General features: G+C 35.0%; 108 protein-coding genes (1 of these 108 only partly in view). 33 read left to right on the forward strand and 75 right to left on the reverse strand.

Annotated features, from left to right (window positions below; genetic code table 11):
- A protein-coding gene (rodA, locus tag FGF67_RS10135; protein ID WP_139697395.1) for a rod shape-determining protein RodA crosses the window boundary here: on the forward strand, window positions 1-455 show its 3' portion. It extends 823 nt beyond the left edge of the window; the window shows 455 of its 1,278 coding nt (coding positions 824-1,278); the start codon falls outside the window, past its left edge; its stop codon occupies window positions 453-455.
- A 4-nt stretch (window positions 456-459) separates the two neighbouring features.
- On the opposite strand, the gene gldC is transcribed toward rodA, so the two are convergent.
- Window positions 460-795, reverse strand: a complete 336-nt coding sequence (gldC, locus tag FGF67_RS10140; protein ID WP_139697397.1) for a gliding motility protein GldC — start codon at window positions 793-795, stop codon at window positions 460-462.
- The gene (gene gldB, locus FGF67_RS10145) at window positions 795-1,757 is read right to left on the reverse strand and encodes a gliding motility lipoprotein GldB (protein ID WP_455423353.1); all 963 of its coding nucleotides are present in this window, start codon (window positions 1,755-1,757) and stop codon (window positions 795-797) included. The genes gldC and gldB overlap by 1 nt, the downstream gene beginning before the upstream one ends.
- A gap of 83 nt (window positions 1,758-1,840) precedes the next feature.
- Between gldB and nadE the strand changes: the two genes are divergently transcribed.
- Both nadE and FGF67_RS10155 read left to right on the forward strand, forming a co-directional pair.
- Window positions 1,841-2,632, forward strand: a complete 792-nt coding sequence (gene nadE / locus FGF67_RS10150; RefSeq protein ID WP_139697398.1) for an NAD(+) synthase — start codon at window positions 1,841-1,843, stop codon at window positions 2,630-2,632.
- Window positions 2,633-2,724: 92 nt separating this feature from the next.
- Window positions 2,725-3,357: a response regulator gene (locus tag FGF67_RS10155; RefSeq protein WP_139697400.1), complete on the forward strand. Its 633-nt coding sequence runs from the start codon at window positions 2,725-2,727 to the stop codon at window positions 3,355-3,357.
- Here FGF67_RS10155 and dnaG read toward each other — a convergent pair.
- The 4 genes from dnaG to FGF67_RS10175 all read right to left on the reverse strand — a co-directional run bounded on the left by dnaG (window position 3,352) and on the right by FGF67_RS10175 (window position 7,854).
- Complete coding sequence (gene dnaG, locus FGF67_RS10160) at window positions 3,352-5,310, reverse strand: DNA primase (protein WP_139697402.1); 1,959 nt, start codon at window positions 5,308-5,310, stop codon at window positions 3,352-3,354. The two genes, FGF67_RS10155 and dnaG, sit on opposite strands and share 6 nt — an antisense overlap.
- A 122-nt stretch (window positions 5,311-5,432) precedes the next feature.
- On the reverse strand, window positions 5,433-6,515 hold the full coding sequence (locus FGF67_RS10165; protein ID WP_139697404.1) for a BAR domain-containing protein: 1,083 nt from the start codon (window positions 6,513-6,515) through the stop codon (window positions 5,433-5,435).
- Window positions 6,516-6,551: 36 nt separating this feature from the next.
- Window positions 6,552-7,292, reverse strand: a complete 741-nt coding sequence (locus FGF67_RS10170; protein WP_139697406.1) for a hypothetical protein — start codon at window positions 7,290-7,292, stop codon at window positions 6,552-6,554.
- Entirely contained in the window at window positions 7,279-7,854 is a 576-nt protein-coding gene (locus tag FGF67_RS10175; RefSeq protein WP_233244054.1) for an RNA polymerase sigma factor, read from the reverse strand. The genes FGF67_RS10170 and FGF67_RS10175 overlap by 14 nt, the downstream gene beginning before the upstream one ends.
- A gap of 143 nt (window positions 7,855-7,997) precedes the next feature.
- On the opposite strand from FGF67_RS10175, the gene FGF67_RS10180 reads away from it, so the two are divergent.
- On the forward strand, window positions 7,998-9,491 hold the full coding sequence (locus tag FGF67_RS10180) for a YfcC family protein (RefSeq protein WP_139697408.1): 1,494 nt from the start codon (window positions 7,998-8,000) through the stop codon (window positions 9,489-9,491).
- Here FGF67_RS10180 and FGF67_RS10185 read toward each other — a convergent pair.
- From FGF67_RS10185 to rpsL, 36 genes are all read right to left on the reverse strand, one after another.
- A complete protein-coding gene (locus FGF67_RS10185) occupies window positions 9,488-10,402 on the reverse strand; it encodes a dimethylarginine dimethylaminohydrolase family protein (RefSeq protein ID WP_139697669.1) in 915 nt (304 codons plus the stop codon). The genes FGF67_RS10180 and FGF67_RS10185 overlap by 4 nt on opposite strands.
- Window positions 10,403-10,554: 152 nt before the next feature.
- Window positions 10,555-11,841, reverse strand: a complete 1,287-nt coding sequence (locus FGF67_RS10190) for a citrate synthase (protein ID WP_139697409.1) — start codon at window positions 11,839-11,841, stop codon at window positions 10,555-10,557.
- Between the two features lie 176 nt (window positions 11,842-12,017).
- A complete protein-coding gene (gene eno, locus FGF67_RS10195; protein ID WP_139697411.1) occupies window positions 12,018-13,307 on the reverse strand; it encodes a phosphopyruvate hydratase in 1,290 nt (429 codons plus the stop codon).
- Between the two features lie 158 nt (window positions 13,308-13,465).
- Window positions 13,466-14,569 (reverse strand): glutamine-hydrolyzing carbamoyl-phosphate synthase small subunit, encoded by a 1,104-nt coding sequence (gene carA / locus FGF67_RS10200; protein WP_139697413.1) that lies wholly within the window; start codon window positions 14,567-14,569, stop codon window positions 13,466-13,468.
- Window positions 14,570-14,745: 176 nt separating this feature from the next.
- Window positions 14,746-15,216, reverse strand: coding sequence for a 50S ribosomal protein L17 (gene rplQ, locus FGF67_RS10205; protein ID WP_139697414.1), 471 nt, complete (start codon window positions 15,214-15,216; stop codon window positions 14,746-14,748).
- A gap of 59 nt (window positions 15,217-15,275) precedes the next feature.
- The gene (locus FGF67_RS10210) at window positions 15,276-16,268 is read right to left on the reverse strand and encodes a DNA-directed RNA polymerase subunit alpha (RefSeq protein WP_139697416.1); all 993 of its coding nucleotides are present in this window, start codon (window positions 16,266-16,268) and stop codon (window positions 15,276-15,278) included.
- Between the two features lie 101 nt (window positions 16,269-16,369).
- Window positions 16,370-16,975 carry a 30S ribosomal protein S4 gene (rpsD, locus tag FGF67_RS10215; RefSeq protein WP_139697419.1) on the reverse strand — a complete coding sequence of 202 codons (606 nt, stop codon included), beginning with the start codon at window positions 16,973-16,975 and terminating at the stop codon, window positions 16,370-16,372.
- Between the two features lie 190 nt (window positions 16,976-17,165).
- Window positions 17,166-17,549: a 30S ribosomal protein S11 gene (rpsK, locus tag FGF67_RS10220; protein WP_139697421.1), complete on the reverse strand. Its 384-nt coding sequence runs from the start codon at window positions 17,547-17,549 to the stop codon at window positions 17,166-17,168.
- Window positions 17,550-17,653: 104 nt separating this feature from the next.
- The gene (rpsM, locus tag FGF67_RS10225) at window positions 17,654-18,022 is read right to left on the reverse strand and encodes a 30S ribosomal protein S13 (protein WP_139697423.1); all 369 of its coding nucleotides are present in this window, start codon (window positions 18,020-18,022) and stop codon (window positions 17,654-17,656) included.
- A gap of 2 nt (window positions 18,023-18,024) precedes the next feature.
- Entirely contained in the window at window positions 18,025-18,141 is a 117-nt protein-coding gene (ykgO, locus tag FGF67_RS10230; protein WP_013305171.1) for a type B 50S ribosomal protein L36, read from the reverse strand.
- Between the two features lie 4 nt (window positions 18,142-18,145).
- Complete coding sequence (gene infA / locus FGF67_RS10235; RefSeq protein WP_007094967.1) at window positions 18,146-18,361, reverse strand: translation initiation factor IF-1; 216 nt, start codon at window positions 18,359-18,361, stop codon at window positions 18,146-18,148.
- 10 nt (window positions 18,362-18,371) lie between these two features.
- A complete protein-coding gene (gene secY / locus FGF67_RS10240) occupies window positions 18,372-19,727 on the reverse strand; it encodes a preprotein translocase subunit SecY (RefSeq protein ID WP_139697424.1) in 1,356 nt (451 codons plus the stop codon).
- A gap of 13 nt (window positions 19,728-19,740) precedes the next feature.
- Window positions 19,741-20,193, reverse strand: a complete 453-nt coding sequence (gene rplO / locus FGF67_RS10245) for a 50S ribosomal protein L15 (RefSeq protein ID WP_139697426.1) — start codon at window positions 20,191-20,193, stop codon at window positions 19,741-19,743.
- A 16-nt stretch (window positions 20,194-20,209) separates the two neighbouring features.
- On the reverse strand, window positions 20,210-20,389 hold the full coding sequence (gene rpmD / locus FGF67_RS10250; protein ID WP_139697428.1) for a 50S ribosomal protein L30: 180 nt from the start codon (window positions 20,387-20,389) through the stop codon (window positions 20,210-20,212).
- A gap of 11 nt (window positions 20,390-20,400) precedes the next feature.
- Window positions 20,401-20,925 (reverse strand): 30S ribosomal protein S5, encoded by a 525-nt coding sequence (rpsE, locus tag FGF67_RS10255; RefSeq protein WP_139697430.1) that lies wholly within the window; start codon window positions 20,923-20,925, stop codon window positions 20,401-20,403.
- Between the two features lie 6 nt (window positions 20,926-20,931).
- A complete protein-coding gene (gene rplR, locus FGF67_RS10260; protein WP_139697432.1) occupies window positions 20,932-21,288 on the reverse strand; it encodes a 50S ribosomal protein L18 in 357 nt (118 codons plus the stop codon).
- A 10-nt stretch (window positions 21,289-21,298) separates the two neighbouring features.
- Window positions 21,299-21,841, reverse strand: a complete 543-nt coding sequence (rplF, locus tag FGF67_RS10265; RefSeq protein ID WP_139697434.1) for a 50S ribosomal protein L6 — start codon at window positions 21,839-21,841, stop codon at window positions 21,299-21,301.
- Between the two features lie 18 nt (window positions 21,842-21,859).
- Window positions 21,860-22,258, reverse strand: coding sequence for a 30S ribosomal protein S8 (rpsH, locus tag FGF67_RS10270; protein WP_139697435.1), 399 nt, complete (start codon window positions 22,256-22,258; stop codon window positions 21,860-21,862).
- A gap of 69 nt (window positions 22,259-22,327) precedes the next feature.
- Window positions 22,328-22,597, reverse strand: coding sequence for a 30S ribosomal protein S14 (rpsN, locus tag FGF67_RS10275; protein ID WP_092579393.1), 270 nt, complete (start codon window positions 22,595-22,597; stop codon window positions 22,328-22,330).
- 3 nt (window positions 22,598-22,600) lie between these two features.
- The gene (rplE, locus tag FGF67_RS10280) at window positions 22,601-23,152 is read right to left on the reverse strand and encodes a 50S ribosomal protein L5 (RefSeq protein ID WP_139697436.1); all 552 of its coding nucleotides are present in this window, start codon (window positions 23,150-23,152) and stop codon (window positions 22,601-22,603) included.
- A 2-nt stretch (window positions 23,153-23,154) separates the two neighbouring features.
- Window positions 23,155-23,466 carry a 50S ribosomal protein L24 gene (gene rplX / locus FGF67_RS10285; protein ID WP_139697438.1) on the reverse strand — a complete coding sequence of 104 codons (312 nt, stop codon included), beginning with the start codon at window positions 23,464-23,466 and terminating at the stop codon, window positions 23,155-23,157.
- Between the two features lie 15 nt (window positions 23,467-23,481).
- Window positions 23,482-23,850, reverse strand: a complete 369-nt coding sequence (gene rplN, locus FGF67_RS10290) for a 50S ribosomal protein L14 (RefSeq protein WP_139697439.1) — start codon at window positions 23,848-23,850, stop codon at window positions 23,482-23,484.
- Window positions 23,851-23,852: 2 nt separating this feature from the next.
- On the reverse strand, window positions 23,853-24,110 hold the full coding sequence (gene rpsQ, locus FGF67_RS10295) for a 30S ribosomal protein S17 (protein ID WP_044637136.1): 258 nt from the start codon (window positions 24,108-24,110) through the stop codon (window positions 23,853-23,855).
- A gap of 11 nt (window positions 24,111-24,121) precedes the next feature.
- On the reverse strand, window positions 24,122-24,313 hold the full coding sequence (rpmC, locus tag FGF67_RS10300) for a 50S ribosomal protein L29 (RefSeq protein ID WP_139697441.1): 192 nt from the start codon (window positions 24,311-24,313) through the stop codon (window positions 24,122-24,124).
- 13 nt (window positions 24,314-24,326) lie between these two features.
- Complete coding sequence (gene rplP, locus FGF67_RS10305; RefSeq protein WP_139697443.1) at window positions 24,327-24,746, reverse strand: 50S ribosomal protein L16; 420 nt, start codon at window positions 24,744-24,746, stop codon at window positions 24,327-24,329.
- Between the two features lie 21 nt (window positions 24,747-24,767).
- Complete coding sequence (rpsC, locus tag FGF67_RS10310; protein WP_139697445.1) at window positions 24,768-25,490, reverse strand: 30S ribosomal protein S3; 723 nt, start codon at window positions 25,488-25,490, stop codon at window positions 24,768-24,770.
- Window positions 25,491-25,497: 7 nt separating this feature from the next.
- Complete coding sequence (gene rplV / locus FGF67_RS10315; RefSeq protein WP_139697447.1) at window positions 25,498-25,905, reverse strand: 50S ribosomal protein L22; 408 nt, start codon at window positions 25,903-25,905, stop codon at window positions 25,498-25,500.
- A 6-nt stretch (window positions 25,906-25,911) separates the two neighbouring features.
- Complete coding sequence (rpsS, locus tag FGF67_RS10320; protein WP_139697449.1) at window positions 25,912-26,190, reverse strand: 30S ribosomal protein S19; 279 nt, start codon at window positions 26,188-26,190, stop codon at window positions 25,912-25,914.
- Window positions 26,191-26,193: 3 nt separating this feature from the next.
- Window positions 26,194-27,021, reverse strand: a complete 828-nt coding sequence (rplB, locus tag FGF67_RS10325) for a 50S ribosomal protein L2 (RefSeq protein ID WP_139697451.1) — start codon at window positions 27,019-27,021, stop codon at window positions 26,194-26,196.
- A 101-nt stretch (window positions 27,022-27,122) separates the two neighbouring features.
- Window positions 27,123-27,413: a 50S ribosomal protein L23 gene (gene rplW, locus FGF67_RS10330; protein WP_139697453.1), complete on the reverse strand. Its 291-nt coding sequence runs from the start codon at window positions 27,411-27,413 to the stop codon at window positions 27,123-27,125.
- Window positions 27,414-27,420: 7 nt separating this feature from the next.
- The gene (rplD, locus tag FGF67_RS10335) at window positions 27,421-28,050 is read right to left on the reverse strand and encodes a 50S ribosomal protein L4 (RefSeq protein ID WP_139697455.1); all 630 of its coding nucleotides are present in this window, start codon (window positions 28,048-28,050) and stop codon (window positions 27,421-27,423) included.
- Window positions 28,050-28,667 carry a 50S ribosomal protein L3 gene (gene rplC / locus FGF67_RS10340; RefSeq protein WP_139697456.1) on the reverse strand — a complete coding sequence of 206 codons (618 nt, stop codon included), beginning with the start codon at window positions 28,665-28,667 and terminating at the stop codon, window positions 28,050-28,052. The genes rplD and rplC overlap by 1 nt, the downstream gene beginning before the upstream one ends.
- Before the next feature lie 146 nt (window positions 28,668-28,813).
- Complete coding sequence (gene rpsJ, locus FGF67_RS10345; protein WP_044626940.1) at window positions 28,814-29,119, reverse strand: 30S ribosomal protein S10; 306 nt, start codon at window positions 29,117-29,119, stop codon at window positions 28,814-28,816.
- An 11-nt stretch (window positions 29,120-29,130) separates the two neighbouring features.
- A complete protein-coding gene (gene fusA, locus FGF67_RS10350; protein ID WP_139697458.1) occupies window positions 29,131-31,257 on the reverse strand; it encodes an elongation factor G in 2,127 nt (708 codons plus the stop codon).
- A gap of 6 nt (window positions 31,258-31,263) precedes the next feature.
- A complete protein-coding gene (rpsG, locus tag FGF67_RS10355; protein ID WP_139697460.1) occupies window positions 31,264-31,740 on the reverse strand; it encodes a 30S ribosomal protein S7 in 477 nt (158 codons plus the stop codon).
- 21 nt (window positions 31,741-31,761) lie between these two features.
- Window positions 31,762-32,136, reverse strand: coding sequence for a 30S ribosomal protein S12 (gene rpsL, locus FGF67_RS10360; protein WP_053975748.1), 375 nt, complete (start codon window positions 32,134-32,136; stop codon window positions 31,762-31,764).
- Between the two features lie 177 nt (window positions 32,137-32,313).
- Here rpsL and FGF67_RS10365 point away from each other — a divergent pair, with 177 nt between their 5' ends.
- The 7 genes from FGF67_RS10365 (at window position 32,314) to rlmB (ending at window position 45,268) form a co-directional block, all read left to right on the forward strand.
- Window positions 32,314-34,011, forward strand: a complete 1,698-nt coding sequence (locus FGF67_RS10365; RefSeq protein ID WP_139697462.1) for a POTRA domain-containing protein — start codon at window positions 32,314-32,316, stop codon at window positions 34,009-34,011.
- Between the two features lie 146 nt (window positions 34,012-34,157).
- Window positions 34,158-37,376, forward strand: a complete 3,219-nt coding sequence (locus FGF67_RS10370) for a SusC/RagA family TonB-linked outer membrane protein (RefSeq protein ID WP_139697463.1) — start codon at window positions 34,158-34,160, stop codon at window positions 37,374-37,376.
- A gap of 6 nt (window positions 37,377-37,382) precedes the next feature.
- Window positions 37,383-38,750 carry a SusD/RagB family nutrient-binding outer membrane lipoprotein gene (locus FGF67_RS10375; RefSeq protein ID WP_139697465.1) on the forward strand — a complete coding sequence of 456 codons (1,368 nt, stop codon included), beginning with the start codon at window positions 37,383-37,385 and terminating at the stop codon, window positions 38,748-38,750.
- A 312-nt stretch (window positions 38,751-39,062) separates the two neighbouring features.
- On the forward strand, window positions 39,063-42,200 hold the full coding sequence (locus FGF67_RS10380) for a SusC/RagA family TonB-linked outer membrane protein (RefSeq protein ID WP_139697467.1): 3,138 nt from the start codon (window positions 39,063-39,065) through the stop codon (window positions 42,198-42,200).
- Window positions 42,201-42,213: 13 nt separating this feature from the next.
- Complete coding sequence (locus tag FGF67_RS10385; protein ID WP_139697469.1) at window positions 42,214-43,638, forward strand: RagB/SusD family nutrient uptake outer membrane protein; 1,425 nt, start codon at window positions 42,214-42,216, stop codon at window positions 43,636-43,638.
- 59 nt (window positions 43,639-43,697) lie between these two features.
- Window positions 43,698-44,429 (forward strand): hypothetical protein, encoded by a 732-nt coding sequence (locus tag FGF67_RS10390; RefSeq protein ID WP_139697470.1) that lies wholly within the window; start codon window positions 43,698-43,700, stop codon window positions 44,427-44,429.
- A 104-nt stretch (window positions 44,430-44,533) separates the two neighbouring features.
- Window positions 44,534-45,268, forward strand: coding sequence for a 23S rRNA (guanosine(2251)-2'-O)-methyltransferase RlmB (gene rlmB / locus FGF67_RS10395; RefSeq protein WP_139697472.1), 735 nt, complete (start codon window positions 44,534-44,536; stop codon window positions 45,266-45,268).
- Here the strand turns inward: rlmB and FGF67_RS10400 are convergent.
- Window positions 45,265-45,987 carry a rhomboid family intramembrane serine protease gene (locus FGF67_RS10400; RefSeq protein WP_139697474.1) on the reverse strand — a complete coding sequence of 241 codons (723 nt, stop codon included), beginning with the start codon at window positions 45,985-45,987 and terminating at the stop codon, window positions 45,265-45,267. The two genes, rlmB and FGF67_RS10400, sit on opposite strands and share 4 nt — an antisense overlap.
- A 93-nt stretch (window positions 45,988-46,080) precedes the next feature.
- Between FGF67_RS10400 and FGF67_RS10405 the strand changes: the two genes are divergently transcribed.
- Window positions 46,081-47,382, forward strand: a complete 1,302-nt coding sequence (locus FGF67_RS10405; RefSeq protein ID WP_233244055.1) for a replication-associated recombination protein A — start codon at window positions 46,081-46,083, stop codon at window positions 47,380-47,382.
- Here FGF67_RS10405 and FGF67_RS10410 read toward each other — a convergent pair.
- From FGF67_RS10410 to FGF67_RS10445, 8 genes are all read right to left on the reverse strand, one after another.
- The gene (locus FGF67_RS10410) at window positions 47,379-48,245 is read right to left on the reverse strand and encodes a hypothetical protein (protein WP_139697478.1); all 867 of its coding nucleotides are present in this window, start codon (window positions 48,243-48,245) and stop codon (window positions 47,379-47,381) included. The two genes, FGF67_RS10405 and FGF67_RS10410, sit on opposite strands and share 4 nt — an antisense overlap.
- 2 nt (window positions 48,246-48,247) lie before the next feature.
- Window positions 48,248-49,657 (reverse strand): DUF5723 family protein, encoded by a 1,410-nt coding sequence (locus FGF67_RS10415; protein WP_139697480.1) that lies wholly within the window; start codon window positions 49,655-49,657, stop codon window positions 48,248-48,250.
- Complete coding sequence (locus FGF67_RS10420) at window positions 49,654-50,172, reverse strand: hypothetical protein (protein WP_139697482.1); 519 nt, start codon at window positions 50,170-50,172, stop codon at window positions 49,654-49,656. The genes FGF67_RS10415 and FGF67_RS10420 overlap by 4 nt, the downstream gene beginning before the upstream one ends.
- Window positions 50,173-50,239: 67 nt before the next feature.
- A complete protein-coding gene (locus tag FGF67_RS10425) occupies window positions 50,240-50,932 on the reverse strand; it encodes a YjjG family noncanonical pyrimidine nucleotidase (RefSeq protein ID WP_317128552.1) in 693 nt (230 codons plus the stop codon).
- Entirely contained in the window at window positions 50,919-52,223 is a 1,305-nt protein-coding gene (locus FGF67_RS10430; protein ID WP_139697484.1) for a polysaccharide deacetylase family protein, read from the reverse strand. Before FGF67_RS10430 ends, FGF67_RS10425 begins: the two co-directional genes overlap by 14 nt.
- Window positions 52,224-52,276: 53 nt before the next feature.
- A complete protein-coding gene (gene radC, locus FGF67_RS10435; protein WP_139697486.1) occupies window positions 52,277-52,975 on the reverse strand; it encodes a RadC family protein in 699 nt (232 codons plus the stop codon).
- A 51-nt stretch (window positions 52,976-53,026) separates the two neighbouring features.
- Complete coding sequence (locus FGF67_RS10440; RefSeq protein ID WP_139697488.1) at window positions 53,027-54,382, reverse strand: UDP-N-acetylmuramate--L-alanine ligase; 1,356 nt, start codon at window positions 54,380-54,382, stop codon at window positions 53,027-53,029.
- A gap of 170 nt (window positions 54,383-54,552) precedes the next feature.
- Window positions 54,553-55,503, reverse strand: a complete 951-nt coding sequence (locus FGF67_RS10445) for a tetratricopeptide repeat protein (RefSeq protein WP_139697490.1) — start codon at window positions 55,501-55,503, stop codon at window positions 54,553-54,555.
- 217 nt (window positions 55,504-55,720) lie between these two features.
- Here FGF67_RS10445 and FGF67_RS10450 point away from each other — a divergent pair, with 217 nt between their 5' ends.
- Genes FGF67_RS10450 through FGF67_RS10460 form a run of 3 tightly spaced genes read left to right on the forward strand, consistent with a single transcriptional unit; the run spans window position 55,721 to window position 64,266 of the window.
- Window positions 55,721-62,287 (forward strand): alpha-2-macroglobulin family protein, encoded by a 6,567-nt coding sequence (locus FGF67_RS10450; protein WP_139697492.1) that lies wholly within the window; start codon window positions 55,721-55,723, stop codon window positions 62,285-62,287.
- Between the two features lie 49 nt (window positions 62,288-62,336).
- On the forward strand, window positions 62,337-62,849 hold the full coding sequence (locus FGF67_RS10455; RefSeq protein WP_139697494.1) for a hypothetical protein: 513 nt from the start codon (window positions 62,337-62,339) through the stop codon (window positions 62,847-62,849).
- Between the two features lies 1 nt (window position 62,850).
- A complete protein-coding gene (locus tag FGF67_RS10460; RefSeq protein ID WP_139697496.1) occupies window positions 62,851-64,266 on the forward strand; it encodes a M64 family metallopeptidase in 1,416 nt (471 codons plus the stop codon).
- Window positions 64,267-64,271: 5 nt separating this feature from the next.
- Here the strand turns inward: FGF67_RS10460 and FGF67_RS10465 are convergent, their stop codons facing one another.
- The 4 genes from FGF67_RS10465 to FGF67_RS10480 all read right to left on the reverse strand — a co-directional run bounded on the left by FGF67_RS10465 (window position 64,272) and on the right by FGF67_RS10480 (window position 67,956).
- Window positions 64,272-64,994, reverse strand: coding sequence for an SDR family oxidoreductase (locus tag FGF67_RS10465; protein ID WP_139697498.1), 723 nt, complete (start codon window positions 64,992-64,994; stop codon window positions 64,272-64,274).
- Window positions 64,995-65,077: 83 nt separating this feature from the next.
- Window positions 65,078-65,605: a DUF4136 domain-containing protein gene (locus FGF67_RS10470; protein WP_139697499.1), complete on the reverse strand. Its 528-nt coding sequence runs from the start codon at window positions 65,603-65,605 to the stop codon at window positions 65,078-65,080.
- A gap of 125 nt (window positions 65,606-65,730) precedes the next feature.
- The gene (gene obgE / locus FGF67_RS10475; protein ID WP_139697502.1) at window positions 65,731-66,729 is read right to left on the reverse strand and encodes a GTPase ObgE; all 999 of its coding nucleotides are present in this window, start codon (window positions 66,727-66,729) and stop codon (window positions 65,731-65,733) included.
- A 117-nt stretch (window positions 66,730-66,846) separates the two neighbouring features.
- On the reverse strand, window positions 66,847-67,956 hold the full coding sequence (locus FGF67_RS10480; RefSeq protein WP_139697505.1) for an adenylate kinase: 1,110 nt from the start codon (window positions 67,954-67,956) through the stop codon (window positions 66,847-66,849).
- Between the two features lie 139 nt (window positions 67,957-68,095).
- Between FGF67_RS10480 and FGF67_RS10485 the strand changes: the two genes are divergently transcribed.
- The 5 genes from FGF67_RS10485 (at window position 68,096) to FGF67_RS10505 (ending at window position 72,794) form a co-directional block, all read left to right on the forward strand.
- Window positions 68,096-69,250, forward strand: a complete 1,155-nt coding sequence (locus FGF67_RS10485) for a 5-(carboxyamino)imidazole ribonucleotide synthase (RefSeq protein ID WP_139697506.1) — start codon at window positions 68,096-68,098, stop codon at window positions 69,248-69,250.
- 2 nt (window positions 69,251-69,252) lie between these two features.
- The gene (gene purE, locus FGF67_RS10490; RefSeq protein WP_139697508.1) at window positions 69,253-69,735 is read left to right on the forward strand and encodes a 5-(carboxyamino)imidazole ribonucleotide mutase; all 483 of its coding nucleotides are present in this window, start codon (window positions 69,253-69,255) and stop codon (window positions 69,733-69,735) included.
- A 148-nt stretch (window positions 69,736-69,883) separates the two neighbouring features.
- Complete coding sequence (locus FGF67_RS10495) at window positions 69,884-71,923, forward strand: M3 family metallopeptidase (RefSeq protein ID WP_139697510.1); 2,040 nt, start codon at window positions 69,884-69,886, stop codon at window positions 71,921-71,923.
- Between the two features lie 49 nt (window positions 71,924-71,972).
- Window positions 71,973-72,524: a sigma-70 family RNA polymerase sigma factor gene (locus FGF67_RS10500; protein ID WP_139697513.1), complete on the forward strand. Its 552-nt coding sequence runs from the start codon at window positions 71,973-71,975 to the stop codon at window positions 72,522-72,524.
- A gap of 3 nt (window positions 72,525-72,527) precedes the next feature.
- Window positions 72,528-72,794: a hypothetical protein gene (locus FGF67_RS10505; RefSeq protein ID WP_199240679.1), complete on the forward strand. Its 267-nt coding sequence runs from the start codon at window positions 72,528-72,530 to the stop codon at window positions 72,792-72,794.
- Here the strand turns inward: FGF67_RS10505 and FGF67_RS10510 are convergent.
- Complete coding sequence (locus FGF67_RS10510) at window positions 72,768-73,586, reverse strand: UbiA prenyltransferase family protein (protein WP_139697515.1); 819 nt, start codon at window positions 73,584-73,586, stop codon at window positions 72,768-72,770. The genes FGF67_RS10505 and FGF67_RS10510 overlap by 27 nt on opposite strands.
- 120 nt (window positions 73,587-73,706) lie before the next feature.
- On the opposite strand from FGF67_RS10510, the gene gcvP reads away from it, so the two are divergent.
- The 4 genes from gcvP (at window position 73,707) to FGF67_RS10530 (ending at window position 79,106) form a co-directional block, all read left to right on the forward strand.
- A complete protein-coding gene (gcvP, locus tag FGF67_RS10515) occupies window positions 73,707-76,550 on the forward strand; it encodes an aminomethyl-transferring glycine dehydrogenase (protein ID WP_139697517.1) in 2,844 nt (947 codons plus the stop codon).
- 103 nt (window positions 76,551-76,653) lie between these two features.
- Entirely contained in the window at window positions 76,654-77,712 is a 1,059-nt protein-coding gene (locus FGF67_RS10520; RefSeq protein WP_139697519.1) for a 3-oxoacyl-ACP synthase III family protein, read from the forward strand.
- A 1-nt stretch (window position 77,713) separates the two neighbouring features.
- Window positions 77,714-78,244 carry a methyltransferase domain-containing protein gene (locus tag FGF67_RS10525; protein WP_139697521.1) on the forward strand — a complete coding sequence of 177 codons (531 nt, stop codon included), beginning with the start codon at window positions 77,714-77,716 and terminating at the stop codon, window positions 78,242-78,244.
- 16 nt (window positions 78,245-78,260) lie between these two features.
- Window positions 78,261-79,106, forward strand: coding sequence for a glycosyltransferase family 2 protein (locus tag FGF67_RS10530; RefSeq protein ID WP_139697524.1), 846 nt, complete (start codon window positions 78,261-78,263; stop codon window positions 79,104-79,106).
- Window positions 79,107-79,140: 34 nt separating this feature from the next.
- Here FGF67_RS10530 and FGF67_RS10535 read toward each other — a convergent pair whose 3' ends face one another.
- The 3 genes from FGF67_RS10535 to pafA form a co-directional block, all read right to left on the reverse strand.
- A complete protein-coding gene (locus tag FGF67_RS10535) occupies window positions 79,141-81,234 on the reverse strand; it encodes a T9SS type A sorting domain-containing protein (protein WP_139697526.1) in 2,094 nt (697 codons plus the stop codon).
- Window positions 81,235-81,331: 97 nt separating this feature from the next.
- Window positions 81,332-82,135 (reverse strand): DNA/RNA non-specific endonuclease, encoded by an 804-nt coding sequence (locus FGF67_RS10540; protein WP_139697528.1) that lies wholly within the window; start codon window positions 82,133-82,135, stop codon window positions 81,332-81,334.
- A complete protein-coding gene (gene pafA / locus FGF67_RS10545; protein WP_139697529.1) occupies window positions 82,136-83,788 on the reverse strand; it encodes an alkaline phosphatase PafA in 1,653 nt (550 codons plus the stop codon).
- Between the two features lie 109 nt (window positions 83,789-83,897).
- Between pafA and FGF67_RS10550 the strand changes: the two genes are divergently transcribed.
- Window positions 83,898-84,635 (forward strand): MlaE family ABC transporter permease, encoded by a 738-nt coding sequence (locus FGF67_RS10550; RefSeq protein WP_139697531.1) that lies wholly within the window; start codon window positions 83,898-83,900, stop codon window positions 84,633-84,635.
- On the forward strand, window positions 84,635-85,402 hold the full coding sequence (locus FGF67_RS10555) for an ABC transporter ATP-binding protein (RefSeq protein WP_139697533.1): 768 nt from the start codon (window positions 84,635-84,637) through the stop codon (window positions 85,400-85,402). The genes FGF67_RS10550 and FGF67_RS10555 overlap by 1 nt, the downstream gene beginning before the upstream one ends.
- Before the next feature lie 3 nt (window positions 85,403-85,405).
- Here FGF67_RS10555 and FGF67_RS10560 read toward each other — a convergent pair whose 3' ends face one another.
- From FGF67_RS10560 to FGF67_RS10595, 8 genes are all read right to left on the reverse strand, one after another.
- Window positions 85,406-87,820, reverse strand: a complete 2,415-nt coding sequence (locus tag FGF67_RS10560; protein WP_139697535.1) for a glycoside hydrolase family 88 protein — start codon at window positions 87,818-87,820, stop codon at window positions 85,406-85,408.
- A gap of 192 nt (window positions 87,821-88,012) precedes the next feature.
- Window positions 88,013-88,705 (reverse strand): SDR family oxidoreductase, encoded by a 693-nt coding sequence (locus FGF67_RS10565; protein ID WP_139697537.1) that lies wholly within the window; start codon window positions 88,703-88,705, stop codon window positions 88,013-88,015.
- A gap of 23 nt (window positions 88,706-88,728) precedes the next feature.
- Window positions 88,729-90,204: a DUF389 domain-containing protein gene (locus tag FGF67_RS10570; RefSeq protein WP_139697538.1), complete on the reverse strand. Its 1,476-nt coding sequence runs from the start codon at window positions 90,202-90,204 to the stop codon at window positions 88,729-88,731.
- A 5-nt stretch (window positions 90,205-90,209) separates the two neighbouring features.
- A complete protein-coding gene (locus FGF67_RS10575; protein ID WP_139697539.1) occupies window positions 90,210-91,289 on the reverse strand; it encodes a mannose-1-phosphate guanylyltransferase in 1,080 nt (359 codons plus the stop codon).
- Between the two features lie 4 nt (window positions 91,290-91,293).
- Window positions 91,294-91,893 (reverse strand): SprT-like domain-containing protein, encoded by a 600-nt coding sequence (locus FGF67_RS10580; RefSeq protein ID WP_139697672.1) that lies wholly within the window; start codon window positions 91,891-91,893, stop codon window positions 91,294-91,296.
- A gap of 21 nt (window positions 91,894-91,914) precedes the next feature.
- Complete coding sequence (locus FGF67_RS10585) at window positions 91,915-92,550, reverse strand: HAD family hydrolase (protein ID WP_139697541.1); 636 nt, start codon at window positions 92,548-92,550, stop codon at window positions 91,915-91,917.
- 13 nt (window positions 92,551-92,563) lie between these two features.
- The gene (locus FGF67_RS10590) at window positions 92,564-93,247 is read right to left on the reverse strand and encodes an SDR family NAD(P)-dependent oxidoreductase (protein ID WP_139697543.1); all 684 of its coding nucleotides are present in this window, start codon (window positions 93,245-93,247) and stop codon (window positions 92,564-92,566) included.
- Entirely contained in the window at window positions 93,240-94,256 is a 1,017-nt protein-coding gene (locus FGF67_RS10595) for a M28 family metallopeptidase (RefSeq protein ID WP_139697545.1), read from the reverse strand. Before FGF67_RS10595 ends, FGF67_RS10590 begins: the two co-directional genes overlap by 8 nt.
- A 166-nt stretch (window positions 94,257-94,422) precedes the next feature.
- Between FGF67_RS10595 and FGF67_RS10600 the strand changes: the two genes are divergently transcribed.
- The 3 genes from FGF67_RS10600 to FGF67_RS10610 all read left to right on the forward strand — a co-directional run bounded on the left by FGF67_RS10600 (window position 94,423) and on the right by FGF67_RS10610 (window position 96,570).
- On the forward strand, window positions 94,423-95,493 hold the full coding sequence (locus FGF67_RS10600; RefSeq protein ID WP_233244056.1) for a nickel-binding protein: 1,071 nt from the start codon (window positions 94,423-94,425) through the stop codon (window positions 95,491-95,493).
- A gap of 105 nt (window positions 95,494-95,598) precedes the next feature.
- Complete coding sequence (locus FGF67_RS10605) at window positions 95,599-95,991, forward strand: DUF4242 domain-containing protein (RefSeq protein WP_233244057.1); 393 nt, start codon at window positions 95,599-95,601, stop codon at window positions 95,989-95,991.
- A 102-nt stretch (window positions 95,992-96,093) separates the two neighbouring features.
- Complete coding sequence (locus tag FGF67_RS10610; RefSeq protein ID WP_139697548.1) at window positions 96,094-96,570, forward strand: cupin domain-containing protein; 477 nt, start codon at window positions 96,094-96,096, stop codon at window positions 96,568-96,570.
- A 77-nt stretch (window positions 96,571-96,647) separates the two neighbouring features.
- Here the strand turns inward: FGF67_RS10610 and FGF67_RS10615 are convergent, their stop codons facing one another.
- From FGF67_RS10615 to porU, 5 genes are all read right to left on the reverse strand, one after another.
- Window positions 96,648-98,282: a pyruvate dehydrogenase complex dihydrolipoamide acetyltransferase gene (locus FGF67_RS10615; RefSeq protein WP_139697550.1), complete on the reverse strand. Its 1,635-nt coding sequence runs from the start codon at window positions 98,280-98,282 to the stop codon at window positions 96,648-96,650.
- Window positions 98,283-98,285: 3 nt separating this feature from the next.
- Window positions 98,286-99,284, reverse strand: coding sequence for a pyruvate dehydrogenase (acetyl-transferring) E1 component subunit alpha (gene pdhA, locus FGF67_RS10620; protein ID WP_139697557.1), 999 nt, complete (start codon window positions 99,282-99,284; stop codon window positions 98,286-98,288).
- A gap of 183 nt (window positions 99,285-99,467) precedes the next feature.
- Window positions 99,468-99,950 carry a cytidine deaminase gene (gene cdd, locus FGF67_RS10625; RefSeq protein WP_139697559.1) on the reverse strand — a complete coding sequence of 161 codons (483 nt, stop codon included), beginning with the start codon at window positions 99,948-99,950 and terminating at the stop codon, window positions 99,468-99,470.
- Between the two features lie 103 nt (window positions 99,951-100,053).
- A complete protein-coding gene (gene porV / locus FGF67_RS10630) occupies window positions 100,054-101,247 on the reverse strand; it encodes a type IX secretion system outer membrane channel protein PorV (protein ID WP_139697560.1) in 1,194 nt (397 codons plus the stop codon).
- Window positions 101,248-101,281: 34 nt separating this feature from the next.
- Window positions 101,282-105,166 carry a type IX secretion system sortase PorU gene (gene porU, locus FGF67_RS10635; protein WP_139697562.1) on the reverse strand — a complete coding sequence of 1,295 codons (3,885 nt, stop codon included), beginning with the start codon at window positions 105,164-105,166 and terminating at the stop codon, window positions 101,282-101,284.
- A gap of 263 nt (window positions 105,167-105,429) precedes the next feature.
- Here porU and gldJ point away from each other — a divergent pair, with 263 nt between their 5' ends.
- Both gldJ and FGF67_RS10645 read left to right on the forward strand, forming a co-directional pair.
- Window positions 105,430-107,124 (forward strand): gliding motility lipoprotein GldJ, encoded by a 1,695-nt coding sequence (gene gldJ / locus FGF67_RS10640; protein WP_199240680.1) that lies wholly within the window; start codon window positions 105,430-105,432, stop codon window positions 107,122-107,124.
- Window positions 107,125-107,200: 76 nt separating this feature from the next.
- Window positions 107,201-108,475, forward strand: a complete 1,275-nt coding sequence (locus FGF67_RS10645; protein ID WP_139697566.1) for a UDP-N-acetylmuramoyl-tripeptide--D-alanyl-D-alanine ligase — start codon at window positions 107,201-107,203, stop codon at window positions 108,473-108,475.
- Between the two features lie 128 nt (window positions 108,476-108,603).
- Here FGF67_RS10645 and FGF67_RS10650 read toward each other — a convergent pair whose 3' ends face one another.
- Window positions 108,604-111,501: a T9SS type A sorting domain-containing protein gene (locus tag FGF67_RS10650; protein WP_139697568.1), complete on the reverse strand. Its 2,898-nt coding sequence runs from the start codon at window positions 111,499-111,501 to the stop codon at window positions 108,604-108,606.
- A 516-nt stretch (window positions 111,502-112,017) separates the two neighbouring features.
- Here FGF67_RS10650 and FGF67_RS10655 point away from each other — a divergent pair.
- Together FGF67_RS10655 and FGF67_RS10660 are read left to right on the forward strand one after the other, a co-directional pair.
- Entirely contained in the window at window positions 112,018-112,791 is a 774-nt protein-coding gene (locus FGF67_RS10655) for a helix-turn-helix transcriptional regulator (protein WP_139697570.1), read from the forward strand.
- Between the two features lie 5 nt (window positions 112,792-112,796).
- Window positions 112,797-113,573, forward strand: coding sequence for a LuxR C-terminal-related transcriptional regulator (locus FGF67_RS10660; RefSeq protein ID WP_233244058.1), 777 nt, complete (start codon window positions 112,797-112,799; stop codon window positions 113,571-113,573).
- Here the strand turns inward: FGF67_RS10660 and FGF67_RS10665 are convergent.
- Together FGF67_RS10665 and FGF67_RS10670 are read right to left on the reverse strand one after the other, a co-directional pair.
- Window positions 113,570-114,343, reverse strand: coding sequence for an alpha/beta fold hydrolase (locus FGF67_RS10665; RefSeq protein WP_139697574.1), 774 nt, complete (start codon window positions 114,341-114,343; stop codon window positions 113,570-113,572). The two genes, FGF67_RS10660 and FGF67_RS10665, sit on opposite strands and share 4 nt — an antisense overlap.
- A gap of 227 nt (window positions 114,344-114,570) precedes the next feature.
- The gene (locus tag FGF67_RS10670; RefSeq protein WP_139697577.1) at window positions 114,571-115,341 is read right to left on the reverse strand and encodes a LuxR C-terminal-related transcriptional regulator; all 771 of its coding nucleotides are present in this window, start codon (window positions 115,339-115,341) and stop codon (window positions 114,571-114,573) included.
- Window positions 115,342-115,343 lie beyond the last annotated feature (2 nt).

The following is a 115,343-nucleotide window of genomic DNA, read 5'->3' on the forward strand; positions in this document are numbered from 1 at the left end:
TAGAGCAAATGAAGCAAACGTTTGCCTATAACCTAAATGAATCAGAAAAAGCTATTAGCTCGGGCGGATTAACAGGTAGAGGTTTTATGGAAGGCACTAGAACCACAGGAAAATTTGTTCCAGAACAACATACAGACTATATTTTCAGCACCGTTGGTGAAGAGTGGGGCTTTATAGGAAGTTCATTTGTAGTCATACTTTTTGTTTTATTATTACTACGCATTTTACACCTTGCCGAACTGCAAAAATCACAATTTAGTAGAGTTTATGGTTATGGTGTGGCCTCCATTATTTTTATTCACTTTTTTATAAATATAGGTATGGTGATGGGTATTATTCCAACCATAGGTATCCCTTTACCCATGTTTAGTTATGGTGGCTCTGGCCTCTGGGCTTTTACTATCTTGATTTTTATTTTTATTAAGCTCGATTCAAATAGAATCAATGAATGGTAAGCACTTACTTTTTAAGTTCTAATTTTTCGGCAAAATAATCGCAAAAATCTTTCATAGTAGCACTCATTTTTTCATCTTGTGTAGCTCTGTAGAAGGTATCACTCATGGCCACTAAGGTTTGATGAAAAAACAACTTCATCTCATCAACGGGCATATCTTTAGTCCATAAATCAATACGAAGTGTTTCTTTTACTTTTGAATCCCAAACAGCAAGCATCATCGCTTTGGCTTCTTCATTGGCAATACCTCCATCTTCAGCCGTCCAAAATAATTTTTCTGGAATGCGATTTTCATCTAAAGCAACGTTTAATTCTATCTTTGACGTGTTTATTTTTGACATTACTTGCGGGGTTTAAATTTTGAGTTATTAAAAATCTCTTCTGTATTTTTTGAGAGCATATCTGAAAGCTTAACATCATTATTCTTCATGTAAGCTTTAACAATTTGCCAGCCTATAAATTGCCCTAATCTACCTGGGGAATCTGCATCAATCTCTTCTAAATAAAATTTTGTGAAAGGTGCAGGGTTTATAAACCTACTTGGTAATTTAGAGTCTGTACTAAACAATAATTCACGTTCAACAAAATACCTCCAAATATAACTTTCGTTAGCACGAGCCCATTCTAGTTCATTGTCTGTATAACCTATGCGCTCCGCTTCTGTTTTAAATGGTATTACAGCATCTTTAAAATAAAGGCATTTGCCAAAATAAACCATTTCATCAAGCAAAGTTTTTCTGGCAGGATGAAACACATACTTCTTTGCATATTCATCGGCCAAATCAACAACAACCTGCTCTTTAGTAAGTCCTGCTCTTATATATTTTGGTATACTGGCATAATAGTCATGATTACTCCCTAAATACGCATCTAAGGCAATTAAAGCAATGGTATCGGTCACAATAACTCTATTTCTATAATCAACATCATTGGTTACTGTAATCACTCTGGGCGGGGTGAACTCAGGAAAATAATACGTTAAGTGATTAAACAAAAATTCAATCTCTCCTTCCAGCGTTTCAACATTTGAAAATATTTTATTTACCTCCTGAAATAAAGCACTTTGTAAGCTATCTGACTTTTTTTCTAACCAGAACGTATCTGAGAATTTTTCAGAAAACAAAAAGGGATAATCTGTTTTCAAACCTTGTAAATGGGCTTGGTCTACCTTAGCAAATAACCTATCAAACCGTTCAACCTTAATATCTGTTTGTATTTTGGCTATCTCCGCTTCATGTCCCTGTTCTTGTTTGCAAGCATATAGCAACACCATTATCAGTAATATTCGTAATACTTTCATCACATAAAACTTAATCTTCATAAATTTTTATAAATAGGGTGTATGCGTTATTTTTGCTTGCAAAGGTACTATTAAATTCAAAGAAAATGCAAATAGAAAACGTTGTAGATTATATTGTAAACTGGCTCAAGGATTATGCAACCAAGTCTGGCATGAATGGCTTTGTTGTTGGGGTTTCAGGAGGTATTGATTCTGCCGTAACCTCTACCTTATGCGCTAAAACAGGACTTAAGGTGTTATGCGTAGAAATGCCTATTCATCAAGCTTCAAGCCATGTAACACGCGCTCAAGAACATATGACTCAACTAAAAAAACGTTTCTCTAATGTTAGCACTACCAAAGCAGATTTGACGCCTGTTTTTGAAGAATTTAAAACTGAAGTTATTTTAGAGGGCAAGCAAGCTACCGTTGATATGGCACTGGCAAATACACGGGCTCGTTTAAGAATGACTACTTTGTACTATTATGCTGGGTTATATAAAATGCTGGTTGCGGGTACAGGAAATAAAGTAGAAGATTTTGGGGTTGGCTTTTACACAAAATATGGTGATGGTGGTGTAGATTTAAGCCCTATTGCCGATTTAGTGAAGTCTGAAGTATATCAATTAGGAAAATACCTAGATGTACCTGAATCTATAATGATTGCTGCTCCTAGTGATGGCTTGTTTGGTGATGCCAGAAGTGATGAAGACCAAATAGGTGCATCATACCCAGAGCTTGAATGGGCTATGGCTATGGATGAAAAAGGTAAAACTATTGCTGATTTTTCAGGTAGAGAACTTGAAGTCTTCAAAATCTATAAACGCTTCAATACGGCTAACAAGCACAAAATGGTTCCTATCCCAATTTGTAAAATTCCTAATAATTTCACACAATAATTGCTATATATGTAAAAAAGTATTAACTTAGCAGTAAGTATAATCTCTCAAGTACAGCTTACGGGATGAGTTGTATCTAAAATCTCTCAATTATGATAAATTTATTAATAGCAGACAATCATCCGATTACCAGAAAAGGATTGGAAGTGCTTTTCTCTGCTTCTCCTAACATTAAAATTGTAGGAAGTGTTGACAATGGCGATGCCATTTTAGAATTTGTGAAGAAAAATCCGATAGACATTGTCTTGACCGAAGCAGATCTTCCAAAATTAAACGGTTTAACCGTATTACGTTATTTAAAAAATGACCACCCAGACGTTAAAACGATTATTTTTAGCGGCCAACCAGAAGAAGTTTATGCCATAAATGCTATAAAAGCTGGGGCATCAGGCTACTTAAACAAATCTGTAAATGTGATTACCATTAATGAAGCAATTTTAAAAGTTGCTGATGGCGGTATTCATTTAAGTAATGAATTAACTCAACAATTAGCCTTTGGTTCTCGAGTTAACAAAGGAGGTACGTTTTACAAAAAACTATCTACGCGAGAAGCGGAAGTTTTAAAACTGCTTACCATTGGTAGAAAGAACAAAGAAATTTCTCAAGAGCTTAACATTAATGAGAAAACAGTAAGTACGTATAAGGCAAGACTTATGCGAAAACTTAAAGTAAATAACTTGGTGGATTTAGTAAGCCAGGCTAAACTATCTCAAGAAGTTTCATAGTACTCTATTTAACTTTCTAGACAACAACATTTTTAGACCCGAATAGTCTTTTACTTGCTCAAGTACATCTCTATTCGTGTCTAATTTGTTTTGTATGGTTTCATATTGAAACTCTTTTACCTTTTGATCAATTAAAAAACAACGCAAACTTAAAATGGTTTCACTAACTAATTGTGATACAGTATGTAGTTTTTCTTTAGGAAAAATATTCATTCTTTTCCAATCATCCAAAGTATAGCGTTCGTCATCCATCAAAATCGTAGTAATTTCGTTAGCCATATCTTGATCAACGGTATTTACAAAAGTCTTAAGTTCAAAATTGTCATCTTGATTTAATCTGTCTATGATGGTATAATAAAGCGTTTTAAATTTGGGATTTGAAAATTCCATTTCATCATCCTGCAAATCCAAAAATATTTTTTCAAACACCTTAGCCTGCTGTATTTCGGGTACTAAGATTAATTCGCCATTATCATTTTCCTTTAAAACCAAATCTTCAAACTCTTGACTCATGTGCCCATACAGCAATAGCAACTCTATAATTTTTCGTTCTAAAAGATACTGTACATCAACCTTTTTAACAGGTTGCTGATGCTTAATAACTTCAAAAGCCTTCTGCTCAGATTTTAGTTTTTTACCTTCTTCCTGTATTTCTTTTTTATTGATTTGTGCCAAAGTGCTAAACAGCACCTCTTCACTAACATCCATTATTCTGGCACATTCTTGTATATAGATTTCTTTTTTGATTCTATCAGGAATCTTTGAAATACTATTTATAATATCTCTTACCGTTTCTGCCTTCTTTATTGGGTCATTCTTTGATTCTTCAAACAAAACAGAAGCCTTAAATTGAATAAAATCCTTGGCATTAGCGTTTAAATACTCCGTCAACTCCTGTAAAGTATTTTGTTTGGCAAAGCTATCAGGGTCTTCACCTTCAGGAAAGGTACACACCTTAACATTCATACCTTGTTCTAATATCAAATCAATACCTCTCAACGAGGCACGCATGCCCGCAGCATCTCCATCAAAAAGCACGGTGATGTTTTTGGTAAGCCGGTTTATTAATCTGATTTGCTCTGATGTTAATGCCGTACCCGAAGAAGATACTACATTTTTTATACCCGTTTGATAGAACTGAATCACATCAGTATACCCTTCAACCAGATAGCAATTATCTTCTTTAGCAATACTTTGCTTGGCATGATAAATACCATAAAGCACCTTACTTTTATGGTAAATATCGCTTTCAGGCGAATTCATGTATTTTGCAGCCTTTTTATCGGTCACAAGTATTCTTCCTCCAAAACCAAGCACCCTGCCACTCATGCTCTTTATTGGAAACATAACGCGCCCTTTAAACCTATCAAAACGTTTATCTTCCTTAACAATAGTTAACCCCGTTTTTTCAAGGTACTCAATGCTATATCCTTTTTTTAAAGCTTCATCGGTAAATCCTTGCCATACATCAAGGGCATAGCCTAAATCAAAGGTTTTAATCGTTTCTTCTGTAAACCCTCTTTCTTTAAAGTAACTTAATCCTATAGACTTTCCTTGATCGGTTTTATGAAGTATATTCTGAAAATAGGTATTAGCAAACTCACTTACTAAATACAAACTTTCCTTTTCATTGGCTTTTTCTTTCTGGGCATCAGACTGAACCGTTTCTTCAATCTCAATATTATACTTTTTAGCCAAATATCTTATAGCCTCAGGGTAAGTAAAATGTTCATGTTCCATTAAAAAAGAAACGGCTGTACCTCCTTTTCCTGTTGAAAAGTCTTTCCATATTTGCTTTACTGGTGATACCATAAAGCTTGGGGAACGCTCATCACTGAACGGACTTAACCCTTTAAAATTACTACCCGCCTTTTTTAATTGTACAAAATCACCAATAACCTCCTCAACTCGAGCAGTTTCAAAAACTAAATCTATAGATGCTGGCGAAATCAATACCTTATAATTTTGAAGATGTAAATGTACTACAAATTAATACATTTTCAATAATTACACCTATTCCTATACTGGAAATAACAGCTTATTATAAGTTACAGATTGTATACCTGCTTAATGGTTTAGTCCATATCAAACCGTAAACCAACTGAAATATTATTTTGGGAAATAGCTTGGTTTCTAAATATAGGGTTTAAGTCGTATTTCACATAAAGCGCTGTTGTGCCCAATGCTATATAAGAACTAACACCATAAATCAACTCAGATGTATTAAATCCGCTTCTGGCCTTATCTTTTACCTTTTTACCATTTTCATTTTGGTATTTCACTTTTTGAAGCGTGCCTATATTAAATCCGGCATAGCCTCCAACTCCAAACTTAAATTGCTTTTTGGTTGAATACCTAAAATAGGTATCCTTATCTATACGTTTTGATGGGCCTATTTCCAAATGAAGAGGAAAAACAAAGTTTGTGACTCTGAATTTTGACACACGTACAGGGTATGGAAATTCTTCTAAGTTGATGGCACCATCAGTATTCACAAAATACATATTGTCTCTAATGTTAAGTTTATTCCATTGTATTGAAGCCCCATATTTAAATCTAAAAAAATTAGAATGCTCTAAAAGCCTGGTTTTCCAAGCAAATCCTAATTCTATAAATCCTGAACCTCCAATTTTATACGGTGTATCATCTAACTTTTCTCCTTCTATTAAGGCATTATTAAACCCCATGGCAAATACCAAATCACTTTGGGTGCGCTTGTCATATTTTTTTGGTTTCTTTTTATCCTTAATTTTTATCCACAGAAATTCGTCATCATCATTTGATACTTCTATTTCTATATTAGACACATCGGTAATATCCTTATGAAGATAGTCCTTTTCATTGCGCTCAAGTAAGGCTATTTTATTATCAATAATGGCTATTCTGTTTTCAATATTTAAAGCCCGTTTTTTTGATGCCTCCTTTTTTAATTGATTGGCCTGTTCTTCTGTAATTTCTCCTTGTTCTAATCTTGTATTAATAGCCTGTACTTCTGCTTTTAAAAATTGACGTTCTTCTGTTTTAACATCTAATTTAGCTTGTTTATAAGCCTCTATTTTATACTGATTATTTGTGTTTTGAATAGTATCTTGCGCATTGATGAGATGCGTTATTAAGCATACTACTAATAACACCCCATACTTAAGTAGAGTTTGCATGTTTGTTCGTTTTTTATGATTGATGTTTGATTGATATTATTCGTTACGCTGCGCTACCGCCGTTTTTACCGTATTATATTTGGCTTTTATCGCTTCAAAAACCCTTGTTCTAAAAGACTGATCAAGTTCTTCTTCTACCTCTTGCAATAAGGCGTTGGCATCTACAGACTGTTGCTCATTGTTGAGCCTAGACAAGGCTATATCCTGTTCTGCCGCTTTAAGTAATGCCTCAATATCTGCGTCGGTTACAACTTGCTTATTAGACGCCAATATTTCAACCTGAGCAACTATACTTTTAATCTTTTGTTCTTCAATAATTGAACGTTCTTGCAAAACATCTTCATTGAGGTTCTTAACCTTTGTATGCGTTTGCTCTTGGTTGTTAAGTGAAGATTGAGTAATGGTAGTTACATGTATTTCAGTTTCTGAAGTTGTTATCAGACTTAATGTATTATCGTGATTTACACTAGATGCTTCTTGGTCATTTTTAACGGTGTCTGCAACTTCTATAATGTTGTGCTGTTCTACCTCTGTTAAAACTTCCTGACTTATGATCTTGTTAGAGTCAATAAATGGTTCTTGTTTATGAGATACAATATAGAACAAAAAAGCAGCAACACTAGCCGCCAAACCAATGCGCCAGTATCTTGTGTTATGCCTTGGCGAAATTTCTACATCTAACTGATGTGATAAATTATCCCAAGCTTTTTTGGAAGGCTCAAGTCTTCTATTGTTTACCTTTTCCTTTATATCTTTTTCAAAATTAATTGGTGCCATAGTTTACCGTATTTAACTTTTTTACGCCCTTTTGAAGCATTTTTCTAGCCTTATAAAGTTGTGATTTTGACGTTCCCTCAGTGATATGCAATAGACTAGCAATTTCACAGTGCTTATACCCTTCAATAGCATACATAACAAAAACAACTTTATACCCATCAGGAAGCATATCAATAAGCTGTTGAATTTCTACTACCTGCAAATCTGCTTCTATGGTGTTGGGCTGTTCTTTGTTAGGAATAATTTCTTCAACCGAAAAAACAAGCTGTTTTTGTTTTCTAATAAAAGAAATAGATTCTCTTACCATAATGCGCCTTACCCACCCCTCGAAACTTCCTTCAGATCTATAATTCTTTAAATGAGAAAACACTTTTAAAAAACCATTAAGCATGACCTCTTCGGCATGTTGTATATCCTTGACATAAGTTCTACAAACGCTTAGCATTTGCGGAGCATACAAATCAAACAAAATACGTTGTGCCTCTCTATTTTGTTTAATAGCTTTTTGAATCAAAACAGATTCTTTTTTATGAAGCGGAATAACTTTCAAAAATGGTTTCATTTGGTCTTCTATTTTATAAGACGCTTTTTTATAACAAATGGTTGCCTCGTGATATATTTTTTTTAAGTTTCAATTAAAAAAACACCATATGATACATTTGGTTAACTTTACCAAAATTAATGGAATGGAATAACTTCTTTAAAATGAAAACACTAAAATTTCCAACCGCTCAAACTATTTTACTGCTTATTGCTGTTTTTGTTACCATATTAACGTGGTTAGTCCCTGCAGGAAAATATGACACCTTAACCTATGATGCTTCTAGCAAAACATTCATAAGAACAAGTGAACATTCAGCCACAACACTACCAGCTACACAAAAAACACTAGAATCATTAGATATCAAAATTCCAATTGAAAAATTTACGAATGGTGATATTTATAAACCTATTGGTATTCCCAATACCTACAAGGCATTAAACTCTAAACCTCAAGGCTTAACCGCATTAATACAAGCTCCTATAAAAGGTATTATAGCCGCTTCCGACATTATTTTTCTGATCTTAATTATTGGTGGTTTAATAGGTATTATGAATGTAACTGGTGCCTTTGATGCGGGAATTTCTTGGTTAGCCCATCTGCTAAAAGGTTATGAATTTATTTTAATCATTCTTGTTACTACTCTTATTGCCCTGGGCGGTACAACTTTTGGATTGGCTGAAGAAACCATGGCTTTTTTCCCCATATTAATTCCTGTTTTTTTAGCGGCAAAATATGATGCCATGGTTGGACTTGCTTGTATCTTTTTAGGATCGGCCATAGGTACTATGTGTTCTACAATAAATCCTTTTTCTACCATAATAGCCTCTGATACTGCTGGGATTAACTGGACTACAGGTTTAACTAACCGAGTTATCATGTTAGTAATTTGTCTTGTTGCAACAATATTATACATTCTTCGATATGCCAAGAAGGTAAAATTAGACCCTACCAAATCTCTCATTTTTAATCAGAAGGAAGAAATTGAACAGTTATTTGGCTTACACGACTTAAATACTTCAGTAAAATTTAACCCCAGACTCATATTAATATTATTGGTTTTTTCTCTATGCTTTGTGGTGATGATAGCTGGTGTTTCTTTCTGGGACTGGTGGTTTATTGAAATGACCGCTACCTTTTTATTAGGTGCCATTTTAATAGGCTTTATTGCTAAAATAAAAGAGAGCGTTTTTGTGGAAGAGTTTGCCAAAGGTGCTGCCAGCCTATTGAGTGTGGCTTTTATTGTAGGAATAGCCCGTGGCGTTACCATTATTATGGAGGACGGATTAATAAGTGACACCTTACTTTATCATGCTAGCATGGTTACCGAAGGCATGAGCAAAGGAATATTCACAAATGTTATGCTTATCATTTACAGTGGATTATCATTCTTTATGCCTTCCTCATCAGGTATGGCTGTATTAACCATGCCTATTATGTCCCCATTAGCCGACACTGTTAATATTGGTAGAGAAATTATTGTTGACACCTATCAATACGGTATGGGTTTATTCTACCTAATTAACCCTACTGGATTGATTTTGGCCGCACTAGCCATTGTAAATGTAGGTTTTAACAAATGGTTAAAATTTATAATGCCCTTGTTTTTTATACTTTTTATAATTACAATGATTTTACTAACCATTTCAGTTTATTAATCTCTATATAATGGTAAGGTTGAGCAACGGAATAACCCTTCTTGTTTACCTATTTCATGATAAGGCACTTCTTCAACTGTAAACCCTTGTTGACGTAGCCATGCGTTAAGCCGTGTAAAATTCTTTTCGGAAATCACAACCTCTTCCGAAATAGAAAACACATTGCTATTCATGGCATACATTTCATCTTTATTGATTTCAAAAATATTGTCTTTCCCAAAATGATTCACTAACCAGTCATATTCCTTTTCAACTAAAAATCCGTTTTTATGAATAATTGCTTTCCCTTTTCCTAAGGGGTTAAAGCAACAGTCTAAATGAAGTGCATTTTCTCTTGGATTTGTATTAGACTTTCTTAGCTCAAATGATTTTACAATTTTGTTAGGAAATAACTCTTGTAAAGCGATAACCGCATCAATATTTGTGCGTGCTGTTATAAAATTAGCATAGTCACTTCCTGAATAGGTGCCCACAAAAATATAGTCATTCCAAGGCATAACATCACCACCTTCTACATGACATTCTTTTGGTAGTATCATACGTTTATCTGGACTAACTTGATTCCATATATAATCAATAGCATGTACTTCCTCCTCTCTATGTGGTAAAATATTTGCTTCAATCATAATATCTTCAATAACAAAAGCTATATCACGCGAAAATATTTGATTACAATCTTGTATAACCTTGGGTTTAAGCACGTCTACCTGATACTTTTTAAACACAGATTCAAGTGCGTTCATTTCAGCAATCATATCAAGCTCTGTAGGATAGGTTCCTGCTTTAATATGTTCAATACTTTTAGGATCATAGCAATCGTCTAGTTTGGGAATGGGGCCATTGCTAATTGCAGTTCCCAAGACAACCTTACGTAGTCTTGACGTTTCGTTTTTTATATTAAGTTTTAACATACTTTCAACCAAAAAAACAGTCATTAATTAAACGCTCAAAACTAACAATAATAAAATACTTTATTGAAGATTTTTTATAAATTCACCCTAAAAAAAGAAAAGTTTCACAGAAAACCCATGAAACTTAAATATAATGCAAAATTAATATATTTTTATCTAGCGTCTACAGGAACAAATTTCCTTTCAGTTGCGCCTACATATATTTGTCTTGGTCGTCCTATTGGTTCTTTACGTAAACGCATTTCTCTCCATTGCGCTATCCAACCAGGTAAACGCCCTATTGCAAACATTACGGTAAACATATCTGTAGGAATTCCCATAGCCCTATAAATAATACCCGAATAGAAATCTACATTTGGATATAATTTTCTATCTACAAAGTAAGAATCTTCTAAGGCTTCTTTTTCTAACCCTTTGGCAATATCAAGAATGGGATCTTCAATTCCTAAATCATGTAATACTTGATCGGCAGCCTTTTTGATAATTCTTGCTCTTGGATCAAAGTTTTTATAAACGCGATGCCCAAAGCCCATTAATCTAAACGGATCGTTTTTATCTTTAGCTTTAGCCATATACTTTTTGGTATCACCACCATCAGCTTGAATAGCCTCCAACATCTCTAAAACCGCTTGATTGGCCCCACCGTGAAGCGGTCCCCAAAGGGCTGAAATTCCAGCAGAAATTGATGCAAACAATCCAGCATGAGACGAACCAACCACTCGAACTGTTGAGGTAGAACAGTTTTGCTCATGGTCTGCATGTAAAATCAACAACTTGTCCATAGCATCAACTAAGACTTGATTCTGAACATAGGTTTTATTCGGTTTAGTGAACATCATTTTAAGCAAGTTTTCTACGTAGCCCAAAGAGTCATCTCCATAATCTAAAGGTAAACCTTGTTTTTTACGCATGGTCCATGCTACCAAAACTGGCATTTTACCAAGAATTCTAACCACAGACTTGTACATATCAGCTTCTGATTCCACATTTACTGAAGATGGATTAAAAGCTGTCAAAGCACTTGTTAATGATGAAATAACACCCATTGGATGTGCCGATTTAGGGAAAGCCTCTACAATCTTTTTTACATCTTCATCGACAACAGACTCCGCTTTAATATCATCATGAAACTTATCATTTTGTTCTTTCGTAGGTAATTCACCAAAAATCAATAAATAAGCAACTTCTAAAAAATCTACATTCTCAGCTAACTCAGCAATATCATATCCGCGATATCTTAAAATACCTTTTTCTCCATCTAAAAAGGTTATTGCACTCTCACAAGACCCTGTGTTTTTAAATCCAGGATCTAGTGTAATAACGCCTCCTGAACTCGCTCTTAGTGTAGAGATATCAATTGCCAACTCATTTTCAGTTCCTTTTATTAAAGGAAGCTCAATTTTTTTATCATTAATCTCAATAGTAGCTTTATCTGCCATGCTTTTTATGTAATATTTTGTTTCGTTATGCGGATGGCTAATTTACAAATATTTGATAGATTTTCCCTGCATAATTATGAATGATTTAATCAATTAACAGATTGGTAAAATAAATGGTAATAAAAAAAGCGATTATTAAAAAATAATCGCTTTTTTAAAATTTCATTCAATATTATTTATTTCACTTTAAAGGCTTTTTCTTGAGGAAAATAAGCTACCTCTCCAAGTTCTTCTTCAATACGAAGTAATTGATTATATTTTGCCATACGGTCACTACGAGATGCAGAACCTGTTTTTATTTGTCCGCAATTTAATGCAACCGCTAAATCGGCAATAGTATTATCTTCAGTTTCACCAGAACGGTGTGACATTACAGAGGTGTACCCAGCATTTTTAGCCATATTTACAGCTGCAATAGTTTCTGTTAAAGATCCTATTTGGTTTACTTTAATTAAGATAGAGTTTGCAATACCATTTTCAATACCTCTTGATAAACGCTCTACATTAGTTACGTATAAATCATCACCAACTAATTGTACTTTATCACCAACCTTCTCTGTTAAAGATTTCCATCCATCCCAATCATTTTCATCCATACCATCTTCTATAGATATGATTGGATACTTTTCACATAATTCGGCTAAATAAACGGCTTGTTCTTCAGAAGTTCTCACCATACCTTTATCACCTTCAAATAAGGTGTAATCATATTTACCATCTTTATAGAACTCAGCAGAAGCACAATCTAAAGCAATCATAACTTCATCACCAAATTTGTAACCAGCATTTTCTACTGCTTTTCCTATAGTTTCTATAGCATCTTCCGTTCCGTCTAAAGTTGGAGCAAAACCACCTTCATCACCTACCGCTGTACTTAATCCTCTATCATGTAATACTTTCTTAAGGTTATGGAAAATCTCTGTTCCCATTTGCATAGCATGGGTAAATGTTTTTGCCTTAACAGGCATAATCATAAACTCTTGAAAAGCAATAGGTGCATCACTATGAGACCCCCCGTTAATGATGTTCATCATTGGTACAGGAAGCGTATTTGCAGAAACCCCACCAACATATCTATATAACGGCATATTAAGCTCATTGGCAGCAGCTTTTGCTACGGCTAAAGACACCCCTAAGATAGCGTTAGCTCCTAACTTTGATTTATTAGCAGTACCGTCTAAATCAATCATGATTTTATCAACTAAATTCTGTTCAAATACAGAAACACCTAATAATTCTTCAGCAATTATAGTATTTACATTTTCAACAGCTTTTAAAACACCTTTTCCCATGTAGGTATCACCACCATCACGTAACTCAACGGCTTCATGCTCTCCCGTAGACGCTCCAGATGGAACGGCCGCTCTACCTAAAATATTATTCTCAGTTACTACATCAACTTCTACTGTTGGATTCCCTCTAGAATCTAAAATCTGTCTCGCATGGACGTTAATTATTGCACTCATAATTGCTTTGTTTTTAATACTTTTTATTGTTTCAAATTTACGGTTTAATCTTGTGTAAATCCATTGGATTTTAAAGAATTTAACAAAATATCACCTATAACGTTTTAGTTAAATAAAACCCCAATAAAAGCAGACTATCATTGAGGTTTTCATTGATTTTATTTCTTAATATTTTCAACAAACTGATCAAAAAGATAAGAAGAATCATGTGGCCCGGGACTTGCTTCTGGATGGTACTGAACCGAGAACACGTTTTTACTTTTCATAGCTAAACCTGCCACCGTATTATCATTTAAATGCACGTGTGTGATTTCAAGATCTGGATGCGATTCAGCCTCTTCTCTATTAACTGCAAACCCATGGTTTTGAGACGTAATCTCTCCCTTTCCTGTAATCATATTTTTTACAGGGTGGTTTATTCCTCTATGCCCGTTATGCATTTTATACGTAGAAACCCCATTAGCTAATGCTATAACTTGGTGCCCTAAACAAATACCAAAAAGCGGTAAGTCTCTTTTAATAATTTCTTTTGCTACGGCTTGTGCCTCAACTAAAGGTTCTGGATCCCCTGGCCCATTAGATAAGAAATATCCATCTGGCTTAAACGCCTCTAAATCCTCAAACTTAGCGTTGTATGGAAACACTTTAATATATACGTCTCTACTTGCAATATTTCTTAAAATATTCTTTTTGATTCCAATATCTAGAGCCGCTACTTTATAGGTCGCATTTTCATCACCAAAATAGTAAGGTTCTTTAGTTGATACTTTAGATGCCAACTCTAGTCCTTCCATATTTGGCACTTCAGCCAATTGCTTTTTAAGCTCATCTATTTTATCTATTTCGGTTGAAATTACGGCATTCATGGCACCGTGGTCTCTGATATAACTCACCAAAGCTCTGGTATCAACATCTGAAATAGCTAATAGATTATTTTTGTCTAAAAAGTTTTCTAAAGAATCATCAGCCCCCACTCTAGAGTAATCATAGCTAAAATTTTTAACTATTAATCCCGCTATTTTTATAGAATCAGACTCAATTTCATCTGCTTTTGTTCCGTAATTCCCAATATGTGCATTGGTTGCAACCATTAGTTGTCCATAGTAGGACGGATCTGTAAATATTTCTTGATAACCAGTCATTCCTGTATTAAAACAAACCTCTCCAAATGAAGTTCCTTGTTTATTACCAACTGCCTTACCGTGAAAAATAGTACCATCTGCTAGAAGAATGATGGCCTTTTGTCTTTTTTGATATTTCATCTGTTAATTATGATATTATATTTCGGTCAGATGTAACACCCTTAATAATCAAACGCTTATAACCGAATATTTTTCTCATGGGTGTTTCATGTGTTTTGAAAAGTTTTACAAAATTGCACAAAAAAAAGGATAAACTAAAATAGTTTATCCTTTATATTTTAAATGCATATCAACATTTATTCCTCTTCGTTTGAAGCCTTAGTCTCAACAGGAGCAGCAGCTGGTTTAGAACCACCTCTTCTACTTCTTCTCGTTGTTTTCTTCTTCGCTTTTTCAGCATTGTAGATTTCGTTGTAATCAACAAGTTCTATCATAGCCATATCAGCGTTATCTCCTAAACGATTTCCTAATTTTATAATTCTTGTATAACCACCTGGTCTGTCTGCAACTTTTACAGCTACTTCTCTGAATAATTCGGTAACAGCATCCTTTTGTCTAAGGTTTGCCATAACGATACGTCTGTTGTGTGTTGTATCAATTTTAGACTTAGTAATCATTGGCTCCACAAACTGCTTTAAAGCTTTCGCCTTTGCTACAGTTGTATTAATACGCTTGTGTTCAATTAATGAACAAGCCATATTAGCTAACATTGCTTTTCTGTGTGCCGTTTTTCTACCTAAGTGGTTTACTTTTTTTCCGTGTCTCATGACCTTTGTTTTATCATCTTGCTACCAAACTCGTTCATCGAGGAGCAAAATATGATTAATTAATCTTTATCTAATTTATATTTGCTTAAATCCATTCCGAAATTTAACCCTTTAACATTTACAAGCTCTTCAAGCTCAGTTAAAGACTTTTTACCAAAGTTTCTGAATTTCATTAAATCATTTTTGTTGAATGATACCAAATCTCCTAAAGTATCAACTTCAGCAGCTTTTAAACAATTAAGCGCACGAACAGATAAATCCATATCGATAAGCTTTGTTTTAAGTAACTGACGCATATGAAGTGATTCTTCATCATACGTTTCAGTTTGTGCAATTTCATCAGCCTCTAAAGTGATACGCTCATCAGAGAATAACATAAAGTGGTGAATCAACGTCTTAGCACCTTCAGTTAATGCATCTTGTGGTGTAATGGAACCATCAGTGATAATCTCAAAAACTAATTTTTCATAATCCGTTTTTTGTTCCACACGATAGTTTTCAATGCTATACTTAACATTTTTAATAGGTGTGTAGATAGAATCAGTAAAGATAGTTCCCATTGGTGCAGAAGCTTTTTTATTCTCTTCTGCAGGCACATACCCTCTACCTTTTTCTATGCTGATTTCCATATTAAAACTTACTTTAGGATCTAAGTTACAGATTACTAATTCTGTATTCAGTACTTGGAATCCTGAAATAAATTTTTGAAAATCTCCTGCTGTAATTTTGTCTTGTCCAGAAATAGATATAGATACAGATTCGTTATCAATATCCTCAATTTGTCTTTTAAAACGAACTTGTTTTAAGTTTAAGATAATTTCTGTAACATCTTCTACAACCCCAGCAATCGTTGAAAATTCATGATCAACGCCTTCAATTCTAACCGAAGTAATTGCAAAACCTTCTAAAGAAGATAATAAAACTCTTCTTAGTGCATTACCCACTGTTAGTCCGTAACCAGGTTCTAAAGGTCTGAATTCGAACTTACCTTCGAAATCAGTTGAATCAATCATGATTACTTTGTCGGGCTTTTGAAAATTAAATACTGCCATATTATTTGTTTCTTCGTTTTAATTGTTATTTAGTTGCGCGGTTTATAAGTTTGAAGAAGTACAAATAAACCCTTTGGCTAAATACCAATGTTGTTAATATATTATTTAGAGTATAATTCGACGATGAATTGCTCGTTGATATTTTCTGGAATTTGAATTCTTTGTGGTACAGAAACAAAGGTTCCTTGTTTCGTATCATCATTCCAAGTAATCCACTCATAAACCGTACTAGCGTTTGAAAGTGATCTTGCAATAGCCTCAAGGGATTTCGATTTTTCTCTTACCGCTACAACATCACCAGCTTTTAATTGGTAAGAAGGTATGTTTACTAACTCCCCATTTACAGTAATATGTCTGTGAGATACTAATTGTCTTGCAGCACTTCTTGTAGGAGCAATTCCCATTCTAAACACCACATTGTCTAATCTTGATTCACAAAGTTGTAATAATACCTCACCCGTAATACCTTGTGAAGCTCTTGCTTTTTTAAACAATCCTCTAAACTGACGCTCTAAGATACCATAGGTATATTTAGCTTTTTGTTTTTCTTGTAATTGGATTGCGTACTCAGATTTTTTTCCACGTCTTCTGTTGTTTCCATGTTGACCTGGAGGATAATTTCTTTTTTCGAAAGATTTGTCATCTCCGAAAATAGCCTCGCCAAACTTACGAGCTATTTTAGTTTTAGGACCAGTATATCTTGCCATTTTAAATTTGTTTTGAGAGTGATTATGAATTAAGGTCTAAATCTTATCCTTCGATAACCATAAATCTCTCGTTAATACTTGTGTTATTTTTTCGGTGTGCAAATTTATACAAAAAATTAATACCATCTGTATTTCAGATGATATTAATTTTTATAATTGCTTCATTTAAATCGCGTTAGTAACAACGTGATTAAACTCTTCTTCTTTTAGGTGGACGACATCCGTTGTGTGGTAATGGAGTAACATCAATGATTTCTGTTACTTCAATTCCTGCATTGTGGATCGAACGAATAGCTGATTCTCTACCATTTCCAGGCCCTTTTACATAAACCTTTACTTTTTTCAATCCAGCCTCAGAAGCTACTGCAGCAGCATCTTCGGCAGCTAATTGCGCTGCATAAGGTGTATTTTTCTTAGAACCTCTAAATCCCATTTTACCAGCAGAAGACCATGAAATGACATCTCCTTTTTTGTTGGTAAGTGAAATAATGATATTGTTAAAAGATGCTGTGATATGCGCTTCTCCAACAGAATCAATAATAACTTTACGTTTTTTTGTGCTTGTCTTTGCCATAATTTCTAGTACTTAGTTTTAGTGATAGTCGCTAGAATCCTAAACCGTATAATTTCAAACAGATTCCTTCCAACGTCTAAAGACTAAAGACTATTATTTAATTGTTATGCTTTTTTCTTGTTAGCAACAGTTTTTCTCTTTCCTTTTCTAGTTCTAGAGTTGTTTTTAGTACGTTGCCCTCTTAATGGTAAACCAGCTCTGTGACGAATACCTCTGTAACAACCAATATCCATTAAACGCTTAATGTTTAATTGTGTTTCAGAACGTAATTCACCTTCAATAGTGAAGTTTCCAACAGCCTCACGAATGTTGCTAATTTCATCGTCAGTCCAGTCTTGAACTTTAGTGCTTTCATCTACTTTAGCTGCTGCTAAAATATCTTTTGCTCTGCTTTTACCTATACCATAGATATAAGTTAAAGAGATAACTCCTCTTTTGTTTTTTGGTATGTCTACACCTGCAATTCTTGCCATAATTACCCTTGTCTTTGTTTAAATCTAGGATTCTTTTTGTTAATGACGTAAAGTCTTCCTTTTCTACGCACAATTTTACAATCTGCGCTTCTTTTTTTAACTGATGCTCTTACTTTCATCTTGTTAGTATCTATAAGTTATACGAGCCTTCGTTAAATCGTAAGGACTCATTTCCAATTTTACTTTATCTCCTGGTAATAACTTTATGTAATGCATACGCATTTTACCAGAAATATGTGCCGTCACAATGTGACCGTTTTCTAATTCCACACGGAACATTGCATTTGATAATGCTTCAATGATTGTTCCGTCTTGTTCTATTGCTGCTTGTTTTGCCATAGTATAATAATTAAGCTACTGCTTTTCTATTTTTACCAGTCTTCATCAAACCATCATAGTGTCTATTCAACAAATACGAATTTATTTGCTGCATAGTGTCAATTGCAACTCCAACCATAATTAATAACGAAGTGCCTCCGAAAAATAAAGCCCATCCTTGTTGTACACCCATAAGCTTAACAATTAATGCTGGGAACACAGCGATGATTGCCAAAAATATAGATCCTGGTAAGGTGATTTGAGACATTATTCTATCCAAGTATTCAGACGTTTCAGAACCCGGACGTATACCTGGTATAAAACCGCCACTACGCTTTAAATCGTCAGCCATTTTATTTGTAGGCACCGTAATTGCTGTATAGAAATAGGTAAACACTATAATCAATAAAGCAAATGTTAGGTTATACCAAAATCCGAACATATCAGAATAATTAGTTTGCATCCATGCTCCAACCACAGTTTCTTTTAAAAACGACGATCCTCCTATTAAACTTGGTACAAACATAATAGCTTGAGCAAAGATAATTGGCATTACTCCTGATGCATTTAACTTTAACGGGATGTATTGTCTTGATCCTGCTACTGCAGCTCTTTCATAGCCTCCTGTAGCTGTTCTTCTTGCATACTGCACAGCTATTTTTCTTACTCCCATTACTAACATAATAGAAGCTAAAATGATAACAAACCAAATTACAAACTCGATTAACACCATCATTAAACCACCGTTTCCACCACCTTCTAATCGTGTTGCTGCATTTTGTAAAAATGCTTGAGGTAACGTAGCAATAATACCAACCATGATTAATAAAGAGATTCCGTTACCAATACCTTTATCAGTAATTTTCTCTCCCAACCACATAGCGAAAATACATCCAGTAACCAAAATAGTTACTGAAGAGAAATAGAATAAAAATCCTGTTCCTAATAAAAATGCGCTTTGTGGAATACCCAATGCTGGTAAACTTGCTAAGTAGCCTGGTGCTTGAAGTAAACAAATAGCTATTGTTAACCAACGTGTAATTTGATTAATCTTCTTTTGTCCACTGGCACCTTCTTTTTGAAGCTTTTGTAAGTACGGAATAGCAATCCCCATTAATTGTACAACAATAGAAGCAGAAATGTATGGCATAATACCTAAAGCGAAAACCGAAGCATTTGCAAAGGCTCCTCCTGTGAAGGCGTTAAGCAAACCTAACAAACCTCCGTCTGTTTTATCAGCTAAACCACCTAATTGAGCAGCATCAATACCTGGCAATACCACTTGGGCACCAAAACGGTAAACTAATAACAGACTCAAGGTTACTACAATTCTGTTTCTCAGTTCTTCTATTTTCCAAACATTCTTTATTGATTCTATGAATTTCATACGTTAATGCGTCTTATATAGTTACAGCTTCTCCTCCAGCAGCCTCAATAGCAGCTTTAGCTGAAGCAGTAAACTTATGAGCAGATACTTTTAATTTTGCTTTTAATTCACCACGACCTAATATTTTAACTAGATCATTTTTACCTACTAAGCGATTAGCAAATAATGTTTCAAAATCAACGGTATCTCCTATTTTCTTATCATCAACCAATTGTTGTAAAGTATCAATATTGATACCTTGATACTCAACACGGTTAATATTAGTAAAACCAAATTTAGGCACACGTCTTTGAAGTGGCATTTGCCCTCCTTCAAATCCTATTTTTTTAGAGTATCCAGAACGAGATTTAGCTCCTTTGTGTCCACGTGTAGCAGTACCACCTTTTCCAGACCCTTGTCCTCTACCTACTCTTTTCCCTTGGCTTTTTACTGAACCTTCTGCAGGTTTTAAATTACTTAAATCCATTTTTCAGTTTATATTTTTAAGCTTCTTCAACAGAAACTAAATGTGAAACTTTAGCAAGCATACCAAGAATATTTGGCGTAGCTTCGTGCTCTTTTACTTGACCAATCTTTTTAAGACCAAGAGCTTCTAAAGTTCTTTTTTGTCTTTGCGTACGATTGATAGCGCTTTTAACTTTTGTTACTTTAATCTTTGCCATTTCTGTCTGTATTAAGCGTTAAAAACTTGTTCAAGTGTAAGACCTCTATCTTTAGCAATAGTTTTCGCATCTCTTAATTGCAATAAAGCATCGAACGTTGCTTTTACTACGTTATGAGGATTTGAAGATCCTTGTGATTTTGATAATACATCATGCACACCAACTGCCTCTAATACTGTTCTTACAGCACCACCAGCAATTACACCAGTACCAGGAGCCGCAGGAATGATATTTACTCTTGCACCACCATATTTACCTTTTTGCTCATGAGGTAAGGTTCCTTTAATGATAGGAATACGCACTAGGTTTTTCTTTGCATCTTCCACAGCTTTGGCAATAGCACTAGCAACGTCTTTAGATTTGCCTAAACCTTGCCCTACAACACCAGCTTCGTCACCAACTACAACAATTGCTGAAAAACCAAATGCTCTACCACCTTTAGTTACTTTAGTAACTCTTTGTACACCAACTAAACGATCTTTAAGATCTAATCCACCTGGTTTTACTAACTCTGCACTTTTATATTTTTGAAACATAATATCTTAGAATTTTAGTCCTGCTTCTCTAGCTCCTTCTGCTAATGATTGTACTCTACCGTGGTATAAGTATCCACCTCTATCGAAAGAGACAGTATCTACACCAGCCTTTAAAGCTTTTTCAGCAAGTACTTTACCTACTAATTTAGCTACTTCGGATTTAGTTGCTTTTGCAGCACTAATGTCTTTATCTCTTGAAGATGCAGCACTGATTGTTTTACCAGTTACGTCATCTATTAATTGAGCATAAATTTCTTTATTACTTCTATAAACAGCCAATCTTGGTCTAGTTTCAGTTCCTGAAACTACCTTACGGATTCTGTTTTTTATTCTTAGTCTTCTATCGTTCTTTGTCAATGCCATAACTTAATTATTAAGCTGATTTACCTGCTTTTCTTCTAATTTCTTCACCAACAAACTTGATTCCTTTTCCTTTGTAAGGTTCAGGTTTTCTAAATCCACGGATCTTCGCAGCTACTTGACCAACAAGTTGTTTATCGAATGATGTTAATTTCACTAAAGGATTTTTTCCTTTTTCTGATACTGTTTCCACTTTAATTTCTGGAGCAATATCCATCACTATATTATGAGAAAAACCTAAAGCTAAGTCTAATTTTTGTCCTTGGTTTGATGCTCTATAACCTACACCTACCAATTCTAATTCTTTAGTCCATCCTTTAGATACACCTTCAATCATATTGTTAATTAAAGATCTGTATAAACCATGTTTAGCTTTTTGATCTTTAGTTTCAGAAGAACGTGTTACTAAAACATTTCCTTCTTCTACTTTTATCTCTACAGTATCAAACTTCTGTGTTAACTCTCCTAATTTTCCTTTTACAGTTATAACGTTATCTTTAACGTCAACGGTAACACCTTCTGGAATGGCTACTGGATTATTTCCTATTCTTGACATTTCTTTCTGGTTTAAAAATTAGTATACGTAACATAAAACTTCACCACCAACATTCTCTTTCTTAGCTTGCTTACCTGTCATTACTCCGTGAGAAGTTGACACAATAGCAACACCAAGACCGTTTAAGATACGAGGTAATTCTTTGGCACCAGCATACTGACGTAAACCTGGAGTACTAATTCTTTGAAGTTTCTTGATTACTGGTTCTTTTGTTTCTTTGTTGTACTTAAGCGCTATTTTAATAGTACCTTGTACAGTAGAATCATCAAACTTGTAACTTAAAATATATCCTTGCTCGAATAATATTTTAGTGATGTCTTTTTTAAGATTAGATGCAGGAATTTCTACCACTCTGTGGTTAGCACGCACTGCATTTCTAATTCTTGTCAAAAAATCCGCAATTGGATCTGAGTACATAATGAATTGATTTTGTGGTTTTGGTTTTCAGCTAGTTACTGAACCTTAAACCTGATTATATAAATAATGTTACCAACTAGCTTTCTTTACTCCAGGGATAAGACCTTGATTAGCCATTTCTCTGAATGTTACACGAGAAATACCAAAAGTTCTCATATATCCTTTTGGTCTTCCTGTTAATTTACATCTATTATGCTGACGTATAGGGGAAGCATTTTTTGGTAACTTTTGTAATGCTTCATAATCTCCAGCTTCTTTTAAAGCCTTACGTTTTTCAGCATACTTAGCTACTGTTTTAGCTCTTTTTACCTCACGGGCTTTCATTGATTCTTTAGCCATAACTTAGTTCTTTTTAAAAGGTAACCCTAGTTCAGTTAATAATGATTTTGCTTCTTTATCTGTTTCGGCAGAAGTTACAAATGTAATATCCATTCCTGAAATTTTATTCACTTTATCAATGTTTATTTCAGGGAATATAATTTGCTCTGTAATTCCTAAGTTGTAATTACCTCTTCCGTCAAAACCAGTTGCTTTAATACCGTTAAAATCTCTAACACGTGGTAGTGCTGAAGTTACTAAACGATCTAAAAACTCATACATTCTTTCACCACGTAAAGTCACTTTTGCTCCAATGGGCATACCTTTACGCAATTTAAAAGATGCAACATCTTTTTTAGATAATGTTGCTACGGCTTTCTGTCCAGATATAGTAGTTAACTCTTCTACAGCGTAGTCAATTAACTTTTTGTCTGCAACGGCAGCTCCAACTCCTTTTGATATTACTATCTTTTTAAGTTTAGGAACTTGCATTACATTATTATATCCAAATTCTTCTGTAAGAGCAGCAATTACTCTGCTTTTATACTCTTCTTTAAGTCTAGGTGAATATGCCATAACTATATTACTTCATTAGATTTTGTTGAAAATCTTACTTTTTTACCATCTTCTACTCTATATCCAACACGTGTTGTTTCTCCTTTTGAAGTTAACAACGATAAATTAGAAATATGAATAGGAGCTTCTTTCTCTACGATTCCACCTTGAGGATTTTGTGCACTTGGCTTAGTGTGTTTTTTCACTAAGTTAACACCCTCAACAATCGCTTTATTCTTTTCTATTAATACTTTTTGTACTTTACCTTCTGATCCTTTATGATCTCCAGCAATTACTTTTACAGTATCTCCAGTTTTTATTTTAAGCTTTGTCATCTTACGTTTTGTGTATTAAAGCACTTCTGGTGCTAATGATACAATCTTCATGAATTGTTTATCACGAAGCTCTCTAGCCACAGGACCAAATACACGTGTACCTTTCATTTCACCTGTAGGGTTTAATAAAACACATGCGTTATCGTCAAATCTAATATAAGATCCGTCTGGTCTTCTTACTTCTTTCTTAGTACGAACAACTACTGCTGTAGAAACTGCTCCTTTTTTCACGTTACCGTTAGGCGTTGCATCTTTAACAGACACAACAATTTTGTCTCCTACAGAAGCATATCTTCTTTTAGTACCACCTAGAACACGAATAGTTAAAACTTCTTTTGCTCCAGTGTTGTCTGCTACCTTTAATCTTGATTCTTGCTGTACCATAATTATTTAGCTCTTTCTATGATTTCAACTAATCTCCAACATTTAGATTTACTTAAAGGTCTTGTTTCCATGATTCTTACAGTATCTCCAATATTACAATCGTTTGTTTCGTCGTGCGCCACATATTTTTTAGTTTTTAGCACGAACTTACCATACATAGGGTGTTTTACTTTTTTCACCTCAGAAACCACAATAGATTTCTGCATTTTGTTACTTGTAACAACTCCTATACGTTCTTTTCTTAAATTTCTTGTTTCCATCTTTCGCAGAATTATTGTAATTCTCTTTTAGTTAATTCTGTCGCAATTCTAGCTACAGTACGTCTAACGGCACGTAATTGAATTGGATTTTCTAAAGGAGATATTGCATGAGCCAATTTTAGGTCTGAATAACTCTTTTTTGTTTCACTAAGCTTCTCTTGTAACTCAGCTACAGATAATTCTTTAATTTCTGATTGTTTCATAATATCAAATAAATTATGCTTCGTAATCTCTAGCGATTATAAACTTAGTTTTTACAGGTAGCTTTTGTGCTGCTAAACGAAGTGCTTCTTTAGCTATATCCAAAGGCACACCTCCTACTTCAAATAAAACGCGACCAGGTCTACATACAGCAACCCATAATTCTACAGCACCTTTACCTTTACCCATACGTACTTCAAGAGGTTTTTTGGTAATAGGCTTGTCTGGGAAAATTTTAATCCACAGTTGCCCTTCTCTCTTCATGTAACGTGTTGCGGCGATACGAGCTGCTTCTATTTGACGTGCAGTAATAAACGTAGCGTCTAATGCTTTTATTCCAAAAGTACCGTTTGAAAGTTGATGTCCTCTTCCAGACAATCCCTTCATACGTCCTTTTTGTTGTTTACGAAATTTTGTTCTTTTAGGCTGTAACATTTTTCTTTACTTTATAAAAAATTACTTTCTACGACGAGGTCCTTTACTTCCACGTCCTGCTCCTGCTCCACCTTTTCCTTGCTTCTTAGATAAACCAACAAGCGGAGAAAGCTCTCTTTTACCATATACTTCACCTTTCATGATCCATACTTTTACACCTAATCTACCATAAGTAGTGTGTGCTTCTACTAAAGCATAATCAATATCGGCTCTAAAGGTTGATAAAGGAATACGTCCTTCTTTATAGTGCTCGCTACGTGCCATTTCAGCACCATTTAAACGACCACTAATTTGGATTTTAATTCCTTCAGCATTCATACGCATTGTAGCAGCGATAGCCATTTTGATTGCACGTCTGTATGAAATTCTGTTTTCAATTTGACGAGCAATACTTGACGCTACTAAAAACGCATCTAGTTCAGGTCTTTTAATTTCAAAAATATTAATCTGAACTTCTTTCCCAGTAATTTTCTTAAGCTCTTCTTTTAACTTGTCTACCTCTTGACCACCTTTACCGATAATAATACCAGGTCTAGCAGTAGTGATAGTAACGGTTACAAGCTTTAAAGTTCTCTCGATGATTACTCTACTTACACTAGCTTTAGATAAACGCGCGTGAACGTATTTTCTAATCTTATCGTCTTCGGCCAGTTTGTCACCATAATCGTTTCCTCCGTACCAGTTAGATTCCCATCCTCTGATAATTCCTAAGCGATTTCCGATTGGATTTGTTTTTTGTCCCATACTTCTATTAAGCTTGTGTGTTATTGTTAGCTCCAACTACTAATGTAACGTGGTTAGAACGTTTTCTAATTCTGTGTGCACGACCTTGAGGTGCTGGGCGTAATCTTTTTAACATTGATCCGCCATCAACTCTAATCTCTTTTACAAATAATTCTGCAGTTTCAACATCAGCATCCTCATTTTTAGCTTGCCAGTTAGCGATAGCTGATAATAACAACTTCTCTAAACGACCTGATGCTTCTTTATTGTTAAACTTTAAGATATTAAGTGCTTTCTCTACCTTTTCACCTCTTACTAAATCGGCTACTAAGCGCATTTTTCTTGGTGATGTAGGACAATTATTAAGTTTTGCAAAAGCTACATGCTTTTTTGCTTCCTTAATAGCGTCTGCCATTTGTTTTTTACGACTTCCCATAGCTTACTACTTTTTACCTTTGTTTTTAGCACCTGCATGCCCACGGAATGAACGTGTTGGTGAAAATTCTCCTAATTTATGACCTACCATGTTTTCAGTTACATAAACTGGTACAAATTGACGGCCATTGTGTACTGCTATTGTTTGCCCAACAAAATCTGGAGTAATCATACTAGCTCTAGACCAAGTTTTGATTACAGTTTTTTTGTTGTTCTCAACGTTATCAGCAACTTTCTTTTCTAATTTATAATGAACGTAAGGTCCTTTTTTTAATGATCTTGCCATGTCTTATTTCTTTCTACGTTCTACAATATATTTATTACTCGCCTTTGTCTTAGAACGGGTTCTGAAACCTTTAGCAGGTATACCTTTTCTAGAACGTGGGTGCCCTCCTGATGAACGACCTTCACCACCACCCATTGGGTGATCAATTGGGTTCATTCTTACTGGATTAGTACGTGGTCTTCTACCTAACCATCTTGTTCTACCAGCTTTACCACCTACTAATAATTGGTGATCTGAGTTAGATACAACACCAACAGTTGCCATACAAGTAACAAGTACTAAACGTGTTTCTCCAGAAGGTAATTTAACTGTAGCAAACTTACCATCTCTTGCCATTAACTGAGCAAAAGCACCAGCACTACGCGCCATAACTGCTCCCTGACCTGGACGTAACTCTACACAAGAAATAATGGTTCCTAATGGAATTTCACTTAATGGCATGGCGTTTCCAATTTCTGGAGCAATACCTTCTTTACCAGACACTACATTTTGCCCAACTTGTAATCCGTTTTGAGCAATAATATATCTTTTCTCACCGTCTTGATAATTCAATAATGCGATAAAAGCGGTTCTGTTTGGATCATATTCTATTGACTTAACTTCAGCAGGAATTCCTGCTTTGTCTCTTTTAAAATCAATGATACGATACTTTTTCTTATGACCACCACCAATGTAGCGCATGGTCATTTTTCCTTGACTGTTTCTACCACCAGACCTTTTATTCGGAACAAGTAAACTCTTTTCCGGCTTATCAGTAGTTATGGCGTCATACCCATTTACTACTCTAAAACGCTGTCCTGGTGTGATTGGTTTTAATTTTCTTACTGACATCTCTTTAGTTTCTGATTTTTAGTTTTTGGTTTGTAGTTATTTGTTTCTACCAGATTTTCAAGTATTAATAACTATCTACCTTTAACTATTAACCATTTTTGTTACATGTTACTGTATAAATCAATCATTTCACCTTCCGCCAGTTGTACAATTGCCTTCTTAACAGCATTTGTTTTACCATGTTGAATACCAGTTTTTGTATACTTGGTACTACGATCTGGACGGACATTTATAGTACGAACTTTTTCAACAGAAACACCATAAGCAGCTTCTACTGCTTTTTTGATTTCTATCTTGTTCGCCTTAGTGTTCACTGCGAATGTATAGCAATTTCTTAATTCGCTATCTGCAGTCGCTTTTTCTGTGATTATAGGTTTAATTAAGATACTCATCTGTTTCTTATTTACTTAAGTTTGTTTCAATTCCTTCTAAAGCACCTTCTAAAAGCACTACTTGATTTGCATTTAAAATCTTGTAAGTGTTTAATTCTGAAGCAGTTATAACTTCAGAGCCTTTTAAATTGCGCGATGACAAATATACGTTATTATTTGACCCACCCAACACAAACAAAGACTTTTTATTGTCTAATTCTAAGGCTTTTAGAATCGCTGTAAAGTTTTTAGTTTTTGGAGCATCAAAGTTAAAATCTTCTAACACTGTAATTGACTGTTCTCCTGCTTTAATACTTAATGCCGATTTACGTGCTAAACGCTTTAAATTTTTATTAAGTTTGAAGCTATAGTTTCTTGGTCTTGGCCCAAACATACGTCCACCACCTTTAAAAACTCCAGACTTGATACTACCAGCACGAGCAGTACCTGTACCTTTTTGCTTTTTAATCTTGCGTGTACTTCCAGCAATCTCACCTCTCTCTTTAGATTTGTGAGTTCCTTGTCTTTGGTTTGCTAAATATTGTTTAACATCCAAATAAACAGCATGATTATTAGGCTCAATAGCAAACACATCACTAGAAAGCTCTGCTTGTCTACCTGTGTCTTTTCCGTTTATATCTAAAACTGCTACTTTCATTACTTCTGAATTGTTACATAAGCGTTTTTATGTCCAGGCACACAACCTTTAACAACAAGTAGATTCTTTTCAGTAACTACTTTTAAAACTCTTAAATTTTGAACTTTCACTTTTTCTCCACCCATTCTTCCGGCCATTTTCATGCCTTTGAATACTCTAGCAGGGTAAGATGCCGCACCAATAGATCCTGGCGCTCTTAAACGGTTATGCTGACCGTGAGTAGCTTGACCTACACCACCAAATCCGTGACGTTTAACAACACCTTGAAATCCTTTTCCTTTTGATGTTCCAGAGATATCAACAAATTCACCTTCTGCAAAATGCTCAACAGTGATGGCATCTCCTAATTTGTACTCCTTATCAAAACCTTTGAACTCAACAACTTTGCGTTTTACAGAAGTACCCGCCTTCTTAGCATGACCTAAGTCTGCTTTTGTAGCGCTTTTTTCTGTCGCGTCATCGAAACCAAGCTGAACAGCTTCATAGCCATCAACTTCTTTAGTTCTGACTTGGGTAACGATACATGGTCCAGCTTCAATTACTGTACAAGGAATATTTTTCCCGTTTTCATCAAAGATGCTGGTCATACCGATTTTCTTTCCAATTAACCCAGACATATTTATTAAATTTAAATTATTACTATTTGTTATTTAAAATTCAAGGCCGAAATACATTTCAGCCTTGAATTGTATTTTCCGTTTTTCCCGCGACCGCATCGGTGGGACATGTTTTATAATTCTGAATTCAGAATCCTGAATTTGAATTATACTTTAATTTCTACTTCAACACCACTTGGCAACTCAAGTTTCATCAAGGCATCAATAGTTTTTGATGACGAAGAGTAGATATCTAATAATCTCTTATAAGATGATAATTGAAACTGCTCTCTTGATTTCTTGTTTACGTGAGGAGAACGTAATACAGTGAAAAGTTTTTTGTGTGTTGGTAATGGAATTGGCCCAGTTACCACAGCGCCAGTACTTTTTACTGTTTTTACAATCTTATCAGCAGACTTGTCTACTAAGTTGTGATCGTAAGATTTTAATTTTATTCTGATTTTTTGACTCATTTTCTTAGATTTTAAGCTTCAACACCTTTTGCTGCTTTAATCACCTCTTCTGAAATATTAGAAGGTGTTTCTGCATAATGTGAAAATTCCATTGTTGACGTGGCACGACCAGATGATAATGTTCTTAATGTTGTTACATATCCAAACATTTCTGATAATGGTACTGTAGCTTTAACTGTTTTAGCACCAGCTCTGTCTCCCATATCACTTACCTGACCTCTTCTTCTATTCAAATCACCAACTATATCACCCATGTTTTCTTCAGGAGTAATTACCTCAAGTTTCATGATAGGCTCCATAATTACAGCTTTTGCAGCTTTTGCAGCAGCTTTAAATCCTAGCTTAGCCGCTAATTCGAATGATAATTGATCAGAATCCACATCGTGGTAAGAACCATCCGTTAAAGTTACTTTCATAGCATCTACTTCGTAACCTGCTAACGGCCCATTAACCATTGCCATTTGGAATCCTTTTTCAATAGAAGGGATAAATTCTTTTGGAACATTACCACCTTTAATCTCAGAAACGAATTCTAATCCTACTTTTCCTTCTTCAGCAGGCTCAAGTGTAAATACAATATCTGCAAATTTACCACGTCCACCAGATTGTTTCTTATAAACCTCTCTGTGTTCAGCACGTTGCGTAATAGCCTCTTTGTACTCTACTTGTGGTTGCCCTTGATTTACTTCAACCTTAAACTCACGCTTAAGACGGTCAACAATAATATCTAAGTGAAGCTCACCCATACCAGAAATAATAGTCTGTCCTGAAGCTTCATCTGTTCTTGCTGTAAACGTTGGATCTTCCTCAGCTAATTTAGCTAAAGCCATACCTAATTTATCTACATCAGCCTTAGTTTTAGGCTCAACAGCGATACCAATTACCGGATCTGGGAATTCCATAGATTCTAAAACAATAGGATGCTTTTCATCAGACATAGTATCACCAGTCTTAATATCTTTAAATCCTACTGCAGCCCCTATATCTCCAGCTTCAATAAATTCGATAGCGTTTTGCTTATTAGAGTGCATTTGGTAAATACGAGAAATACGCTCTTTTTTACCTGAACGGTTATTTAAGATGTAAGAACCTGCATCTAAACGCCCTGAATATGCACGGAAGAATGCTAAACGACCTACAAAAGGATCGGTAGCAATTTTAAATGCTAATGCAGAAAACGGATCTTTTACATCTGGCTTACGTACAACCTCATCTCCAGTTCTTGGATCTGTACCTATAATGTTATCTCTATCTAAAGGCGAAGGTAAATAACGACATACAGCATCTAATAAGAATTGCACCCCTTTGTTTTTGAAAGATGAACCACAAATCATTGGAATGATAGCCATATCCATTACAGCAGCTCTAAGTGCAGCGTGCACCTCTTCTTCTGTAATAGAATCTTCATCTTCCATGAATTTTTCTAATAAGTTCTCATCATAAGAAGCTACTTCCTCGATTAAAAGCGCACGGTATTTATGTGCTTCTTCTTTCATATCTTCTGGAATGTCAATCACATCAAAAGTCGCCCCTTGCGTTTCATCATGCCAAACAATAGCACGGTTTTTAACTAAATCAACAACACCTTTAAAGTCTGCCTCATCACCAATATTTAAAACGATTGGCACAGCGTTTGACTTTAACATATCTTTTACCTGTTGACAAACAGCTAAGAAGTTAGATCCTTGACGGTCCATTTTGTTAACGAATCCAATTCTAGGAACTTTATAGTTATCAGCAAGTCTCCAGTTAGTTTCAGATTGTGGTTCAACACCATCAACTGCACTAAATAAGAATACTAAACCATCTAATACACGCAACGAACGGTTTACCTCTACAGTAAAGTCAACGTGACCAGGAGTATCAATAATATTAAAGTGATATCCTTTAGTATCTTCTACTGGCTGTCCATTCTCTAACGGGAAATTCCATGTACAAGTTGTTGCAGCAGAAGTAATAGTAATACCTCTTTCTTGCTCCTGCTCCATCCAGTCCATAGTTGCAGCTCCATCATGCACTTCTCCTATTTTATGAGACACCCCTGTATAGTAAAGGATACGCTCAGTAGTAGTCGTTTTTCCTGCATCGATATGCGCAGCAATACCTATATTTCTAGTAAATTTTAAATCTCTTGCCATGTTTTATTAAAATCTAAAGTGAGAGAATGCTTTATTAGCTTCCGCCATTTTATGAGTATCTACTCTTTTCTTAACAGCTGCCCCTTCTTCTTTAGCTGCTGCTAAAATTTCTGAAGCTAAACGTAAAGCCATTGATTTTTCATTACGCTTTCTAGCATAACCAATCAACCACTTCATTGCTGTTGAAACTTTTCTGTCTGGACGAATTTGCATTGGGATTTGAAATGTTGCACCACCAACACGACGACTACGCACTTCTACGTGAGGCATCACATTTGACAACGCATCTTTCCATAATTCTAATGCTGATTTTTCTTCGTCAGTTTTTTTCGATTCTACAATATCAATAGCATCGTAAAATACTTTAAAAGCGACAGACTTCTTACCATCCCACATCATGTTATTCACAAAACGTGTTACCAATTGATCATTAAAACGCGGATCTGGTAAAAGCGGTCTCTTTTTTGCTGCTCTTTTTCTCATGTCTTCTTCTTAAAGTTTTAATTACTTTTTAGGGCGTTTTGCACCATACTTAGATCTACGTTGCGTTCTACCGTTAACACCTGCTGTGTCTAAAGCACCACGTACAATGTGATATCTAACTCCTGGCAAATCTTTTACCCTTCCACCTCTAACCAATACTATCGAGTGCTCTTGTAAATTATGTCCTTCACCACCGATGTATGCATTTACCTCGTTTCCGTTTGTTAAACGAACCCTTGCTACCTTACGCATTGCTGAGTTAGGTTTTTTAGGAGTTGTTGTGTAAACACGAGTACACACACCACGTCTTTGCGGACAAGAATCTAAAGCAGCCGATTTACTCTTCTTGGTTATTTTGGCTCTTCCTTTTCTTACTAATTGCGAAATTGTTGGCATATAAATTAATATAAATATTATTAACCTCTTCTAAGAGGCGTGCAAAGGTAGAAATTAAAATCTGAAATTCAAACCTTAATTAATTAATTTTCAATAGAAAATAAAATTTCAGACACATCATATATTAATAGCAAGTAAATTCCGTTAGATTTACTACCAAATCTTGTAGCTAGCAACGTGCCAAAAACACCATTTCTTTTAATAATCACTTCTATACTTTTTTCTTTTAAAGGAATAAGCCAGACCTTAACATTAAAAATTACAGGAAACACCCTAAAAGAGACCCATATTTTAGACTCTCTTGGCTACAACACATTACATAAAGACCTTACTTCAATAACAGAAGAAACAAGCTCTCTTCAAGAACAGCTCTTCTCATTAGGCTATATAGAGAACATATTAATTCCTAGCAAAAAAATAAATGACTCTAGCTTTGTTTATAAATTACATTTAAACAGAAAATTCAACACCATATATATATACTACAAATCTGAACTCATTAACCAACAAACCTTAAATACCATTTCAAACAAAGTTTTTCATGACCATTTTATTTTAAACGTTAGGGATATTGAACAATCGTTAACCTTTCTTAATACTGAAATTGCCAAATACGGCCACCCGTTTTCTAAATTAAAACTTACAAATATTAGAATAGACGAGCAGCATAATACACTAAAAGCCCATCTAAGTATTTCTGCCTCTAAAAAAAAGAGAACAATAAATAACATTATCATTAAAGGTTATGAGAAATTCCCCAGAGCATTCTTAAAAAACTATCTAAAAATTAAACCTAACCAACTATTTAATCTTGAAACCATTCAATATAAAACGGCTCAACTGAATAGTTTAAATTTTGCTAAGGAAATAAAACCCCCAGAAGTACTATTTTCAAAAGACTCTACTTCACTATACCTTTATTTAGAAAAATCTAAAAGCAATACATTTGACGGGTTTCTTGGATTTGGAACCAATGAAACAACAAATAAACTTCAATTTGATGGTTACCTAAATCTAAATTTGACCAACAACTTAAACTTTGGAGAATCTTTCAGACTTCTATACAAAAGTGATGAAAATGATCAAAAAACTTTTGAAGCTGATGTTTCACTGCCTTATATATTTAAGTCGCCCGTAGGTGTCGATTTGCTTTTGCGCATATTTAGAAAAGACTCTTCTTTTACTACCACAAACCAAGACATCAAAATTCATTACCAAATAAACCAAAAACACAAAATATTTACCGGCCTCTTATATACTGAATCTAACAACCTCATAACATCAAAAACAGAACCAAATATTTCTGACTACCAGACTCAATTTTATACAATAAGCTATCAATACACACAAACACAACCAGAAAACATTTTATTTCCTCTAAACGAAAAAATGTATTTTGAAACGGGCTTCGGAAAGAGAAAAACCAATATCAATTCAGAAGAACAAACACAGTTCAAAATTGAGGCCTTTAAAATTTTCAACCTCAACTTAAAAAACAGCATTTACATCAGACTTAATGGTGCTAGTTTATTATCATCCTCATATTTTGAAAACGAACTGTTCCGCTTTGGCGGTATTAATTCTATTAGAGGCTTTGAAGAAAACAGCCTCTATGCTTCTCTTTTTGGGTTAATGAATACAGAATATCGCTTTCAATTATCAAATTCAATTTACATCCATTCCATAATTGACGCTGCTTATTTTGAAAATGACATTCAGCAAACACAACAGAAATTATTTGGATATGGTTTTGGTTTTGGATTACTCACCAAGGCTGGTTTGTTTAAATTTAATTATGCCAACGGTAAACTAGAAAATACCGCTTTCAATTTTTCAAATTCAAAAATACATATTAGCCTAACAACAAATTTTTAACATTCCTCCTGTAAAACCTACAAATACTCAACATTTAAACCTTTTCGATATAATTTTTTCTAATTTTTACCACTTTTTAGCTATTGTTTGTCGTTTTTTAACTTTTTATTAATATTTTTATCACGACTAATTCAAATAATTATAACATGAAAACAAAGTTTAGTGGAATGCTAACGCTATTGTTAGCGTTTGTTGTGCATCTGTCTTTTGCACAAGAAAAAACTATCTCAGGAATCGTTTCAGATGGATCAGGATTACCTCTTCCAGGAACTACTGTTTTAGTAAAAGGTACCTCGAATGGTACCTCAACCGATTTTGATGGTAAATTTTCAATCAAAGCCAATATTGGAGAAACTCTGGTATTTAGCTTTGTTGGGTATGCTACAAAGGAGGCAACTATAGGAGCATCAAACACCATTAATATCACATTAACTGAGGATGCGGAATCTTTAGAGGAGGTTGTGATAACAGCTCAAGGGATTAAGGCCAAACCTAGATCTTTAAGCTACGCAGTAGAATCAGTTGACTCAGGTGACATAACTAACGCAAGAGAAACGAACGTTGTATCTGCCTTAAGTTCCAAAGCGGCTGGTGTACAAGTAACAACATCATCTGGTTCTGTAGGGGCTTCTGCAAATATTAGAATTAGAGGTAACACCTCTATTACTCGATCAAACTCTCCCTTATTTGTAGTAGATGGTGTACCAATTAATAATGATTCTTATAGTGAAGATCCTACTACAAGTAATAACAACTCTAGCTTAGGAGGTACAGACTTCTCAAACAGAGCTATTGACATTAACTCTTCAGATATTGAATCTGTTAACATTCTAAAAGGCATTGCCGCACAGACCTTATATGGATTACGAGCCGCTAATGGTGTTGTTTTAATTACCACCAAAAAAGGAAAACAAGGAAAAACAAGAGTTACGCTAAGTACCTCTACAAGTTTCTCTGATATCAATAAGGGACCAGATTTACAAAGAAAGTATGCACAAGGAAGACATAATCCAGATGGAAGTGGATTACAATATAGAGGTCCAGAAACTTTTGAAGGCGATACATGGGGACCTTTAGTTTCTGACCTAGAGTATGATGGTGACACTTCCTACCCTTTTCATAGATTTGGTGCACTTGTTCCAAAAGGAACAGGAAACGGAAGAGCGGCAGAAACCTATGACAGTTATGACTTCTTTAAAACGGGAGATGTGGTAGACATTAACCTTTCTGCTAGTGGCGGAACTGACAAAGTTAACTACAGAGCTTCTGTTGGCAGATTAGTTCAAAATGGTGTAGCTCCTAATGAAAGATTTGTAAGAAAAACATTTAGAGTTGATCTACAGGGTAAACTTTATGAAAATTTAACGTTAGATGCCTCTGCTCAATACTCAAACTCAGGAGGTTTCAGAGTTCAAAGAGGCTCAAATATTTCAGGGGTTATGCTTGGTCTATTGCGTAATACGCCAACCTTTGACATGGGTAATGGTAAAAAAGGACAAGCAGCAGCTGACGATCCTTCTTCTTATTTTTATGATATTCCAGGTTCAGAGCTTCCAGGACATAGAAGTTATCGTGATGGAATTTACAACAACCCATATTTCACGGTAGCTAGAAACTCTAATACCGATGATGTTAATCGTATTATTGGAAAAATGGGATTAACCTATGATATTAATGATTGGATTACATTCAAAACAACTGGATCTATTGATAACTGGGCAGATACAAGAAAAATTGGATTTGATATTATAGATGCAAGTTTTGGTAATGGGCGCGTTATTAATGACGTCATCCAAAATCAAGATGTGAACTGGAACGCATTAGTAACAGCATCTAAAGATTTAAATGAAAAACTTGGCCTAACAGCTACCATTGGATATGACGGTTTCTATACTAAAAACAATAGACAGACTGTCCTAGGTGACGGCATGACCATCCCTGGATTCTTTAACCTTTCCAACGTTAGCACTACTCAGGCTTCAGAAATAACCAATAGAAAAAAACTTATTGGCGCTTTTGCAACGGCTACATTAAGTTATAATAATATGGTTTTTATAACACCTTCTTTCAGGAATGACTGGACATCTACTCTACCTGTAGGAAACAATACATTCCAATCATACTCTGTTGGGGGTAGTTTTATTTTTAGCGAAGTTTTAAATAGTGATTTCCTTAATTATGGTAAAATACGAGGGTCATGGGGAAAAACAGGAAACGATGCTCCAGTATATGCTACTTTGACTAATTTTGGAGGGACATTTGTTAGTGGAGATGGATTCCTTCAAAGCATTACATTCCCTGCCTATGATGCCACTTCATTTGAAAGAGCAGGCCGCGCAGGAAACCCTGATTTAGTTCCAGAAACAACCAAGGAATTTGAAATTGGTATTGAATTATCGATGCTTGATAGCCGATTAAAATTTGATGCCACATACTACAACAAAGAAACTACCGATCAAATAGTTCCAATTGACGCTGTGCCTTCTTCTGGTTTTGTTGAAAAATACTCAAATATTGGTCGTATTTCAAATAAAGGTATTGAATTGACCTTAGGAGGTACTCCAGTTAGAACTGAAAACTTTAATTGGGATATCAATGCTAATTTCACAACTTATGAAAATAAGGTTGAAGAACTCACTGAAGGGCTTGAAAGCTATGTTCTAAATGGTTTTTCTGGAACAAGTTCACGTGCCGTAGTTGGTGAATCTTATGGAGCTATTTATGGATCAAGATATGCCAGAAACGATGAAGGAACTATTCTAATTGACGATGATGGCTACCCACTGCTTGCTACCACAGATGGCGTTATAGGTGATCCAATTCCAGATTTCCTATTAGGTATTAGCAATACATTCTCATACAAAAATCTTAGTTTATCTGTTTTAATAGACATCAGAGAAGGTGGCGATGTATGGTGCGGAACTTGTGGTATTCTTGATTACTTCGGTATATCAACAGAAACTTTATTGAGAGATCAAACAACAGTTTTTCAAGGTATAGTTGAATCTACTGGACAACCAAACACCAAAGAAGTTCCTTACTCAGATCCAACAATAAATGAAAGTAACAATTACTGGAGACGTTATGGTTTCGGGGATGTTGATGAAGGTAATGTATATGACGCTTCTTGGTTTAGATTAAGAGAAGTAACATTAACCTATACATTTCCAAGCAAACTATTAAAAGGAACATTCATTGATGGCGCTTCAATTTCTGCTTATGGTAGAAACTTATACCTTAGTACTGATTATCCTGGAGTGGATCCTGAAACTAACTTAACAGGTGACAGTAATGGTATTGGTTTAGACTACTTTAATAACCCCAACACTAGAAGTTACGGCTTTGATGTTAAATTAAACTTTTAAAAAACTATGAAAACAATTAAATATATACTTAGTATCGTATTACTTAGCTCAGTGATATCCTGCACGATTACTGATGTTAACGTAGATCCTGATAATCCATCTGCCGACAAAATAAATGCTGGCGCTGTTTACCCAGGAATGATTACACAAACTCATCGTAATTCTGTTGCTCTTGTTGGAAGAATTGCTGGGCTAATCACGCAACAATTTGATGGTCTAGATGCCCAACAATTAGCATATGCTCAATATAACATTGGTGAAAGTGACATAGATGATTTATGGGACTTTGGTCTTTACGGAGCTGGAGCATCAAAAGATTGTTTCGTTCTAATTCAAAACACCAGTGGAGAAGTTAGCGCCTTAGCCAAATTATATATGGCAGCCAATATGGGAGTTACCACAAGCTGCTGGGGAGATGTTCCTTATAGTGAAGCTTTTCGTGGAGATGCCGGAGTTTTAAACCCAGTATACGACACACAAGAGAGCGTTTATAATGAAATACAAACGCTTTTAAGTGAATCTATTTCAGAAGGAGTGGCTTCTGGAATTGGAGCGTTCGCAGGAGCCGGAGACGCTAGTGGTATCGATTGGGTAAAAACAGCTCACGCTTTAAAAGCTCGTTATTACATGCATTTAACATCTGTTGACTCAGGTGCAGCTCAAAAAGCTTTAACTGAAGCTCAACAGGCATTAACTAGCACTTCTGAACAACCTGATTTTATTTACAGTACGCCTGCTCAAAATGCAAACCCTTTATACTTATTTGACAATGACAGACCTGGTACTTTAGGTATTGGAACAACATTGAAAGATATGATGGTTGGAGACCCGAGACTCCCTTTATATACAACTGACGGAGAAGACTTTGCAGGCGTAGAAGGATTGTTTTGGGGTCAAGCAAACTCTCCTACTCCCTTGATTTCATATTGGGAAGTTAAATTTATAGAAGCAGAAGCTATAATTAGAACTGGAGGCACTGACGCTGCCGCCTTAGCCGCATTGCAAGATGCTGTTGAAGCTAATATGCTTTACGTAGGAGTTGATGCTATTGCAACAGCCGCCTATGTTAATGCACTAACACTTTCTGGAACAGAAGCAAATAAAGTTGAAACCATCATAAACGAAAAATACAAGGCTTTATATGGAAATGCTCCTATCGAGGCTTGGGTTGATTATAGACGAACTGGGTTCCCAGCTTTAGTTGACAATCCAGATGCGGTAGGCTCGGTAAATCCTTCTAAGATTATACCTAGAAGGTTCTTATACCCAATAACGGAAAGAACAACAAATGGAGCTAACTACAATGCAGCCATCTCGGCACAAGGTGGTCACTTATTAGATGTTGACATGTGGGCTTTTCCTAAAAACAATTAGAAGATCACATTACACAACTTAATAAACCTTATAAAAAATGCCAATAGAATTTAATTCTATTGGCATTTTTTATAACAACAGTATTACAAATTTGATTAGATATTCTGCGGATCCCAATTTACCTCCTATATAATCTTACTCAAGCAACTTTCTAAATAACATGACATCAAAATATCATTTATTTAAATTCAGAAGCCAAATTGAATTATTTTAACAAATTTCACACCAAAAACACACATTTTAACTATTGTTTATTGCTTTTTTAACTTATTATTTTGATTTTTGGCATTGACTAATTCAAATAATTATAAAATGAAAACAAAGTTTAGTGGAATTTTCACGCTATTATTAGCGTTTATTGTGCAAATATCGTTTGCACAAGAAAAGACTATTTCTGGAACGGTTACCGATGATTCTGGTTTACCACTTCCAGGAGCTACGGTCTTGGTAAAAGGTACAATAAATGGTACCTCATCGGATTTCGATGGAAATTATTCAATTAGCGCCAGCCAAGGTGCTACTCTTGTATTTAGTTTTGTTGGATACACAACACAAGAGATTAAAGTTGGTTCATCAAATACAGTGAACGTAACAATGGCAGAAGATGCTACTGCACTAGAAGAAGTTGTTGTTGTGGCCTACGGAACACAAACCAAAGAATCTATTGTAGGGTCTATTGCTGTAGTAGGTGCAGACGTAATCGAGAAACAACAAGTAGCTTCTGTAACTTCTGCTTTACAAGGAAGCGTTCCTGGTGTAAACATAATTTCTAGTGGTGGTCAACCGGGGGACAATCCCATCATTAGAATTAGAGGGGTTTCTTCTATTAATGCTTCTGCCGCACCGCTTATTATTCTCGATGGTGCGCCATTCAATGGTAATATCAATACCATAAGTGCAGACCAAATAGAAAGTATGAACGTTTTAAAAGATGCGTCGTCAACCTCTCTATATGGTTCACGTGGAGCCAATGGTGTTATTTTAATAAACACAAAAAAAGGACGCTTAAATTCTCCTGCTAAAGTTAGCTTAACATCTACAGTTGGTTTTGCTGGACAAGCCGTAGATAGACACGAAATAACAGATACAGATACTTTTACAAAATACACATGGGAAGCTATGAGAAATGCTGCTCAATATGTCAATGGAGCATCTCCCGAAGCCGCGGCTCTTTCAGCAACTAATAACTTAATTCCTACTTTGGGCTATAACCCTTATGGAATTAACAATCCCGTAGGAACAGATGGAAATTTAGTATCTACAAATAAATTATGGGATACGGACTGGGCAGGTCTTTTAATTAATGATTCTGCATTGAGACAAGAGCATTCTTTAGCTGTTTCTGGAGGTAGCGATAGAACAACATATAGATTCTCAGGAAACTTTTTAAAACAAGATGGAAGTATTAAAACCTCAGATTTTGAAAGAGTAACAACAAGACTCAACATTGATTCTCAAGTAAAAGACTGGTTAAATATGGGGTTAAACGTTTCATATTCTTCTTCCGTTCAAAATGTTCCTGACCAAAGCGGCACTTCTTTCACCAGCACCATCCAATGGATAAATAATCTTTCATCTTTTTATCCTTTATACAGAAGAGATGACAATGGAGGCTTAGTTTTGGGCCCTGATGGTGCACCTATATATGATTATGGGAATACACCTGGCCAAAATTTAAATGCAGCAAGACCTCAGTTTCAAGGAGAAAACATTGTAGGTTCATTGTATTTATACAATGAAATCTACAAGCGGGATAACTTCACAGCCAATGGTTATGCTAAAGTGAACTTCACCCCAGATTTTAGTTTTAAAACACAAATTGCGTATGAAAAATACACACTTGATTACTTCAGCTATAATCATAATGAATTTGGTGTGGCAGCAAGTGTTAAAGGACGTGTGGATCAAGATAGAAACTTTGTAATTACTAAAAATATTACAAACGCCTTTAACTACAATAAATCCTTCGGATTACATAATGTTAATTTTGATGCTATTCATGAAGCCTATTCAAGATCTGATGACGACTTATCAGCACAAGGTGTTGGTTTCTTACCTAACGTAAAAGTATTAAATGGTAGTACCACTCCAGAGTCTGTTGGTGGTTCTATATCAGATGAAGCTCTTCAGTCGTTTTTAGGTCGATTATCATACAATTATGATCAGAAATACTTTGTAGAGGGGTCCTTTAGAACTGATGGTTCAAGTAGATTTAATAGTGATGTTAGATGGGGTAATTTCTACTCTGTTGGTGGTTCATGGGTTGTTTCAAAAGAAAACTTTTTAGCTAACAGTAATATTGTAAATCTTCTTAAAATAAGAGGTTCTTATGGGGAACTAGGAAACAACTTGGTTCTTGACGATCTAGGAAATCCAGTATATTTCCCGTACTTGTCTTTATTTGAAACAGGAGAAAATGAATTAGATAACACTGGGGTTTTACTTGGGTCTGTAGCTGACCCTCTATTAACTTGGGAAAAAACAGCATCCACAAACATTGGGATAGATTTTACTTTATTCAATCATGTTATCAATGGTACTGTTGATTATTATGTTAAAAAATCTGTTGATTTGATTTACGATAAACCATTAGCTGTTTCAACAGGTAATGAGAGTATCACTACTAACGTAGGCTCACTTAAAAACTATGGAGTTGAAGTTTCCTTGGCCGCCAATATTATTAATAAAGATCAATTTAACTGGACTTCTAGTTTAAATTTCTCTTTTGATAGAAACAAGATTACAGAGTTATCACAAGAATCATTCATAAATGGAACAAAAAGATGGGAAGTTGGACGTTCTTTATACGAATTCTACATGCCAGAATGGGCTGGTGTAGATCCAGCAAATGGTTTTGCTTTGTGGTATAAAGATATTTTAGATGCAAACGGAGAGCCCACCGGTCAAAAAGAAACAACAGCTGAATACTCTGAAGCCTCTAGAAATTATGTAGACAAATCTTCATTACCTGATATTATTGGAGGTTTCAATAACTCTTTCACACTAGGTAACTTTGATTTAAATATTCTATTTAATTTTAGTTTTGGAGCTTATGTTTATGACTCCATGTACGCTGGCTTATTTGGCAGTTTTGAAACGGCAGGAGGGCCAGGAACAACAGATTTGGCCAATCGTTGGCAAAAACCAGGTGATGTTACTAATGTTCCTTTATTATTAGCTTCACAAAATGACTTCAGTAGTAGATCTGACAGATTCTTATTCAAAAATGATTACGTGCGTTTAAAAGCACTAACATTTGGATATAGCTTACCAACTCAAACTCTTGATAAATTTGGTATTTCTAGATTGCGTTTGTATCTACAAGCTGACAATTTATTAACGTTCCAAACACATAAAGGTATTGACCCTGAACAAAGTATAGCTGGTACCACAAACAACAGATCCTATAATCAAAGAATTGTATCTTTTGGTGTTAACTTAGACCTTTAAAAAAATTTGAAAAATGAAAATATTTATAAAAAAATTAACTGTTTTATTGCTTTCTACAACCTTTCTTGTTGGTTGTGAAAAAAGCTTTTTAGAAGACCCCGTTCCTACAAGTTCTGTATCTGATGTAGTTATTTTTGGTTCTAGAGCAGGTGCTGAAGCTTTGCTTTCTGGTATACAAAGAAATTTTAGAAGACAATTTACTAGAACAGATGCTGGAGGTGTTTATTCCTTATATATGGCTAGAACCGTAAAAGGAAATGATTTTATACAAAACTCATGGTATAATTTTGACTATGACAATGATAATAGGGAACCTAACTATACAAGGACCACCTTTAATTGGGAATACCCCTATTACATGATTAACCAAGCCAACACATTAATTAATGGCGTAGAAGCAAGTACTGCTATTTCTGGCTCAGATAAAACAGAGTTAATAGCTCAAGGGAAAGCACTTAGAGCATTTTTCTACTTCCAACTAGCCATGGAATTTCAACATACATATACTTATGATCCATCGTTGCCTGCCCCCCCAATTTACACAGACTTATCTTTAGAAGGCAAACCGATGTCTACTTTACAGGAAATGTATGATTTAATTATTTCTGATTTAACGGATGCTGTAGCTGGTTTAGATGATTCAAGACTGGGAAAATCTTATGTAAATAAACAAGTTGCTAATGGTATTTTGGCTCGTGTTTATTTAGTTACTGAAAATTGGGCGGGAGCGGAAAAAGCTGCTCACGATGCCTATGGTGGGGATATTGCTTCTGCTCTTGACGCTGGATCTTATAAAGATGGTTTTGATAAAATTTCAAATATTGAATGGATTTGGGGTATGCCCCAAACTACAGATCAGTCAAATTACTACTACTGTGCTCCTCATGCTTTTACCGATCATTATAATGACGGATATTTCGGAACTTATGTTAACAAGGATTTTGCAGATTTGTTTACAGATTCTGACGTGCGAAACACCTTTGATAGAACTTATGCTTCTGCTAGTCCAACAGATTGGTTTTATCTAACTACCAGAAAGTTCACTTTTGCCTTTGACTCTGATATTGTAATTATGAGAACAGCTGAAATGATTCTTATTGAAGCTGAAGCTAAATTTAAACAAGGAATGGCAGGAGACGCACATGAATTATTGTTTGCTCTTCAATCAAACAGAGATGCTAATGCTGTAAAATCTACAAATACTGGTGACGATTTGTACGAAGAAATTCTAGTAGAAAGGAGAAAAGAGCTTTATGCAGAGTTTGGAGTAGAATGGTTTGATGCTAAAAGACTGCGTAGAGGTATTCCGCGCACAGGTAATCATAGATTGCCAAATTCATTTTTACTACCTGATGACAAAAAATTCTTTTTAAAAGTTCCTAGAAAAGAAATTGATGCCAATGTTAACATTGATGACAGTGTAAACGCAGATAGATAATAAAACAAATTAATGTTAACCTAAGTTATTTAGGTTAACATTAGCTAAAATTTAAACTCATGAAAAAAATCTCTATTTTAACTCTTTTTGTAATAAGTTTTATTACATTTTATAGTTGTGACGAAGACCTTAATGAAAAGTCATTTGACTATACCACTCTAGAGTCGTCATTTGAAGTCGGTGTTGATCCTACAGGTACCCTTGAGCAAGATGTAAGGGTTTTTGCCACATCTACCTCTAGCAGTGACAGAACTTATAATATAACTGTTATTGAAGAAGAAACAAATGCTCCTGCAACAGCGTACAATGTACCTGCTACTGTGGTAATTCCTGCTAATTCAACAGTGGGCACATTTAAAGTAACCGCCGTTGGAGAAAACATTGACCCTGCTAATGGTAACACATTAACATTACAAATTTCTTCTGATTATGCAGGTTTTATTGGTAACTCTACAACACTTCTTTTAACCCAAGTTTGTCCTTACCCAGATACTTTCTTGAATATTGTATTTGATGGATACGGAAGTGAGTGTACATGGGACATTAAGGATAGTGATGGCGCTGTTTTATTCTCTGGTGGTCCTTATGCAGATGGGGATCCTGGAATTTCTGCTAAATTTTGCTTATCCCCAGGAACTTATGAATTCACTATTAATGATGTATATGGCGATGGTCTTTCTTATCCTGAAGATGGAAGTGCTACTATCACTCAAAATGGTTCAGACTTAGTTTCTATTGTTGGTGATTTTGGATACACGGCATCTGAATCTTTTACCGTAACAGACAATTAGCTTTTTATAACTTTATAAATAATATAAAAAGCCAGAGAATAGCTCTGGCTTTTTATATTATTTAATTCTTATAAACTTATTAAGCAGTTTATTACCTTTACCCCATGCAAGAACACACTCAAATATTCGGTATTAGAGCTATCATTGAAGCTATAAACTCGGGAAAAACTATTGATAAAGTATTTCTTCAAAAAGGGCTTAAAGGCGATTTATTTTCTGAGCTTGAATCTCTTATTAACAAAAAAGCTATTAATAGGTCTTATGTTCCTGTTGAAAAACTGAATAGGTTGACTTCAAAAAATCATCAAGGGGCTGTAGCACAAATAGCCCCAATTACATTTCATGATTTAGAAACTTTAGTTTTAAACGTTATAGAATCTGGAAAAACACCGTTATTCTTATTACTAGACCAGTTAAGCGATGTTAGAAATTTTGGCGCTATTATAAGAACTGCCGAGTGCACCGGGGTGGATGGCATTATCATACAAAAAAAAGGTGGGGCCCCTGTAAACGGTGATACTATAAAAACAAGTGCCGGGGCGGTATTTAAAGTTCCTATTTGTAAGGTTGACCACATAAAAGATGCTGTGTTCTTTATGCAAGCCTCTGGTATTAAGGTGATTGCTGCTACCGAAAAAACAGACAATACGCTTTATGATGTGTCCTTTACTGAACCCTGCGCCATTGTTATGGGATCAGAAGGTAGAGGCATAAACCCTTCTATTATAAAAGTGTCTGATGAAAGGGCAAAACTCCCTTTATTAGGTGACATTGAATCTCTTAATGTGTCTGTAGCCTGTGGCGCTTTTCTTTACGAAGTTATTAGGCAACGCCGTTAGTCTTCTTTATTGTCCTTGAAGATATAATTAATGGTTGTTTGGTCTTGTTGTTCTTCAACGTGATCAATAAAATTTCCATTTTCATCAAAGTGTTTTAAAAACGGATCGTTTGCTTCATCAAAATCTGGATGCTCCCATTCAAACTTCTTTGGCTTAGCAATTGTCTTTCTAAATACTAAAGAAAAAATGAATCCTGTAATCAATCCCGCTAAATGTCCTTCCCACGAAATACCTTCCTCAATGGGCATCGTATACCAAATCATACTTCCATAAAGAAAAACTACCAATAATGACAAAGCTATTAACCTATAATGTTTGGCGAACACACCTTTAAAAAATGTAAAACTCACCAGCACATATATAAGGCCACTCGCACCAATATGATAAGAAGGTCGGCCAATACACCAAGTCATGAATCCTGAAATTAAAATACCAAGAATCAAAACTTTCCAAGCTATGTGCCTATAGAAATAAAACAAAGCCGTTGAGAGCACAAACAATGGTATAGTATTATGGTATAAATGCTGTAAACTACCATGGATAAAAGGACTTAGCACAACACCTCTTAACCCTTTTACGGTTAAAGGATAAATGCCATACTTATTAAAATTGCTTCCAAAACGAACTTCTACCCAAAAAACAATCCATATAGTTAACACAAAAAAGATTGGATAGGCAATAACACCCGTTGAAAATTGAAAATGATTCTTTGTTCCCATCTTCATAAAGGTAACAAATAGCAAACCAATAAACATTTCAATGCTATATTGGCAGCTTATTTTATTCTCTATGCACGCTTTACATATGTAAAAATGGTTAATTTTACAGTTATGAATGGCAATGAACCTTTAGCAGAACGTTTACGACCTAAACATCTTAGCGACTATGTAAGTCAAACACATCTTGTGGGTAAGAAAGGTGCGCTAGGTCAACATATTTCTAAGGGATTAATTCCTTCAATGATTCTTTGGGGACCTCCAGGAACTGGCAAAACTACATTGGCAAATATTATTGCCACAGAATCAGGTAGACCGTTCTACACTTTAAGCGCCATAAATTCTGGGGTTAAAGATGTTAGGGATGTTATAGAAAAAGCCAAGCAAAGTGGTGGTTTATTTACCACAAAGAACCCTATTTTGTTTATTGACGAGATTCATCGTTTCAGTAAATCTCAGCAGGATTCATTGCTACAAGCTGTTGAAAAAGGTTGGATAACCTTAATAGGTGCTACTACTGAAAACCCCAGTTTTGAGGTTATTTCAGCACTTTTATCAAGATGTCAGGTTTATATTCTGAATGCTTTTAGTAAAGAAGATTTAGAAATGCTTTTGAAAAGAGCCATTGAGCAAGATACGCTACTTTCAAAAAAAAACATTCAACTTAAAGAAACCAAAGCGCTTCTCAAATTATCTGGTGGTGATGCTAGAAAACTTTTAAATATATTCGAACTAATTGTTAACGCTTTCCCTTCAGATAACATTGAAATTACCGACGCTATTGTTCTTGAAAAAATTCAAAATAATACCGTAAGATATGATAAAACAGGTGAGCAACATTATGATATCATTTCGGCATTTATAAAGTCCATTAGAGGGAGTGACCCAAATGGTGCTGTATATTGGTTAGCGCGCATGATTGAAGGCGGTGAAGATGTAAAATTTATAGCTAGGCGATTACTTATTTCGGCTAGTGAGGATATTGGAAATGCCAACCCCACTGCTCTAGTCATTGCTAATAACACCTTTCAGGCAGTATCAACAATTGGTTTTCCAGAATCACGAATTATTTTGAGTCAATGTGCCACATACTTAGCCTGTTCTCCCAAAAGTAACGCTGCCTATGCCGCCATTGGCAAAGCGCAACAATTAGTAAAACAAACAGGAGATTTAAGTGTTCCTCTTGATATTAGAAATGCACCCACAAAACTTATGAAAGAATTGGGATATGGCGAACACTACAAATATGCTCACAACTACGAAAACAATTTTGCAGCACAAGAATTCTTGCCTGAAGAAATTAAAAACACCAAACTTTATGACCCTGGAACTAATGGCAGAGAGCAAGCTCAAAAAGAATTTTTAAAGCAACGCTGGAAAGACAAGTATAATTACTAAAAAAACTTAATAGTTAACTTTTGTTGCTTTAACGTATTATTTTCGTAATACTCCACCACCCAATGTTCATCCTGCTTAAAAACAATGGCACTTTTATTCTCCACAAGAAATACATTATCCAAATGAGTTTGCTTTAGCTTGTACACCACTTTAGGTGTACTGTCTACTAGCTGATAACCGTTTTCAATTTTTTGTGCATACAACACGCCCGATAATACTTTATTCACATGGCCTGCTGATTCTGGTGCCTTTGAAGAAGTGTTTGCAGCTTCTAAAGCTACTACTGATGCTCCTACTACTGCTGGTTTATTTATTTCTTGCTTATTTTTTAATGTTTCTATTTCTTGTTTTAAGGCTTTCACCTCTTCAGAATCATTAGTTGAAGCAGAAACTGGTGCATCCGTTCCCATAACTACCTTATCATTTACAGGCTCATACTTATAATTTAGCGCTTCAATGGAATTAAAAGCATGTCTTAACGCTTCATTATAAGCTTTTTTAAACTCTTTCTCCCTGCTATCGCCAATTTCTGAGGTATAAACAACCCGTTCATTACAGTCTTTTAAAATCACCGTAAGCTTAGTTTTAAACATACCTGAATCTTTATTAACATCTGTTTTAAGCGCTAAACACCGATTGAAATTTAAATCTTCAGGGTACTCGCCGCCTTCCATGATAGCTTCAAACCCATATTTGTTGAACAAAAATTTTGTAAGTGAATTGAGTTGGTATTGATCTTTTTCTTTTAAAAAATCGAACTTATTAGGCACGATAACGTATTTATAGTTATTTATACTTTTTTGAGCAAACATCACACCTGCCATGAAACACATCAAAACCACAGTAAAAAATCTTGTTTTCATTTTCATTTAAATATATAATTGAACCCTAATTGTAAAGATACAGCTTCTGCATCATAAATATTTTTGTATTCTAAAAAATTATCGGCCATAAGATAAAAATTAATAGCTCCCCAATGCGCAGAAACTCCCATTCCGATATTGGAAAATGAATACGAATCTACCGTATAAGTCGCCTTTATTCGTAACCATTCAAATAATTTTCTATAATAGTAACTGGTTATTGCTAACTGTGGGCGCCTTGGTCGCTTTATGACATACAACTGTAAACCAACCGCATTTAAATATCCTGAGTCCTCTTTTACACAGGTACATTCTTTCTCTGATCGTTTACCAAAAGCATAATTTATAGAGGCATTTAATTTTACTGGACGCCAACTGGTGAATTTAGAAGCTGTAGTATCTACCTGAAACAAATCTTCAAAATCTTCTTCTATTTCACTCCAATACGCGTCAGCCGACTGGTTATTGCCAGATTCAGGAAAAATAGGATTTACACCTTCAAAAGTATAAACGCCCTCCACTTTGTAATTTTCTATGTCTTTAGAGTGATGAATAAACCCAATATCTAGCAAACTGCCATCAACCGACCATTGATTACTAATTTGGTAACTCATCCCTACATCAAAGCCTAACCCTAAATTACCTCCAAAAAACAAGCGTCTTCTTAGCGTTTTCAAATCTTGTTCCAAGCTAGAATTATCATCATCTAGCAGGTGTGAAATACCTGAGGTTTTTAACTCTAAATTAAGATCGAACACATGATTATATGTATTGTTTTGTCCTTGTGTTGTAACAAAATACCCTTTATTTCTCTTGGAACTTACAGTCATAACACTAGAGTAAATTTTCCCTCTAAATCCGAACGACATTTTTGAATTCAATGTTTTATTGTAGCCAACATGTACTACTGATATAACTTCAGCCGTAGCGTTTAAATCACCTGCATCAAAAATCTTATTAATATTATTTTGATTCCCTTCTAAGGCTAACACGACATAATCTTTAGGAAAATAACCAATAAAATCTAACTCTTGATACAAGCCAAAGCTCAAATATTGATTTTTCTCATAACTAGGTCCCATAGCTAAACCTCCCGAAAAAACATCAATTTGTTCATTAAAACTAAAAAAATCCTTATTGCTCATGCCATAAATTGCTTTTCTGAACTTGGTATTAAACGCTACCCCATTATCTGCAAATAGATCATAAACAGTTGACCCAGTCGTTCCGCTTGAAACGTGAACATGTGACAGCAAAGGCATACCAACGTACCACTTATTAGTTATTTTTCCTCCCGGATTAAGCAATAAGGCTTGTGGTATTTCTGAAAAGCCATAAAGTATTTGCTTGTTTTGAGTATAAGATGTCAAGCAAAATAAAATTAAGCCCCAAAAAGTCAAGTAGTTTTTCATTCTGAGACGTCTATTTCAAAATAAAATGATGCAAATGATTTTAACTGAATGCGGCCAGGCGTATGTTCATCAATAGGTTGCCCTGCAGCTACTCTTAAGGTAAACATAACTACTTGTGTTTGCTTTAACACCTCAATGTCATCACCTTCAAACACTTCAATATGATGAGATACGGTTTCTACAGCATTTCCACTAGCTTCTTGGCTTACCTGAAAGGTATGCAATACTTTTCCTGATATATCAAAAAAATCAATTTGAAGAATAAAACTTCTATTGATTGCGTTTTTTGACTCAAAATGAAATTCAGATTTCACCAAATCATCCTGAACAAAGGCATTATTAAAAATATCTACCATAATAAAATCTTGAATCGCTGAAACCTCCGATCCGTTATCATAAAACGTATTAGCTGGTTCATCAAAAAAAACTAAGCTAGACACCACAGCAGGCGACAAGGTTAAATCATTCAATTGACTAAAGTTTACATCTTTTGTACAAGACCACCATGTAGTCATAGTAAGAATACACAATAGAAACTTCGAAAAATTGGTATAACTATTCAAGAGACTATACTTTAAACTATTACAAAATATCTTTAAGTTGTGACAATGAATTAATTTGAATAATATCCTTACTAATTGATGTATTATGCACATCAAAAAAGATAACATCCATTCCTATGTTTTGAGCACCCAATATATCGGCCTCAAAACTATCACCAATCATCACACTTTGGTGTCGTTCTGCTTGGGCCTGATGTAAGGCGTAATTAAAAATTAAAGGATTAGGCTTTTTTACCCCAACCATTTCTGAATTAGTAATCGTTGTGAAATACTTGTAAATGCCTGAGTTGATAAGTTTTTTTTGTTGTACTTCTTCAAAGCCATTAGTAATAATATGTAAATTATAATGGGGCGCTAAATACTCTAAAACCTCAAAAGTGTGATCAAATAAATGATTAAACCCTGTTAAATGAGCTATATAATCATCTGACAGTTTATAAATAAGTGCCTCTTCAACAGGTGTACCAAGTGCAGAAAACGTATCATTTAATCTGGCATACCGTAGCGCCTGTTTTTCAATTTTTTCTTCTCTGTATAATTTCCAATAGTAGAGATTGATAGGTTCATAATGACTCAAAAAATCTGTTAAATTGATGTTCATTTGATTGAGATCAAAAATTTTCTGAAAAGTTAAAGCTGAGTTTTTATCAAAATCCCACAGTGTATGATCTAAATCAAAAAATACATCTGTAACACCTTTAAACCTCATCATCTGCTGAATCTAAAATCATATTAAACAATTCCTTAAAACCAGACCATCTTTGACTATCTCCAAACGTATAATTATGAAAAATAGGCACAAACTCACCATTGACCCGTTGAACTTCATTTATAATTTCATTTAAAACCTTCTTTTTATCTAATAAGGACTCATGTTTTAACAAGGCATAATCCATAAGTTGGTAAGGCACTATTTTTAAAGGAGTTTGAACTTCATAATCGAGGTCATAAAATAAAAACGGAGAGCAGGATCCTGCTCTAAACCCAATATGATTTACATAACCCATAGTATAATCTTCATTAATTTCAAGTGTGATTAGATTCCTGTAGGTTTCAGGCAAATTTAATTTTGAAAAAGATTGTCTTGAAGCCTTTAAGTTTGTATTTAAAATAGCCTCCATCTTTGTTTTTTCCTTTTTTAGCATGTCAGCATCTTCCAAAGCTAAAAATGAAATTTTAAGACCCACTCTACAATAATCAGCCACATGTTTTATTAACGAAACAAATTTCTTTTTATTGGGATTAACGCCTTTATCAAAGGTTGAAAAATCACCGATTAAAAAGAAAAACAGAAACTTGAATCTTGAACTTTTTTGCCTATTAATAATATATTTAAAGGTATCAAAAGGATCATGTTTAAACCCTAATAATACTATAAACCGTTTGTATAAACTTTTAAATTTAAGACGAGAAAGATCTCCCACTAGGCCTCCAAAGGTTCTCATTAAACCTTTTAATTTATAATGGTACGGACTAGGCACATCAATAATAGGAGTTATTTTATATGATCTGTTTGGGAACTCAAAATCGGGAAACTGATCTTGTAACGCTGCCTTAAATTTATAGGCCCAAATATCTACTACTGGTTGATGCAAAAAACCTTCTTTAAAAGCTAAGCTTTCAGTTGCAGTGAATCTCCCAAACTCATCCTTTACATGTGGCAGATACTCTTCATATCGTGATAACAAATAAAATGATGCCGAGAAAATATCAAAAGGAATAGAACTTTTATCGCCATTGTAAAAAAAGCATTTTGTTTCATCCCACCGTTGCACATGAATTTCTACATCTCCTAAGCCTTGTTCAAACAATATATCATGACTCTTAACAAAAAATTCGTTTCCCAATTGCTGTTTGGTGTAAGACATTTTTAGATCCTCGTGTGCAATTAGCTCCTCAATTTTTGTAGTGAACTCAACTTTTATACCTAGAACTCGGGTGCAAACATGTTTAAACACATAATTGAGTCTTGGCGATATTTTGGAGGTGTAAACTAAAAGCATAGTTTATAAATATTCTGAACAAGTGTTTCAAGGGTCTATGAAGCTGCTTAAAATTATAAAACACCTTCATCTGCAAAACTAAAATAGGTTTTTTCTGTTACAATAAGATGATCTAAAACCACTATATCTAAACTTTTTGCTGCAACTTTCAATTTTTGAGTGATTTGTTTATCTGCTTCACTTGGCTTTAATGTTCCTGAAGGATGATTATGTGACAGAATAAGACCTGTTGCTCCAACCTCAAGTGCTGTTTTTAAAACGAGCCGTACATCCACTAATGTACCGGTGATACCACCTTTACTCAATTGCTGTTTTTGAAGCACTTTATTGGAGTTATTCATATAGATAATCCAAAATTCTTCGTGAGGCAAATCACCTATTATAGGCTGCATAATTTCAAAAACCGATACACTTGAGGTAATCTTCTTTTTTTCTAAGGCCTCTTCTCCCCTGCGGCGGCGCCCTAATTCAAGGGCGGCAACTATCGTGATAGCCTTAGCCTCTCCAATACCTTTAAAGGTCATTAACTGTTTTACAGAAAGCCTTCCCAGCTCATTTAATTTATAATCTACACTCGCTAAAATACGCTTACATAGGGCCACCGCACTTTCATCTCTATTACCAGAACCAATTAGAATGGCTACCAACTCAGCATCACTAAGTGCCATTTTACCTTTGTAAAGTAGCTTTTCACGAGGTTGATCATCTTGATGCCAGTTTTTAATAGATAGGGATGTTGATTTTTCTTGCATGTGTTAAAGATAAATAATGCAAGGTTATAAATCAAAGAACGTACGTTAATTCTATTGTATCAAGGTTTTTACGACATCAAAATCTAAGCCCCCATAATTACCTGAACTCATGAGCAGTAATGCCTTATCATTAAAGTTCTGCGAAAAGAGAAACTCTTTAAAATCAGTTGGATTAGTAAAAATGATTAAGTCATCCCGCTGAAACGCTTGAGAGATTTGTTCATGGCTAACGGCATCTAGCTTTTTTATTTCAACGGCATGTGGCGAATAAAACACTACCGCAACATCGGAGGCATCAAGCGCCCCCTTATATTCTTTTAAAAACTCGGCATTTAAACTACTATACGTATGCAACTCTAAACAAGCCACCAACGTTCTATTTTTATACTGTTCTTTAACCGCCTTGGTTGTTGCTTCAACTTTGCTTGGTGAATGTGCAAAATCTTTGAAAGCCACACTATTTTTACCTTCGGCTATTTTTTCTAGCCGTTTGCTAGCACCTTTAAACGTGGCAATGGCTTCATAAAAATCATCTTCATCAATGCCCATATGCTGACAAATCCATTTAGCTCCAGCCAAGTTATTAAGATTGTGTCGCCCAAACACTTCAATAGGTAAAGGACCTTCTGGAGTTTCTATTAAGGTTTGCCCTTTCTCCACGATATATTCAGGTGTAGAATAGGCTATTTTTCTAATAGGATTTTCACTCGCTTCTACCACACGCTTAACCTCAGCGTCTTCTTCATTATAATTGATACTGCCTCCATCAACAATAGAATCTACAAAAATTTCAAACTGTTCAACATAGTTTTCATACGTTGGAAACACGTTGATATGATCCCAGGCTATACCACTTAATAAAGCAATATTGGGTTTGTATAAATGAAATTTAGGTCGTCTATCAATAGGTGAACTCAGATATTCATCACCTTCTAAAACAATAAAATCATTGTCTTCTGTCAACTTAACCATCACATCAAAACCTTCTAACTGGGCGCCAACCATATAGTCAACATCTTTGCCATGGTAATGCATAACATGTAAAATCATTGAGGTTATAGTTGTTTTACCATGACTACCCCCAATCACTACTCTTGTTTTATGCTTAGATTGCTCATATAAAAACTCAGGGTAACTGTATATCTTTATGCCTAATTCTTGGGCTTTTAACAGCTCTGGATTATCGGCCTTAGCATGCATTCCTAAAACGATGGCATCAAGGTTTGTATTTATTTTTTCAGGAAACCAGCCAAAAGATTCTGGCAACAACCCCTTTGATGCTAATCTTGATTTTGAAGGCTCAAAAATAGTATCATCACTACCTGTTACCTGATACCCTTTATTATGTAGCGCCAATGCCAAATTATGCATGGCGGCTCCTCCTATGGCAATAAAATGTACGTTCATATTACGATTTTTGATCACAAAAAGTAGCCGGCTGACTTTCTACTTTTAAATTAGTTTTACACCAGTGTAAATATATAAATTGAAGTTGGGAGACACCGTGAATTAGCAAAATTTTTATTTGAATGGTATGCGTATGCAACTAATCCCATTTACTTTTGACGGATTAAAAACTATAAGGCTAAAATCCTATCCTTTTGCTTTTTAAAAAGTTTAATTTCCGGAAGCGCTTCAATAGCCAAATCTATGTACTTTAGTGCTCGGCTTTTGTTGTTTTTATAGGTATAAATCTGAGCTAAACGGTAATGAGCCCAAGCTATAGGTACACCATCTTCGGCTGAATAGTTTTGTATGTATGTTTCTAAACAACGTAACCCTTTTTGAAGCTCAATATTATACTCTGCAGCTATTTTGCCAATCTGATAATGCAAGGCATTTCTTTGGTGCTTTTTTTGAGCGGTTTCAGCTGTTTGTAAAGCTTTTTCTGGTGCATTTTCGCCTTCATAAAAACTAATCAGCTTATTATAACAGGTTACTGAACCACCTTCAACTATCGCTTTTTTATAATAGTTTTCGGCTAATTCGGGTTCGTCATCATATTCATAAATATACCCTTTAGCTAAATAACCATCCACCTTTGAAAGGTTTTCTAGCTGTTCTGCAAATTCTAAAGCCTTCTTTTTACTTCCTCCTATTATACCTGGCAATTGCATATACAATTCTACCAATGCCCAACGTGCACCAATGTGACTTCTATCTAATTCTGCCGCTTTTAAAAAAGAGCTTTTCACATCACCAATAAAGCCGATGGCTTTAAATTTATTTTCTAAGGCTTTCATTCCTAAAACACCTCCGTACTTGTAATGATAATTAGCATTATAGCTATCTGTTTCAAGTAACTGTTTATAATACACTAAGGCCTCATCCCATTTTTCTTGATGCCCATATGCATCACCTAATAACTCAATGGCTTCCAGGTTTTTGGGGTTTTGTTCTAGATACGTATTTAACAAACCTGCTGCTTGCGCATAGTTTTTATCCTCAAAAAGTTGATTCACCTCTTTAAAATCGGTTTGGGAAACCAACATAATTGGACACAGTAAGCATAACCATATTAACTTCATAGCAACCGTTTAGTATTACAAAAATACACTTTCAGAATAAAGCATCGTAAGCGTAGGATTAAAAATAGTAACACTCTTAAACCACTCTACGATTCTTAATCACTTAACCTTTTTTACATTATAAAATGATTAACTTCACTCATCCAACGCTAGCTTTTACTCAGTTATTGTTTTTTGGAATAGCTTTTGAATGTAATTTGCTAGTAAAACATGACACATGAAACATTGGCTTATTACCTCGGCACTTTTATTTTTATCACTATTCATACACGCTCAAAACGATACCTATCAAAATCTGTGGTCTCAAGTAGAACAGTATGAATTAGACGGCTTGGTTCAATCGGCACTTAAAACAGTAACATCTATTGAGAACCAAGCGCTAAAGGATAACAACCATGTACAGGTTATAAAAACCATGTTATACAAAAGTAAATTTGCATTGGTTTTGGAGGAAGATGCTCAGCTTCAAATTATAGAAAACTTCAAGCAAAACATTTCAAACAGTACGTTTCCAACTAAACATATTCTGGAAAACATACTTGCTAACCTTTATTGGCAATATTTTAATCAAAACCGATGGCGCTTTTATAACCGCAGCACAACCTCTGAAAAAGTAGATGTACAAGATTTTAGAACCTGGGACTTACAAACCCTGTTTAATGAAATTCACCTACACTATCAAAACTCCCTAAAAAACGGGTTATTACTACAACAAGAACAACTAGAGAAATACGCTATTTTACTTAATGAATATCCAGATTCAAAAGTTTTCAGACCTACACTATTTGATTTTTTATGCCATCAAGCCTTAGAATTTTATAAAACAGATGAAACGCATATCAGCAAACCCGCCTACAAATTTGAATTGAACAACCCTGAATTTATGGCTAATGCCCAACCATTTTCAACCCTTAAAATACAATCAAAGGATTCCACCTCTCTACAGCTACAGGCTTTAAAAATTTATAAGTCCCTAATACGATTTCACTTAGACGACAGTTCAAAATTAGCCTTGGCAGATGTTAATATTGATCGGTTATCATTTGTTCAACAACATGCTACGTTTCCCGAAAAAGAAACTGTTTTACTAGAAACTTTACAACAAGAAAGTCAAGCATTACAAGATAAAGAAGCGTCCGCTTTATATGATTTTAAGATAGCATCTCTATACTATTCCCAGAGTCAAAACTATGAACCGAAAACTAAAGAAGATTACCGCTGGAAAGCAAAAGAAGCCTTAAAGATATGTCATGATATCATATCTAAATATCCTGAAAGTTTAAGTGCTGAAAAATGTAGTGTATTAAAATCACAAATTCTACAAGCATCCTTTGAAATCACCACCGAACAATTTCTTCCTATTCAAAAGCACGCCCGCGTCTTAGTAAAATATAAAAATACTGATACGCTTCATTTTAAAGTATACAAACTTTCTGAAAATCAGGTAAAACAATTTAATAAGATATACAGAAAGGAAGAGCAACAGCGGTTTACTGAAAAACTTCATCTATATAAATCATGGCAAAGTACTTTAAAAAATGAAACCGACTTCCAGACGCACACCACAGAAGTGTTGCTTCCAAAACTAAACAATGGACGATATTTAATTGTTGCCTCAAACAAAAACCTTGAGAATAGTTTTGCTTTTGCCCAAGTTCAAGTAACCAATTTGGCATTGATAGAAACTGAAACTCCCAATCAAAAAATCTTTCAAATCATTGACAGGAATCATGGTAAACCTATTTCAAATGCACGTATTGATTTCTCCTATTTCTCCAGAAAAATAGGAAATAACAAAACCGAGTTTTATACTACAGATGACAATGGACAAATTAAAATCCGCAAAGACAATAGCTGGTATAACAACATCCATTTAAAAGTAAAAAAGGAGGGTGACATAGCCTACTTTGGTAATTATTACATCAATAGATTTTATAAAACAGATAAAGAAGATGTCAATTATAGAGCTTTTTTATTTACTGACAGGAGTATTTATCGCCCTGGGCAAACCGTATTCTTCAAAGCTATTGCCATGAAAACCAAAGATGGCAAATCTGAAGTAATTCCTAACGAACTGTTTCATTTAGAAGTTTATGATGTTAATGAAGATGACGTGTTTAATATAGCATTAACCACAAATGAATTTGGCTCTATTTCAGGCGAGTTTGTGCTTCCAAATTCAGGGCTAAATGGTGAATACACCATTGAATTATATTCAGATTCTAATCGGATAGACATTGACAATACCTTTCATTTTTCGGTTGAAGAATATAAACGACCAAAATTTGAAACCAAATTCAACCCTGTAACTAAAACCTACAAAGTAAATGATTCTATTAAAGTAAACGGCAAGGCCTTGGCTTATGCAGGAAGTAATGTAACCAATAGCAAAGTCACATATCGCGTGCACCGTAAAATAGAATACCCCAGATGGTATTTTTGGTATTATCCTTCTGCATCTCATGAAGCACAAGAAATAACCCATGGAGAAACTACAACAAACGATTCTGGCAATTTTGAGATTACCTTTAAGGCCATTCCAGACAAAAGTGCACACCCGTCTAGTCTTCCTGTTTTTAAATATGAAGTTATTGCAGACGTAACCGATTTAAACGGAGAAACCAGAAGTACTACAACAATAATCAACGTTGGTTATCATGCGTTAATAGCCCAATTAAGTGTGCCTGAACAACTAGATAAAACCAACAAACACCACGAAATACATATTTCAACTCAGAATTTAAATGGTGAATTTGCTCCTACTAAAGGCACTATAAAAATATATAAAGCTAAAAGTCCTAACCGTGTTTTAAGAAAACGTCCGTGGCCAACTCCCGATTATCAAGAATTTTCAGAAGAAGCCTATACACACTTATTCCCTCATGATGCTTATAATAATGCATACAACCTTACCTCATTAGAAAAAGGCACTTTGGTACTTGAAAAAACATTTGATACCAAGCTATCAAAGACACTAGAATTTGGTAGAATAAAACATTGGAAATCGGGCCAATATATCATTATTCTTGAGGCCAAAGACAAGTTTGGTCAATTGGTTAAAGATGAATCGCGTACTGTGTTATTCAGTAATAATGACCTGCTTCCTGCAGACAATCAGCTCTTTACTATTTCTACTGACAAGCCAAGCTATCAAGTTGGTGAAACGGCCCATATTACACTTGGATCAGCTGCAAAACACTTAAATATCACAATCCTTATTGAGAAAAAAGACCAAGAAATTCAAACAGAAATAATAACGCTCAATGCCAACAAAAAAGTGATTAGTATTCCTGTTACAGCCATTGATTTAGGTGGTTTTGCTATAAACTACAGTTTTGCAGCGTTTAATAATTATAACTCAGGAACCCAATTTATTGCTGTTCCCTTTCCCAAAACAAACCTCAGCATTGAAACCTTAATATTTAGAGATAAGCTGCAGCCCGGCACTGATGAGGCTTGGCAGTTCAAAATAAAAGGCCCCGATGGCAATCAGGTTAGTGCCGAACTATTGGCTAGTATGTATGATGCCTCTTTAGATCAGTTTAAACCACACACGTGGAATTTCTCCCCCATTAACACACCAACTTACAGGGCTCAACATAGATATTCTGGCTACAGAAGTTTTGGAACAACATATTTTAGAACACATAATAACTACCAATATTTTAATTATCCTGAACAACATTATGACACTTACAATTGGTTCGGATTTAGTTTCACGAATAATCAATGGGTTAACAATCAGTATCTGCAATCTTTAAAATACAGACGTTCAATGCAATTTCATGAGAATGTAAAGGACGGCTTTATATCCGGTACCATCTCTGATAAAAATGGAAATCCTATACCCGGTGCTACTATTGTGGTGAAAGGAACCTCCCAAGGGGTTACCACCGATTTTGATGGTAACTTTGCCATTCAAGCTCAACAAGGAGATGTTTTAGAAATATCGTTTATTGGTTACACCACTCAAAACATAACGGTTAGTAAAAACAGATTAAATATTTCTCTATCTGAAGATGAGGCTCATTTAGATGAAGTTGTAGTAGTAGGTTATGGCACACAAAAAAAAGAAGCTATAACTGGCGCTGTTGCCATGGTTCAAGAAGAAACTCTAGAGGATAGCTTGAGTTTACAAAATGCCTTGGCAGGACAGATTTCAGGTTTAGAAATAGATTCTGAACCAGGTGTTCCTGGCGCCCCTTCAAAAATTATGATTAGAGGAGCCAGTAGCGTACCAAATAATGGAAAACCTTTATATATCATTGATGGTAAAATAGTGGAAGGCAATATGGATTTAGACCCCTCAAACATACAATCTATTAATGTTTTAAAAGATGCTTCAGCAACGGCTATTTATGGCAGTAAAGCCGCAAACGGTGTTATCCTTATCACAACCAAATCTAGCTTAAATACTTTATCGCAAGTACAAATTAGAAAAAACCTAAATGAAACGGCTTTCTTTCTTCCTCATTTACAAACCGATGAGCAGGGAAATATTAGTTTCAGCTTTACTACACCTGAAGCTTTAACCCAATGGAAATTACAGCTTTTAGCACATACTAAGCATTTAAAAAGCAAGGTTACAAGGCTTACTGCGGTAACCCAGAAAGAACTTATGATACTTCCTAACACGCCACGATTTCTAAGAGCTGGTGATAGCATTAGGTTGAGTGCAAAAGTTGCAAATTTAACAGAGCAACCCATTTCAGGAACCGCTCGTTTGCTTTTATTTGATGCCATTTCAGGACAACCTATAGATATTGATTTAAAAAATATTGAAAATCAAAAAAGCTTCTCTATCAATGCGAAAGGCAATACGCATGTTTCATGGAATATTAGCATTCCTGAATCCATTCAAGCGGTTCAGTATAAATTTATAGCACAATCAAATAATTTTAGTGATGGTGAAGAAAATGTATTACCCGTTCTATCCAATAGAATACTAGTAACCGAAACACTACCTATGTGGGTAAAAAGTAATGAAACACGCACGTTTACACTAGACAAACTAAAAACAAACCACTCTGCAAGCCTAAAACACCATAAGTTTACTTTAGAGATAACTTCAAACCCAGCTTGGTATGCGGTTCAAGCCCTTCCTTACCTTATGGAATACCCTTATGAGTGCAATGAACAAACCTTTTCCAGATTTTATGCAAATACTTTGGCGCGTTATATTGTAAATTCCAATCCTAAAATCAAAACTGTTTTTGACCAATGGGGTTCGCAAGATGCCTTGATAAGTAACCTTGAAAAAAACCAAGAATTAAAATCAATTCTTGTTCAAGAAACGCCTTGGTTACGCGATGCGCAAAGCGAAACAGAACAAAAAAAACGCATCGCTTTATTGTTTGATTTGCATAAAATGAATACCGCCCAACAAATAGCAATAACCAAGTTAAAATCCAACCAAATGGCATCAGGAGGTTGGTCTTGGTTTAACGGAGGAAGAGAAAACCGTTATATCACACAACATATCATATCTGGTTTTGGCCACCTTAAACAGCTTGTCATAACAGATAACGATCAGTATAGTATGATGATAAAAAAAGCCCTATCTTATTTAGATAAGCAGTTTGTAAAAGCCTATCATGACATTAAAAAATACAATAGCCATGTTGATTTATCAAAAGACCACTTAACCCACTCCCAATTGCAGTACCTATATATGCGAAGCTTCTTTCCTGAAATTAAAAAATCAAAAGAAGTAGAACGCATAATGAACTATTATCAAACTCAAATTAAAACATACTGGTTAAAACGCAATCTATCTTCAAAAGGAATGATGGCTTTAATTACTTATAGAAATAATGACTGGGACACCGCAAAAAAAATTATGAAAGCCTTACAAGAAACCAGCATAACATCTGAAGAGTTAGGTATGTATTGGAAAGAAAACACCAATTCGTGGTTTTGGTACGAGGCGCCTATTGAAACTCAAGCTCTAATGATTGAAATGTTTACTGAAGCAGGATCACTCATTTTCAATAAAGAAGAACAACAAGAAACTATTGATAATCTTAAAATCTGGCTACTTAAAAACAAACAAACCAATCAATGGAAAACGACAAAAGCAACCACCGAAGCGGTTTACGCCCTACTTTTACAAGGCAGCGACTGGCTTAGTGTTACTGAAGCTGTAAACGTTTCTGTGGGTGATAAAAAAATAGCCCCAAAAGCGTTGGATGGCGTAAATATTGAGGCTGGCACAGGATATTACAAAACATTTTGGGCAGCTTCTGAAATACAACCCAACATGGCAAAAATCACACTCGCTAAAAAAGGAGAAGGAATAGCCTGGGGCAATGCCTACTGGCAATACTTTGAAGATCTAGATAAAGTTACATCGGCCAAAACACCTTTACAATTAAAGAAAAACTTGTTTTTAAAGCGTAACACAGACACGGGAGAAATCATTTCTAAAATAACCCCAGAAACGCCATTACAAGTTGGCGATTTAATACGGGTAAGAATTGAATTGAAAAGTGATAGAAATATGGAGTTTCTTCACATGAAAGACATGCGTGCTGCTGGTCTTGAACCTGTAAATATTATATCTGACTACAAATGGCAAGATGGTTTAGGATATTATCAAAGCACCAAGGATGCTAGCACCAATTTCTTTTTTGATCATTTACCTAAAGGTGTTTATGTTTTTGAATATGACTTACGTGTTAACAATGCGGGACATATGAGTAATGGTATTACAACAATTCAAAGTATGTATGCCCCAGAATTTAGTAGTCATAGTGAAGGTAAAAGAATTCATATAAGTGAATAGCGTTTTTGGCATTAGGTATCCGCTACTTTTTATTTATTAACTTTGTGTGATGAAAAGCCCCATTTTAACATACCATCACTTTTCAAGTACCCTCTGTTTTTTAGTATGCTTAATACTATTGTCCTGTGGTGCTAAAAAAACCAATGTGGTTGAAAACACTATACCTATAAACCATCCTAAACTATTATTTTTGAATTATGTTCTTGAAAAAAATAGTAATGGACAAAAAACCATGACCCTTAAAAATAAATTTGTGACAGATGGTAAATTAAAAAACACAAATAATAAGTTCACAAAAGAACCATCTGAAGGCGACCTTAAATGTATTCAAGTTGATGACCACGCATCAGAATTGCATAGCGTTTTTATAAAAAACCCACTATTTCTCACTATTGAAGTTCCTAATGATTCATTAAGTTTTGAAAAACGTCTTGTTGAACAAAACAGGGCTAATGTTTCACTAAAACTCCAACTACACCCAAAAACTAAACATATTGTTATAAGTGAAGTGAATGCGCTTTCAGAAGCATCAGTCCAACTCATAAAAATCGAGCTTGAATAACATGAAAAAATTGCTATTGTTATGTGCTATTCTTATGAGTTTTTCAACAGTTAACGCTCAATTTTCTGTGGAAACTTTGAGATATTCTGGAGCTCATGATAAACGTATCAACATAGTTATTTTAAGTGAAGGCTATCAATCGTTTGAATTAAACAAATTCATGTTAGATGCTGAACATTTTACAAATACATTGTTTAATCATGCCCCGTTCAATGCTTATACCTCATATTTTAATGTTTATGCTATAAAAGTACCTTCTAATGAAAGTGGTGCCGATCATCCTGCTACAGCATTAGATGTTGACGAAACTGGCCAAACTCCAGTTTTTGTTGACACCTATTTCAATGCGACTTACGATTCTTTTGGAAGCCACAGAAAACTCTATTATGAAATTGATGGCAACAACGCCAATAATACACAACAAAAAATAACTGAGGTTTTAGCCAATCACTTTCCCGAATATGACCAAGCTATAATTATTGTAAACTCTGCTGAATATGGAGGTAGTGGAGGCGAATTCCCTATGGCGTATAATGGGTATTGGGGAGCTGCTGTAACCATTCATGAACTGGGACATTCGTTATTTAATCTAAAAGACGAATATTACCCAGGCGATATTTTTGTAGCTGAAGCTATTAACATGACCCAAGAAACAAACACCAATTTAGTAAAATGGAAAAACTGGCTAAACATTAATAATGTAGGCATCTATGTGCATGGTAACTCTGGAACTGCTGCTAGTTGGTACAAGCCACACCAAAACTGTATCATGGAAAGGATTGACAAAGGATTTTGCCCCGTTTGTCAGGAAGGTATTGTTGAAAAGATTCATGATTTAGTGCCCCCCATAGATTCTTATATACCTAATAACAGTTCTATAGAGCCCTCAGAATTCCCTTTAAACTTTGAACTGAATTTAATACAGCCTAACCCCAACAGTTTAATAAGCACATGGTTTTTAAATGGTGTAGAATTTAATCAAAATATTGAATCGATTTCTATTAATGAATCTGACTTAAACTCAGGTACCAATACATTAAACGTAACAATAACAGACGATTCTACATTTTTAAAAGTAGATAATCATAATGCCGGATCACATGTATATATAGTGACTTGGACAATTACATACAACGCACTAGGTCTTAAAGACATAAAAAGTAATACCGACACTTATTATATTTCATTACACCCAAATCCAGCTCACAGTATTTTATATCTTAAGTTTGAAAGCAACACCTCAAAAAGCTTAAAAGCAGACATTATTAGTATGGATGGTAAACACGTAAAATCTACTATTCTAAGTAATCATACTGAAACTCCATTAGACGTATCTCAATTGGCGCCAGGCATTTACACCATTAATTATTATGCTGATACCATATTAGTTGTCAGCAAAAAATGGATTAAATACTAAAAATATTATTTACCAGGAGGCATCGTTGGCCTTACTTCAATCTTACTTGGCAGTGTTCTAGGATTCATTTTAACCAAATCAACAACCAACTCTCCTATATCTTCAATTTGAATTTTCCAAGCGTCGGCAGCATCTGGGTCATTCCCATTAAAAAAGGTAGATACAGAGCCTGGCATAATTGTACTTACCTTTACACCATGCTGCCGTAAATCAAGCATGACAGATTGTGTAAACCCCGTTAACCCAAACTTACTAGCGTTATAGGCCGACCCATTAGCAAAGAAATTTGTTCCTGCCAAACTTGAAATAGTTATAAAATAGCCTTTAGATTTTTTTAAAGCTTCAACCGTTGATTTTATGGAATAAAACACCCCTGTTAAATTGGTATCAATAGTTTCTTGCCATTGATCAAGTGTTAAATCTTCTATGTTTGCAAAATGCCCAATACCAGCATTGGCTACTACAATATCCAATTGATTAAAACGCGCTAAAACTTTTCTAACCGCATTTTGTTGGCTATCAAAGTCTCTTACATCGGCCTGAATTCCCATAGCTTCAACTTTGCTTGACATGGCATTCAACACCTTGGCCGCATCATTTGCTGCCTCTTCACTTCTACTGGTAACGGCAACGTTAACACCTTCTTGTATCAAGGCTTGAGCAATGCCAAAACCAATCCCTTTTGATCCTCCTGTAATTAATGCTACTTTATCTTTTAATGTTCCCATTTTGTATATCGTTTTTCAGTAAAACTACAAAATCAAGGCTTTAAAAAAGAAACAATTATGTTATGAAAATTATAAAATTGCACCTACTTCTTTTTTTCTGGCGGGTAATTAGACAGTACTTTTTCAGCCACATCATTAAATAAACGCTCCCGCATTTCTGGTGCTAAATTAGGACTAAAACTAAATTCACTTACAGCCTGCCAAAAAAGTTGTTTTTTGCTGTGATCAACAAAATCTATAATAATTTGGGTGTTTGTATTACTTTGCCCAACGGGGATACCTATAGAAAGGCCTCCACCAACATTACTTCCAGATCCTCCCATTCCTATGCCAACACTGCTACGCTGTACCTCTTGAAATGACTTACTTTTTATATCTATAAAAAAATCTGGTGTTTCTGAAATACTGTATCCTTTTAATGCCATTTTATCATCAATAGCATCCAAAAGTCGGTTCGTATCTAACTCACTTAACCCCGTATTCATATCGGCATAATACTGGTAAGTTTTGTAAGATTCAAAACTCAGGTCTTGATCATAATCATAATGCACTTTAATAGGAGCACATGATATAATAATTACAATAAACAGCGTAAGGCTAAAAAACTTCATAGATATAAATTTTGATAAATTTAATCAAAAATTATTCCATTCCATTTTTAACATTACTTTCAAATATTTCTAATCGATTAAGTAAAATTACATTGCGAAATAAAACCAAGTCTTCGCTTTAAAAACTAGCTGTTTAACATGTTCCATAAGGTATCTTTTAATTCTGTAATACCTTGTTGTGCCACAGAAGAAATAAACAGATACGGAATAGGCAGTTCATTATCTAATTCTGTTTTAAGCTCTGCTTTAAGTTCTTCATCGAGCATATCACATTTTGAAATAGCTATAATACGCTCTTTATCAAGCATTTCAGGATTATATCTTTTGAGTTCATCTAACAAAATATCATACTGCTTTTTAATATCACCAGCATCAGCAGGAATTAAAAAGAGGAGAACCGAATTTCTTTCAATATGGCGTAAAAAATAATGACCAAGGCCCTTACCCTCAGCAGCGCCTTCAATAATACCTGGAATATCGGCCACTACAAAGGTTTGAAAATCTCTATACTTTACAATACCCAAATTAGGTTTTAGCGTTGTAAATTCATAGTCTGCTATTTTAGGCTTTGCCGAAGTGACAACAGATAATAATGTTGATTTACCTGCATTTGGAAAACCTACTAAACCTACGTCTGCCAATACTTTAAGTTCCATGGTAACGTATTTCTCTTCCATAGGCAACCCTGGTTGGGCATAACGTGGGGTTTGGTTTGTTGATGATTTAAAATGCCAATTTCCTAGACCTCCTTTTCCGCCTCTTGCTAAGATTTGCTCTTCACCATCTTCTGTTATTTCAAAAAGAACAGCGTTGGTTTCTGTGTCCCTAACAACCGTTCCTAGCGGCACATCAATGTATGCATCTTCGCCATCAGCACCAAAACTTCTACCACTACTACCATGTTCACCATGCCCCGCTCTAGTATGTCTTTTAAATTTTAAATGCAGCAAGGTCCATAAATTAGCCTTTCCTCTAACGATAACATGACCGCCTCTTCCTCCGTCTCCGCCATCTGGTCCGCCTTTGGTAATGTATTTTTCGCGGTGTAAATGCGCAGATCCTTTTCCCCCGTTTCCAGAAGACACATACATCTTTACGTAATCAACAAAATTTCCTTCAGTCATAAGTCCAATAATTATATTGAGAATAGCTTTTTGCTTCTCTTATATTTATTTAAAAGAAAACATCTTTTGGATTACAAAAATACCAAAAGATGCTTTACCAAAATTTCCCTCAGGAAATTATAAATTATCAATCACCGCATTTAAGCGTTGTGTAATTTCTTCTATAGACCCTACACCATCAACACCATAATACTTATCTTTTCCAGAATAGTAGTCTTTTAAAATAGCTGTTTTACTGTAGTATTCTTTAATTCTGTTTCTAATGATAGACTCATCAGCATCATCAGCACGACCACTAGTCTTTCCTCTTCCTAAAAGGCGCTCTACAAGAATTTCATCTTCAACCTCAAGCGCAATCATAGCATTTATTTGAGAATCTTTACTATCCATTAACTTATCTAAAGCCTCTGCTTGGGCATTGGTTCTTGGAAATCCATCAAAAATAAACCCATTGGCATCGGCATTCTTTTCTACTTCTGCATTCAGCATATCTATGGTTACTTGATCTGGAACCAACTCACCTTTATCCATATATGATTTAGCTAACATCCCTAAAGCTGTTTCGTTCTTGATATTGTATCTAAAAACATCGCCTGTAGAGATATGAACCAAATTATAGGTTTCTTTTAAAAATTCTGCCTGTGTTCCTTTCCCTGCTCCTGGAGGGCCAAATAGCACTAAGTTTGTCATGTGTTGTGTTTCTTTAATTTGATATATTTCTGGTAAATTTCTTCCTAATCCATCATAATCTAAGCCATAGCCCACAATAAACTTATTAGGTATTTCTATACCTACATAATGCAATTTAAAATCCTTTTTGTAGGCCTCTGGTTTATAAAACAAGGTAGCAATTTTTAAAGCCTTTACTTTTTCATTCTTAAAAATTCTATGCACCTCAGCTAAAGTATTTCCAGAATCAATGATGTCTTCTAAAATAATAACGGTACGCCCTGTTAAGTCTTGCGTAAGTCCAATTAGTCGTTGAATATCTTCAGTAGATTTCACCCCTTCATAAGAAGCCAATTTAATAAATGTTACCTCGCAAGGATTAGTATACTTTTTCACAAAATCACTAACCACCATAAAAGACCCGTTTAAAATACCAACAAAAACGGGTATTTCATCTCCTACATCCCGAGCAATGTCATTGGCCATTCTTTGTAAAGCCTCATTTATTTTTTGTGATGAAATAAACGGCTTAAAATATTTGTCGTGTAGCTTTATCAAGGCTTTTAAATTTTAAAAACGCAAAGATAATCAATAGATTGAGTAATAACCATTTTTTGATTTATGATTTTAGGAACTATTTTATTATTAAAATGTATTTTTGCCTATCCTAAATTTGGTTTCAGATAAAAACGATTAAATGAATTATTTTTCTTCAAACTTTAAACTTGGTATTCTTGGTGGTGGTCAACTAGGGAAAATGCTGCTTTATTCTACCCGTAAATTTGATATTTATACCGCCGTTCTTGAAGCTAGTGATGAAGCACCATGTAAAATAGCTTGCAACGAATTTCATTTAGGAGATTTAATGAATTTTGATGCTGTTTACAATTTTGGCAAACAGGTAGATGTTTTAACTATTGAAATTGAAAATGTAAATGTTGACGCTTTAGAAGCGCTTGAAAAAGAAGGTGTAAACGTGTATCCCTCATCAAAAACACTTAGAATAATTCAAAACAAAGGGAAGCAAAAATTATTTTATACAGATAATAACATACCCACGGCTCCATTTTCAAGGTTTGCTTACACATCAGAAATTGAAGAATCTATAAACAATGGAGGCTTACAACTGCCTTTTGTATGGAAAAGTGCCCAATTTGGCTATGACGGGCAAGGGGTGAAAATTGTTAAATCACTTGACGATTTAAAAGGGTTACCTAACGTAGAATGCATTGCCGAAAATTTAGTACCTTTTAAAAATGAATTAGCCGTTATTGTGGCAAGAAATCCTTCAGGTGAAACAAAAACCTACCCTGTTGTTGAAATGGAATTTCATCCTGAAGCCAATCAAGTAGAATATGTCATTTGTCCTGCAAGAATTGATGCTGCCTTAGCAAGAAAAGCAGAAGATATAGCGTTAAAAACATCAAAAGCCTTTAATCATGTTGGCTTATTGGCCGTTGAAATGTTCCAGACCCAAAATGATGATATTCTGGTAAACGAAGTAGCTCCCAGACCTCATAATTCAGGACACCAAACTATTGAAGCGAGTTACACCTCGCAATTTGAACAACATATTAGAGCAATTCTAGATCTTCCTTTAGGTAGAACCGGTAGTAAAGTTGGTGGTGTTATGGTTAATCTTGTTGGTGCAGAAGGACATTCTGGACAGGTGGTTTATCAAAATATAGAAAATATTATGACCATGGATGGCGTTACACCTCACATATACGGAAAAAAACAAACCAGACCCTTTAGAAAAATGGGACATGTCACCATTGTCAATGAAGATGTAAATGAAGCCAGACGTGTGGCTGAAGAAGTAAAAAAATCCATAAAAGTTATAAGTGAATAGATATGAGTAAAGTAGGCGTAATCATGGGAAGCAAAAGCGATCTTCCTGTCATGCAAGATGCTATAGACATCTTAAAAGGTTTTGATATTGAGGTTGAAGTTGATATTGTTTCTGCACACCGTACACCAGAAAAATTATTTGACTATGGTACCCATGCACACACCAGAGGTATTTCTGTGATTATTGCAGGAGCCGGTGGTGCGGCACATTTACCAGGTATGGTAGCCTCATTGTCGCCTCTTCCCGTTATAGGCGTTCCAGTAAAAAGTAGTAATTCTATTGACGGCTGGGACTCCGTTTTATCAATTTTACAAATGCCAGGAGGTGTGCCCGTTGCAACCGTAGCGCTTAACGGGGCTAAAAACGCCGGCATTTTAGCTGCTCAGATTATAGGATCGAGTGATCAATGCATTCTAGATAAAATAATAGCTTATAAGGAAGGTCTGAAAATAAAAGTACACGAATCTGCAAAAGATTTGTCATGAAAAAAGCCCCATGATTCCACGGGGCTTTTCAGCTATTAACAAATAATTCTATTTGAGTTAGTCACTCTGCAAATTACTGCGACAAAAGTACAAAAAAATTTATTATGCGTACATAGCATATAAATTTTTTAACATATTGCTTGAGAAAATGATAAAAAAAGAACTAGAAATCCCGTTTAAAACCCCATATAACACACCTCCTTTTTCAAAAATTGAAAATGAAGACTATTTGCCAACAATAAAAGCTGCTATTAATCTGGCTAAAAAGGAAATAGAGGCCATTACCAATAACCCAGAAACACCAACATTTGAAAACACTATTGAGGCGCTTGAGTTTTCTGGTGAACAATTAGACAGAATTTCAAGTATTTTCTTCAATTTGAATTCAGCTGAAACGAACGAAACTATTCAAAAAATAGCACAAGAAGTTTCTCCGTTACTTTCTGAATTCAGTAATGATATTACGCTAAATAAAGCATTATTTGCTCGCATAAAGGCCGTTTACAATACGAAAGATACTTTAGATTTAACGGTAGAGCAACAAATGCTTTTAGATAAAAAACATAAGAGCTTCTCAAGAAATGGCGCTAATCTTTCTGCTGAAAAAAAAGAAAAACTTAGAACCATTGACAAAAAATTAAGTCAGCTTAAACTTAAATTTGGTGAAAATGTACTGGCTGAAACCAATAAGTTTGAAATGCTCATTTCTAATGAGGAAGATTTGGCAGGACTTCCAAACGGTGCTATAGAAGCAGCCAAACAATTAGCAGATTCAAAAGGCAAAGACGGTTGGTTATTCACTTTAGACTACCCAAGTTATATTCCTTTTGTTACCTATTCAGACAATCGAGCTCTAAGAGAAAAAATAGCTTTGGCCGCTGGCAGCAAAGCTTTTAAAGGTGACAATTTAGATAATCAAAACATTGTTCTTGAAATAGTTAAATTAAGACATGATCGCGCCAATCTTTTAGGATATAAAACCCATGCTCATTTTGTACTTGAAGAACGCATGGCTGAAACACCTAAAAACGTTCAAAATTTCTTAAAAGAACTTCTTGAGAAGGCAAAACCTGCTGCTGAAATAGAATTTAAAAAGCTTCAAGAGTTTGCTAATGACTTAGATGGTATTGATACTTTACAAAAATGGGACGGTGCCTATTACGCTGAAAAGCTAAAGCAAAAACTCTATAATCTGGATGACGAGTTGTTAAAACCGTATTTCAAACTTGAAAACGTCATACAAGGTTCCTTCGCTATTGCCAATAAATTATTCGATCTGAACTTTGAAGAAATTGACACGATAGACAAGTATCATGAAGATGTTTTAACCTATAAAGTCACCAATAACACAGGAGATTTAATCTCTATATTTTATGCCGATTTTTTCCCAAGAGCAGGAAAACGTAATGGGGCGTGGATGACCTCATACAAACCACAGTATATAAAAGATGGCGAGAATAGCAGACCCCATGTTTCCATAGTTTGCAACTTTACCAAGCCAACAAAAAGCAAACCGTCTCTACTTACTTTTAATGAAGTAACCACTCTATTTCATGAATTTGGGCATGCGCTTCATGGCATGCTAGCCAACACAACCTACCCAAGTTTATCGGGTACAAGTGTGTATTGGGATTTTGTTGAATTACCAAGTCAGATTATGGAAAATTGGTGTTACGAGAAAGAAGCGCTTGAGTTATTTGCAAGACACTATGAAACGAATGATATGATTCCTATGGATTTGGTAGAAAAAATAAAAGAATCTGCCACCTTCCTAGAAGGTATGCAAACCTTGCGGCAATTAAGCTTTGGCTTGTTAGATATGAGCTGGCATGGCACAGACCCTACTAGCATTACCAATGTAAAGACACATGAAGCCAATGTATTTAAAAGTACATCGCTTTACCCTGATGTAGAAAGCAATTGTATGAGTACCGCATTCTCTCATATTTTTCAGGGTGGATATTCTTCAGGGTATTACAGCTATAAATGGGCTGAGGTACTAGACGCCGATGCGTTTGAATATTTTAAAGAAAATGGAATATTCAATAAAATGGTTGCTGATAAATTTAAAAACAACATTTTATCTAAAGGAGGTACAGAAAACCCTATGACATTGTATAAACAGTTTAGAGGTAAAGAACCTAAACCTGAAGCTTTATTAAGACGTGCAGGATTGATTTCAAAGTAAATAATTCATTTTTTTAACCTATTTTTGAGATTCAAAACTAATTCTACTAATGCCTGACCATCAAATTAACCCCGATAAGTGGATTGATTTATATTCTGACTACCTCTTTAACTACACCGTTTCCCGTGTTAGTGATAGAGAAATGGCGCAAGACTTGGTTCAGGAAACCTTTTTGGCTGGTTTAAAATCTATGAAAAATTTTAAAGGAGAAGCCAGCGAACGTACTTGGCTTATTTCTATTTTAAAGAGAAAAATTATAGATTATTACAGAAAAATAAACTCAAATAAAGGGAAAGCTGAAGTTAGAATAAATTATAATGACTTAGAAAATGAAGGTGATTGGCTAGAAGAGCGTGTTGCCGACCCCTTTGATAAAACGGCAGAAGATAATATGCAAAACACAGAGTTAGGAGATGCCATTCATAATTGTTTAAGCAAACTACCTGCTAAACAAGCCGAAGTTTTTAAAATGAAAACAATTTTAGGATATGAAACCGATGTAATATGTAATGAACTAAATATTACAGCGTCTAATCTTTGGGTTATTATTCATAGAGCGCGTACCGCTCTTGCTGATTGTTTAAAAGAAAATTGGTTTTAATTTATGAGTAAGTTTAAGTTTACTATTCCTTGTAATGAAGCTAATCATGTATGTGATAAATCACAATATAAAAATGCTTCATTTTGGGAAAAAATAAAACTAAGTTTTCATTTAATTTATTGTAGAGCTTGTAAAGATTATTCGTCCAATAACAAGAAACTTTCTCAAGCTATTGATAAATCAAATATAGACTGCCTAGACCCCAAATGTAAAAAGGCTATGAAAAAAGAACTTGAAAAAGCACTAGCCGAACAGAAAAACAAAAAGTAACCACATTATAGGCATACTTTCAACCATAAAAGCACTGTAATACTTGCCCTGATCTATTTTTGCATAGCGGAGCATAATCCCGGTTAGCATAACAACAATAAAGAGTACCATTTTTGTATTGTTTACATTATGCTTTAAAAACTCTAAACCAAAAAATAAAAATAAAAGTCCGTAACCTAAAGTCTTTGCTTTATTTACGCCCAATTTTTGAGGTATAGTTTCAAGTTTTGAGTTATCAAATTTCAAATCTCTAATTTCAAAAGGAATCATTAAAACCACAACATAAATAAACCGCTGAACAAGTAACAACAGCACATTAAAAGTCATTTCACACCTTGTATTTACTGCAGGTAGACCTACCGTAACACCAGCCCACACCAGTGCTATAACATAAACTTTTAAACCCCCAACATGACGTAGTGTCCAATCTTTTCTTTGAGGTAAAAAAGGAATAGCGTACATAAAAGTTAGCATCGCAAAAACCAAAAGAATTACTAGGGTTTCTTGCTCCAATTGTGCGCCATAATAACACATAAGCAAAAAGCAAAAAAATGACATGATTTGAATAGCCTTAAGCCACCCTGTTAATTTTTTGTGTCTGAATTTCGCTACACCAAAAAACTTTACAAAGTTATATCCTGTGATGGTAGCATAAAAAACAAAATATAGTATGATTTCATTATAACCTAACTCCAGTTCTAAAAGGGTCAACCAAGTAAGCGCATACACAGCTAATGCAACATGAAGACTACTGTTTATATAGAAATTAAAAAGCGGCTTAAACAATCTCATGAAGCAAAAGTAACTAATGTGTTCATAAAAGCTATTAATGGTTAAAAACTTTACCATTTTGATAATAAAACACATTAAATAATCAGTAATTTTGCAAATTATTTATTCAAATTAAAACCAATGAATACAAACGCTTTTGCATTGCGTCACATAGGACCTAGAGAGGATGACCAAAAATTAATGTTAGAAACCTTAGGATTAGATTCGTTAGATCAATTGATTTATGAAACAATTCCTGACGACATTCGTTTAAAATCACCATTGAATTTAGACGAACCTATGACCGAGCATGAGTATTTGCTTCACATTCATGATTTATCAAAACTGAATAAAGCACGTAAAACATATATTGGTTTGGGCTATCACCCAACCGTGATGCCAGCTGTTATTCAACGTAATATTCTTGAAAACCCAGGTTGGTATACAGCGTATACCCCATATCAAGCTGAAATTGCTCAAGGCCGATTAGAAGCATTATTAAATTTTCAAACCATGGTAACAGACCTTACAGGTATGGAAATTGCCAATGCTTCACTACTGGATGAAAGCACAGCAGCCGCTGAGGCCATGAGTTTATTATTTGCTGTTCGCGAGCGAGAGCAAAAAAAGGCTGGTATTAACAAGTTTTTTGTTTCCAATAGAATTTTACCTCAAACCTTATCGCTACTTGAAACTCGTGCAAACCCCATTGGCATTGATTTGGTTGTTGGTGAGGAAACATCTTTTGATTTTTCATCTGAATTTTTTGGAGCTATTTTACAGTATCCAGGCAAGAATGGGCAAATTACAGATATTGAAACTTTTATATCACAAGCCAATATCGCTAACATAAAAGTGGCTGTTGCTGCCGATATTTTGAGCTTAGTTAAACTAGAATCTCCAGGGAAATTTGGTGCCGATGTGGTAGTTGGAACAACCCAACGTTTTGGAATCCCTATGGGATATGGAGGACCACATGCCGCCTATTTTGCCACCAAAGAAAAATACAAACGTGATATTCCCGGGCGTATCATTGGAGTTACCAAAGATGCTAATGGTGATAGAGCTTTGCGTATGGCACTTCAAACCAGAGAACAACATATAAAACGAGATAAGGCAACTTCAAACATTTGTACAGCTCAAGTGCTTTTAGCGGTTATGGCAAGTATGTATGTCGTCTATCATGGCCCTCAAGGTTTAAAATTTATAGCAAACAAAGTGCATAATAAGGCGGTAACCCTTGCCAATGCCTTAGAAAAACTAGGATATCTGCAAGTGAACACGTCTTATTTTGATACCCTTCAAATAAAAACGAAAGCAAAAAAAATAAAACGTATTGCTACTGAAAAGAAGGTAAACCTCTATTATCCAGATAAAAACACCGTATCTGTTTCTATTAATGAAACAACTTCGGTTAGAGATATTAATTATTTGATTTCCATTTTTGCTGAAGCTGCCGAAAAAGAAACCATCATTATCTCTTCTATAGAACCTCAAAATCAAATTGAAGATTCGTTACATAGAACTACCGATTTTTTAACAGAAACCGTATTTAACACATATCATTCTGAAACTGAATTGATGCGTTATATAAAACGTTTAGAACGTAAAGATTTAGCGTTAAACCACTCTATGATTTCATTAGGTTCTTGTACTATGAAGCTTAATGCTGCCTCTGAAATGCTACCGCTAAGTTGGTTCAAATGGGGAAACATTCACCCATTTGCACCATTAAAACAGGCCAAAGGTTACTTAACTATTTTAAAAGAGTTAGAAGATCAGTTAACTGAAATTACAGGGTTTGCAGCCACATCATTACAACCTAATTCTGGTGCTCAAGGTGAATTTGCTGGATTAATGGTTATAAAAGCATATCATGAATCTCGTAATGAGCATCACAGAAATATATGCTTAATTCCTTCTTCTGCTCATGGCACCAATCCTGCTAGCGCGGTTATGGCTGGCATGAAAGTAGTGGTTACCAAATCTACTGAAGAAGGTAATATTGATGTAAACGATTTACGCGAAAAAGCCGAGTTACATAAAGATAATTTAGCTGCTTTAATGGTTACCTATCCTTCAACCCATGGGGTTTATGAATCTGCTATAAAGGAAATCACAAAAATAGTTCATGACAATGGTGGTCAAGTTTATATGGACGGAGCCAACATGAATGCGCAAGTAGGTTTAACCAACCCTGGACATATTGGCGCAGATGTATGTCACTTAAACCTTCATAAAACATTTGCTATCCCTCATGGTGGTGGTGGACCCGGCGTAGGTCCTATTTGTGTTGCTAAACAGTTAGTTCCTTTCTTACCAGGAAATCCCGTAGTAAAAACTGGAGGTGATCAGGCTATAACGGCTATTTCTGCGGCACCTTTTGGTTCTGCGTTGGCTTGCTTAATTTCCTACGGTTACATTAAAATGCTTGGAGCAGAAGGTTTAACAGAGTCTACCAAAATGGCTATCTTAAATGCCAACTATATAAAACAGCGTTTACAAGGAAGTTTTGACACTCTATATTCAGGAGAACGCGGACGTGCTGCCCATGAAATGATTGTAGATTGCCGCCCGTTTAAAGCTAATGGTATTGAAGTAACCGATATTGCCAAACGACTGATGGATTATGGATTTCATGCGCCAACTGTATCTTTTCCAGTTGCAGGTACTCTAATGATTGAGCCTACTGAAAGTGAAAGTAAAGCTGAAATTGATCGCTTCTGTGATGCTATGATTTCCATTAAACAGGAAATTGATAATGCTTCAAAAGATGATTCTAATAATGTTTTAAAGAATGCGCCCCATACTTTAGCTATGATTACCTCCAATGATTGGGATCTTCCTTATAGTCGTGAAAAAGCGGCCTTTCCCTTAGATTATGTAAAAGAAAACAAATTTTGGCCTAGTGTAAGACGTGTTGATGATGCCTATGGCGACCGTAATTTAATATGTACTTGTGCCCCAATTGAAGAATATGCGTAAATAAATGCCTTGTTGAACATCGTAATATTTTAATATTTAACATTGACCAATTATTCATTAAACCTATATTTGTTCAGTTAGAAAAATTAGTAGCACCACATTTATGAATATAAAGATAACCGGTACCGGAAGTTACATTCCGTCCCAAATTGAAAAAAATGAGAACTTTCATAACCACACATTTTTAAATTCAGACGGCACTGCAATTGAAGCTCCTAATGAAGTTATCGTAGAAAAGTTTAAAGCCATTACTGGTATTGCTGAACGCCGTTATGCAAAACCGCATTTAAATTCCTCTGATTTAGCTTTTTTTGCTGCTGAAAAAGCCATAGATGACGCTAAAATAGATCCAGAAACTATCGATTATATTATTGTGGCTCATAATTTTGGTGACGTTAAACATGATACGGTTCAGAGTGATATGCTGCCCTCGTTAGCAGCAAGAGTAAAACATAGCTTGCGTATAAAAAACCCCAAGTGTGTGGCTTATGATATTTTGTTTGGATGCCCTGGTTGGGTAGAAGGTATCATTCAAGCCAATGCCTTTATTAAAGCTGGCATGGCCAAACGTTGTTTGGTTATAGGTTCAGAAACGTTGTCTCGAGTTGTTGATCATTATGACAGAGATGCCATGATTTTTTCTGATGGTGCAGGTGCCACTATCCTAGAAGCTACTGAAGATAATGGCGGTATTTTAGCACATGAAACAGCCAGTTTTACCTATGACGAAGCGTATTTTTTACACTTTGGAAAATCAAATAACACCAAGTTAGCATCAGAAACACGCTATATGAAAATGGAAGGCCGCAAAATTTATGAATTTGCCTTAAAAGAAGTGCCTACTGCGATGAAGACTTGTTTGGATAACAGCGGTATGGACATTAAAGATGTGAAAAAAATATTCATACATCAGGCCAATGAAAAAATGGATGAAGCCATTTTAAAGCGTTTTTACAGACTATACAGAGCTGACATCCCCGAACAAGTCATGCCAATGAGTATTCAAAAACTAGGAAATAGCTCAGTAGCAACCATTCCTACGCTGTATGACTTGGTTAAAAACAATCAATTAGAAAATCATAGTCTAAATAAAGGCGACGTTATTATCTTTGCAAGTGTAGGAGCAGGCATGCATATCAATGCCATTGTTTACAAAGTGTAATATGTACGAAAAGACATTTCCAAATAAACGTTTTAAACACACCATTTCCTTTTTAGAAAAACACATTACCAACTCTCACAAAATACTAGATTTGGGAGTCATAAATCCGTTCTCTGAAATCATGACAAAACATGGTTACGTAGTAGAAAACACAAAAGGAGAAGATTTAGACTTTGACACATCAACTATTGAAAACTCTAAAGCAGATGTAGTTACGGCTTTTGAAATTTTTGAACATTTGCTGTCTCCATTCACTGTTTTAAAAGCAATTAAAACAGATAAGCTTGTTGCTAGCGTACCTCTTAAACTCTGGTTTTCATCAGCCTATAGAAGTAAAACAGATATGCTTGACAGACACTATCATGAGTTTGAAGATTGGCAATTTGATTGGTTATTAGAAAAGGCTGGATGGCGTATTTTAGATCGTGAAAAATGGACCAATCCCACTAAAAAAATAGGCTTAAGGCCTATTTTAAGATGGTTTACACCTAGGTATTACATTGTTTATGCCGAACGTATTCACCCCAATTAATTACCACTTTATCAAGATGGATTTTTATATCGTCATACCCGCTCATAACGAAGCTTCATCTATAGGGTTAACACTAAGTTCGCTCATTAATCAAACGCTTGCCCCAAAACACATTGTAGTAGTTAATGATAGCTCAACGGATACTACACAAGATATTGTTGAAAGTTACGCTGAAAAACACACAAATATTACTTTAGTAAATGCTAAATCTTCAAATCAGCATCTTCCTGGTTCAAAAATCATCAATGCGTTTTATAAAGGGTATAACACATTAGATGAACATTATGATGTAATTTGCAAGTTTGATGCCGACCTCATATTTCCTGAAAATTACCTTGAAACTTTAGCGAGTCATTTTAAGGCCAACGCAAAATTAGGGATGGCTTCTGGGTTTTGCTATATAGAAAAAAACGGCGAATGGATTTTAGAAAATCTTACCAATAAAGATCACATTAGAGGAGCTTTAAAAGCTTATAGAAAATCTTGTTTTCTTGAAATAGGCAAACTTAAAACATCTATGGGGTGGGACACGGTTGATGAATTACTGGCTAAATTTTACAATTGGGCTATTTTAACAGATGACAGCCTTCATGTAAAACACTTAAAACCTACTGGTATAAGTTATAACAAGGCTTCAAAGTACTTACAAGGTGAAGCGATGTATAAAATGCGTTACGGATTTACAATAACTCTGATATCTGCTTTAAAACTAGCCTTTAAAAAGAAACAACCTCGTTTGTTTAGAGATTATATGGCTGGGTATTTTAAAGCTAAAAAGAATAAGGCAGCATTTTTAGTTTCTGAAGAAGAAGGTACATTCATCAGAAATTTAAGATGGAAAGGCATAAAAAAAAGGTTCTGAGTGTTTCAGAACCTTTTTAATTAGTTAGATATTTTTATTTAACCACCAATCTACTTATCGTTTTTACTCCAGAATTCTCATCTTGTACAATAACAAAATAGATACCCGAATTATAACTACTCACATCTATTAAAGACATTCTTTTTGATAAACCAGTTACCTTAACATCTGCATTATACAACCTCATATTCTGCATATTATAAATACTTACACTTAATTCGGAAGCATCAAACCCTTCAATGCTAAGCTGAGCTGATTCCTTTGCAGGATTAGGATAAATAGCTATTTTCCCTGTTGAAGCCGAGGCGGTTCGCACTACTTTTATAGCATTAGATAAGCTAAAGCATCCCTCTAAGCCAGAAACCAAATGATCCCCATCCTCTGGTGGCTCAAGCCCTTGCAGACCTTCTTTATAGCTCATGTGCCATACTAGGCAAGTCCCTGCTTCTGCCGTATCAAAATTAACATCTGAATATTTTTCAGGTAAGCCTAAAATGATCGTTCCCTCTTCATTAGTTACCACCCAAGCAGACTTATCTCCCACATTGCCTTCCAATGTAATGGCTCCTTCTGGAATTTTATCTTCGGTACCATCGCCAACAGTAAAACTAAAAGTGTTGTCTTCTCCTCCTGATATAACACCACCATTTACACCTGTTCTAACCACCGTAATGGCATTAGATAAATTATAACAGCCTTCTAAAGCAGAAACCTTATTACCAACTTCAGCTCCCGTTAAACCATTTGCAAAACTAATATGCCATATTAAACAAGTACCTTCTCCAGCGCCTTCCAAATCAAATGGCGGGCCAGCTGGTAAAGCCAATATTTCCGGATCTTCTGCATTATTAGTTATCACCCAAGCTAAATTATCACCAATTGGATCTCCAGTAACCACTACATTAATAGGATCTTCCTTCCCATCTCCAGCACAAATTTCTACTTCTGTACCACCTCCATCAGCTATCTCAATGATTCCAGCATTCACGCCATTTCTTATTACGGTAATGGCATTGGAGAGCACGTAACAGCCTTCTAGGTCAGACACTTTATTTCCTACCTCCGCTCCCATTAAGCCATCATTAAAACTAATATGCCAAATTAAACAAGTGCCATCTCCAGCGCCTTCCAAATCAAATGGCGGGCCAGCTGGTAAAGCCAATATTTCCGGATCTTCTGCATTATTAGTTATCACCCAAGCTAATTGATCTCCATCCGTTTCGCCCATAACCGTTACATCAAAAGCATCACTTTCTCCATCACCAGCACAAATTTCTATTTCTGTGCCTCCACCATCTGCTATTTCAATGCTTCCAGCGTTTACCCCTTTTCTTGTTACCGTAATAGGGTTTGACAAATCAAAACACCCCATTAAATCATTAGCATTGGTTACACCATCTAAATCTACATTCTCGGCATAACTTAAATGCCAAATCAAGCAAACGCCAGATCCAGCATCTTCAAAATCAAATGAATTATCAGTTGACGTTTTTAAAATATTCGCATCAGTATCTGTAATAACCCATAACATATTTGGACCTTCAGCTCCCGTTAAAGTAACTTCAAACAAATCCGACTCGCCATCACCAGCACAAATTTCTATTTCGGTAGAACCATCAGCCAACGCAATTTCACCACCTACTGGTTGTTTTATTCTCTTAACGTGAATATAGTTTGACAAATCAAATCTCCCCCTAATGTCGGCCAAATTCTTAGTAAACTTACCTTGACCAGAGGGATCTACAAGGGGTTTTATACCGTTGTATGACAAGTGCCAAATTCTACAATCTCCTGGCGGAGCGCCATCAAAATCAAACGGAGGACTATCGGGTAAATCCAAGATGTTATTTTGATCATCTGTAATAATCCATTGTTTGACCCGACCTGATGCTCCTTCAAGGTTTACATCTACAAAATCTGCAATGCCATCGCCTACACAAACTTCAATGTAATCTTCTCCATCTAGCGTGGTTATTTCACCACCATCAACAGTGGCATTTTCATTTGCGTTTGGACTTTGAGCTTGAACAAAACTCAGAGGAGCCATTAAAAGTAGGTAAACAAAGCTCAAAGCTTTTATTAAATTTAAAATCTGATTTGGGGAGTTACTGTGTGTATTTTCTTTCATAACTACCTGATTTTTAATTTAGTAGCCAGAAAATACTAAAAAAGGAAGAAAAAAAATAATCTAATATTCTAACTGCACATATTATCGACAACTAGTTTTAAAACCAATCTTTCAAATGAATATCTGCTTCTAATAGGTTCTCCTGTCTATCATCCCATTGATAAAAAAAGTCTATTCCTGTGAGTGTTTCAATAGCATCAACAGGAACCACAAAATTGGCAAGTGGTTTTCTTGAATCTTTGTTAGGGATCAAGAAGGCTATTAGTTTTGGATGCCCTGAATTATAATCTAATACAATTTTAAAGAATTGATTAGGAACAGCCACCTGCTCTTCTCCAATGGTAGGAAGCGCTTCATTTAAAACCCCTCCTGTAATAACAAAAACACCATCATGCTTCTTGGCCCAATACCGCACTTTTTGTTCTAGGTCATTCCATATACCAGCGTTAAATTGATGGTTTTGCGGACTAATATTGCTGGTTAAAAATGTTTCATCGTGGGCCTCCATATTATAGCGCTTATCGGCAGCTGGGCATAGATGACCTTTATCATAACCTGAATTTTTGTAATTCTTCCAATGGGCAGCGCCGGTTTTTACCGCTTTATCCATTTCAAAATAAGGTCGATCCCGATCTATTGATGACAGGTGTTCTTTCTTTAACTCATAGGCTACCCATTCGGCTTGTTCGTATGTTTCATGGTAAGACAGTGAATAGCCCTCGTGATGAATTACAGCTCCTGTTGTGCTGGTTGGCATAAAAAACATCTTTGTATGCGCTTTAACTTCTTGCCCTTGTTCAATGTTAATAGCTTCTTCTTTGGTTTTTAAAATATATTCAAAAGCGTACACAGCAATAACAATTGCCACAGCACAAACAGAATATAGAAACCGCTTATTCATTTACTTATCCAATACAAACTCTAGTGGCTTTCCTATGGCAGCGTTTGGAAAGCTAATCCCTAAAAGAGAAGATATTGTTGGAGCAATATCTGTAATTTCTGTTTTTGTAAATGTTTGCCCTTTAGCAATACCTTTTCCAAAAAATAAAAGCGGCACATGGGTATCATAGTTTAATCCACTACCATGTGTAGATCCCGTTTTTGAGTAAGACACATAGGCTGGTGCGTTTACTAAAACAACATCACCAGATCTTTTCTGGTTATAACCTCTTTGCAAAAGTGCTTCAATACCTTTGGTAAAATTAACAGAGCTCATTGTGGTTCCTGTATAAGCCTTTACTACATTATCATAGGTAATTTGCTCATTAACAATAGCTTGCTGCACAGCCTCTAAGTCTAAACCTAGTTTTTTAATTAATTTTCTATCAAGAAAAATTTGATCGTTGCTAATATTTTCTAATATATCATCCGTACCAAACGTATTTTCTAAAAAAGCTTTGAATTGTTTTTGCCTTTTGGAATTATCTACATATCCTGATGGAATATTTTGACTATTTAAATAGGCTGGAACCTCAACTGCTCCATGATCTGCAGTAAGAAACACCACGTACTCTCCTTTCCCTATTTTATCATCTAAAGCATTGAAAAAACGTTCTAAATCTTTATCTAACCTTATATAGGTGTCTTCAATTTCCTTTGAATTGACCCCAAAGTTATGCCCTACATAATCGGTTGTTGAAAAACTAACCGTTAAAACATCGGTTATGTCATCCTGTCCTAATTGTTCCCCTTCAATAGCTGCAAGAGCAAAATCTGCAATTAGACTATTTCCGAATGGCGTTTCTTTTAAGATATCATAACCTCCATTTTTATTTTTCAATTTTGACAATTTATAAGGAAAGGTCGCCGTTTCTTTTCCCTTAAAGCCTCGCTCAAAATCATTTAAATCTGGACCAGATTCTGTATAGGTTTCAATATCATAATAGGTATCCCAATCCTTGAGGTAAGATTTGGCCTTTTTAGATGCATTAAAGGCTTTTACCCAGTCAGGTAAATCGGTCATGTAAAAGGAACTAGAAATCCACGCTCCTTCTTCTTTGCCATGAAACCAATAGGCGGCATTAGCCGTATGACCTGCGGGTAAAACAGCTCCTCTATCTTTAATAGACACGCCTATTGTTTTTCCTCTAAATTGTGTAAACAATCTGTTTTCATCAGCAAAAGTTGACACCTCCATTCTATGAGGAGACATTTTTCCTGCCTTTGAATTTGTTCCAACAGATTCCACATCATTGTTCCCTACACAGTAAACTTTCTTTTTTGATGCCTTATCGTAAAAATCGTTACCTATAATACCATGATATTTTGGGGTGGTTCCTGTAAATACAGACGCATGGCCTGGTGCCGTTTTTGTGGGCACATAATTAAAATGATTGTTCTTACAATTAAATCCTTCGTTTATCATTCTATAGAATCCACCTTCTCCATATTTATTTGCAAACCGAGTGAGATAATCATAACGCATTTGATCTACTATAATACCCACAACTAATTTGGGTTGTGATGCCTCACTAGCTTTTGAATACAACGTACTTTGTGCTTGTGCTGAAACGCACCCATTGATGATAAAAAAAAGAATTAATATATATCTCATTGTCTGATTAGATTTCAAAGCCAAAAATACATATTTCAAAACATCATAATTTAAAATTTAAAGTTAAATACCAACAAGTTTTTTTACTTTAGCATGATTAAATTCTAGTATGCTATACTTACAGGACATTGGAACGTATTTTTTAATGATTGTAGAAATGTTTAGAAAACCTACCAAATGGTCGGTCATGAAACAACTCATCTTAAAAGATATTGATGATTTGATTATTGGATCTTTAGGCATTGTAGCTTTTATTTCCTTTTTTGTTGGTGGTGTTGTTACCATACAAACCGCATTAAATATTGACAACCCTTTAATACCAAGATACTTAGTTGGTTTTGCTACAAGGCAGTCTATTGTATTAGAATTTGCACCTACCTTTATGTCTATCATTATGGCTGGTAAGGTGGGGTCTTTTATTACATCTAGCATTGGAACTATGCGGGTTACCGAGCAAATTGATGCTTTAGAAGTTATGGGAATAAACTCCTTAAACTATTTAGTGTTTCCCAAATATATTGCTTTAATGCTTTATCCGTTTGTTATTTCAATTTCTATGTTTTTAGGTATTCTTGGGGGTATGGCAGCTTGCGTATTTGGAGGGTTTAGCTCTCCTGATGATTACCTGATAGGTATTCAAACAGATTTCACTCCTTTTCATGTTACCTATGCTTTTATAAAAACGTTTGTTTTTGCTTTTCTATTGGCTACTATTCCTTCATTTCATGGCTATTATATGAAAGGTGGCGCACTTGAAGTTGGCAAAGCTAGTACAACCTCTTTTGTTTGGACCAGTGTTTTTATCATTCTTTTAAATTATTTACTAACCCAAATGCTACTTAGCTAATGATTGAAGTTAATGATTTACATAAGTCCTTTGGTGATGCTCATATTTTAAAAGGCATAACAACCACGTTTGATAAAGGCAAAACAAACCTCGTTATCGGGCAAAGTGGTTCGGGCAAAACGGTTTTTCTGAAATGTTTACTCGGATTGTTTAATTACGAATCGGGTTCAATTTCCTATGATGGTAAAATTTTCTCAAAGCTTTCTGAAGATGATAAACGTAATTTGAGGGCAGAAATTGGGATGGTTTTTCAAGGAAGTGCTTTATTTGATTCTATGACCATTGCCGAAAATGTTATGTTTCCGTTACGCATGTTTACCAAACAAAGCAAAAGTGAAATGCATGATCGGGTTGATTTTGTTTTAAAGCGGGTCAATCTTGAAGGAGCACATCATAAAATGCCAAGTGAGGCTTCTGGAGGTATGCAAAAACGTGTTGCCATTGCGCGGGCTATAGTAAATAACCCTAAATACTTGTTTTGTGATGAGCCTAATTCTGGGTTAGATCCTAAAACGGCTATTGTTATTGACAATCTGATTCAAGAGATTACGGATGAATATCAAATCACTACTGTAATTAACTCGCACGACATGAATTCTGTAATGGAAATTGGTGAAAAAATTGTGTTCTTAAAAGATGGCTTAAAAGCTTGGGAGGGCTCTAATAAAACCATCTTTAGAACAGATAATAAAAGCGTAACAGACTTTGTTTACTCTTCCAACTTATTTAAGAAAGTACGCAAAATGTATTTAGAAGAAAATGAATAGAATTTATTCTGGCTTTTCTAAAATCTTTCCTATCACATTCACGTCGTAATCTAAGAAATTATACCAGGGACCGTATAACCAGAGGAGTACTTTGTAACCGTCTTTAGCAACCACAATTGGTCGTATATTTCTGTATGGCGAATTTTTAGTCAAGGCCTCCCATGTTATTGTTGATATATCATCTTTAGCATTAATTGTAGCATGATAGATTTCATGGTTTCCTCCTAAATCTTCACCCGTTGACGGATTCACGTCTGTTGAAATGTATACACTGGTTGGGTCTTCAGGATCAAAAGCAAGTAAACCGGAATAGCTGCTTTCTACTTTGTACAGACATTTTCCCGCATAGGCAATTTCTCTATCGCCCCACGTTTCTCCATCCCAAGAAGCGAGCCTAAATCTTAAATCATTATCTGCTTTATATAAGGTATACCCCAAGTGCGGATTATTATTCTTATCCTTGGCCATAGCACAGGTCCACGCACTGTTGGGCACACTTTCATTAATTATTGGTTTATCTTTAGTATCGCTACCTTGAAATATTCTTTCTGCTTCCGTTGACCGCAATGGCCCCTCATTCAAACTTTTAATTTTTGAGTCATCAACATTATAAAACGTATTATCTGAAAACTCAACATAATACAAGTTGTTACCATAGGCTCTTGGATGGGCATCGGTATATGACACGCCTATAGTGTTATCATCAATTTGTAAATATCTGGCATACGGACGTTGAAAACCAGCTACGTCATTTGAAATAAAATGTGTTCTGTTCCCCCAGGTTTCTCCATAATCTTCCGACGTAATGAATGACGGATTAAAATTTAAACCATCTCTAAAAAAGTTATACAATTTTCCTTCGGGTTTCATTTCATACAAGTTCATATACGTAACACCTCGTTTTGAATCATACTCATGAATATACTGCTTAGTTGCCCCCCATTTCAAATAATTAGTACCTTCAGACGTACTGTAATAATGAATTTTTTCTGAGGCATGCTTGGCCCAAATAGCCAATACACTTTTATCTGGACGCTGATACAAGGCAGGAACATTATGATCATCCCTTTGTAGGTTTTTGTGAAGCACCAATGTGCTATCTGTTTGTTCTTTAGTTAAATCATAAACACCTAGTCGTACATCACCGCTTTGCCCACTTAATCCGCCAATGAGTAATTTACCTTCGCTAATAATCACGCGTGGATCTTGATACCAACACCATCCACCATCTTCCATGAAGGTTTTATAAGTCGTTACTTTACTAATTGGATAAAACTTATTTATAAACTTATACATTTCTGAACCAGCAGCTAAAAAGGCTCCAATACCATATACTTCTGTGTAGTCTTTAAAACTTTCCCCTGGCGCCGCTCCCACAGGTTGCACATACCCTAACATACCCGCTTCATTAACCGCTCCCGATATCGTTTTCCAAGCTTTAAGTAAAACAGGTTCATAAACCTCTCTTTCTAACAAACCGTTATTTATTCCCCATGCAATACCAAATGTAAAGAAGGCACTCCCACTTGTTTCTATATTCGGGTAATCCTTTACATCTCCCAATAACCCAGCAGACCATGTGCCATCAGCTCTTTGCGTGGCTTTAATGGTTTGTGCCATCTGCTTAAATAAGTCTGTATAAAACGCTCTTTCTTTCCAATCCTTTGGTAAATCAGGAATCATAAGTGCTAAACCTCCAAACACCCAGCCATTACCTCTAGACCAGAAAATCTTATTCCCATTCTTTTCCTTTTGATTAAAATAAGATTTATCTCTAAAAAACAACTTCTCATTTTCATCCCACAGCTCATTATATGTCATTTTATACTGGGTATCCATATAATTTAAATAGGTACTATCTTTAGTAATTTTGGCTAATCTCGCCCACACAGGTGGCGCCATAAATAGGGCATCACACCAATCCCATTGATACGCTTTACCTTGCTCACTATTCATAATGGAATCAAAACGATTCTTTGTTGGAGTAATTTTAGCGATGTGTTTTAAACGTACATTTTGATGTAAGCTTAAATAAAATTGTCCAACGGTATGATCATCTGCATGGTACATTCTTTTGTGCAATTGCCATTTGTTCTTATCTCCAATCTCAACTAACCAATTGATGTATTTTGGGTAGTGTGATATCTCACTAAGCTGAAACATGCCTGCGTATAATGCCCCGTTGGTCCATTCTAAATCATGGTAAGGTTTTCTATTATGCCATTTTTTTCTGTGTTCTTTTGAAGGCAGTGCTCTATAAGTTCCCATATCGGCAAACGTTTCTATTTGCCAATTAGCCACTTTTTCCGTGAGCTTTTTAACCTCGTCCGCCGAAGGTATCTCTTCAGCTTGTTCTGATGTGCAACTTAAAATTAAGCTTAAACATAGCAAAGAGGTGATAGTAAATAAAGATTTCATGAATTATTACGTTTAGTGGTTTAGTCAATATCAACCGAATACAATCGATTGTATATTCCAAATGTAGTGAAATCTACCGCCAAAAAAATCAGCACACCTAATTTAATGGTTGTTTTAATGGTTAAAAAACGTTTTTAATGTATTGAAAATCATTATAAAAAATCGAAACCAAAAGTAAAAACTCATTGAAACTTACCAAGGCTTACGATCACCTTCTTCTGAATAAAATTTACCACTATCTTCACTGTTTAGTCCATCAATTAACTTGGCCATTTTATAAATGGACTGAGAAACTGTTAAAAGTGCTTCCGCTCCACCCATGCGCGTTTTCACCCATCCCGGACTCATCGCCACAACCCAAATGTCCTTACTTTTTAACTTAGCCGCCAATCGTGCTGTAAACATATTAAGAGCAGCCTTACTCATAGCATAAGCATCAAAATTTGCTTCAGGGCTAATATTAAGTGAAATAGACCCGAGCCCTGATGATACATTAATAAGCTTAGATTTGGGCTGCATTAAAGGCCATACCACTTGGGACAATAAAGCTACTCCAATAGTATTAACCTGAAAGATTTTCGTAAACGTCGCTAGGGTCCATTTTCCAAGTTGTTCCTCAATGCAAATTCCTGCGTTATTAATTACTAAATCAAGTTTTAAATGTTGAATATGGCAAATAAAATTAGAAATTGAAGATTCATCCGTAACCTCTAAAGATTCAATTTGCAAGTCATTACTATAATGGTTTTTAAGTTCTTCAAGCGCATGGGCTTGTTTTATACTTCGGCAAGTTCCTATAACATACCAGCCTTTTGACAAATAGTGTTCAACAAACCCTAAACCCAAACCTCGATTGGCACCTGTAACAAGAACCACATTTTTCATAGACTCTACAGTTTTTGTAATAGCTAATTCATTCTATGAATAACTAAAGTATCTAAATCAAGTTTTAATTTTAACCATTTTTCTAATTTCCTTGTATCTTCTTTTCGGTCCTTCTCTTTGGATGCTTTCGTATCCCATTTCAAATAAAATACAGAAATAGTATCTTTCTTTTTGAAATCGGTACTAACTAAACTGGCATAAGAAATATTTTCAATCGCTTCGTAATTTATTTTTATTTCGGCTGCTAAGGCATCAAATGACGAATAGTTTTTGTCTATACCAGCAAAACCTCTGAGTCGGCGCTCTAAGTATTTTATTCTTGCTGATTGCGATAACAGATCAATTGAATCACGTGTACGTAATTCTTCCATATAGCGCATGTTATCTAAATTTTTGGTTTTATTCTGATTTACAATCAGTTCTGTATTTGAAAGCGCACTGTAATCCTTCAATCTACTTTTCAAAATAGCGATGGACTCTTCAGGAATTTCATCCAGTCCGAACGTATTTATTTCTATAGTTGATGTTTTATCATCAACATACTGATAGGATGAGTTGTTTCTTATAAATTCATCATGCGGTAATTCAGAAAGTTCTTTGCTAATAAAGTTCATAGCATCTCGCTTAAAATTACTCTCCTTTAAAACAATTAAAAAGGTCCAAACAGCGGGTACCATAACCACAATAGCTAACAATGTTGCCATTCTAGAAATAAATTGTCTTTTTTTAGAATTGGCATATCTCAGCATGGGGAATCTTAAAAGTTTAAGGACCAAGAACGTCGCTAGAGCAATAAAAATAGTATTTATAGTAAACAAATACATAGCTCCACCAAAGTAAACAAAGTTACCCTTGGCTAAACCGTATCCTGCAGTACAAAGCGGAGGCATTAAAGCGGTGGCTATGGCTACACCAAAAATAACTGAAGCAATGGTTCCTTTTTTAGTACGCGCAATAATGAGCGCCAAACCACCAAAAAAAGCAATAAGCACGTCTCTAATATCTGGTCTCACCCGTCCTAAGAGTTCTGAGGTATCTTCACTTAAAGGAAATAACCAAAAGAATAAAAATGCCGTAAGCAAACTAAGCACAATCATAATGGCTAAGTTGATTAGCGACTTTCTCAAGGTGTCAATATCATTAATAGCAATAGACAAGCCAACCCCTAAAATAGGTCCCATTAAAGGAGAAATTAACATGGCACCAATAACCACAGCTGTAGAATTGGCATTTAACCCAATAGAGGCCACGAAAATAGAACAAACTAATATCCAAGCTGTGGCCCCCTTAAACGAGATATCACCTTTTATGGCTTGCACCGTTGCGTCACGATCGGTATCTTCTCTAAAATCTAGAAGTTCCCTTAAAAATTTCTGAACATTTTGCAAAAGCCCTTTAGCATCTTCTTGCATAGCCTTTTTGGTGGCTTCCACATTCTTGATTTTATCAGCTTCTGTCTTCTCTTCTTCAGAAAAGTTAAATTTGCTTTCTTCGCTCATGGTATTTATCCATATTGTTCTCCAAATTTATGCTTTACATTTTGGAGCACTTTTTTAATATCTTGTTCCTTTGATTTAGGAAAGATAAGCAAAATATCGTCTTCATCTACAATGATATAATCCTTCAAACCATCAATTACAGCGATTTTATTTTTTTTAGTACGAATCATGTTACCCGTAGCTTCATCAGTGAGCGTTCTTGCATTGACCACTGCATTGTCAGATTTATCTTTGTTTAACTTATCATATAAACTACCCCACGTTCCCAAATCATTCCAATCAAATTCTGCGGCTATTACAAACACATTGTTTGACTTTTCCATAATCGCATAATCCACAGAAATATTTTCAGCCTTAGGATAATTTTCTTTGATAAACCTCACTTCTTCATCTGAATTATATGCAGACATACCCGATTCAAAAAGTTTAAAAAGTTCGGGTTGGTTATTTTTAAATGCTTCCACTACACTTTTTACACTCCACATAAAAATACCAGCATTCCATAAAAAATTACCTTGATTAATAAAACTCTTTGCTGTTTCGTAATCTGGTTTTTCTCTAAACTGATTTACCGATTTAATGTCGCTTGTAGACGTTTTATCAAATTCAATGTATCCGTAACCTGTATTTGGAAAGGTGGGTTGAATTCCTAAGGTCATTAGAGCATTGTTATTTGTGCAATAATCAAATGCTTGTTTTACATTTTTTGAAAACGTTTGTTCGTCTTCAATCCAATGGTCGCTTGGCGCTACAATCATAACCGCATTAGGGTTCTCTTTTTGTATTTTTAAAGAGGCATACAAAATACAGGGTGCTGTATTTCGCATTGCCGGTTCTAAAACCACCTGTCTTTGCGTTACCTCTGGAAGTTGCTCTAATACCAAATCATTATAACGTTCATTGGTAAGAATGAATATGTTTTCTTTAGGAATTAAATCAGCTAGTCTGTGAAATGTTTTTTGTATCAATGTATCTCCAGTCCCTAACATATCATGGAACTGCTTTGGAAAATCTTGTGTACTTACTGGCCAAAATCGTGATCCTACACCGCCTGCCATGAGTATGGCATAATAATTTTTATTCATAATTTTATGTTTCAATCAATTCTACTTCAGCATTGGGATTAAACAAATAGATTCTTCCTGTTTTAACCTCAACACCTTCATAACGCTTAACACGTTTATTTCCCATTTTAAATATTTTTCCATTATGGATTTTAAACATACATCCTATGGGTACCTGGAAAATATACGTTTTATTATTTGGTTGGTCAAATTGTTTTAGGGCTAATGACAAATTAATATCTGTATCACTACTGGCCTTGGGATTTTTAAAATGTAAGGCTAACAATGGCAACAAACTAATAGGAAATACTTCTGGGTTTAAAAACGGTAACATTAAATGCTGAAATGTTATTTTCCACTCTTTGCCATGAGGTTTTATAAACTTACCATAGACTTGATAGGCTTCAAAATGAGCAATTTCATGAATAAGAGTTATTAAAAAACGAAACTCATTTAAATTTGAGTTTATACTAATTTCATGTTTACCATTTGGCAATCGCCTATAATCACCATGACGTGTTTTACGCTCCCTTTTTATCTTTACTGATAGCTTATCGTGGTTTAAAAGCTCAATAACCTTTGGCAAGGCTTGTTTAGGTATGTAATCTTGAATTTGATGTTGTATCACACTAAAAAATACACTGGATTAGATGAGCTCTAGCAAGGTAGACATGTCACTAAAAGTACCATGAGCTTCAGATTTTAGTTCATTTTTATAATCGTGTTCGGTATACCCTAAAACATCAAAACCTCCTCTTTTAGCTCCCAAAACGCCCGACAAACTATCTTCTATTACCAAACAATCCTCTGGCTGAAATCCCATAGTTTTAGCGGCCCACAAATAGACATCTGGCTCTGGTTTCCATTTTTGAATAGTATAACAACTAAAAATTTTTCCTTCAAAATAAGGCAACAACCCTGTTACTTCTAGATTCAATCGAATTTTGTTCTCTGGCCCACTGGAAGCCACACAAAAGGGCAGTTCTAAATTTTCAAGCACCTCCTTAATACCTGTAATAGGCTGAATATCTTTTTTAAATGCTTTAAAGGTATTGGCTCTATAATCTTGCTCAAAGGACTCTGGTAGTGGTCTTTGAATTTTCTGAGAAATCAAATCCATGCACAGGTTTAGTGATTTTCCTTTTAAACTGATTAATGAATCGTGCTTATCCATATCTGCTCCAAGAGCATTGGCCATATCAACCAAAACACCTATAGCAATGGTTTCACTATCAATTAAAACACCATCGCAGTCAAAAATTATGCATTTGTACTTTTTCATAAGATGAAGTAAATTAAGGAGTAGAATTTGAAACCTGTAGTAGTTTACCGTTGTAGTATGTATTTCCGTTTAATGAGAAGTCGAATATATATTCGGCCATTTCTGAAGCTGTAGTAGGTGCCTGATACCCGGGAAAAGCCTCTTCTAGCATTTCTGTTTGTACAGCTCCTAAGGCCAACACATTAAATGATATTCCTGAATCTCTATATTCTTCTGCCAACAATTCCGTGAGGGCAATCACAGCAGCCTTGCTTGAACTATATGCCGCCAAACCCGGAAACTTCATACTGCCTTGAACCCCGCCCATAGAACTTATGGTCACTACATGGCTTCCTGTTTTCATAAAGGGTAAAACAATACGGGTAAGTTCTGAAACACCATAAACATTTGTTCTATAAACGTTTTCAAAATCATCTATGCCTGTTTCTGAAAAAGGCTTATTTAAAAGTGCGCCCGCATTATTAATGAGTATATCAACTGATTGCCAGTTGTTATGTATAAAATCATCTACTTTTTTATAAGCGGCAACATTACCTAAATCAAAAGGAAAACAGGTAACATTTTCCAAATTCAAAGCTTGAACAGGCTTTTCGTTACGTGATAATGCCAAGACTTCATGCCCTTGCTGAGCAAACAGCTTAACCAACTCAAATCCAATTCCTCTACTTGTTCCTGTAATAATTACATGCTTACTCATTGCCATTCATTTTAATTTCTTTCACGTCTGAATTTACTATACCTTCAATAGCCGGAATCATTTTATTTATAAAACTTGTCATATGATTGAAATCCATTTTATCAGGTTCATCATACACGTGATGGTAGTACTCAAAATTTGTAAAATCGAAAGTCGAAATTGCCTGAGCTGGCACATGAAACGCTTGGTAAAACGGATAATTATCAGATCTTTTAAACAAACTATACTGTTTTGCCTCAGGTAAAAAACCAACTAGCTCTTCACCTGCATAGTGATTAAGTTTATCGGCCATATTAGATAAATCATAACCTGTTATATAAGTTAGGGTTTTATCTTTTGACCTTGGCACACCAATCATTTCAAAATTAATCATGGTATATAGGTTTAAACTGTCAGATTTCAATCTACTTGCTAAGTGCTCAGAACCTTTTAAACCCAGTTCCTCTGCCGAATATAGCGTAAACAGGATGCTACGTTTGTTTGTTTTCGATTTTGCAAAATACTTGGCCCATTCTAAAACAGCTACGGTACCCGAGGCGTCATCATTAGCTCCATTAGCAATGCTATCTCCTTCTACTTGCTTTCCAAATCCAATATGATCATAATGAGCGCCAAGAATGACAAACTCCTTTTTTAAATTTGAATCACTGCCTTCTATATAACCAACCACGTTATAACCCACAACAGATTTTACATGAAAGGAATCTCTATATGTTTTAAAAAAGGGTTTAATATCATTTTTCTTAAATAAGGTTTCAATAAAAACAGCTGCTTTCTCTATCCCTTCAGAACCTGTATTCCTTCCCTGTAATTCATCTGAGGCTAGATACTCTAAACTGAATTTCACATCAGCTAATTCAGCATATTTTATCTCTTTTTTTGTAAGCTCAACATGAACGCTATCTGAAATATTTTTTTCTATGGGACCTGAGCTTGAGACCAAACTTTTCTTTTGGCCGCCACAGCTCAACACCATACAAAGACAAGCTACTGCTAATACTTTTTTCATATATTTATTTAATTGCTAAAGATAAAAAACATTACTAAGAACCTTAAATAATCACTCATTTTATCTTCAATTCTACCATTCCTTAACCATTAAATGCTAGACACCCATAAAACCATTTAATAAAAATTCATTAAATTGAATAAAATTTCGTACAATGCCAATTTTCATGGATCGACATGATTTGCCTGGAGTAAAACTTCAGGATGCAGCAAAAGCTCATAAAAAAGATTTAATTCATCAAAATGAGTTTAATTGTAAAGTTATGACCTATTGGATTGATGAAGAACGCGAAAATGTATTTTGCCTGATTGAAGCACCAAACAAGGAAGCTGTGCAAGAACTCCATCGAAAAGCTCATGGACTAGTACCTCATAAAATCATTGAAGTGGATGCTGGTTTAGTTAAATCTTTCTTAGGACGCATTCAAGATCCTGAGCCTGAAATATCACCCATGAACTCTGCGCATCGTACTATATTGGTCATAAAAACGCCTCTTATTACGCATACTGAAACAGCACACAATACTGCGTATCAAACACTTCATGCAAACATTAACCTTTTTGTTAATAAATTTAATGGCGTTATTATTAGTAATAATACAAACTGTTATTTAACGTCATTTAGCTCAGCAAAGGATGGGCTATACTGTGCTTCAAATATTGTACAAAATGCTAAATTTATTAACCCTAAGCCTAATGACATACATAATTTCTTTAGCATTGGTATGGCTACGGGTGATCCTGTAACGGCTAAAAACAATTTATTTGAAGACACTATTAATTTAGCTCAAGCTCTTTGTGAATTAGCAAAAGGCGATTTAGTAATTTCCCGTAATGTTAATGAGCAAATATCCAAACATCATTTAGATAGAATTTGTAAGAATCATTTAATTACCTATTTTAGGATTCAAGACGAAACCTTTCTTTTAAAGCTACATAAACTTTTTCAGGAACATTACAATAATTCTGAAATCACAGTAGACTTTTTAAGTCGTGATTTAGGCTATAGCAAATCTCAACTTTACAGGAAAACAACAACGCTTACAGGTAGATCGCCTAATATATTACTAAGATCATTTCGATTAAACAAAGCCCTTAAAGCCTTGTATAGTCAAAAAGGAAATATTTCTGAAATTGCCTTTGAAACTGGTTTTAACAGTCTTGCCTATTTCTCTAAATGTTTTAAAAACAATTTTGGCATACTTCCTTCAGAATATATACATGGCTACCTATCTTAAAATTTCTCTCTATTGCACGAAATCTTCAACTCTTTGAATTAATTGTCCTAATATATTGGTTTACGATACCATAACTTTAACACTATTAATCAAAACCAAAGAATTATGAAAACGTTAAAGTCAATTTTAATTTTAGGTATTTTACTAACAACATCAAGTATTATGGGACAAGAAAAAACAGCAGCTGAACTTCTTAGAGAAGAGGCTGCAACTCCAAACCTGCAAATGTATGTCATTGAAAGAGAAATACCCAATGCAGGACAATTAACATCTGAGGAACTAATAGGTGTTTCTAAAACATCATGCTCAGTATTAGATGATATGGGACCAGCCATTAAATGGGTTAACAGTTTTGTAACAGATAATAAAATTTACTGTGTTTACTTGGCAGCAGACATTGAACTTGTAAGGGAACATGCCAAAAAAGGCGGATTTCCAGCCAATACTATATCAAAAGTAGCAAATGTTATTGATCCAAGTACGGCCGAAAATCGCTAAATAACTATATTTCAATATTTAAGTGTTTTTTTTTTAAGAGTTATATTATGAAATTTCACCAAAAAATATTATTTTATAGTGTTAACCAACTAAATTAAATGAATGAAAGCTTTTAAAAAATCCTGTTTAGCCCCCGTATTAGTTCTTTTACTGTTGTTGATTGGTTCTTATTCTTTTTCGCAAGAAAAGGACACAAACTCAGAGGAAATATCATTAGTTTATACCGTTGATCATAAAGATTTAAAATGGCACCCAGCACCTGATTTTTTTCCAGGTTGCTCATTTACTTTACTGCATGGCGCTATTGAACAACCAAATTTAGATTTGTTTTTTAAAATAAATCCGAATACTGAAGTAATTAATCACACCCATAATTCACCCGAACGCATGATTCTTATTTCTGGTGAATTAGAAGTTCAATACGAAAATGAAGAACCACAAATTGCTACGGTAGGCTCTTATCTTTATGGACCGAGCAATAAGCCTCATAAAGCAAAATGCCTTGACAAAGGTCCGTGTGTGTTGTTTATTGCTTTAGAAGATCCTTTTAATGCAGAACCTATTATAGAAAAAGATTGATTAAAAAGCCGTTCAAAAACAAAAAGCCACTTCAAAATTTGAAGTGGCTTTTTTTACATATAAATATATTTTAAACCTTAAACAACCATTGTTAAAGGGTTTTCAATGTATCCTTTTAATGTTTGAAGGAATTGAGCTCCTGTAGCGCCGTCCACCGTTCTGTGGTCACAAGCTAGTGTTAACTTCATTGTGTTTCCTGGAACAACCTGTCCATTTTTAACCACTGGTTTTTGAACTATAGCACCTACCGAAAGTATAGCTGAATTAGGCTGATTGATAATTGATGTAAAATAATCAATACCAAACATTCCTAAATTAGAAATAGTAAACGTACTACCTGACATTTCATCTGGAGTCAATTTTTTATTTCTAGCTTTACCAGCAAGCTCTTTCACCTCTGCACCTATTTGCGGTAAAGATTGCTCATTAGCAAATCTCACTACAGGCACCACCAATCCATCTGGAACAGCTACAGCCACACCAATATGAACATGATTGTTTAAACGCATTTTGTCATCAAACCATTGTGAATTCACCTGAGGGTGTTGCTTTAATGCTAACGCACAAGCTTTAACCACCATATCATTAAATGATATTTTAGTATCAGGAATAGAGTTAAACTGACTTCTAAACGCAATAGCATTGTCCATATCAAACTCAACAGCTAAGTAATAATGAGGTGCTGAGAATTTCGACTTAGTTAGTGACTTAGCAATTGCCTTACGCATTTGTGAATTAGGTACATCATCAAAATCTTCTTGACCTGTTGGCACAAATTTACCAACTGAAGCCCCTGATGCTGCAGGCTCATAATTCTCTATATCTCGCTTAACTATACGTCCATTCTCTCCAGAACCTTGTACTTTAGTCAAGTTTATGCCTTTTTCTTCTGCTAATCGTTTTGCCAATGGCGACACATATACCCTACCGTTTTCGGTAACTGGCGTAGGTGCTGGAGCGCTCTTCTTAGTTGCTGCCGGCGCAGAACTTGATTTAGATGCTTCAGGTTGAGATGCTGTTTTTGGAGCTTCTTCTTTTTTAGCCGGAGCACTTCCCACTGAAAAACTAGCTGCAACACCAGAAACATCAGTCCCTGCTGGTCCAATTATAGCTAAAAGTTCATCTACTTTTGCAGACTCACCCTCTTTTAATCCTATTTCTAATAAAGTACCTGACTGGAACGATTCAAACTCCATTGTAGCTTTATCGGTCTCAATTTCAGCAAGTATATCGCCTTCTTCAACCGTATCTCCAACTTTTTTCAACCATGTTGCCACAGTTCCTTCCTCCATGGTATCACTTAACCTTGGCATTGTTACTACAATTACGCCTTCAGGTAATTCGGCCGCTGTTGAATTTGCCTCTGCAGGTTCTTCTTGAGCAGAGGTTTCAGTAGGCTCTGAAGTCTCTGTTGAGCTTTCCTGTGAAGTTGTAGCGCTTCCTCCACCATTCAACAGTCCTGAAATATCTTCGCCTTCTTCACCTATTATAGCTAAAAGCTCATCTACCTTTGTAGTTTCACCTTCTTGAACCCCAATATGAAGTAACGTACCTTCATTAAAAGATTCAAATTCCATAGTGGCCTTATCGGTCTCTATTTCAGCTAAAATATCGCCTTCTTCAATCTTATCTCCTACCTTTTTTAACCAAGCCGCTACGGTACCTTCTTCCATAGTATCGCTTAAACGCGGCATATTTACTACTATTGCCATAGTTTATATTTTGTGTTGAATAAATGGATAATCTTCTTGCTCATACACCACATCATACATAACGTTCTTTTCTGGGAACGGTGATTCATCAGCAAATTTTTCACATTCAGCTACGCGATCTTTTACACGCTTATCAATAGCTTTAATTTCTTCTTCTGTTGCGTACTCCTCTTTAAGAATAACATCTTTTACTTGCGTAATAGGATCTATCTTCTTGTATTCCTCAACCTCAGCTTTTGTTCTGTAATGTTGCGCATCACTCATAGAATGCCCTCTATATCTATAAGTTTTTAATTCTAAAAATGTTGGCCCACCACCTTTTCTTGCGCGTTGTATAGCCTCATCAAATGCTTCTGCTACTTTCACAGGATTCATACCATCAACAGGTGCTGAAGGCATTTCATATCCTAAACCTAGCTTCCAGATATCATCATGATTTGCTGTTCTCTCCACTGAAGTTCCCATAGCATAACCATTATTTTCACAAACGAATACTACTGGTAAATTCCAAAGCATAGCTAAATTAAACGTTTCATGTAAAGAGCCTTGTCTTGCAGCTCCATCACCAAAACAACATAAGGTTACGGCATCACTGCCGTGGTATTTATCACCAAAGGCAATACCCGCTCCTAATGGAATTTGCCCACCAACAATACCATGTCCTCCGTAGAAGCGATGTTCTTTGGAGAAAATGTGCATAGAACCACCAAGTCCTTGTGAGGTTCCGGTTGCTTTACCGTATAATTCTGCCATTACGCGTCTTGGATCTACGCCCATACCTATTGGCTGTACGTGATTACGATAAGCTGTTATCATTTTATCTTTAGTCAAATCCATAGCGTGCAAAGCTCCTGCTAAAACAGCTTCTTGACCATTATACAAGTGAAGAAATCCTCTTACTTTTTGTTGAATATAAACTGCAGCCAATTTGTCCTCAAACTTTCTCCAGAATAACATGTCTTCATACCATTTGAGGTAAACCTCTTTTGTGATTTTTTGCATCGAATAATATTGTATTATTAATAAGCGAAATACAAAAGTAATATTTTGTACGTTACTGGAAAAACCCAACACGCCTAAAGTCAAAAAAATATGAAAATTAGAGCTTCAATTAAGATAGATTAGTTAATTGACAATTTTAATCTGAAAAACTTAAATATATTAAATTGAACTTGATTTTAAATATTAAAGCACAGATTTGTCAAAACCAAAAGGCAATAAATTAGACAAGGAATGAGACCTTGCTATGGTGCCCGTTTCACCCATAAAATAGATTTCTATAGGCTTGCTTTGTTTTACTTCATACTCTGCTATAGCTTGCCTACAAGCCCCACAAGGCGGAATAGGTTTTGAGGTAATAGAGTGTTTTGATCCTGCTGAAATAGCCATACGCACAATCTGTGCTTCAGGGAATTTAGATCCTGCATAATATATTGCTGTTCGCTCGGCACATAAGCCTGATGGGTAAGAAGCATTTTCTTGATTACTTCCTGTTATCACCTCGCCATTATCAAGTAAAAGCGCTGTGCCTACTAAAAAGTTTGAATACGGTGCATAAGCCTGCTTTCTTACGCTGATGGCTTCTTCTAATAAACTCTTTACCTCCTCTGATAACTCATCAAAGCTTTCAAATACTTGTAATTTGGACGAAACCTCAATTTCTTTCATAAGCTATTATTACGTGACCTAGTAAAGATAACAAACACTTTAAAACAAAGAACTATTGCCATCGCAATAGTTCTTTGTTTTTTATTTGAAGCATAATGCCTCCTTAGTATTCTACGTACTCGCCTTCACCAATATTAAATGTTAAAGAGAAACGCAATGTGTTTTCTAACGGACTCTGCACTTTAGAGGTTGAAAACAAATAAGAAATATCTATATTTACTACATTGGCTTTAAATCCTGCTCCAAGTGCTAAAAATTTTCTAGCCCCTTTTGTTTCATGCTCATTAAAATATCCCATCCTAAAAGCAAAGGCGTCTTGGTATAAATATTCTGCACCAAGGGCATAGGTAATTTCATGCATTTCTTCTTTAAAACCACCAGGAGCATCACCAAACGACTGAAACATGCCTTTTAGAAAACCAACGTCATTTGGTTTTCCTTTATAGATTACATTGTCCTGCACAGTATTACCCTCTTCATCTACCTCAGTTCCCAAAATTGGTGGTGTAGGCACTAATAATTTTGTGATTTCGGCAGTAACCGCCACTTTATTGTAACTATCAAAAATAAAGTCAAAACCACCACCTAAGCGTAAATTTGTTGGTTGAAAATTATCAAGACCAGCATCATCATATTTAAATTTAGGACCAATATTCTGAATAGCAAATCCAGCTCTCCACCGCCCATTAAAATCGGCATAAGCCGCTTCCTCACTCTGGTAATACCCAGTAATATCAACACCAAAGGTATTGGCTGCTGAAGCATCACCATCAAGTCCTTGAATTCTTAAATTTGAACGCAAATAGCGCATACCTACAGCCATGGAGAATTGATCAGATAAACGCAAGGCATAGGACGCATCTAAAGACATTTCGCTCGGTTTTTGAATTCGAGGCGTATCATTAGGGCCATCAACAAACTCAATTTCTCCTAAAGAAAAATATCGTAACCCTACCGAGAACGCGCTACGCTCATCTAGACGATTAAAATACGTCACATTTCCTAAAAAAATATCGTTTACTAGTTTACTTAAATACGGGGTGTAGCTAACACCGATTCCTGATTTTGTTTCAGAAAACGCATATTTTGAGGCATTCCATTGTTGCGAAAAAGCATCAACAGATGTTGCTACGCCCATATCAGCCATACCGGCTGCACGAGCATCGGAAGCAATCATTAAAAAAGGAACACCAGTTGTAATAACTCTGGAGTCATTTGGATTTGGCACAATAGTATTTTGAGCCTGAATTTCAAAAATAAAAGCGAGTGCTACCAACAGCAAAAATCTATTCTTCATGAAGTAATGTTTATTTAGCAAATATAATTTTTTATTACAGTATTACAAGTTTCTCTATTTTTTCCACCGTTTTATCTAACCGATTTGAATGTACTTTCAACTTATAGACATAAACCCCTTTTCCTATTTTATCACCAAAATCATCTCTGCCATCCCATACTATATCCCTTGATAATGACGAGCTGGTTGTTTTTATGCCTCCTGAGGTTTGTCCATTTAATGTCCTTACCAATTTACCAGAAACAGTGAATATCTGTATAGAAACGTCTAAAGACTCTGAACTATTGTGATTGAACCAAAATTCTGTATAATTCACAAAGGGATTCGGGTAATTTAGTACCTTATCAATCACCAATTCCTGATTCTCATTATACACTACAAATTGAATTTCTGAAATCGACGAATTATTGTAAACATCCCAGGCACGAACAGTTAACGTATGTAACCCAGGCTCAATGTCTCTTAAAGGAAAACTCACAACACCTTTTCTATAATTATCTACTTCGGTTTGGTAATAGTCATTTAAAATAATAGGATTTTTTTCATCCCCATCTATTATAGCCACGATATCATGCCCTATTCCACTTGCCGTATTTATACCATTGGCGTCTTCCAACTTTACTAATAAGGTAGGAGACTGATTTGTTATACCTCCAGAAACAAAATTTTCATCATTCATATAAATTTGCATGACTGGCCCAACATTGTCTTCTTCAGCATTTTCGTTAACCCCTCCAATTTTTACTATATTTACATTAGCACCCGACTGGTCTTGGGTAAAAGTTTCGTTTCTTGCATAGAAACTCACTTTACCATAACCCACTGGCACCCCAATATCTTTAGGCACCACAAAATCAAATTCAAATTGTCCGTTGGTAACTGAAGCTTGTCCCCTAAAAATAACAGCTCCTGGTGTTTTAAAATCCATCACCACCAGCTCACCATTTAAACGTGTACCATCATTGGCCAAAGTTCGTCTGTCAATATCTTTATCAAAAATGGTAGTAGAAAGCGTTCCGTTGTAATTAGACATAAGGTTTCCAGATGCATCTGTTACTTCTCCTGCTAATTTCACATAACTAAGCGCTTTGAGCGTATCTGTAGCTTGCCCAATTGGCGTATTATTTATTTTCGTTAATCGGACATTGGGTTTAGCAAAGGCCAGCTTCATAGCAGGATCACCTATAAAAAACACTAGGCGTCTTTGCGTTTCCCTAGATACTGAAGGATCTGCCTTAGCAAGCCTAAGCGCTTCGGCCATTGACGGGTAATCTTCCTTATTAATTAAATCATCACTGTAAGCAAACAAATATTGCCCTAAAATATTGTTAAACGAAGTGGCGAACCTCACAAAAATTTGACGTGTTGTAGTAATTAAACCAATAGCACCTGTTGTTTTATTCCAATAGGTAAATTCACCTGCCGTTTCTCTAAGCGGATTATCAAAACGGGTAAACTCACAGGTTACTGTTACAAAACAATTTAATTTACAAACATTGCGGAAATTAAGAATATCTGGTTTTAACAAGATACGTTCTGAAGCCAAACCATCTTCGCCACCGTGACCAAAATAATTAACTACTAGCGCCCCTTTATCTACAGCATTACTCAAGGCTGTTGTTACTTTGGGATACCTATCTCCACCAGCCGATGATTCTTGTTTATAGGAATCTGAATGTATTTTTACCACATTCATAGAAGGTTTCTTTTCTGTTACCAGATTTCCAATATAATCGGTTGTCTCCTGCAATATACCTTCCCAGTCTTTATCAACATCATCAGAAACCACAACAAAATCATTTCGCCAACTTCCATAAGCTTCTTTAGCATAATACGATTCAATTTTATCAACCATTTCTCTGGCCCGCTGTGGGGTTTCTGCCAATATTCTACCTACGGCAAGATCTAGCATATCACTAGAAGCCATAGTGCCTTCATTATCATCCATCATGCCATAAAAGTCATCAGACACATAAGAACTCGTCAAGCTAAAACTGTTATATGAATACCATGAAGGCACAATATTGGTATTATTAGGCAATCTATTCTTATAATCAAAAGAACCATCACCAAACAGACATAAATATTTAAGCCTTTTATCTGATGAACTAGCATTGTCATATACGTATTTCACAAAATTCCTAATCGCTCCAATATCTGCATTTCCAGTAGAAAACTCTGTATAAATATCATTTAAAGTGTAAACCTTTACATTTAATTGGTTTTGCTGTCTGTTTATTTGTGCTAAACGTTCTGCCTGAGCCAGCATATCACGTCTTGCAATAATGATATAGTCAACATCTTGAAACTGGTCTTGTGCATTGGTGAACACAGTTCCTTTTATATCTTGATTGTTAACTTTAGTTTTGCTATCAAATTTTGGTTCATAATAATCAAGCGAGGTTACAGCTACAAATCTTTTTACGGTTCCCATTTGTGTTTGAAACCTAAAACTAGAATCTCCATCTGTGTTTTCAACGTTTGAAACATTATATAAATCAGTAACATCCCATACCTCTGAAAGATTACTAGCATTACCAATAACATATTGCCCTATACCTGTTTCGGTAGCTAATACCTTGTTTTTAAACTTAAACTGTTTCTTATTAAAATTTAATGCGCGTGTTCCCTCAATAGCAATGAAATCTAAATACGCAATAGAACTTGGGTTGCCTTGATTATTATAATTTAGATTAACAGATATTTTTGATGACCCTACGTTAATAACATTATTATAGGAAGCTCCTGATGCTAAATTAGTTGAAGAGGTTGCAAAAAAGTTCAGATTGGTGATGGATTGCCCATTTACTGAAACAGCCATTGAAGTGCCTATTTTTGCGGTACTAGCAGCAACCACATGTAACCTGACTGGTTCGGTAGTTATCAAATCAGGAAATTCAAACTCAAAGGACTTATTATTTTCAATATCAAACTTATCTCCAAACCATCGTCTTCCTAATGATAATAAATTATAATCATCTTGTTCATAATATTGATAATCATCAAATGTATCAAGAATACGATTTGGTGTTCCCGTTGGCTGACTAAAATTTCTAATGCGCTTTCCTTCCCCTGCGCTTACATTAATATAATAGTAAGTACGGTTAGTGTAGCAATTAATGTGAGTGATACTTTCAGCATTATAACCTTTAGGTCCTTTGGCATAAAACAGTATGTAATCTTGATTATTAAAAACCCCGTCCTCTTCTCCAACAAACTTTATAGCATTTTCAGGCACATCATACGGATAAGGCTCAGCATTGGAATACGGAATCATATCACCTCCATGACCAAATAGCTTTATTGTTCTGGGATCTACATTGTTTACATTAACCCCCAAATTCTGTAAAAAACTTTTACTTAATTTATAAACGCCAGACGCTTCAACATAAAACCTATACCAGTTGCCATTAGCTAAAACCGAATTTGAAACACCTTTAATATTGTAACTCTTAGCTGTGATGCTTTGTTTCCTTAAATTTGCCCCAAATTGATAATTCAACTGAAAAGACACCACTTTTTTATATCCACCGCTTACATCTTTAACTATAGGCTTCAGTTGAAACACGGTATATTTTTCGTTTCTAGATTTGGCATTTCTTAAGGTAAAGCTTAATTCTGAAGCTATTTTACTTTTATCGAGGTCTATAAGTTCTTCCTCTGAAACATTCTGGTAAACAACATTTTTTAAAACAACCGTATTAGGGTTTACTATACCTTCTGATGGCCATTGATCTGTAAACAGAAGCCCATCTATGAAATTAAAACTATAATAGTCTTCACTAAAAGACGGCACTTCTATTGAAAACCCTTCTCCAAATACTCTTTTAGAATCCTTCCAATCAATACGATACTGGCGTTGTTGTGCATAAGACACAACAGAAAACCACAGTAATAAAAACAAAAATTTCTTTCTCATTGTTACATAAACGTCATGAAAGCCTCTATATTATTAAAACTATTTCAATTTCAAAAACTGATTCAAAAATACAATAATAAATCTGTAAATCGTGCGTTATTACACAACAAAACAGAGATCAAAAACAGGCAAATCATCGATGTAATACACGAAAAAAAGGACGAAATACACATTTTTTTGGTTAAAATGTAAAAAATGGCTTGCGTTATTCGGTTTAATTCTTATATTGCAGCACCAAAATTATTATTAGCTTACTTAAAAGTATGGATATGAAAAAAGTAGTATCATTAAAGGTCTTATTAGTTTTAGCACTTACTGTTGCTTCAACTAGTTGTAAAAAGTCCTCTAGTTCAAAGAACAGTTCCAGAGCTACCGGATGGCAAATTAACTCTCGCGAAGGAGGGTTTCAATATAACACAAACTTCAAGGAACAAGAAACATCTCCTGGATTAGTGTTTATAGAAGGTGGAACATTCACCAAAGGTAGAGTTCAAGATGATGTGATGCATGATTGGAATAACTCCCCAAGTCAGCAACACGTACAATCCTTTTACATGGATGAAACAGAAGTTACCAATGCTATGTATATGGAATACTTGGACTGGTTAAAACGTGTATATCCGCCCTCTGAAGATAATTTTAGAGCTATTTATACGGGTGCCCTACCAGATACATTGGTATGGAGAAACCGTCTTGGTTTTAATGAAGTTATGACCAACAATTACTTGCGTCATCCTGGCTACGGTGAGTATCCTGTGGTTGGTGTAAGCTGGATTCAAGCAGTTGAATTTGCTAATTGGCGTTCAGACCGTGTTAATGAACACAACCTTGAAAAAGCAGGATATTTGAAACGCGATGCCAAAATTACCGATGTAAATTCTGAGCAAACCTTCAGTACAGACACTTATATTAATGCCCCTACACTTACCTACGGAGGAAATGAGGAAATCATTAATGGTGATGTTAGAGGTAGAAGAAATGTAAGAACAGATGCAGACGGCAATGAAACAGGCATCTACGCTACTCGTGAAACGGGTATTATTTCACCAAAATACAGACTTCCTACAGAAACAGAATGGGAATATGCCGCCTTAGGGTTAACAGAAATTAGAAGCTATAACTTATACCGTGGACGTAAAAAATATCCATGGGATGGACAATATACACGTTCTGGAAAACGCAAAATACGTGGTGATCAATTAGCTAACTTTAAGCAAGGAAAAGGAGATTACGGCGGAATTGCAGGATGGTCTGATGATGGTGCCGATATTACCAATGCTGTAAAATCATACGAACCAAATGATTTTGGATTATATGACATGGCAGGTAATGTTGCTGAATGGGTAGCTGATGTATACAGACCTATAGTAGATGATGACTTTAATGATTTCAATTATTACAGAGGAAACGTTTATACCAAAAATGCCCTAAATGAAGATGGCACTGTAAAAGTTGTTACGGCTGATGAAATTGTTTATGACACCTTATCAAACGGAAAATTAGTTGCCAGAGATTTACCAGGTGAAATATTACAAGTTCCTGTGGACGAAAATGAAACTTATTTAAGAACCAACTTTGATAGAAGTAACCACATTAATTTTAGAGATGGTGATAAACGTTCATCACGCTATTATGAAAGTTTTAATGATGAGGAAGATGGAGATAAATCTGCCGAAGCTGAAACAAGAAAGATGTACAACTCTCCAAAACACAGAATCACAAGGGATTCTTTAGGAAATATTATAAGAGAGTATGACAAAGGAAACAACAGAACCTCTTTAATAAATGATGAAGTACGTGTTTACAAAGGTGGTTCTTGGAAAGACAGAGAGTATTGGTTAGACCCAGCTCAAAGACGTTACTTCCCTCAAGATATGGCCACAGATTATATAGGATTTAGATGTGCTATGTCTAGAGTAGGTTCAAAAAGCAAATACAAAAACAAAAAGAAAAACTAATCATTTTTCTAAAACACATAAAGTCCTAACTTATTGTTAGGACTTTTTTTATACCTTTATTTTAAAAATACCACCTTTGAATATACAACAACTTCACCGCCTCTTTTTAACAAGTCACGGTGCCTGTACCGATACTAGAAAAATTAAACAAAATGCTATGTTTTTTGCCCTTAAAGGGGAAAACTTTAATGGCAATTCATACGCTGAACAGGCCTTAAAATCGGGCGCTCGGTATGCTGTTGTTGATGAAGACGCTTATAACCTTTCTGAAAACACTATTTTAGTTGAAGATGTTTTAGAAACGCTACAGCAGTTAGCTTCATTTCATAGAAACTTTTTAAAAGTACCTATCATTGCACTTACTGGAAGTAACGGCAAAACCACCACCAAAGAACTTATTAACACCGTATTATCTCAAAAATTTAAAACTACTGCCACAATTGGCAATTTAAACAATCATATTGGTGTGCCATTAACGCTCCTTTCAATGAATGCAGATACCGAAATAGGCATTGTTGAAATGGGTGCCAATCACTTAAAAGAGATTGCTTTTTTATGTAACATCGCTCAACCTGATTACGGCTACATCACCAACTTTGGAAAAGCCCATCTTGAAGGTTTTGGTGGCGTTGAGGGGGTTATTAAAGGTAAAAGTGAAATGTATGATTACCTCATTAAAAATAACAAAACCATATTTGTAAACGGCACCGATCCTATTCAATTAGAAAAAACATTAAATACCAATCGTTTTGTATTTAATGCGCATGACTCTGATGTATCCATAAAATTTGTAAGTGCACAACCCTTTGTAACATGCCAATACAAATCACTACCTATTGAAAGTCATTTAATAGGCGATTATAATTATAACAATATTGCAGCAGCCATAGCTATTGGGCACTATTTTAAGGTAGATGCTATTCATATCAAATCTGCCATTGAAGCATACACCCCTACCAATAACCGCTCTCAGATTATAAACCAAGGCAATATAAAAATCATTCTTGATGCCTATAATGCCAACCCAACAAGCATGCGAGCAGCATTACATAATTTAAAAAACTTGAAAGGCGAAAAAATAGCAATTCTTGGCGATATGTTTGAGCTTGGCAACGATGCCAAAACAGAACATCAAAATATGGTTGATTTGGCTATTTCTCTAAATATTGATCAAATCATTTTTGTTGGTGAAAACTTTCTCGAGACTAACTTAAATAGTTCTAAAGCATTTAAATTTAAATCGTTTGAAGATTTTAAAATGGCATTTAATTTGTCAGAAATTAAAAACAAAACGTTATTAATTAAAGGCTCTAGAGGTATGGCTTTGGAAAGGATTTTAGAGCTTCTATAACATTATAAAAGACTAAGTATCTGTTCTACGTAGAACAGATACTTTTCCTAAAACTATTGTTATATTTAATTACAATTTAATAGCTAATGTTCCTTTTTTTAATTTAATGTCTTCTTCATTTTAACTAATTATTTTATTACTAGCTTTTTAATTTCCGTGTTTTCTTCTTTAGATATTTTCAACAAATAAACACCTGATTTTAAACCAGAAATATCAAGTTTCCCATCTATTAGAGATTTGCTCATCATAGCTTTTCCTAACAAGTCGAAAACAGAAATCTCTAACCTAGATTGATCCGTATTTTCAATATTGATATAACCTAAGGATGTTGGATTAGGATATATTTTAATGAAATCTTTGTTATATTCTCCAACATTCAAGGATAAATCTTCTAAATTCCTTGCAGTAACTGTCATACTCTCATTATTATTACGAACCAAAACAACCAAGTCTTTTGGCGTACTAGGAATATCGGTAGGAATAATGATATAATCCGCAAACGGAAAATCTGCCAAAAACTCTAAAGTACCACCACCACTACTGTCGCTTATGGTATACGTATTATTTAAAGCAAACTGTCCAGATTCGCCAAAACTGGCATTTTCTATCATGATTAATTCAGATTCATAATCCGAAAAATTGGCGGCTTTTAACTGTTGTATAGTAATGGTCTCTGGCGTTCTAGGTGCATTTGATAGGGCATTTCCATAAGGAACTTGACTTGTTTCTAAAATTAATTCACCATTATCACCATGCTTTAAATAGCCCCTAATATTTTCCAAAACATCACCATCAACATAAGGATCTAAAAAACCATTTTCGTCACTAACCACAATACCTGCACTATCATCTTGAAAAAAATGCAAGTTGTTATTATCATCAAAATTATAATAGGTAGAGGTTACTTGGCCAGTTACCCGATAGTACATTCCTGGATCGACAGATTGATTCCTAAGTGCTAATATATCTGCAACATCGATATAAGACCCTACACTTACAATAACGGAGTAAGTTGCAGCTGGAGACCATGGATCACCTAAATTATCTACTAGTTGCGCGACATATTTATAGGCATTACCCGGAAGCATCCCAGGTAAAAAAGTATCTATACCTGTATCAAAAGCACAGCCACTATTTACTGGACTATCATCACTTGCATCCGTAAGCCACCATCTAATAAAACCATCACCTCCAGTACCTGTACAACCATTATTATCAGAAGACATTATGAAATTGGCTACATCAAAAACCAGCGCAGCATTTGCAGCTGTGCCAGGATCCATATTTTCTAAAACACTTCCATTTGGTACGCCTTCCACAATAAGCTTTGCTCTACTAGGGTCTAAAATATCCAGAGAGCTTCTAGAAGTGATATCTGGATTATTATTTAATGGAATCACAATCCCTACCAAGTCTGCCGTACTAGGAATAGTAGCACCAATATAATCGGCTTCTGGAAACAAGGTCCTAAATGGAAAATTACTGCCGCTACCATCATTTATACTATAAAAACTACTAGCACTAAATGTACCTGAAGATTGAAATGTGGCATTCTCAACCATGACCAATTCTGATTCATAATCTTCTAAATTATCTCTTATTTCTTGAGTCGTAATAACTTCGGGAACTATTGGAAAATTCATAGTAGGAGTTTCCCATGCTGCTTCAGTAGGGATAAATCTTAAAATGCCGTTTACCTCTTCTAAATGCCCTTTAATATTGGTAAGCACATCGCCTGTTCCATATTCGTCAATTTCACCATTTTCATCATAAACCAATATACCAGCGGTATCATCTTGAAAATATTGCTGATTTTGATATACAGAACCCCTAGAATAGGTATTTGTAACTGCCCCAGAAACTATATAATATTTATAAGCTTCAAAAGTTCCCATGGGGCTGACCCTAAGTGTAGCTAAATCATTAACAGTTTCATAAGCACCAATATTAACGGTAATAGTATAATTTGCTTCAGGAGTTATAGCTACTCCTGAATTGTCAACCAACCAACCTGTTACTATATAACTTTTTCCTGCCTCTAAACCATTTACATCCTGTTCAACACCCTCATCAACAGCAAATATAGTACCACTAGTCACTATTTGATTATTACTTAAATCTTCTACATTCCATTTAATAAAACCATCACCACCACTACCTGTACCGCCTCCAGCATCATTGGACAAGTTAAAATTAGTTGCTTCAAAACCTACAGTTGGGTTGTTATTTGGTAATTCAGGATCCGCCGAAAGCGTCGACCCACTGGCAGGAGCATCCGTTAATGCCACCGAAGGCATTGCATTCATTATATCTTCCCAACTTGTTGCTACCCTAATACCATCTATAAAACCAGATGGCCCATTGGAGCGCTGACGAATCGCTACAGATGAAATTGAGACAACCCCAGCAAAAGCTTGAGATGCTTCAGCCGTTATTGGTTCGCTTGCAACAGGACTGTTTAGCACGTATAATTTTGATGTTCCTGAAGAAATAATATAGGCCGCTATCATGAGATAGGTTGTGTTCTTTGAATATACTGTTGTTCCCCATTCAATCTGAGCATTTGTGCCTTGTGAAATAATTCCAAAATTAATTTTTGTATTATCACCATCATCTTCTTTCACAAAAACTCTGGCACGTATATCGCTTGAACTATTTAAACTCATAAAAAAACTGCCACCAGCACCTGCTTCTAAAACATTGGTATCTAAATTGACCAAAGCGCTCATATAAACGGTACCAGTAGTTACAGTGGCAAACGACCTGTTTACGGCTTGCCCATTGGCACCATTGCTTATTTCGGCACTACCACCAAGCCCTGAAGATGGATAGCTCCCCATTGACAAACCCATATCATGATTATAAGCAACATTAGGAGGGCCCGGGCTATGTTCACTCCAATTAAATCCAGATACAAGTAAATCTGTGGAAGTTGTGCCATAATCAAAATTCTCTTCCAATAACGTTTGCGAAAAAACTATTGAGGAGGTTAATACAATAACAAATAAAAAGTAAAAATTTTTCATAATAGTTGGTGTTTGTTAATAGCTATGCAAATTTATGTGACCTAAAACCATAGTGATATTCACCAAGTAAAATACAGGTTTGAGGTTAGCTATTACTTATAGGAAGGGATTGCTACTAAAAACTCATTAATAAGGAAAATCTCTAATTGGATATGCTATAGTTGATCTTTACACAACCAACATTCCATTTGAGTATGTTATAAAAAGTACATACTTTTAGTAAAATAGATGATTAAAAAGTGCCCACGCTATACAGCACAGGCACAATTTCTAATTCTCCCTAAGAACTAATTAATAGCATTGTAAAGTTAGCATGTGACAGATAAGTTTACAATACCTAATTTGGGGTATTCTGTTTCAAATCATCGAAAAAAAGAGTCCTTAAAAGAGATTTTAACAAGCTAGACTTTTTTATTGCTTGCAATCATCAAAAAAACAATCTTATCGTCTTAACTATTTTGACTTTTGAATGCCTTTTACCTATTTTTAGTTGAAATTGCTATTCAAATATATTTTATGAAGGAAAAACAAGTTGCTCACGTTTTAAATCTTTGGAAAAATAATCAACCTTTACTCCCAGAAAAAAAGGAGATCTTTCTAGATGCTATTGACCAAATTGGATCTTTATTTGCAATTGGTTCCTATTATTACTATATCTTCAATTTTCAAACTTTAGACATAGATTTTACTCACAAGGGCACACAAGACGTATTAGGCATACCTGCTTCAAATGTTTCACTAAACACCCTATTTGAACTTATGCATCCTGAAGATTTAGCTAAAATGCATTCAAAAGAAGAGTTAGCTGCTCGCTTCTTTTATGAAAACATCGTTCCCCACGATATAGTAAATTATAAAGTTATGTACTTACTCCGATTAAGACATAAAAAGGGAGGATACCGAACTATTCTTCAACAAACTAGAGCATTGCACCTTTCTAATGACGGAATGATTCAAAATTGCATTACGGTTCATACTGATGTAACTTATTTAAAAATGCCTATTACCCATCAAATTTCGTTTGTTAGTGATACACTTCCTTGTTATTATGGATTGGAATGCGACAATAAGTTACATAAAATGGAATATAATCTGCATAGCATCCTAACTAATAAAGAAAAAGAAATTATTAAATTGATTTCTATTGGGGAAACCGCAAAAGACATTGCAGAAGCCTTGTCTATTTCTATTCATACAGTAAATACCCATAGAAAAAACATTCTTAAAAAGACCAAATGTGCCAATACTGCCGAACTTATGGCGAAATGTTTAATGGCTGGTATAATATAACCTTTATGCAAGAAGAAAACATAAATAAACTCATGGCGGTTTGGAAAGAAAAGAACACCATTCTTAAACCAAGCATACGAAAGGACATAACCGACCTTGTAAACCAAATGGCTTCTATCTTTGCTGCTGGAAACTTTTATTACCTTATTATGAACTTTGAAATTTCTGAATTGGAATGCGTAAGTGAAGGCACAAAAGCTGTTTTAGGAATAGAACCTAATGCTCTATCATTAAAAACTTTCCTAGATCTAGTACACCCAGAAGATTTAAACAAAATGAGAGAAAAAGAACTGGCTTCTTTGAACTTTAAACTCAATGAAATTGCAAAAAAAGAAATAACGAAATATAAAACGGTTTATTTATTACGAATAAAGTGCAAAAATGGTGGATACAAAACCGTACTTCACCAGTCTAAAGCCTTATCCGTTTCTGAAGACGGCAAAGTATTTCAAACCATTTGTGTCCATACAGATATAACTCATTTAAACCCTACCATAGATCACAAAATATCCTTTATCAGTCAAGAATGTCCTTCTTACTATTCCCTAGATACTGGATCTAAATTTAAATTGGTTAAAAATAGTTTTCAAAATTTATTTTCACCTCGTGAAAAAGAAGTTATCAAACTCATAGCCAAAGGAAAAACAACGCCAGAAATCGCCTTAATACTTTTTATCTCAGAACAAACCATACAGAAACACAAGAAAAACATATTGCAGAAATCCCATTGTAGAAATGCTGCCGAATTAATAACAACATCAATTAGGGAAGGTATTATTTAAAATACTTCTTTAGCTATTTGGGCCACGGCTTTATTAAATGCATCTGGTTTTTCATGGCTTATAAAATGACCACATTTTTCAAAGATGATTAATTCACAATTAGTGTCACACTGCTTTGCAATGTATTTTAAATATTCCAAATTAACACTTGGATCATGAGTGCCTGCTAATATATACTTATTAACATTCAGATTCATAAATATTTCATACTCATCTTGAAATGCGGCCTCTGCAATAGCTTTAGCAACCGCTAAACGCACCATAGGGTTGGTTACTTTAAAATCCTCAATAATGATTGAGCTTTTGTCTTTATCAAAAACCGCTAATTGGGCAGTTTCTTTAATTTGGCTTTCCAAAGGATTTTCAATGAAATAGGTCTGTAATTCTGAAATAGGCAAAAAAGCTTCATCAAAATTAATAGGTTTCTTTATTGGTGGCGTGCCAAATATCACTAATCCCTTTAAACGTCTAATATGACTTGCAATTTCAATAGCAATATGACCTCCAAGAGAATTCCCAACTAATAGAATATCTTCATCGAGATTATTTATAAAATCGATGCATAATTTATTATAACTAGAAATTGAAAAATCCTCAACTGTTTGATTTTCATTAATAGCCTCACCATGACCCGGTAAATCTATTGCTATTTGGGAGTAACAATGAGATGCTTCAAATCCATCTAAATGAAACACCCTTGATGATGATGAATTACCATGAATAAAAATAACAACCCCTTTCTTATCACCTTTTCTTTGAATATACTTCATGAGATTAGGATAACATAAAAAAAAGTGTTCAACATTTATATTTCTATATTACCGAACACTTTTTATAATTCTCCCTAAGAACTAATTAATAGCAATGTAAATTTCGGGGTAATACTTCTTTTATGCAATACTCAATTTGAGTATTTCCTTCTAAACAGCATTGTTTTCGTTGAAATCCTGTTTTTAACAGATAAGTAGCATAAGACACACATCATACAACGATTAACTTATATCAAATTTTTATTGTAATTGAGCAGTCCTACTAACTCTCCTGTTGAAGATAATTTTAGTTTTTTCAAAATGTTTCTTCTGTGTGTATCAACAGTATTCGGGCTAATATTCAATTTATTAGCAATAGATTTACTTGATTCATGCAAGGCCAGCAATCTAATAACATCACGCTCCCTATTACTTAAACCATCTGATAAAAGTTTCTGTGAAAAATTATTGTAATATAGGGTTTCATACTCATTATTTTTATTAAGTAATTTTGCCGAAGCACAAATCTGCATCTTAATATCTGGCACCAAAACCGTATAATGTGCAAGTCCTATAATTGGTTTATTATTACTATCAAATGCTAAGGGTGTGGTATTTTGTATAATATTCACATATTCATCATTACCATTTTTAAAACGGTAATTCCATGTGTAACTCATTTTGCTTCTATCTTCTCCCTTGATTTCTCCTAAGGTAAAATTCATGAGTTCATTAAGCGCCATTAACCATTTATCTAAATCATCAGGATGCATTCTACTCCAAAAATATCGCATGCCTTTTGACCTCAATACCTCATTATCGAGCCCTAAGCAAGCTTTTGTGTTTTTACTAATATATTCAAATGTTAAATTCTGAGTATTTGTAATACAGAAGAAAGTAGAACTATAAGGTAGAAAAGCGTCTAATTCAATTATTTTTTTTATATGTTCTTCAAGAGAGGGCTTTCCATAAGATTCAAAAATCTCCCTATACGAATTCTTTATATCGTCAATAATCATAG

Source organism: Allotamlana fucoidanivorans (genome assembly GCF_006265225.1).
Classification (GTDB): domain Bacteria; phylum Bacteroidota; class Bacteroidia; order Flavobacteriales; family Flavobacteriaceae; genus Allotamlana; species Allotamlana fucoidanivorans.

What these genes read in the sequence shown, in the direction of transcription:
- FGF67_RS10605 (WP_233244057.1), top strand. Translation starts at nt 95,599, where the DNA reads ATGAAAACGTTAAAGTCAATTTTAATTTTAGGTATTTTACTAACAACA.
- gldJ (WP_199240680.1), top strand. Translation starts at nt 105,430, where the DNA reads ATGGATATGAAAAAAGTAGTATCATTAAAGGTCTTATTAGTTTTAGCA.
- radC (WP_139697486.1), bottom strand. Translation starts at nt 52,975, where the DNA reads ATGCAAGAAAAATCAACATCCCTATCTATTAAAAACTGGCATCAAGAT.
- rplD (WP_139697455.1), bottom strand. Translation starts at nt 28,050, where the DNA reads ATGAAAGTAGCAGTTTTAGATATAAACGGAAAAGACACAGGTAGACAA.
- rpsJ (WP_044626940.1), bottom strand. Translation starts at nt 29,119, where the DNA reads ATGAGTCAAAAAATCAGAATAAAATTAAAATCTTACGATCACAACTTA.
- obgE (WP_139697502.1), bottom strand. Translation starts at nt 66,729, where the DNA reads ATGACTGAAGGAAATTTTGTTGATTACGTAAAGATGTATGTGTCTTCT.
- rplR (WP_139697432.1), bottom strand. Translation starts at nt 21,288, where the DNA reads ATGGCATTGACAAAGAACGATAGAAGACTAAGAATAAAAAACAGAATC.
- FGF67_RS10460 (WP_139697496.1), top strand. Translation starts at nt 62,851, where the DNA reads ATGAAAAAATTGCTATTGTTATGTGCTATTCTTATGAGTTTTTCAACA.
- FGF67_RS10560 (WP_139697535.1), bottom strand. Translation starts at nt 87,820, where the DNA reads ATGAAATCTTTATTTACTATCACCTCTTTGCTATGTTTAAGCTTAATT.
- FGF67_RS10610 (WP_139697548.1), top strand. Translation starts at nt 96,094, where the DNA reads ATGAAAGCTTTTAAAAAATCCTGTTTAGCCCCCGTATTAGTTCTTTTA.
- FGF67_RS10465 (WP_139697498.1), bottom strand. Translation starts at nt 64,994, where the DNA reads ATGGGAACATTAAAAGATAAAGTAGCATTAATTACAGGAGGATCAAAA.
- FGF67_RS10400 (WP_139697474.1), bottom strand. Translation starts at nt 45,987, where the DNA reads ATGGGAACAAAGAATCATTTTCAATTTTCAACGGGTGTTATTGCCTAT.
- rpsL (WP_053975748.1), bottom strand. Translation starts at nt 32,136, where the DNA reads ATGCCAACAATTTCGCAATTAGTAAGAAAAGGAAGAGCCAAAATAACC.
- FGF67_RS10380 (WP_139697467.1), top strand. Translation starts at nt 39,063, where the DNA reads ATGAAAACAAAGTTTAGTGGAATTTTCACGCTATTATTAGCGTTTATT.
- FGF67_RS10575 (WP_139697539.1), bottom strand. Translation starts at nt 91,289, where the DNA reads ATGAATAAAAATTATTATGCCATACTCATGGCAGGCGGTGTAGGATCA.
- FGF67_RS10185 (WP_139697669.1), bottom strand. Translation starts at nt 10,402, where the DNA reads ATGTTAAAACTTAATATAAAAAACGAAACGTCAAGACTACGTAAGGTT.
- FGF67_RS10190 (WP_139697409.1), bottom strand. Translation starts at nt 11,841, where the DNA reads ATGGCAGATAAAGCTACTATTGAGATTAATGATAAAAAAATTGAGCTT.
- rpsD (WP_139697419.1), bottom strand. Translation starts at nt 16,975, where the DNA reads ATGGCAAGATATACTGGTCCTAAAACTAAAATAGCTCGTAAGTTTGGC.
- gldC (WP_139697397.1), bottom strand. Translation starts at nt 795, where the DNA reads ATGTCAAAAATAAACACGTCAAAGATAGAATTAAACGTTGCTTTAGAT.
- rpsQ (WP_044637136.1), bottom strand. Translation starts at nt 24,110, where the DNA reads ATGGAAACAAGAAATTTAAGAAAAGAACGTATAGGAGTTGTTACAAGT.
- FGF67_RS10410 (WP_139697478.1), bottom strand. Translation starts at nt 48,245, where the DNA reads ATGAAAACAAGATTTTTTACTGTGGTTTTGATGTGTTTCATGGCAGGT.
- FGF67_RS10155 (WP_139697400.1), top strand. Translation starts at nt 2,725, where the DNA reads ATGATAAATTTATTAATAGCAGACAATCATCCGATTACCAGAAAAGGA.
- FGF67_RS10415 (WP_139697480.1), bottom strand. Translation starts at nt 49,657, where the DNA reads ATGAAAAACTACTTGACTTTTTGGGGCTTAATTTTATTTTGCTTGACA.
- rplQ (WP_139697414.1), bottom strand. Translation starts at nt 15,216, where the DNA reads ATGAGACACGGAAAAAAAGTAAACCACTTAGGTAGAAAAACGGCACAC.
- FGF67_RS10175 (WP_233244054.1), bottom strand. Translation starts at nt 7,854, where the DNA reads ATGAAACCATTTTTGAAAGTTATTCCGCTTCATAAAAAAGAATCTGTT.
- rplX (WP_139697438.1), bottom strand. Translation starts at nt 23,466, where the DNA reads ATGACAAAGCTTAAAATAAAAACTGGAGATACTGTAAAAGTAATTGCT.
- rpsE (WP_139697430.1), bottom strand. Translation starts at nt 20,925, where the DNA reads ATGTTTCAAAAATATAAAAGTGCAGAGTTAGTAAAACCAGGTGGATTA.
- rpmC (WP_139697441.1), bottom strand. Translation starts at nt 24,313, where the DNA reads ATGAAACAATCAGAAATTAAAGAATTATCTGTAGCTGAGTTACAAGAG.
- rpsH (WP_139697435.1), bottom strand. Translation starts at nt 22,258, where the DNA reads ATGTACTCAGATCCAATTGCGGATTTTTTGACAAGAATTAGAAATGCA.
- FGF67_RS10470 (WP_139697499.1), bottom strand. Translation starts at nt 65,605, where the DNA reads ATGAAGTTTTTTAGCCTTACGCTGTTTATTGTAATTATTATATCATGT.
- rlmB (WP_139697472.1), top strand. Translation starts at nt 44,534, where the DNA reads ATGCAAGAACACACTCAAATATTCGGTATTAGAGCTATCATTGAAGCT.
- FGF67_RS10210 (WP_139697416.1), bottom strand. Translation starts at nt 16,268, where the DNA reads ATGGCAGTATTTAATTTTCAAAAGCCCGACAAAGTAATCATGATTGAT.
- FGF67_RS10565 (WP_139697537.1), bottom strand. Translation starts at nt 88,705, where the DNA reads ATGAAAAATGTGGTTCTTGTTACAGGTGCCAATCGAGGTTTGGGTTTA.
- FGF67_RS10170 (WP_139697406.1), bottom strand. Translation starts at nt 7,292, where the DNA reads ATGGCACCAATTAATTTTGAAAAAGATATAAAGGAAAAGGTAAACAAT.
- FGF67_RS10540 (WP_139697528.1), bottom strand. Translation starts at nt 82,135, where the DNA reads ATGAATAAGCGGTTTCTATATTCTGTTTGTGCTGTGGCAATTGTTATT.
- FGF67_RS10525 (WP_139697521.1), top strand. Translation starts at nt 77,714, where the DNA reads ATGTACGAAAAGACATTTCCAAATAAACGTTTTAAACACACCATTTCC.
- purE (WP_139697508.1), top strand. Translation starts at nt 69,253, where the DNA reads ATGAGTAAAGTAGGCGTAATCATGGGAAGCAAAAGCGATCTTCCTGTC.
- porV (WP_139697560.1), bottom strand. Translation starts at nt 101,247, where the DNA reads ATGAAGAATAGATTTTTGCTGTTGGTAGCACTCGCTTTTATTTTTGAA.
- FGF67_RS10510 (WP_139697515.1), bottom strand. Translation starts at nt 73,586, where the DNA reads ATGAGATTGTTTAAGCCGCTTTTTAATTTCTATATAAACAGTAGTCTT.
- rpsK (WP_139697421.1), bottom strand. Translation starts at nt 17,549, where the DNA reads ATGGCAAAGACAAGCACAAAAAAACGTAAAGTTATTATTGATTCTGTT.
- FGF67_RS10550 (WP_139697531.1), top strand. Translation starts at nt 83,898, where the DNA reads ATGCTATACTTACAGGACATTGGAACGTATTTTTTAATGATTGTAGAA.
- rpsN (WP_092579393.1), bottom strand. Translation starts at nt 22,597, where the DNA reads ATGGCTAAAGAATCAATGAAAGCCCGTGAGGTAAAAAGAGCTAAAACA.
- porU (WP_139697562.1), bottom strand. Translation starts at nt 105,166, where the DNA reads ATGAGAAAGAAATTTTTGTTTTTATTACTGTGGTTTTCTGTTGTGTCT.
- FGF67_RS10505 (WP_199240679.1), top strand. Translation starts at nt 72,528, where the DNA reads ATGAGTAAGTTTAAGTTTACTATTCCTTGTAATGAAGCTAATCATGTA.
- rplB (WP_139697451.1), bottom strand. Translation starts at nt 27,021, where the DNA reads ATGTCAGTAAGAAAATTAAAACCAATCACACCAGGACAGCGTTTTAGA.
- rpsS (WP_139697449.1), bottom strand. Translation starts at nt 26,190, where the DNA reads ATGGCAAGATCATTAAAAAAAGGACCTTACGTTCATTATAAATTAGAA.
- rplF (WP_139697434.1), bottom strand. Translation starts at nt 21,841, where the DNA reads ATGTCAAGAATAGGAAATAATCCAGTAGCCATTCCAGAAGGTGTTACC.
- FGF67_RS10590 (WP_139697543.1), bottom strand. Translation starts at nt 93,247, where the DNA reads ATGAGTAAGCATGTAATTATTACAGGAACAAGTAGAGGAATTGGATTT.
- FGF67_RS10665 (WP_139697574.1), bottom strand. Translation starts at nt 114,343, where the DNA reads ATGAAGTATATTCAAAGAAAAGGTGATAAGAAAGGGGTTGTTATTTTT.
- FGF67_RS10455 (WP_139697494.1), top strand. Translation starts at nt 62,337, where the DNA reads ATGAAAAGCCCCATTTTAACATACCATCACTTTTCAAGTACCCTCTGT.
- rpsG (WP_139697460.1), bottom strand. Translation starts at nt 31,740, where the DNA reads ATGAGAAAAAGAGCAGCAAAAAAGAGACCGCTTTTACCAGATCCGCGT.
- FGF67_RS10425 (WP_317128552.1), bottom strand. Translation starts at nt 50,932, where the DNA reads ATGATGAGGTTTAAAGGTGTTACAGATGTATTTTTTGATTTAGATCAT.
- FGF67_RS10595 (WP_139697545.1), bottom strand. Translation starts at nt 94,256, where the DNA reads ATGAAAAAAGTATTAGCAGTAGCTTGTCTTTGTATGGTGTTGAGCTGT.
- rplC (WP_139697456.1), bottom strand. Translation starts at nt 28,667, where the DNA reads ATGTCTGGGTTAATTGGAAAGAAAATCGGTATGACCAGCATCTTTGAT.
- rplV (WP_139697447.1), bottom strand. Translation starts at nt 25,905, where the DNA reads ATGGGAAGTCGTAAAAAACAAATGGCAGACGCTATTAAGGAAGCAAAA.
- ykgO (WP_013305171.1), bottom strand. Translation starts at nt 18,141, where the DNA reads ATGAAAGTAAGAGCATCAGTTAAAAAAAGAAGCGCAGATTGTAAAATT.
- FGF67_RS10570 (WP_139697538.1), bottom strand. Translation starts at nt 90,204, where the DNA reads ATGAGCGAAGAAAGCAAATTTAACTTTTCTGAAGAAGAGAAGACAGAA.
- FGF67_RS10440 (WP_139697488.1), bottom strand. Translation starts at nt 54,382, where the DNA reads ATGAACGTACATTTTATTGCCATAGGAGGAGCCGCCATGCATAATTTG.
- FGF67_RS10535 (WP_139697526.1), bottom strand. Translation starts at nt 81,234, where the DNA reads ATGAAAGAAAATACACACAGTAACTCCCCAAATCAGATTTTAAATTTA.
- FGF67_RS10370 (WP_139697463.1), top strand. Translation starts at nt 34,158, where the DNA reads ATGAAAACAAAGTTTAGTGGAATGCTAACGCTATTGTTAGCGTTTGTT.
- rpsM (WP_139697423.1), bottom strand. Translation starts at nt 18,022, where the DNA reads ATGGCAAGAATTGCAGGTGTAGACATACCAAAAAACAAAAGAGGAGTT.
- FGF67_RS10555 (WP_139697533.1), top strand. Translation starts at nt 84,635, where the DNA reads ATGATTGAAGTTAATGATTTACATAAGTCCTTTGGTGATGCTCATATT.
- FGF67_RS10600 (WP_233244056.1), top strand. Translation starts at nt 94,423, where the DNA reads ATGGATCGACATGATTTGCCTGGAGTAAAACTTCAGGATGCAGCAAAA.
- fusA (WP_139697458.1), bottom strand. Translation starts at nt 31,257, where the DNA reads ATGGCAAGAGATTTAAAATTTACTAGAAATATAGGTATTGCTGCGCAT.
- FGF67_RS10180 (WP_139697408.1), top strand. Translation starts at nt 7,998, where the DNA reads ATGAAAACACTAAAATTTCCAACCGCTCAAACTATTTTACTGCTTATT.
- FGF67_RS10450 (WP_139697492.1), top strand. Translation starts at nt 55,721, where the DNA reads ATGAAACATTGGCTTATTACCTCGGCACTTTTATTTTTATCACTATTC.
- FGF67_RS10650 (WP_139697568.1), bottom strand. Translation starts at nt 111,501, where the DNA reads ATGAAAAATTTTTACTTTTTATTTGTTATTGTATTAACCTCCTCAATA.
- rpmD (WP_139697428.1), bottom strand. Translation starts at nt 20,389, where the DNA reads ATGGCAAAGATTAAAGTAACAAAAGTTAAAAGCGCTATCAATCGTACG.
- FGF67_RS10615 (WP_139697550.1), bottom strand. Translation starts at nt 98,282, where the DNA reads ATGGCAATAGTAGTAAATATGCCGCGTTTAAGCGATACTATGGAAGAA.
- rplN (WP_139697439.1), bottom strand. Translation starts at nt 23,850, where the DNA reads ATGGTACAGCAAGAATCAAGATTAAAGGTAGCAGACAACACTGGAGCA.
- FGF67_RS10390 (WP_139697470.1), top strand. Translation starts at nt 43,698, where the DNA reads ATGAAAAAAATCTCTATTTTAACTCTTTTTGTAATAAGTTTTATTACA.
- FGF67_RS10430 (WP_139697484.1), bottom strand. Translation starts at nt 52,223, where the DNA reads ATGCTTTTAGTTTACACCTCCAAAATATCGCCAAGACTCAATTATGTG.
- FGF67_RS10405 (WP_233244055.1), top strand. Translation starts at nt 46,081, where the DNA reads ATGGTTAATTTTACAGTTATGAATGGCAATGAACCTTTAGCAGAACGT.
- pafA (WP_139697529.1), bottom strand. Translation starts at nt 83,788, where the DNA reads ATGAGATATATATTAATTCTTTTTTTTATCATCAATGGGTGCGTTTCA.
- rplO (WP_139697426.1), bottom strand. Translation starts at nt 20,193, where the DNA reads ATGGATTTAAGTAATTTAAAACCTGCAGAAGGTTCAGTAAAAAGCCAA.
- cdd (WP_139697559.1), bottom strand. Translation starts at nt 99,950, where the DNA reads ATGAAAGAAATTGAGGTTTCGTCCAAATTACAAGTATTTGAAAGCTTT.
- FGF67_RS10520 (WP_139697519.1), top strand. Translation starts at nt 76,654, where the DNA reads ATGAATATAAAGATAACCGGTACCGGAAGTTACATTCCGTCCCAAATT.
- eno (WP_139697411.1), bottom strand. Translation starts at nt 13,307, where the DNA reads ATGAGTGCAATAATTAACGTCCATGCGAGACAGATTTTAGATTCTAGA.
- gcvP (WP_139697517.1), top strand. Translation starts at nt 73,707, where the DNA reads ATGAATACAAACGCTTTTGCATTGCGTCACATAGGACCTAGAGAGGAT.
- FGF67_RS10385 (WP_139697469.1), top strand. Translation starts at nt 42,214, where the DNA reads ATGAAAATATTTATAAAAAAATTAACTGTTTTATTGCTTTCTACAACC.
- FGF67_RS10420 (WP_139697482.1), bottom strand. Translation starts at nt 50,172, where the DNA reads ATGACTACATGGTGGTCTTGTACAAAAGATGTAAACTTTAGTCAATTG.
- nadE (WP_139697398.1), top strand. Translation starts at nt 1,841, where the DNA reads ATGCAAATAGAAAACGTTGTAGATTATATTGTAAACTGGCTCAAGGAT.
- FGF67_RS10165 (WP_139697404.1), bottom strand. Translation starts at nt 6,515, where the DNA reads ATGCAAACTCTACTTAAGTATGGGGTGTTATTAGTAGTATGCTTAATA.
- rplP (WP_139697443.1), bottom strand. Translation starts at nt 24,746, where the DNA reads ATGTTACAGCCTAAAAGAACAAAATTTCGTAAACAACAAAAAGGACGT.
- infA (WP_007094967.1), bottom strand. Translation starts at nt 18,361, where the DNA reads ATGGCAAAACAAGCAGCAATAGAACAAGACGGAACAATCATTGAAGCA.
- pdhA (WP_139697557.1), bottom strand. Translation starts at nt 99,284, where the DNA reads ATGCAAAAAATCACAAAAGAGGTTTACCTCAAATGGTATGAAGACATG.
- FGF67_RS10485 (WP_139697506.1), top strand. Translation starts at nt 68,096, where the DNA reads ATGAATTATTTTTCTTCAAACTTTAAACTTGGTATTCTTGGTGGTGGT.
- secY (WP_139697424.1), bottom strand. Translation starts at nt 19,727, where the DNA reads ATGAAATTCATAGAATCAATAAAGAATGTTTGGAAAATAGAAGAACTG.
- FGF67_RS10500 (WP_139697513.1), top strand. Translation starts at nt 71,973, where the DNA reads ATGCCTGACCATCAAATTAACCCCGATAAGTGGATTGATTTATATTCT.
- FGF67_RS10660 (WP_233244058.1), top strand. Translation starts at nt 112,797, where the DNA reads ATGCAAGAAGAAAACATAAATAAACTCATGGCGGTTTGGAAAGAAAAG.
- rplE (WP_139697436.1), bottom strand. Translation starts at nt 23,152, where the DNA reads ATGGCATATTCACCTAGACTTAAAGAAGAGTATAAAAGCAGAGTAATT.
- FGF67_RS10495 (WP_139697510.1), top strand. Translation starts at nt 69,884, where the DNA reads ATGATAAAAAAAGAACTAGAAATCCCGTTTAAAACCCCATATAACACA.
- FGF67_RS10530 (WP_139697524.1), top strand. Translation starts at nt 78,261, where the DNA reads ATGGATTTTTATATCGTCATACCCGCTCATAACGAAGCTTCATCTATA.
- rplW (WP_139697453.1), bottom strand. Translation starts at nt 27,413, where the DNA reads ATGAGTATCTTAATTAAACCTATAATCACAGAAAAAGCGACTGCAGAT.
- FGF67_RS10670 (WP_139697577.1), bottom strand. Translation starts at nt 115,341, where the DNA reads ATGATTATTGACGATATAAAGAATTCGTATAGGGAGATTTTTGAATCT.
- carA (WP_139697413.1), bottom strand. Translation starts at nt 14,569, where the DNA reads ATGAAATATCAAAAAAGACAAAAGGCCATCATTCTTCTAGCAGATGGT.
- rpsC (WP_139697445.1), bottom strand. Translation starts at nt 25,490, where the DNA reads ATGGGACAAAAAACAAATCCAATCGGAAATCGCTTAGGAATTATCAGA.
- FGF67_RS10655 (WP_139697570.1), top strand. Translation starts at nt 112,018, where the DNA reads ATGAAGGAAAAACAAGTTGCTCACGTTTTAAATCTTTGGAAAAATAAT.
- FGF67_RS10445 (WP_139697490.1), bottom strand. Translation starts at nt 55,503, where the DNA reads ATGAAGTTAATATGGTTATGCTTACTGTGTCCAATTATGTTGGTTTCC.
- FGF67_RS10585 (WP_139697541.1), bottom strand. Translation starts at nt 92,550, where the DNA reads ATGAAAAAGTACAAATGCATAATTTTTGACTGCGATGGTGTTTTAATT.
- FGF67_RS10375 (WP_139697465.1), top strand. Translation starts at nt 37,383, where the DNA reads ATGAAAACAATTAAATATATACTTAGTATCGTATTACTTAGCTCAGTG.